This window comes from Caulobacter sp. GW821-FHT10A10, assembly GCF_059415745.1.
The window spans coordinates 1-110,411 of record NZ_JBWKNV010000011.1 but is presented as its reverse complement, the minus strand read 5'-3'; the positions used below and the strand labels follow the sequence as shown (position 1 = coordinate 110,411).

110 protein-coding genes, 1 tRNA gene and 1 other RNA gene (1 of these 112 running past the window's edge) are annotated in these 110,411 nt (G+C 69.1%); 51 read left to right on the top strand and 61 right to left on the bottom strand.

The window, feature by feature from the left end; genetic code table 11:
- The 3 genes from AC07NS_RS24645 to AC07NS_RS24635 form a co-directional block, all read right to left on the bottom strand.
- Window positions 1-377: the 5' portion of a VOC family protein gene (locus tag AC07NS_RS24645; protein WP_494607584.1), read on the bottom strand. The gene continues 19 nt to the left of window position 1, outside the view; the window shows 377 of its 396 coding nt (coding positions 1-377); its start codon is at window positions 375-377; its stop codon lies off the left edge, out of view.
- 166 nt (window positions 378-543) lie between these two features.
- Window positions 544-1,374: a flagellin gene (locus AC07NS_RS24640; RefSeq protein WP_494607582.1), complete on the bottom strand. Its 831-nt coding sequence runs from the start codon at window positions 1,372-1,374 to the stop codon at window positions 544-546.
- Between the two features lie 291 nt (window positions 1,375-1,665).
- On the bottom strand, window positions 1,666-2,394 hold the full coding sequence (locus AC07NS_RS24635) for a tRNA1(Val) (adenine(37)-N6)-methyltransferase (RefSeq protein ID WP_494607614.1): 729 nt from the start codon (window positions 2,392-2,394) through the stop codon (window positions 1,666-1,668).
- 131 nt (window positions 2,395-2,525) lie between these two features.
- On the opposite strand from AC07NS_RS24635, the gene AC07NS_RS24630 reads away from it, so the two are divergent.
- The 3 genes from AC07NS_RS24630 (at window position 2,526) to AC07NS_RS24620 (ending at window position 4,539) form a co-directional block, all read left to right on the top strand.
- On the top strand, window positions 2,526-3,536 hold the full coding sequence (locus AC07NS_RS24630) for a polyprenyl synthetase family protein (RefSeq protein ID WP_494607580.1): 1,011 nt from the start codon (window positions 2,526-2,528) through the stop codon (window positions 3,534-3,536).
- Window positions 3,536-4,060, top strand: coding sequence for a hypothetical protein (locus AC07NS_RS24625; RefSeq protein WP_494607578.1), 525 nt, complete (start codon window positions 3,536-3,538; stop codon window positions 4,058-4,060). The genes AC07NS_RS24630 and AC07NS_RS24625 overlap by 1 nt, the downstream gene beginning before the upstream one ends.
- An 80-nt stretch (window positions 4,061-4,140) precedes the next feature.
- Complete coding sequence (locus AC07NS_RS24620) at window positions 4,141-4,539, top strand: YccF domain-containing protein (RefSeq protein ID WP_494607576.1); 399 nt, start codon at window positions 4,141-4,143, stop codon at window positions 4,537-4,539.
- 95 nt (window positions 4,540-4,634) lie between these two features.
- Here AC07NS_RS24620 and AC07NS_RS24615 read toward each other — a convergent pair whose 3' ends face one another.
- From AC07NS_RS24615 to fumC, 4 genes are all read right to left on the bottom strand, one after another.
- On the bottom strand, window positions 4,635-4,949 hold the full coding sequence (locus AC07NS_RS24615; protein ID WP_494607574.1) for a CcdB family protein: 315 nt from the start codon (window positions 4,947-4,949) through the stop codon (window positions 4,635-4,637).
- Window positions 4,946-5,200 (bottom strand): type II toxin-antitoxin system CcdA family antitoxin, encoded by a 255-nt coding sequence (locus tag AC07NS_RS24610; RefSeq protein WP_494607573.1) that lies wholly within the window; start codon window positions 5,198-5,200, stop codon window positions 4,946-4,948. Before AC07NS_RS24610 ends, AC07NS_RS24615 begins: the two co-directional genes overlap by 4 nt.
- Before the next feature lie 13 nt (window positions 5,201-5,213).
- Window positions 5,214-5,981 carry an AAA family ATPase gene (locus AC07NS_RS24605; protein ID WP_494607572.1) on the bottom strand — a complete coding sequence of 256 codons (768 nt, stop codon included), beginning with the start codon at window positions 5,979-5,981 and terminating at the stop codon, window positions 5,214-5,216.
- Window positions 5,982-6,082: 101 nt separating this feature from the next.
- A complete protein-coding gene (gene fumC, locus AC07NS_RS24600) occupies window positions 6,083-7,474 on the bottom strand; it encodes a class II fumarate hydratase (RefSeq protein WP_494607570.1) in 1,392 nt (463 codons plus the stop codon).
- 114 nt (window positions 7,475-7,588) lie between these two features.
- Here fumC and AC07NS_RS24595 point away from each other — a divergent pair, with 114 nt between their 5' ends.
- Together AC07NS_RS24595 and AC07NS_RS24590 are read left to right on the top strand one after the other, a co-directional pair.
- On the top strand, window positions 7,589-7,909 hold the full coding sequence (locus AC07NS_RS24595; RefSeq protein WP_494607568.1) for a YbjQ family protein: 321 nt from the start codon (window positions 7,589-7,591) through the stop codon (window positions 7,907-7,909).
- Between the two features lie 2 nt (window positions 7,910-7,911).
- The gene (locus AC07NS_RS24590) at window positions 7,912-8,310 is read left to right on the top strand and encodes a RusA family crossover junction endodeoxyribonuclease (protein WP_492857171.1); all 399 of its coding nucleotides are present in this window, start codon (window positions 7,912-7,914) and stop codon (window positions 8,308-8,310) included.
- Here AC07NS_RS24590 and AC07NS_RS24585 read toward each other — a convergent pair.
- From AC07NS_RS24585 to miaA, 15 genes are all read right to left on the bottom strand, one after another.
- Window positions 8,272-8,664 (bottom strand): hypothetical protein, encoded by a 393-nt coding sequence (locus AC07NS_RS24585; RefSeq protein ID WP_494607565.1) that lies wholly within the window; start codon window positions 8,662-8,664, stop codon window positions 8,272-8,274. The two genes, AC07NS_RS24590 and AC07NS_RS24585, sit on opposite strands and share 39 nt — an antisense overlap.
- A gap of 55 nt (window positions 8,665-8,719) precedes the next feature.
- Window positions 8,720-10,813, bottom strand: a complete 2,094-nt coding sequence (locus AC07NS_RS24580) for a serine hydrolase domain-containing protein (protein WP_494607563.1) — start codon at window positions 10,811-10,813, stop codon at window positions 8,720-8,722.
- Between the two features lie 108 nt (window positions 10,814-10,921).
- Window positions 10,922-11,722, bottom strand: coding sequence for a C13 family peptidase (locus tag AC07NS_RS24575; RefSeq protein WP_494607561.1), 801 nt, complete (start codon window positions 11,720-11,722; stop codon window positions 10,922-10,924).
- Between the two features lie 11 nt (window positions 11,723-11,733).
- Window positions 11,734-12,204 carry a PaaI family thioesterase gene (locus AC07NS_RS24570; protein WP_494607559.1) on the bottom strand — a complete coding sequence of 157 codons (471 nt, stop codon included), beginning with the start codon at window positions 12,202-12,204 and terminating at the stop codon, window positions 11,734-11,736.
- Window positions 12,205-12,207: 3 nt separating this feature from the next.
- Window positions 12,208-12,687 (bottom strand): SspB family protein, encoded by a 480-nt coding sequence (locus AC07NS_RS24565; protein WP_110121058.1) that lies wholly within the window; start codon window positions 12,685-12,687, stop codon window positions 12,208-12,210.
- Between the two features lie 236 nt (window positions 12,688-12,923).
- Window positions 12,924-13,289: a transfer-messenger RNA gene (ssrA, locus tag AC07NS_RS24560) on the bottom strand.
- Window positions 13,290-13,294: 5 nt separating this feature from the next.
- Window positions 13,295-13,519, bottom strand: coding sequence for an Atu4866 domain-containing protein (locus AC07NS_RS24555; protein ID WP_494607557.1), 225 nt, complete (start codon window positions 13,517-13,519; stop codon window positions 13,295-13,297).
- Window positions 13,519-13,653, bottom strand: coding sequence for a hypothetical protein (locus AC07NS_RS24550; RefSeq protein ID WP_255580265.1), 135 nt, complete (start codon window positions 13,651-13,653; stop codon window positions 13,519-13,521). The genes AC07NS_RS24555 and AC07NS_RS24550 overlap by 1 nt, the downstream gene beginning before the upstream one ends.
- 132 nt (window positions 13,654-13,785) lie before the next feature.
- Window positions 13,786-14,685: a hypothetical protein gene (locus tag AC07NS_RS24545; RefSeq protein WP_494607555.1), complete on the bottom strand. Its 900-nt coding sequence runs from the start codon at window positions 14,683-14,685 to the stop codon at window positions 13,786-13,788.
- A 6-nt stretch (window positions 14,686-14,691) separates the two neighbouring features.
- Window positions 14,692-15,249 carry an acetolactate synthase small subunit gene (ilvN, locus tag AC07NS_RS24540; RefSeq protein ID WP_110121059.1) on the bottom strand — a complete coding sequence of 186 codons (558 nt, stop codon included), beginning with the start codon at window positions 15,247-15,249 and terminating at the stop codon, window positions 14,692-14,694.
- Window positions 15,246-16,253 (bottom strand): hypothetical protein, encoded by a 1,008-nt coding sequence (locus AC07NS_RS24535; protein ID WP_494607553.1) that lies wholly within the window; start codon window positions 16,251-16,253, stop codon window positions 15,246-15,248. Before AC07NS_RS24535 ends, ilvN begins: the two co-directional genes overlap by 4 nt.
- 50 nt (window positions 16,254-16,303) lie before the next feature.
- Window positions 16,304-18,109 (bottom strand): acetolactate synthase 3 large subunit, encoded by a 1,806-nt coding sequence (locus AC07NS_RS24530; RefSeq protein WP_494607551.1) that lies wholly within the window; start codon window positions 18,107-18,109, stop codon window positions 16,304-16,306.
- A gap of 111 nt (window positions 18,110-18,220) precedes the next feature.
- Window positions 18,221-18,268, bottom strand: coding sequence for a hypothetical protein (locus AC07NS_RS24525; RefSeq protein WP_370444040.1), 48 nt, complete (start codon window positions 18,266-18,268; stop codon window positions 18,221-18,223).
- Window positions 18,269-18,385: 117 nt separating this feature from the next.
- Window positions 18,386-18,868 (bottom strand): CinA family protein, encoded by a 483-nt coding sequence (locus tag AC07NS_RS24520; protein ID WP_494607549.1) that lies wholly within the window; start codon window positions 18,866-18,868, stop codon window positions 18,386-18,388.
- Between the two features lie 31 nt (window positions 18,869-18,899).
- A complete protein-coding gene (gene miaA, locus AC07NS_RS24515; protein ID WP_494607612.1) occupies window positions 18,900-19,790 on the bottom strand; it encodes a tRNA (adenosine(37)-N6)-dimethylallyltransferase MiaA in 891 nt (296 codons plus the stop codon).
- Between the two features lie 76 nt (window positions 19,791-19,866).
- Between miaA and AC07NS_RS24510 the strand changes: the two genes are divergently transcribed.
- Genes AC07NS_RS24510 through AC07NS_RS24500 form a run of 3 tightly spaced genes read left to right on the top strand, consistent with a single transcriptional unit; the run spans window position 19,867 to window position 21,892 of the window.
- The gene (locus AC07NS_RS24510) at window positions 19,867-20,322 is read left to right on the top strand and encodes a hypothetical protein (RefSeq protein ID WP_494607547.1); all 456 of its coding nucleotides are present in this window, start codon (window positions 19,867-19,869) and stop codon (window positions 20,320-20,322) included.
- A 59-nt stretch (window positions 20,323-20,381) separates the two neighbouring features.
- Window positions 20,382-21,230: a phosphoserine phosphatase SerB gene (serB, locus tag AC07NS_RS24505; RefSeq protein WP_494607545.1), complete on the top strand. Its 849-nt coding sequence runs from the start codon at window positions 20,382-20,384 to the stop codon at window positions 21,228-21,230.
- The gene (locus AC07NS_RS24500) at window positions 21,227-21,892 is read left to right on the top strand and encodes an HAD family hydrolase (protein ID WP_494607543.1); all 666 of its coding nucleotides are present in this window, start codon (window positions 21,227-21,229) and stop codon (window positions 21,890-21,892) included. Before serB ends, AC07NS_RS24500 begins: the two co-directional genes overlap by 4 nt.
- A gap of 4 nt (window positions 21,893-21,896) precedes the next feature.
- Here AC07NS_RS24500 and AC07NS_RS24495 read toward each other — a convergent pair whose 3' ends face one another.
- Both AC07NS_RS24495 and AC07NS_RS24490 read right to left on the bottom strand, forming a co-directional pair.
- Complete coding sequence (locus AC07NS_RS24495) at window positions 21,897-24,236, bottom strand: putative bifunctional diguanylate cyclase/phosphodiesterase (RefSeq protein ID WP_494607542.1); 2,340 nt, start codon at window positions 24,234-24,236, stop codon at window positions 21,897-21,899.
- 10 nt (window positions 24,237-24,246) lie between these two features.
- Window positions 24,247-24,891, bottom strand: coding sequence for a cupredoxin domain-containing protein (locus AC07NS_RS24490; RefSeq protein ID WP_494607540.1), 645 nt, complete (start codon window positions 24,889-24,891; stop codon window positions 24,247-24,249).
- Between the two features lie 127 nt (window positions 24,892-25,018).
- Here AC07NS_RS24490 and AC07NS_RS24485 point away from each other — a divergent pair, with 127 nt between their 5' ends.
- On the top strand, window positions 25,019-25,915 hold the full coding sequence (locus AC07NS_RS24485) for a DUF3034 family protein (protein WP_494607538.1): 897 nt from the start codon (window positions 25,019-25,021) through the stop codon (window positions 25,913-25,915).
- A gap of 12 nt (window positions 25,916-25,927) precedes the next feature.
- Window positions 25,928-26,446, top strand: a complete 519-nt coding sequence (locus AC07NS_RS24480) for a group I truncated hemoglobin (protein WP_494607536.1) — start codon at window positions 25,928-25,930, stop codon at window positions 26,444-26,446.
- A 940-nt stretch (window positions 26,447-27,386) separates the two neighbouring features.
- On the opposite strand, the gene hflC is transcribed toward AC07NS_RS24480, so the two are convergent.
- Window positions 27,387-28,241, bottom strand: a complete 855-nt coding sequence (gene hflC, locus AC07NS_RS24475) for a protease modulator HflC (RefSeq protein WP_494607534.1) — start codon at window positions 28,239-28,241, stop codon at window positions 27,387-27,389.
- A complete protein-coding gene (gene hflK, locus AC07NS_RS24470; RefSeq protein ID WP_494607532.1) occupies window positions 28,238-29,329 on the bottom strand; it encodes an FtsH protease activity modulator HflK in 1,092 nt (363 codons plus the stop codon). The genes hflC and hflK overlap by 4 nt, the downstream gene beginning before the upstream one ends.
- Window positions 29,330-29,506: 177 nt before the next feature.
- Between hflK and AC07NS_RS24465 the strand changes: the two genes are divergently transcribed.
- Complete coding sequence (locus tag AC07NS_RS24465) at window positions 29,507-30,619, top strand: Mrp/NBP35 family ATP-binding protein (protein ID WP_494607530.1); 1,113 nt, start codon at window positions 29,507-29,509, stop codon at window positions 30,617-30,619.
- 213 nt (window positions 30,620-30,832) lie between these two features.
- Here the strand turns inward: AC07NS_RS24465 and AC07NS_RS24460 are convergent, their stop codons facing one another.
- From AC07NS_RS24460 to AC07NS_RS24440, 5 genes are all read right to left on the bottom strand, one after another.
- Window positions 30,833-32,134, bottom strand: a complete 1,302-nt coding sequence (locus AC07NS_RS24460; RefSeq protein ID WP_494607528.1) for an outer membrane protein transport protein — start codon at window positions 32,132-32,134, stop codon at window positions 30,833-30,835.
- Window positions 32,135-32,470: 336 nt separating this feature from the next.
- The gene (locus AC07NS_RS24455) at window positions 32,471-33,379 is read right to left on the bottom strand and encodes an SDR family NAD(P)-dependent oxidoreductase (protein WP_487289707.1); all 909 of its coding nucleotides are present in this window, start codon (window positions 33,377-33,379) and stop codon (window positions 32,471-32,473) included.
- Between the two features lie 95 nt (window positions 33,380-33,474).
- Entirely contained in the window at window positions 33,475-34,485 is a 1,011-nt protein-coding gene (locus AC07NS_RS24450; RefSeq protein ID WP_494607526.1) for an HlyD family secretion protein, read from the bottom strand.
- Between the two features lie 20 nt (window positions 34,486-34,505).
- A complete protein-coding gene (locus tag AC07NS_RS24445; RefSeq protein ID WP_492857196.1) occupies window positions 34,506-35,258 on the bottom strand; it encodes an ABC transporter ATP-binding protein in 753 nt (250 codons plus the stop codon).
- A complete protein-coding gene (locus AC07NS_RS24440) occupies window positions 35,255-36,442 on the bottom strand; it encodes an ABC transporter permease (protein WP_494607524.1) in 1,188 nt (395 codons plus the stop codon). Before AC07NS_RS24440 ends, AC07NS_RS24445 begins: the two co-directional genes overlap by 4 nt.
- 260 nt (window positions 36,443-36,702) lie before the next feature.
- On the opposite strand from AC07NS_RS24440, the gene AC07NS_RS24435 reads away from it, so the two are divergent.
- From AC07NS_RS24435 to AC07NS_RS24420, 4 genes are all read left to right on the top strand, one after another.
- Window positions 36,703-38,775: a S46 family peptidase gene (locus AC07NS_RS24435; RefSeq protein WP_494607522.1), complete on the top strand. Its 2,073-nt coding sequence runs from the start codon at window positions 36,703-36,705 to the stop codon at window positions 38,773-38,775.
- 386 nt (window positions 38,776-39,161) lie between these two features.
- Complete coding sequence (locus tag AC07NS_RS24430) at window positions 39,162-40,094, top strand: EF-hand domain-containing protein (RefSeq protein WP_494607520.1); 933 nt, start codon at window positions 39,162-39,164, stop codon at window positions 40,092-40,094.
- Window positions 40,095-40,383: 289 nt separating this feature from the next.
- Window positions 40,384-41,667, top strand: a complete 1,284-nt coding sequence (locus AC07NS_RS24425; protein WP_494607519.1) for a NupC/NupG family nucleoside CNT transporter — start codon at window positions 40,384-40,386, stop codon at window positions 41,665-41,667.
- A gap of 62 nt (window positions 41,668-41,729) precedes the next feature.
- Window positions 41,730-42,347 carry a glutathione S-transferase family protein gene (locus AC07NS_RS24420; protein ID WP_494607517.1) on the top strand — a complete coding sequence of 206 codons (618 nt, stop codon included), beginning with the start codon at window positions 41,730-41,732 and terminating at the stop codon, window positions 42,345-42,347.
- A 25-nt stretch (window positions 42,348-42,372) separates the two neighbouring features.
- Here AC07NS_RS24420 and AC07NS_RS24415 read toward each other — a convergent pair whose 3' ends face one another.
- Window positions 42,373-42,621: a MafI family immunity protein gene (locus AC07NS_RS24415; protein ID WP_494607515.1), complete on the bottom strand. Its 249-nt coding sequence runs from the start codon at window positions 42,619-42,621 to the stop codon at window positions 42,373-42,375.
- 112 nt (window positions 42,622-42,733) lie between these two features.
- Here AC07NS_RS24415 and AC07NS_RS24410 point away from each other — a divergent pair, with 112 nt between their 5' ends.
- The 6 genes from AC07NS_RS24410 (at window position 42,734) to dxs (ending at window position 47,818) form a co-directional block, all read left to right on the top strand.
- Complete coding sequence (locus AC07NS_RS24410; protein WP_494607514.1) at window positions 42,734-43,654, top strand: histone deacetylase family protein; 921 nt, start codon at window positions 42,734-42,736, stop codon at window positions 43,652-43,654.
- A gap of 43 nt (window positions 43,655-43,697) precedes the next feature.
- A complete protein-coding gene (locus AC07NS_RS24405) occupies window positions 43,698-44,318 on the top strand; it encodes a phosphoglycerate mutase family protein (protein WP_494607512.1) in 621 nt (206 codons plus the stop codon).
- 65 nt (window positions 44,319-44,383) lie between these two features.
- Complete coding sequence (locus AC07NS_RS24400) at window positions 44,384-44,638, top strand: exodeoxyribonuclease VII small subunit (protein ID WP_109099095.1); 255 nt, start codon at window positions 44,384-44,386, stop codon at window positions 44,636-44,638.
- A complete protein-coding gene (locus tag AC07NS_RS24395) occupies window positions 44,638-45,000 on the top strand; it encodes a tRNA-binding protein (RefSeq protein ID WP_110120630.1) in 363 nt (120 codons plus the stop codon). The genes AC07NS_RS24400 and AC07NS_RS24395 overlap by 1 nt, the downstream gene beginning before the upstream one ends.
- Window positions 44,997-45,881: a polyprenyl synthetase family protein gene (locus AC07NS_RS24390; protein WP_494607510.1), complete on the top strand. Its 885-nt coding sequence runs from the start codon at window positions 44,997-44,999 to the stop codon at window positions 45,879-45,881. Before AC07NS_RS24395 ends, AC07NS_RS24390 begins: the two co-directional genes overlap by 4 nt.
- Window positions 45,882-45,898: 17 nt before the next feature.
- Complete coding sequence (gene dxs / locus AC07NS_RS24385; RefSeq protein WP_494607509.1) at window positions 45,899-47,818, top strand: 1-deoxy-D-xylulose-5-phosphate synthase; 1,920 nt, start codon at window positions 45,899-45,901, stop codon at window positions 47,816-47,818.
- 173 nt (window positions 47,819-47,991) lie between these two features.
- Here the strand turns inward: dxs and AC07NS_RS24380 are convergent, their stop codons facing one another.
- The 5 genes from AC07NS_RS24380 to flgF all read right to left on the bottom strand — a co-directional run bounded on the left by AC07NS_RS24380 (window position 47,992) and on the right by flgF (window position 51,664).
- Window positions 47,992-48,465, bottom strand: coding sequence for a hypothetical protein (locus AC07NS_RS24380; protein ID WP_494607507.1), 474 nt, complete (start codon window positions 48,463-48,465; stop codon window positions 47,992-47,994).
- A 148-nt stretch (window positions 48,466-48,613) separates the two neighbouring features.
- Window positions 48,614-49,342 carry a flagellar basal body L-ring protein FlgH gene (gene flgH, locus AC07NS_RS24375; protein ID WP_494607610.1) on the bottom strand — a complete coding sequence of 243 codons (729 nt, stop codon included), beginning with the start codon at window positions 49,340-49,342 and terminating at the stop codon, window positions 48,614-48,616.
- A gap of 18 nt (window positions 49,343-49,360) precedes the next feature.
- Window positions 49,361-50,119 carry a flagellar basal body P-ring formation chaperone FlgA gene (gene flgA, locus AC07NS_RS24370; RefSeq protein ID WP_494607505.1) on the bottom strand — a complete coding sequence of 253 codons (759 nt, stop codon included), beginning with the start codon at window positions 50,117-50,119 and terminating at the stop codon, window positions 49,361-49,363.
- Window positions 50,120-50,123: 4 nt separating this feature from the next.
- Window positions 50,124-50,912, bottom strand: coding sequence for a flagellar basal-body rod protein FlgG (gene flgG / locus AC07NS_RS24365; RefSeq protein ID WP_110120637.1), 789 nt, complete (start codon window positions 50,910-50,912; stop codon window positions 50,124-50,126).
- Window positions 50,913-50,926: 14 nt separating this feature from the next.
- The gene (gene flgF, locus AC07NS_RS24360) at window positions 50,927-51,664 is read right to left on the bottom strand and encodes a flagellar basal-body rod protein FlgF (RefSeq protein WP_494607503.1); all 738 of its coding nucleotides are present in this window, start codon (window positions 51,662-51,664) and stop codon (window positions 50,927-50,929) included.
- Window positions 51,665-51,886: 222 nt separating this feature from the next.
- On the opposite strand from flgF, the gene fliL reads away from it, so the two are divergent.
- The 5 genes from fliL to AC07NS_RS24335 are packed head-to-tail and all read left to right on the top strand — an operon-like array spanning window position 51,887 to window position 58,009.
- Entirely contained in the window at window positions 51,887-52,519 is a 633-nt protein-coding gene (gene fliL, locus AC07NS_RS24355; RefSeq protein WP_110120639.1) for a flagellar basal body-associated protein FliL, read from the top strand.
- Between the two features lie 27 nt (window positions 52,520-52,546).
- On the top strand, window positions 52,547-53,698 hold the full coding sequence (gene fliM / locus AC07NS_RS24350; RefSeq protein WP_110120640.1) for a flagellar motor switch protein FliM: 1,152 nt from the start codon (window positions 52,547-52,549) through the stop codon (window positions 53,696-53,698).
- Window positions 53,695-54,330, top strand: a complete 636-nt coding sequence (locus AC07NS_RS24345) for a DUF6468 domain-containing protein (protein ID WP_494607501.1) — start codon at window positions 53,695-53,697, stop codon at window positions 54,328-54,330. The genes fliM and AC07NS_RS24345 overlap by 4 nt, the downstream gene beginning before the upstream one ends.
- Window positions 54,327-55,124, top strand: coding sequence for a MotE family protein (locus AC07NS_RS24340; protein ID WP_494607499.1), 798 nt, complete (start codon window positions 54,327-54,329; stop codon window positions 55,122-55,124). The genes AC07NS_RS24345 and AC07NS_RS24340 overlap by 4 nt, the downstream gene beginning before the upstream one ends.
- 20 nt (window positions 55,125-55,144) lie before the next feature.
- Window positions 55,145-58,009, top strand: coding sequence for an endoglucanase (locus AC07NS_RS24335; protein WP_494607497.1), 2,865 nt, complete (start codon window positions 55,145-55,147; stop codon window positions 58,007-58,009).
- Between the two features lie 170 nt (window positions 58,010-58,179).
- On the opposite strand, the gene pcaDC is transcribed toward AC07NS_RS24335, so the two are convergent.
- Genes pcaDC through pobA form a run of 8 tightly spaced genes read right to left on the bottom strand, consistent with a single transcriptional unit; the run spans window position 58,180 to window position 65,714 of the window.
- Entirely contained in the window at window positions 58,180-59,358 is a 1,179-nt protein-coding gene (pcaDC, locus tag AC07NS_RS24330; protein WP_494607495.1) for a bifunctional 3-oxoadipate enol-lactonase/4-carboxymuconolactone decarboxylase PcaDC, read from the bottom strand.
- Window positions 59,358-60,509 (bottom strand): 3-carboxy-cis,cis-muconate cycloisomerase, encoded by a 1,152-nt coding sequence (gene pcaB / locus AC07NS_RS24325; RefSeq protein WP_494607494.1) that lies wholly within the window; start codon window positions 60,507-60,509, stop codon window positions 59,358-59,360. The genes pcaDC and pcaB overlap by 1 nt, the downstream gene beginning before the upstream one ends.
- A 17-nt stretch (window positions 60,510-60,526) precedes the next feature.
- Window positions 60,527-61,213 (bottom strand): protocatechuate 3,4-dioxygenase subunit alpha, encoded by a 687-nt coding sequence (pcaG, locus tag AC07NS_RS24320; RefSeq protein WP_494607492.1) that lies wholly within the window; start codon window positions 61,211-61,213, stop codon window positions 60,527-60,529.
- Complete coding sequence (gene pcaH, locus AC07NS_RS24315; protein WP_494607608.1) at window positions 61,203-61,913, bottom strand: protocatechuate 3,4-dioxygenase subunit beta; 711 nt, start codon at window positions 61,911-61,913, stop codon at window positions 61,203-61,205. The genes pcaG and pcaH overlap by 11 nt, the downstream gene beginning before the upstream one ends.
- A gap of 30 nt (window positions 61,914-61,943) precedes the next feature.
- Complete coding sequence (gene pcaF / locus AC07NS_RS24310) at window positions 61,944-63,143, bottom strand: 3-oxoadipyl-CoA thiolase (protein ID WP_494607490.1); 1,200 nt, start codon at window positions 63,141-63,143, stop codon at window positions 61,944-61,946.
- Window positions 63,140-63,796 (bottom strand): CoA transferase subunit B, encoded by a 657-nt coding sequence (locus AC07NS_RS24305; protein WP_494607488.1) that lies wholly within the window; start codon window positions 63,794-63,796, stop codon window positions 63,140-63,142. The genes pcaF and AC07NS_RS24305 overlap by 4 nt, the downstream gene beginning before the upstream one ends.
- Window positions 63,796-64,521: a CoA transferase subunit A gene (locus AC07NS_RS24300; protein WP_494607487.1), complete on the bottom strand. Its 726-nt coding sequence runs from the start codon at window positions 64,519-64,521 to the stop codon at window positions 63,796-63,798. Before AC07NS_RS24300 ends, AC07NS_RS24305 begins: the two co-directional genes overlap by 1 nt.
- A 17-nt stretch (window positions 64,522-64,538) precedes the next feature.
- Entirely contained in the window at window positions 64,539-65,714 is a 1,176-nt protein-coding gene (gene pobA, locus AC07NS_RS24295; protein ID WP_494607485.1) for a 4-hydroxybenzoate 3-monooxygenase, read from the bottom strand.
- Between the two features lie 162 nt (window positions 65,715-65,876).
- On the opposite strand from pobA, the gene AC07NS_RS24290 reads away from it, so the two are divergent.
- The 3 genes from AC07NS_RS24290 to AC07NS_RS24280 all read left to right on the top strand — a co-directional run bounded on the left by AC07NS_RS24290 (window position 65,877) and on the right by AC07NS_RS24280 (window position 67,962).
- The gene (locus AC07NS_RS24290; RefSeq protein WP_494607483.1) at window positions 65,877-66,761 is read left to right on the top strand and encodes a helix-turn-helix domain-containing protein; all 885 of its coding nucleotides are present in this window, start codon (window positions 65,877-65,879) and stop codon (window positions 66,759-66,761) included.
- Between the two features lie 79 nt (window positions 66,762-66,840).
- Window positions 66,841-67,620, top strand: a complete 780-nt coding sequence (locus tag AC07NS_RS24285; RefSeq protein WP_494607481.1) for an acyl-CoA thioesterase — start codon at window positions 66,841-66,843, stop codon at window positions 67,618-67,620.
- Between the two features lie 267 nt (window positions 67,621-67,887).
- Window positions 67,888-67,962: transfer RNA gene (locus AC07NS_RS24280), tRNA-Thr, on the top strand.
- A gap of 17 nt (window positions 67,963-67,979) precedes the next feature.
- On the opposite strand, the gene AC07NS_RS24275 is transcribed toward AC07NS_RS24280, so the two are convergent.
- The 3 genes from AC07NS_RS24275 to AC07NS_RS24265 all read right to left on the bottom strand — a co-directional run bounded on the left by AC07NS_RS24275 (window position 67,980) and on the right by AC07NS_RS24265 (window position 70,026).
- Complete coding sequence (locus AC07NS_RS24275; RefSeq protein ID WP_110120652.1) at window positions 67,980-68,174, bottom strand: hypothetical protein; 195 nt, start codon at window positions 68,172-68,174, stop codon at window positions 67,980-67,982.
- A gap of 99 nt (window positions 68,175-68,273) precedes the next feature.
- The gene (locus AC07NS_RS24270; protein WP_494607479.1) at window positions 68,274-69,479 is read right to left on the bottom strand and encodes a sensor histidine kinase; all 1,206 of its coding nucleotides are present in this window, start codon (window positions 69,477-69,479) and stop codon (window positions 68,274-68,276) included.
- Complete coding sequence (locus AC07NS_RS24265; protein WP_494607477.1) at window positions 69,469-70,026, bottom strand: response regulator; 558 nt, start codon at window positions 70,024-70,026, stop codon at window positions 69,469-69,471. Before AC07NS_RS24265 ends, AC07NS_RS24270 begins: the two co-directional genes overlap by 11 nt.
- Window positions 70,027-70,143: 117 nt before the next feature.
- Here AC07NS_RS24265 and AC07NS_RS24260 point away from each other — a divergent pair, with 117 nt between their 5' ends.
- The 7 genes from AC07NS_RS24260 to AC07NS_RS24230 all read left to right on the top strand — a co-directional run bounded on the left by AC07NS_RS24260 (window position 70,144) and on the right by AC07NS_RS24230 (window position 81,532).
- Window positions 70,144-71,457: an efflux RND transporter periplasmic adaptor subunit gene (locus AC07NS_RS24260; protein WP_494607475.1), complete on the top strand. Its 1,314-nt coding sequence runs from the start codon at window positions 70,144-70,146 to the stop codon at window positions 71,455-71,457.
- A 2-nt stretch (window positions 71,458-71,459) separates the two neighbouring features.
- Complete coding sequence (locus AC07NS_RS24255) at window positions 71,460-72,140, top strand: ABC transporter ATP-binding protein (RefSeq protein ID WP_487289745.1); 681 nt, start codon at window positions 71,460-71,462, stop codon at window positions 72,138-72,140.
- Window positions 72,141-72,151: 11 nt separating this feature from the next.
- The gene (locus tag AC07NS_RS24250; RefSeq protein ID WP_494607474.1) at window positions 72,152-74,599 is read left to right on the top strand and encodes an ABC transporter permease; all 2,448 of its coding nucleotides are present in this window, start codon (window positions 72,152-72,154) and stop codon (window positions 74,597-74,599) included.
- 203 nt (window positions 74,600-74,802) lie between these two features.
- Entirely contained in the window at window positions 74,803-75,276 is a 474-nt protein-coding gene (locus tag AC07NS_RS24245; protein WP_494607472.1) for an RNA polymerase sigma factor, read from the top strand.
- Window positions 75,273-76,217, top strand: coding sequence for a FecR family protein (locus tag AC07NS_RS24240; RefSeq protein ID WP_494607471.1), 945 nt, complete (start codon window positions 75,273-75,275; stop codon window positions 76,215-76,217). Before AC07NS_RS24245 ends, AC07NS_RS24240 begins: the two co-directional genes overlap by 4 nt.
- A 104-nt stretch (window positions 76,218-76,321) precedes the next feature.
- Window positions 76,322-79,438, top strand: a complete 3,117-nt coding sequence (locus AC07NS_RS24235; protein WP_494607470.1) for a TonB-dependent receptor domain-containing protein — start codon at window positions 76,322-76,324, stop codon at window positions 79,436-79,438.
- Between the two features lie 63 nt (window positions 79,439-79,501).
- A complete protein-coding gene (locus tag AC07NS_RS24230) occupies window positions 79,502-81,532 on the top strand; it encodes an alpha/beta hydrolase family protein (protein WP_494607468.1) in 2,031 nt (676 codons plus the stop codon).
- A 41-nt stretch (window positions 81,533-81,573) separates the two neighbouring features.
- Here the strand turns inward: AC07NS_RS24230 and AC07NS_RS24225 are convergent, their stop codons facing one another.
- The gene (locus tag AC07NS_RS24225; protein ID WP_494607466.1) at window positions 81,574-83,949 is read right to left on the bottom strand and encodes a TonB-dependent receptor; all 2,376 of its coding nucleotides are present in this window, start codon (window positions 83,947-83,949) and stop codon (window positions 81,574-81,576) included.
- Window positions 83,950-84,235: 286 nt separating this feature from the next.
- On the opposite strand from AC07NS_RS24225, the gene AC07NS_RS24220 reads away from it, so the two are divergent.
- Both AC07NS_RS24220 and AC07NS_RS24215 read left to right on the top strand, forming a co-directional pair.
- Window positions 84,236-86,011, top strand: coding sequence for an arylsulfatase (locus tag AC07NS_RS24220; protein ID WP_494607464.1), 1,776 nt, complete (start codon window positions 84,236-84,238; stop codon window positions 86,009-86,011).
- The gene (locus AC07NS_RS24215) at window positions 86,008-86,940 is read left to right on the top strand and encodes a formylglycine-generating enzyme family protein (protein ID WP_494607462.1); all 933 of its coding nucleotides are present in this window, start codon (window positions 86,008-86,010) and stop codon (window positions 86,938-86,940) included. The genes AC07NS_RS24220 and AC07NS_RS24215 overlap by 4 nt, the downstream gene beginning before the upstream one ends.
- Before the next feature lie 182 nt (window positions 86,941-87,122).
- Here AC07NS_RS24215 and AC07NS_RS24210 read toward each other — a convergent pair whose 3' ends face one another.
- On the bottom strand, window positions 87,123-88,157 hold the full coding sequence (locus AC07NS_RS24210; protein ID WP_494607460.1) for a glycoside hydrolase family 43 protein: 1,035 nt from the start codon (window positions 88,155-88,157) through the stop codon (window positions 87,123-87,125).
- Between the two features lie 209 nt (window positions 88,158-88,366).
- Here AC07NS_RS24210 and AC07NS_RS24205 point away from each other — a divergent pair, with 209 nt between their 5' ends.
- Window positions 88,367-90,334 carry an acetyl/propionyl/methylcrotonyl-CoA carboxylase subunit alpha gene (locus AC07NS_RS24205; RefSeq protein ID WP_494607458.1) on the top strand — a complete coding sequence of 656 codons (1,968 nt, stop codon included), beginning with the start codon at window positions 88,367-88,369 and terminating at the stop codon, window positions 90,332-90,334.
- A gap of 167 nt (window positions 90,335-90,501) precedes the next feature.
- Here the strand turns inward: AC07NS_RS24205 and AC07NS_RS24200 are convergent, their stop codons facing one another.
- Window positions 90,502-91,806: a cation:proton antiporter gene (locus tag AC07NS_RS24200; RefSeq protein WP_494607456.1), complete on the bottom strand. Its 1,305-nt coding sequence runs from the start codon at window positions 91,804-91,806 to the stop codon at window positions 90,502-90,504.
- A gap of 167 nt (window positions 91,807-91,973) precedes the next feature.
- Between AC07NS_RS24200 and AC07NS_RS24195 the strand changes: the two genes are divergently transcribed.
- Window positions 91,974-92,372 (top strand): DUF1489 family protein, encoded by a 399-nt coding sequence (locus AC07NS_RS24195; protein ID WP_494607454.1) that lies wholly within the window; start codon window positions 91,974-91,976, stop codon window positions 92,370-92,372.
- Window positions 92,373-92,549: 177 nt separating this feature from the next.
- On the opposite strand, the gene panC is transcribed toward AC07NS_RS24195, so the two are convergent.
- Complete coding sequence (gene panC / locus AC07NS_RS24190; RefSeq protein ID WP_494607452.1) at window positions 92,550-93,398, bottom strand: pantoate--beta-alanine ligase; 849 nt, start codon at window positions 93,396-93,398, stop codon at window positions 92,550-92,552.
- A gap of 201 nt (window positions 93,399-93,599) precedes the next feature.
- Between panC and mipZ the strand changes: the two genes are divergently transcribed.
- Both mipZ and AC07NS_RS24180 read left to right on the top strand, forming a co-directional pair.
- Complete coding sequence (gene mipZ / locus AC07NS_RS24185; RefSeq protein WP_110119014.1) at window positions 93,600-94,436, top strand: division plane-positioning ATPase MipZ; 837 nt, start codon at window positions 93,600-93,602, stop codon at window positions 94,434-94,436.
- Between the two features lie 29 nt (window positions 94,437-94,465).
- Window positions 94,466-94,897 carry a J domain-containing protein gene (locus AC07NS_RS24180; RefSeq protein WP_494607450.1) on the top strand — a complete coding sequence of 144 codons (432 nt, stop codon included), beginning with the start codon at window positions 94,466-94,468 and terminating at the stop codon, window positions 94,895-94,897.
- A gap of 232 nt (window positions 94,898-95,129) precedes the next feature.
- Here the strand turns inward: AC07NS_RS24180 and AC07NS_RS24175 are convergent, their stop codons facing one another.
- Entirely contained in the window at window positions 95,130-96,440 is a 1,311-nt protein-coding gene (locus AC07NS_RS24175) for a D-alanyl-D-alanine carboxypeptidase family protein (protein ID WP_494607448.1), read from the bottom strand.
- 395 nt (window positions 96,441-96,835) lie between these two features.
- On the opposite strand from AC07NS_RS24175, the gene AC07NS_RS24170 reads away from it, so the two are divergent.
- The 4 genes from AC07NS_RS24170 to AC07NS_RS24155 all read left to right on the top strand — a co-directional run bounded on the left by AC07NS_RS24170 (window position 96,836) and on the right by AC07NS_RS24155 (window position 99,841).
- Window positions 96,836-97,270, top strand: coding sequence for a phasin family protein (locus AC07NS_RS24170; protein ID WP_110119017.1), 435 nt, complete (start codon window positions 96,836-96,838; stop codon window positions 97,268-97,270).
- Window positions 97,271-97,452: 182 nt separating this feature from the next.
- The gene (locus AC07NS_RS24165; RefSeq protein ID WP_487289766.1) at window positions 97,453-97,911 is read left to right on the top strand and encodes a RidA family protein; all 459 of its coding nucleotides are present in this window, start codon (window positions 97,453-97,455) and stop codon (window positions 97,909-97,911) included.
- Window positions 97,911-98,684 (top strand): glycerophosphodiester phosphodiesterase, encoded by a 774-nt coding sequence (locus tag AC07NS_RS24160; protein ID WP_494607445.1) that lies wholly within the window; start codon window positions 97,911-97,913, stop codon window positions 98,682-98,684. Before AC07NS_RS24165 ends, AC07NS_RS24160 begins: the two co-directional genes overlap by 1 nt.
- Window positions 98,681-99,841, top strand: coding sequence for a GNAT family N-acetyltransferase (locus AC07NS_RS24155; protein WP_494607443.1), 1,161 nt, complete (start codon window positions 98,681-98,683; stop codon window positions 99,839-99,841). Before AC07NS_RS24160 ends, AC07NS_RS24155 begins: the two co-directional genes overlap by 4 nt.
- A 179-nt stretch (window positions 99,842-100,020) precedes the next feature.
- Here the strand turns inward: AC07NS_RS24155 and AC07NS_RS24150 are convergent, their stop codons facing one another.
- Entirely contained in the window at window positions 100,021-100,506 is a 486-nt protein-coding gene (locus AC07NS_RS24150) for a pyridoxamine 5'-phosphate oxidase family protein (protein ID WP_494607441.1), read from the bottom strand.
- Window positions 100,507-100,558: 52 nt separating this feature from the next.
- Window positions 100,559-101,149 carry a DUF4287 domain-containing protein gene (locus AC07NS_RS24145; RefSeq protein ID WP_494607439.1) on the bottom strand — a complete coding sequence of 197 codons (591 nt, stop codon included), beginning with the start codon at window positions 101,147-101,149 and terminating at the stop codon, window positions 100,559-100,561.
- 51 nt (window positions 101,150-101,200) lie between these two features.
- Between AC07NS_RS24145 and AC07NS_RS24140 the strand changes: the two genes are divergently transcribed.
- From AC07NS_RS24140 to AC07NS_RS24130, 3 genes are read left to right on the top strand one after another with little or no spacing between them, the layout of a single operon-like run.
- The gene (locus AC07NS_RS24140; protein WP_494594583.1) at window positions 101,201-101,632 is read left to right on the top strand and encodes an HIT family protein; all 432 of its coding nucleotides are present in this window, start codon (window positions 101,201-101,203) and stop codon (window positions 101,630-101,632) included.
- Window positions 101,633-101,685: 53 nt separating this feature from the next.
- Entirely contained in the window at window positions 101,686-101,991 is a 306-nt protein-coding gene (locus AC07NS_RS24135) for a hypothetical protein (protein ID WP_494607438.1), read from the top strand.
- The gene (locus AC07NS_RS24130) at window positions 101,976-102,278 is read left to right on the top strand and encodes a hypothetical protein (RefSeq protein ID WP_492857259.1); all 303 of its coding nucleotides are present in this window, start codon (window positions 101,976-101,978) and stop codon (window positions 102,276-102,278) included. The genes AC07NS_RS24135 and AC07NS_RS24130 overlap by 16 nt, the downstream gene beginning before the upstream one ends.
- Window positions 102,279-102,299: 21 nt before the next feature.
- Here the strand turns inward: AC07NS_RS24130 and AC07NS_RS24125 are convergent, their stop codons facing one another.
- A complete protein-coding gene (locus tag AC07NS_RS24125) occupies window positions 102,300-102,608 on the bottom strand; it encodes a hypothetical protein (protein WP_494607436.1) in 309 nt (102 codons plus the stop codon).
- Window positions 102,609-102,729: 121 nt separating this feature from the next.
- Between AC07NS_RS24125 and AC07NS_RS24120 the strand changes: the two genes are divergently transcribed.
- Entirely contained in the window at window positions 102,730-103,167 is a 438-nt protein-coding gene (locus AC07NS_RS24120; RefSeq protein WP_494607434.1) for a BLUF domain-containing protein, read from the top strand.
- 53 nt (window positions 103,168-103,220) lie between these two features.
- On the opposite strand, the gene clpA is transcribed toward AC07NS_RS24120, so the two are convergent.
- The 5 genes from clpA to AC07NS_RS24095 form a co-directional block, all read right to left on the bottom strand.
- Window positions 103,221-105,554 (bottom strand): ATP-dependent Clp protease ATP-binding subunit ClpA, encoded by a 2,334-nt coding sequence (gene clpA, locus AC07NS_RS24115; RefSeq protein ID WP_494607432.1) that lies wholly within the window; start codon window positions 105,552-105,554, stop codon window positions 103,221-103,223.
- Between the two features lie 11 nt (window positions 105,555-105,565).
- The gene (gene clpS / locus AC07NS_RS24110) at window positions 105,566-105,895 is read right to left on the bottom strand and encodes an ATP-dependent Clp protease adapter ClpS (protein WP_101715544.1); all 330 of its coding nucleotides are present in this window, start codon (window positions 105,893-105,895) and stop codon (window positions 105,566-105,568) included.
- A 384-nt stretch (window positions 105,896-106,279) separates the two neighbouring features.
- Window positions 106,280-107,074, bottom strand: a complete 795-nt coding sequence (locus AC07NS_RS24105) for a TrmH family RNA methyltransferase (RefSeq protein WP_494607430.1) — start codon at window positions 107,072-107,074, stop codon at window positions 106,280-106,282.
- A 5-nt stretch (window positions 107,075-107,079) separates the two neighbouring features.
- Window positions 107,080-107,991, bottom strand: coding sequence for an RsmD family RNA methyltransferase (locus AC07NS_RS24100; protein ID WP_494607606.1), 912 nt, complete (start codon window positions 107,989-107,991; stop codon window positions 107,080-107,082).
- A 17-nt stretch (window positions 107,992-108,008) separates the two neighbouring features.
- Complete coding sequence (locus AC07NS_RS24095; protein ID WP_494607428.1) at window positions 108,009-109,421, bottom strand: glycosyltransferase; 1,413 nt, start codon at window positions 109,419-109,421, stop codon at window positions 108,009-108,011.
- Window positions 109,422-109,589: 168 nt separating this feature from the next.
- On the opposite strand from AC07NS_RS24095, the gene AC07NS_RS24090 reads away from it, so the two are divergent.
- Window positions 109,590-110,225 carry a TetR/AcrR family transcriptional regulator gene (locus AC07NS_RS24090; RefSeq protein ID WP_494607426.1) on the top strand — a complete coding sequence of 212 codons (636 nt, stop codon included), beginning with the start codon at window positions 109,590-109,592 and terminating at the stop codon, window positions 110,223-110,225.
- Window positions 110,226-110,411 lie beyond the last annotated feature (186 nt).

Here is a 110,411-nt window from a genome sequence, read left to right as displayed (position 1 = left end):
TGCAACAGGTCCCAGCGGTTGCCGTAGAGGTCCTCGAACACCGCGACGCTGCCATAGGCCTCGTGCCGGGGCTCTTCGAGAAACGTCACCCCCGCCTCGGAAAGCCGGGCGTGGTCGCCGTCGAAATCGTCGGTATGCAGGAACAGCCAGACCCGGCCGCCGCCCTGGGCGCCGATCAGCGCGACCTGGCGCTCGTCGGCCGCCTTGGCCAGCAGGAACCGCGAGCCGCCCGGCCCGGGCGACACCACCACCCAGCGCTTGCCCGCGCCCAGCTCGCTGTCCTCCACCAAGTCGAAGCCCATCTTGCCGACATAGAAGCCCAGGGCCTCGTCATAGTCGCGCACGAGCAGGGACAGGAGGGCGAGGTGCTGGGCCATGACGACTCACGCGGGGGAAGGGGGAATGCGGACGGACTTTGGGGCCAATCCCTCATCCGTAAAATCCCCGCGAAAGCGGGGACCCAGGCTTTTTCTGAAACGCCGGGCGCTCGACGATAAAACACCTGGGTCCCCGCTTTCGCGGGGATTTCAGGGGGGGGAGTCCTCAGCCCCCGAACAGCTTCAACAGATAGCTCGGCGCGGCATTGGCGATCGACAGCGACTTGATCGCCAGCTGCTGCTTGACCTGCAAGGCCTGGAGACGCGTCGCCTCCTGGGCCATGTCGGCGTCCACGAGCCGGCCGACCGAGGCCTCCAGCGTGTCCTGCAGCTTGTCGATGAAGGTCAGGTGGGTGTCGAGGGCGTTGGCTTGCGTGCCCAGGGTGGACAATGCGGAGGTGACCTTCTGCATCACCGTGTCCATGGCCTTGATCTCGACGTTGGTCGGCCGGGTCAGCAGGTCGGCGGGCATGCCCGACATCGCAGCGCCCGAGGTCGACAGGTCCACGTGGTCGACGTCGATGGTCGAGTCGGCCTTGGCGTTGGCCAGGGCCTTGATCGAGCCGGTCGAGCCCGACGAGATCAGGTTCACGCCGTTGAAGCTGGCGTTCTCGACCGCCCGGTCGATCTGCTTGCGCAGCGAGACGTAGTCGTCGCTCAGCGCCTTGCGGCTGGCGGTGGTCAGGCTGGAGTCCGAAGCCGCCAGCATCTTCTGCTTCATCTGGTCGAGCAGGTCGGTGACCGTGTCGCCGGCCGCCAGGGCCACGTCCGTCGTCGATTGGCCGCGTTGCAGCGAGGCGCGCACGGCGTCCAGCGACTTGGCCTCGGCCGACTGCATCTTGGCGGTCGCCCAGACGGCGGGATTGTCCTTGGGGCTGGAAATCTTCAGGCCGGTCGCGATGCGGCGCAGCGTGGTCGCCAGTTCGCCATTGATGGCGTTCAGCGACTGCAGGGCGATCATCGCCCCCACATTGGTGTTGATGCTGTTCAGCGGCATCGACCCGTTTCCCGGCGCGGCCATTCTGGCCAAGGACGCGTTTTGCATCCAAGGCGCAGTTCTGCACGCGTTGCGTTAGCGGATCGTTAGGGTACGCGGAAAAGTTCAAACCCCTGATCCCTCTCCCCTTGCGGGAGAGGGTGGCCCTGCGAAGCGGGGTCGGGTGAGGGGTCTCTCAGACCTCAACACCGCGTAAGCGGCCAGGCCGGGCGGAGGCGTCTCATGTCCGAGAAACCCCTCATCCGTCGGCCTTCGGCCGCCACCTTCTCCCGCAAGGGGAGAAGGATTTTCTCACCACCCCAGAGCCGCTTCCCCCCGCAGGATCGCCTCGGCCTGCGCCGAATGCTTGCCACCCTCCCGGTCGTGCAGCACCAGCGCCGGCAGCAGCACCAGGGGCGCCTTGCCGGTCTTCACAGCCCGCACGAGCACGCGTTTGGCCGGGGCGTCGGCGAACGGCTGCACCGGGCGGATGCGGAACGAGCCGGCCTTGGGCGCCAGCAAAGCCAGCATGTCGGCCAGGCGGTCGGCGCGGTGGATCAGGGTGATGGTCCCGCCCTCGCGCACGGCCTTCAGGGCGAAGGCGGTCCAGGCGGCCAAGCCCGCGTCGGCCATCCAGGCGCCGGACTTTTCGGGGGAGGGGGCGCGCAGGGCCTTGGGGTCGTCGAAGAACGGCGGATTGCTGATCATCGCGTCGAACACCGGCAGGGAGAGCGCACGGAATCCGGCGGCGACGTCGCCCTCGAATATCTCCACCCGATCGGCCAGCCCGTTGAGATCCGCGTTCTCCCGCGCCAGGGCGGCGGCGGCCGGATCACGCTCCAGTCCGACGAATCGCGCGCCGGATCGGCGGGTCGCGGCGGCCAGCAGGGCCCCGCCGACCCCGCAGCCGGCCTCGATCACGCGATCGCCGTCGCCCGCGTCGCAGGCAGCCGCCAGCAGGGCCGCGTCGAGCCCGGCCCGGTATCCCGCCGCCGATTGGCGAAGCTTGACGCGTCCGTCCAGCACGCGATCTTCGGTGATGGAGGGAACTGAGGAGGGGTCTGACAACGTTTCGGGCCTTGTGCTCGCCTTGACCCTGACCTATCCCGCCACCATTGTCGCTCGCAACGGTCCTGGCGCCGCGCGTGGCGTCGCCTGAGGAGTACATGGTCTTGGACGCAGCTGCAGCGACCCTCGCCCGACAACCGGGATCGGTGGATCGTCTCGTGCGCCTGGCCTCCGCCGACATGGCGGGCGTCGACCGCCTGATCACCGACCGCATGCAGAGCGACGTGCCGGTGATCCCGGCCCTGGCCGAGCACCTGATCGCCGCCGGCGGCAAGCGCCTGCGCCCGCTGCTGACCGTGGCGGCCGCGCGGCTGGCCGGTTCGGAAAACGATCACTGCCTGAAGCTGGCCGCGGCCGTCGAGTTCATTCACACCGCCACCCTGCTGCATGACGACGTGGTCGACGGCAGCCAGCTGCGCCGCGGCAAGGTCGCCGCCCACCTGATCTGGGGCGCGGCCCAAAGCGTGCTGGTCGGCGACTTCCTGTTCGCCCGCGCCTTCGAACTGATGGTCGAGACCGACTCGATGCGCGCCCTGCAGATCCTGGCTCAGGCCAGCCGCGTCATCGCCGAGGGCGAGGTGATGCAACTGATGCGCAGCCACGACCTCAACCTGTCGCAGGCGCTCTATCTCGAGATCATCGCGGCCAAGACCGCCGAACTGTTCGCCGCCGCCGCCGAGGCCGGCGCGGTGTCGGCCGGGGTCGACGCAGAAAAGTCCAAGGCCCTGCGCGACTACGGCATGAGCCTCGGCCTGGCCTTCCAACTGGCCGACGACGCCCTCGACTACGGCGGCGCCACCGAGACCCTGGGCAAGAACGCCGGCGACGACTTCCGCGAAGGCAAGGCCACCCTGCCGCTGCTGCTGGCCATCGCTCGCTCCGGCCCGCGCGAGGCCGAGTTCTGGGAGCGGGCCATCGGCCGCCGCGAGCAGACCGAGGCGGACTTCCGCCGCGCCCGCGAGCTGATCATCGGCACCGGCGCGCTGGACGCCACCCTCGACCTGGCGGCCGAGCACGCCGACAAGGCCAAGGCCGCCCTGGCGGTCTTCCCGCAGAACGACTGGCGCGAGAGCCTCGAAAGCCTCGCCGACTTCGCGGTCAGCCGCCGGGCCTGATGGCGCAGGACTACAATCCCTCCGGCGACCCTCACGGCCACGACCGTCACCACGGCGCCCATGCGGCCGGCGAGGCGGCGGGCAAGGTGATCGGCGGCGGCGTCGGCGTGCTGGTCGGCTTCGCCCTGATCCTGCTGTTCTTCGGCCCGCTGCTGTGGGCCCCGGTCTTAGCCGGCCTCGGCGCGGCGCGCTTCACGCCTGGCGCCTGGCAACCCTGGCTGGCCGGCCTCGCGGCGGCCGCCGCGGCGCTGTTCGTCCAGTTCCTGCTGCTCGTCCAGAAGAGCCCGGTGCTGCGCTACCCCGTCGTGGCCCTGTTCTCGGTCGCCTGGGTCGGCGGCCTGTGGCTGGAGATCACCGCGCCGGCCCACAACTGGCTGACCACGGCGCCGGCCTGGCATGCGCCCGGCCCCTGGAGCTGGGCCCTGATCGGCCTGGGCGTCGTCGTCTATGCCGGCCTCTACCTCCTGGCCCTGTCGCGCTTCGGCAAGGGGCGCTGGGCCAAACGCTGGCAACTGCTGCGGTGAATTCGCCGTAAGGTCGCGACCGCAAGCTCGACAACGGCGCGGCGACGTCCCAAATCTCGGACGGAGACGAAAGGACCGCGATGATCCGCTTCATCCTCAACCTGCTCTGGTTCTTCCTCGGCGGCTGGCTATCGGGCCTGCTGTGGCTGCTGGGCGGCTTGCTGCTGGCTGTCACCATCGTCGGCTTGCCCTATGCGGGGGCGGCTTGGCGCATCGCCGGCTTCGCCTTCTGGCCGTTCGGCAAGGAGATCGTCAGCCGCGACCTCGTCACGGGGCGTAGCGACCTGGGCACCGGCCCGCTGGGCTTCGTGCTGAACGTGATCTGGTTCGTGCTGGGCGGCTGGTACATCGCGCTCAGCCACCTGCTGATCGCCGTGGCCGAGGCTGTCAGCATCATCGGCATCCCGTTCGCCATAAAGGACCTGCAACTGGCCTGGATCGCCCTGGCCCCGATCGGCCGCACGGTGGTCAAGCGCTAGAGCATTTTCCGACGAAGTGGATACCGGTTCGTCGTGAGAAAATGCGCCAAGACAGAAGATCTGAGCTTCCGGCCTGACGCCGTCAGGACGAAGGCTCAGAAGCCGGTGAACAGCCGATCGAGGGCGCGCCGGATGGCGTCTTCGTGAGCGGCTAGGGAGGCGATGCGCTGGCGGAGCAGCATGGTCGAAACGCCGACCAGTTCGGGAATGAAGGCCAAGAGTGCTTGGCCTTGGATCTCGACCTTGGCCGACAGCTCGCTGAGCGGCAGGGCGCTTTTCGGCAAGTACAGCGGAGCCACGACGATCGTGGGAAGATCCCCGGCGTGGTGCGACTGAAGCACGACGACATAGGGCGCGGCCGCACGGGTGCGGATCGAAGGATTGGGAAAGACGTCGAACTGGCGGATCACCACCTGCGCAGGTCGTCCCCAAAGGCGCCGCTGGCTTCCACCCGTTCACGATAGTGTCGGATCGCCTCGGCGTTCTCCTCGGCCCACCGCCGGGCGCGCTCCTCGGCGCCGGCCGGATCGACCTTCTGGAGGTGCAGTCGAAGCTGCGTCTCGCTCATGCCGGCGACTGAAATTCCCAGCCGCTGCGCTTGCGCCAGCAGTTCCGGATCGATGCTGCCTTCGGCCGCGATGTCGAGTTCGGGCTTGCCCATGGCCCGAAGGCTATCACGCCTCGTCGTCGCTCGACAGCAGCACGTCCAGGAAGGTCTGACGGCGGTTGAGAAAGTTGCGGGTCACCTGAAAGTGCTCGGTGTCCTCGTACTCCACCCTCTCGAGCCCGCGTTCGGAGGCCTGGTAGATCCAGGCGTCCGGATAGCCCAGCAGGATCGGCGAGTGGGTGGCGATGATGAACTGCGAGCGCGCCAGCACCAGTTCATGCAGCCGCGCCAGGAACGACAGCTGCCGCTGTGGCGACAGGGCGGCTTCCGGTTCGTCGAGGATGTAGAGGCCGTCGCCGCGGAAGCGGTTATCGAACAGGGCGAAAAACGCCTCGCCATGCGACTGCTCGTGAAGGGCGCGTTCGCCATAGGCCTTGGCGATAGGGGGGCCAAAACCGGGCTCGGCGTCCAGCTTCTCGATTTCGCTCTGCACGTTGAAGAAACTCTCCGCGCGCAGGAAATAGCCGTCGTGCGGGCGGATGACCGAGCGGATCGGCCGGATATGGCTGTAAAGCGCCGAGTGCGAGGCGCGGCTGGAAAAGCTGAAATTCCGCGAGCCGCCCTCGGCGTTGAAGCCCCAGGCCACGGCCAGGGCCTCGATCAGGGTCGACTTGCCCGAACCGTTCTCGCCGACCAGGAAGGTGACGCGCGGATGGAAGGCCAGGGTGTCGAGGCCGCGCACGACCGGCAGGTTGAACGGATAGGCGGACGGGTTCCAGCTTTCGCCGCGCTCGAAGCGGGCTTCGATCCAGTAGGGGCGGACGAGACCGGTCATGCGATCTTTCGCATAGCATCGGTTCGCCGTGATCGGGATACGAAAACGGGGCGGTCGCTAGTGCGCCGCCCCGTCTTGTCAGTCATTCGATCGGGCGGACCTCAGCCCGGCGAGACCATGTTTTCCGGGCGGACGTACTGGTCGAACTCTTCGTTCGTCAGGTAGCCGCCGCCGACGGCTTCGTCGCGCAGGGTCGTGCCGTTCTTGTGGGCGGTCTTGGCGATCTTGGCGCAGATGTCGTAGCCCAGGCGGCCGTTCAGGGCCGTGACCAGCATCAGCGAGTTCTCGACGCCTTTCTGGATGTTGTCGATGCGCGGCTCGATGCCGACCACGCAGTTGTCGGTGAAGCTGATCGCCGCGTCGGCCAGCAGACGCACGGACTGCAGGAAGTTGTAGGCCATCACCGGGTTGAAGACGTTAAGCTCGAAGTGGCCTTGCGATCCGGCGAAGGTCAGGGCGGCGTGGTTGCCGAACACCTGCACGCAGACCTGGGTGAGGGCCTCGCACTGGGTCGGATTGACCTTGCCCGGCATGATCGACGAGCCCGGCTCGTTTTCCGGCAGGGCCAGTTCGCCCAGACCCGCGCGCGGGCCCGAGCCCAGGAAGCGGATGTCGTTGGCGATCTTGAACAGCGAGGCGGCGACCGTGTTGATCGCGCCGTGGCTGAACACCATGGCGTCGTGGGCGGCCAGGGCTTCGAACTTGTTCGGGGCGGTGGTGAAGGGCAGGCCGGTGATGGCGGCGATGGCCTCGGCCACGCCTTCGGCGAAGCCGATCGGGGCGTTCAGGCCGGTGCCGACGGCGGTGCCGCCCTGGGCCAGCTGCATCAGCTTGGGCAGGGTGCTCTCGATGCGCTCGATGCCGTTCTCGACCTGCTGGGTGTAGCCGCCGAACTCCTGGCCCAGCGTCAGCGGGGTGGCGTCCTGGGTGTGGGTGCGGCCGATCTTGATGATCTGGGCCCAGGCTTCCGACTTGACCTTCAGGGCCGCGTGCAGGTGCTTCAGGGCCGGCAGCAGGTCAGAGACGATCTGCTCGGCGCAGGCCACGTGCATCGCCGTCGGATAGGTGTCGTTCGACGACTGGCTCATGTTGACGTGGTCGTTCGGGTGGACGGGCTTCTTGGTGCCCATCTCGCCGCCCAGGATCTCGATCGCGCGGTTCGAGATCACCTCGTTGGCGTTCATGTTCGACTGGGTGCCCGAGCCGGTCTGCCAGACGACCAGCGGGAAGTGGTCGTTCAGCTTGCCTTCGATCACTTCGTTGGCGGCCTGGACGATGGCGTCCTTGATGGCCGCGTCGAGCTTGCCGAGCTTGTGGTTGGTCTCGGCGGCGGCGCGCTTGACGATGCCGAGGGCGCGCACGACCGGAAGCGGCTGCTTCTCCCAGCCGATCTTGAAGTTGCCGAGGCTCCGCTGGGCTTGCGCGCCCCAGTAGCGGTCGGCGGCGACTTCGATGGGGCCGAAAGTGTCGGTCTCGGTGCGCGTGGCGGTCATGCGGCGGATCTCCGGAAAACGGTCGAGCGCGGTCTAGACCCTGAGGGCCGCCTTCGCAACGCCATGGTGCGCCGCAACGACGTTAGTTATACCGGCGGAGCTCAGGAGGGTCCCATGCTCGTCGCCACCACCAACGATCTGCCCGGCTACCGCGTCGTCGAACATCTCGGCCTGGTGCGGGGCGTGACCGCCCGCTCGCGCAGCGTGATCGGCAATATCGGCGGTTCGATCCAGCAGATCTTCGGCGGCAATCTGTCGATCTACACCAAGCTGGCCGAGACGGCCCGGCAGGAGGCCTACGATCTTCTGGTGCAGCATGCCCGCGAACTGGGGGCCGACGCCGTGATCGCCATGCGCTACGACGCCAACGAGATCATGGAAGGCGTCACCGAGGTCCTGGCCTACGGCACCGCCGTGAAGGTCGAAAAGCTCTGAGCGTGGCCGACCTCGACCGGGACGACTGGGTCCATCACGGCAAGGTCAGGGCGCGCGAGGCCGGTGGCGAGCTGACCATCGTCGTCGACGGCCTGACCACCCAGGCCAAGTATTACAAGCCGCTGATCTACGAGTTCTTCCGCAAGACCTGGCGTGGATCGCGCCCGGCCTGGGGCGAGTTCTCGGTCGAGATCGGCATGGAGTTCGTCGGCGAGCCGCCGTGGCTGGATCTCGACAACCTGGCCAAGGCCCTGCTCGACGCCATCAAGGGATACGCCTTTCACGACGACGCCCAGGTCGCCCGCCTGCTGGTCGAGCGGCGTCCGGGCGAGCGCGAGCGGATCGTGATCGTGGTGCGAAAGCTAGAGTCGCGCTTTCTGCGGGGCACGCTCGAGGGCTGACGCGCCGATCGAGATGTAGAGCACGATCAGGAAGGCCAGGTAGCGGCCCAGGCTGGAGGGCTCGGCGCCCGGCGCCAGGGGCACGAAGCCCAGCAGGATCAGGTTGGCCGCCGCCGCGCCCGGCAGGGCGAAGGCCATGGCCGGATAGAGTCGCCGGCTGCGGGGAATGCGCAGCAGTCTTGCCGTGGCCTGGAAGGCGAAGGTGACCAGCGCCGCGGCCAGGAAGGCGTTGGCCGCATAGAACCAGAAAGCGCGCTCGATCAACTCGGCCCCGAAGGCGCCGTAGAACAGCGTGACCGCCAGCCAGGCGCCCAGGCCCGCCCCGGCCAGGATGCAGACGTTCCGTTTCGACACGCGCGAACTCCCCCAGTATCGTCACTGGGGGAGCGCCTGCACGGGCCGTGCCGGATCAGGTGTTCCAGAATTCCAGGAAGCCCCAGGCCGCCAGCACGATCGAGAAGCTGGTGAAGATCAGGGCGGTGAGCGTGAAGGCCAGCTTGCGCAGGTCGCTCCAGCTGTCGACGCGACGGCCGCCGCGCCAGACCACCGGCACCATGATCAGGGTGAAGAGGCTCAGCACCGTGGCGATGAAGGCGCAGGCCGAAGCCGTCAGCAGCCAGCCGCTGGGCCAGCCGAAGACCACGGCGGCGACGTCGCCCGAGCCCGCCGCGAAAGCGGCCACGCAGGCGATGGCCGCCAGCCACAGCACGGCCTGGGTAGTTTGCAGCAGGCTGGCGCGGGCCTGGCTGGTGGTCTGGCGGGTGTCGCGACGGCTGCGGACAAAGACGCCGGCCAGGGTGGCGATCGAGGCCAGGGCCGCCAGGAGGGCCGCGCCGGCCAGGACGCTGGTGCGGAGAAGCGGGCCGACCCGTTCGTAGGCGGATGCGCCCGATGGCGAGAAGAAGCGCGCGGGCGCGCCGTCCTGGCGCTGGAACACCAGCAGGTCGGCGCCGTCGGCGGCCTTGAAGACGTCCTGGCGGTCGGTCGGGATCCAGAGACGGGTGCGGCCGTCGCTGGTGATCGCCAGGCCGCCCTGGGCGCTGGCCCGGACCTTGGCGACGCCGATCAGGCGATCGACGAAGCCCTCCAGCCCGCCATAGGCGCGGCGGTCGGTCAGATAGTCGCCTTCATAGGCCAGCGCTGCATCCGTGCTCAGGGGCGTGAAGGCCGGTACGGCCCGGGCCGGCGCGTAGAAGCGCTCGACGATCGAGGCGGGCAGGGTGGCAGGCAGGTCCTGGCCGGTGTCGGTGTTGACCGAGATGAAGACGCCGAGGCCCAGGTCGGGGACGAGCACCATGTTGGAATGGAACCACAGGGTCGCGCCGGCGTGCCCGAAGCCGCGGCGGCCGCCGGGCAGGGGGATGTCCTGGAAGCCGGCGTTCCAGCCAGCGGCGCCGGCCGCCGGGCGATAGCCGGCCGTACGGAAGGTCTGGGCGGCGCGCTGCGAGAAGACGGTGCGGCCGTCGATCGTTCCGCCGTTCAGCAGCAGGGTCATGTAGCGGGCCATGTCGGCCGCGGTGCTCGAGGCCGAGCCGGCGGGGGCGATCTGGCCGATGAACTCCACCGGCTGAGCCTCCAGGCCCAGCGGCGTCCAGCGGTAGCCTTCGGCCAGGTCGGCGGCCAGGGCCGGAGCCATCGGCGCGGGCAGGTCGTCGCGCCAGGCGCGCGGCTCGCGGAAGGTGGTGCGTTGCAGGCCGGCCGGCACGATCACCCGCTCGGCGATCAGGTCCTCGAAAGGCTTGGCGCCGGTGTTGGCCAGGGCCGCGCCGACCAGGGCGACGCCGTAGTTGGAATAGGCCGGCAGCACGCCGGGCTCACGCACGCGATTGGGACGTTCTTGGCGCAGATAGACGTCGAGCGGGCGCACGCGGCGCTCCTCGCGCTCGAACAGCTGGCCCAGAACCCGGTCCTCGAACCCGGCGGTGTGGGTGTAGAGGTCGCGCACCCGGATCGGCGTCTTCTTGCCTTGGTCACGCACCTGCAGCTTCTCGGGCAGGTAGACGTTGATCGGCGCATCAGGACGGATGCGGCCGGCGTCGATCTCGTTCTGCAGGGCGATCCAGGTGAAGGTCTTGGAGATCGAACCGATGCGGAACAGCGTGCGGTCCGGATCGACCGGGCGACCGCGCGCCAGGCTGGCCGCGCCATAGCCCTTCTTCAGCACCACTTGGCCGTTCTGGACGACCGAGATGGTGACCCCGGCGATGTGGTCCTCGGCCATGGCCCTGCGCACGGCGCCGTCGACGAAGGCTTCGAGCTCGGGGGCGGGCAAGGGCGCGACGCCCGGAATGACGGCCGCCGGAGGTGGCGCGATCGGGGCGACAGGCGTCGCCGGCGCACGGCGGAAGGTCGGCCTGGGCGGCGTGGCGGCGGGAGCCGTGGGCGCGGGCGTCGTGGTCGCCGTCGGCGCGGCGTCCTGACTGGTGGCGGCGCCCGCCCCCATGAGCCAGAGGCCGACGATCGCCGCGCACCGCACGGCCTTGGACGACATACGCAACGTCACGAACCCCACCTCTTCGGCTAACGCGTCAGAAGGGTCTTCTTAGGCCAATTCGTCAGGCGAGGGACACCGGCGCTGGGAAGAAAATCATGCCAAGGGGTGCATGGCTGTTCAATTTTCGCCCGACGACGGCGCGGCGTTCGGCGCGGGCGCCGGTTTGCGGGCCTTGGCGAAGGTGTAGAGGGGCAGCAGCGGCCGCAGTTCGGGTCCGATCCACAGCTGCGGCTCCGAGGGCGGGCTGGCGCCGGTGTCGATCTCCTTGCGCGCCACGCAGGCCTGCACCGCCCGGCCAAGGACGGCGAAGTCGCGGGCCTTGCCGATCTCGCCCAGGAAGCAGTCGTCGAAATAGGGGTAGCGGTCGCTCTCGCCGCAGCCGAACGAGGTGCGATCGGGCCGGGCGGCAGTCAGGATCATCCGGTCGTCGCGCTCCAGCGACGGCACGAAGACACCGGAGAAGCAGGCCGAGATCACCACGATCGACGGCCGACCCGGGCAGGCGCCGTCGACCATCGCCGCCAGTTCCTGCGGACGCAGCAGCTTCTTGCCCATGACCACGCCCTGGGGCGCGCCGTGAGAGGTGATGTAGACCAGACAGCCGCCGGTCGAGGTCTTGGCCGCCGATCTCAGGCCATCCTCGATCGCCTTGGCGTTCGAGACGTTCAGCGCCTGGTCGCGATAGCGCCTGGGGCGCACCGAGAACTGCGTCGGCGCGGGGAAGCCCAGGCCCACCAGGCTTTCGGCCACGTCGTGGCGGGCGTTGTCGAAGGCTTCGGTCGAGCCGCCTCCGTGGGCGCGCCAGTCGCCGGCGATCACCACCGAGGCCCAGTGGTCGAACGGACTTTCGGCCTGGGCCGGCGCGATCGCCAGACAGGCCAGGACCAGTCCGACCAGAAAGCCCGCCGCTCGCCCCATTCCGTGTGATCCTATTTCTTGAACTTGGCGAAGGGCGTCGGCAGGGCCGTGCCCGTGGAGGTCGCCAGCAGGCGGCCCTCGGCGTCGTAGAGTTCGCCTTCCATGAAGCAGACCGTACGGCCCCACTTCACCACCCGGCCGACGCCGCGCAGCGGACCGGGCAGAGCCGGCCGCAGGAAGCTGGTCTTCATCTCGAGGGTGGGCACGACGTGGGTCATGCCCGAGGTGATCAGGCCGGCCACCGACATGCATTCGTCGAGCATGGCGCAGACGAAGCCGCCCTGGATCTGGCCCATCGGATTGGCCAGCAGGTCGGCGCGGGCGTCGAAGGCGATCTCGACGCGCCGCTCGGCCTGGCTGACGGCGATGAGCTTGAAGCCCAGCGTCAGGGCGCTGGGCGGCGCGTTCTTCGAGGCGTTGAAGCGCGCGAGGATCGCCTCGTCGGTGAGAGTGGACCGCTCCTCCGAGGCGACGTCGTTCAAGGCCTACTTCTTCCGGAACTGGTCGAGCGAGATGATCTTGGGCGCCTCGTCGCCATCGGCCGGCGGCGGGGTCGGCTCGGGCTCCGGTTCGACTGGGGCCGGCTCGATTTCCGGGGCCTCGAACTGCAGGGCGAACTGCACCGACGGATCGTAGAAGCGGGTCACGGCCGAATAGGGGATCGACAGGCGCTTGGGCTGGCCGCCGAACTTCAGCGTCACCGAGAAGAAGGTCTCGCCCGGGGCGAGGTCCCAGTACTGGTGCTGCAGGATGATCGTCATCTCGTCGGGATACTTGCCGAGCAGGTCCTGCGGGGCCGAGACGCCGGCCGCCTGGGTCTTGAAGGTGATGTAGAGGTGGTGCGGCTCGGGCAGGCCGCCGGGCGCGGCGGCTTTCTTGAGCGCAGCCTTCACGACGCCGCGCAGGGCGTCCTGGGCCATGGCCTCGTACTGCATCAGGTCTTCGGTCGGAGGAGTGCGGGCCATGGATCTTCGATTAAGCAAAAACGAAATTCGAAGGGTCAGCGTAACCCGTCGCGGGCCTTCGGCAAAGGCGCCCGCATGCGGTAGTGGCATACTATTTTAGAGCAGATCGCATCTGGCCTGCCGTTAGAGGTCCCGGCCATCGGGAGCCTGGCCGCAATGCTCCAGCCGTGCGTGAGTTCGAGCGCGGTGCGAGGCGCCGCGCGGGCAGGCGATCAAATTTCGGAATGAGCGATGGAAGTGGAGGGATTCTGTTGCCAGGCTCCCTCCGGGCCCCGCCTAAGGATCTGAACCCCTAGGACTTAAGAGGCGAATTCACCTGCACCGCATTACGCAGCGACGGCGAACTCTTCAGCGAAGTTATCGTTCGCATTTAGTTTAAAGGCCCGAAACGGTGGGCCATGCCGAGAGAAAGCAGACACCTTTACACGTCTGTCGATGCTGATCGGCCCCATGCAGTCCCGTGATAACTCGGGAGAGATTTGGTGGAGCCGCCGGGAATCGCACCCGGGTCCAGTCCGCTTATTACGTGCGCGTTTATCCCCATAGTTCGGCCGAAGCCGGACAATCCCAATATAGGGGCTCACACCCCGGTAGGGAAGGGGAAGCGTCAAACGCTCCCCAGGCTGAGGCGGCCTTCGGCCAGGCGTCCGGTGACGACCGCGCCGTGGTCCTCGAACAGTTTCAGGGTTTCGCCGACCAGGACGTAGGCGCCGGTGAAGACGCCGCGCGGCTCGGCGTGCACCTCGACGAAGCGGCCGTCGGGGCGAAGCTCCAGGCTGTAGCGGCCATCGGGCGAGGACCAGACGCCGGAAACGGGGAGGTGGTCGATCATCATGGCAGGATCCTCCAGGCGGTAGCGGACGAGAACAGGGCGGGCAGGGCGGTCGCGACGGCGGCGGCCGCCAGCAGGGCGGCGGCGAACCAACGCGGAGCCGCCGTCGCGCGACGGGGCGTGTGGCGGGTCATGGCCTGGCTTTGATTTTGGGTTTTGATTTGGGGGAGCGCCGCAGGGAGCCGCGGCGGTACGAGGTCACTATGCCCCGGCCGGTCGTCCAGTCGGTAGAGCGATGCTCCGCGTTGATTGCACGATCCTACGGATCAGCGCGGCGGAGGGGGTGCGGGAACTTCGGGGATTTCGGCCGGCGGTTCAGGCTCGTCGTCTTCGGCCACGGGAACGGCCGGCGGTTGCGGGCGGTTCGAGGTCCCCGCCTTCAATTGGCCGCCCTGGGTCTGCAGATCGGCATAGGCCTTGGCCTGGCGCGAGAAGTCGCCGCCGCGCGGCAGCACCGCGTCGAACAGTGGATCGCGTCCGGCCGCCGCCCCGACGACCGCGGACAGCACGCCCGCGATCGAGCCGACCTCGGCGTCGTCGCAGGCGCGGCGCAGGTGGCGGGCTTGGCCGGGGACAAGGAGCGTGACGTCCCAGGAGACGCCGTCGACGCACAGGGCCTCGATCGAGCCGCCGCCATAGTCGACGATCACGCTGCGTGGCTGGCTCCAGGCGACGTCGCCGGCCAGGGCCTTGAAGGCGGCGATGTGTTCGCCCGGCAGCTCGGCGTTGATGTCGACCCGACGGCCGATCTCGGGGGTGCAGCAACCCAGGCCCGCGCGGGCCTGGACGAAGGCGCGGCCGTCGCGCCGCACGGTGATGCGGATCACCGCCTGGCGCACGCCGCGCGCCGGTCGGGCCCAGGCCTCCAGCACCAGTTCGCCGCGGCGCACCAGCTGGGTCTGCAGGGGCTGCAGGCCCCACAGGCGGTAGAGCAAGGGATCGACGCCGTTGTCGACGGGAACCGGCTGTTCTTTTCGCCCCAGCCGTCGGCCCGACAGCGGTTCGACCTCGGAGGCGGGGCGGGGGATATCGTTCGACCACCAGACCGCCGGATCCGGCGGCGGCGGGGCAGGGGCGACGGGCGCGACCGGCTGGCCTTGAACGGAAAGCGGCTCAAAAGCGAGGAGAAGGGCTCCCGCGAAGACGGCCGGTCCGATCACGCCCATGACGGCTTACATCCCTTCGACGCCCCGCTCGATGGAAAGGACGCCCGTGCGGGAAAGTTCCACCAGGCCGAGCGGCCGCATCAGGTCGAGGAACTTGTCGATCTTCGACGGCGCGCCCGAGATCTCGAACACGAAGCTCTCCAGCGTGGTGTCGACCGGCTTGGCGCGGAAGATTTCGGCGATGCGCAGGGCCTCGACGCGGTCCGGACCCGAACCGCGCACCTTGACCAGGGCCAGTTCGCGCTCGACGCCGTTGGGGTCGCGGGTCACGTCGTGCACGCGGCGCACGTTGACCACCTTGTTCAGCTGGGCCTCGATCTGGTCGAGCACCTGGCGCGTGCCGCGGGTGACCACGGTGATGCGGCTGGTATGGGCCTTGCGGTCGGTCTCGGCGACGGTGAGGCTTTCGATGTTGTAGCCGCGCGCGGCGAACAGGCCGACCACGCGATGCAGCACGCCCGGCTCGTTGTCGACCAGCAGGGCGAAGGTCGCGGTCTGCTCGGCCTGCTCGTTGGGGCTGAGGTCGTAGGCCGAGGCGGGGGCGGGTTGAACGTTTGCGGTCATGGCGTTTCCGTCGGTGTTCTGGGTTTCAGCCCCAGGATTCGAGCCTGGGGATCATAAAGCACGGAGAAGGCCTGGAAGGGCAGGGAGCCGGCGGAGATTCTGTTGCGCGGCTGGCCCTTGCCGGCCCGGATGGTTACGCGCGAGGCCTGGTCCTGATCGGTGACGAAGGGCATGGCGACGGCCGCGCCCGGACGTCCCATGGTCAGTCGCGCTTTCGTGCCCCTAGGCCAGGCGACGGGCTTGGCGTCGCCGCCAAGGGCGACCTCGACCACCGGCGCGCCGCTGTCGAGCAGCATCGGGCCGCACAGCGAGGTCTCGCCGTCGGCCTTGATCACGCAGCCGGGCACCGCGTCGTGGAAGCCGCCGCGAAGATCGGCGAAGACGGGATCCAGCGGCAGGGCCGTGAAGCCGGCCGTTTCGTCCTTGCTCGGATTGAGGATCAGCCGACCCGGCGCCGTCGACCCGGCCTTCGGCAGCTCGATGATCCAGGACCGGGCCATCGCCTTCAGCGGATTGGCCGCGTCGGCGTCGCCCATGTTGGTTCTGAGGATGGCCAAGAAGCCGTTCGCGCCGCGTCCGCCGATCCGATACGCGTCGGCCGCGACCTCGCTGACCGGACAGTCAGGACGCTCGGCCGCGCAGGCCGCCTTGTCGATCCGCTGGAAGACGAAGTCGTCGGGCGTGCGCGCCGGGCCCAAGGCGATCGCAGCCTTGACCGGCGGGCCGGAGAAGCGCGCGCCGGAGGTGTAGCCGTAGTTCTGTTCGGGGCCTGCCGCCGGCAGGGCCTTGGCTGAGGGCTCGGCCGCCAACACCCGCAGGCCTGTGGAGCCGGTGTCGAGCATAGCCCGGATCGGCGCGCCGCCGGCGATCGACAGCTCCACCCAGTAGCGCGGCGCGCCGTTGGTCAGCACGCTCTGCTGGATCGGAACCTCGACGCGCGGCTGGGCGAGGGCCGCCGTGGCGGCCGTCAGGGGCAGGGCGGCGATGAGAAGCGTGGCGCGCATGGACGACTCCGGACGAGTCTGGAGAGCAGGCCTTGGATGACGCCCGGCGTCTAGACCAGCCCCGCGCCGTCCTCGCCGATGACGCTGCCGATGTCCTCGACCTCGCCCATGATCATCTCGTTGTGGGCCTTGCCCGAGGGGATCATCGGCAGGCAGTTCTCGTGCTTCTCGACGCGGCAGTCGAAGATCACCGGCTTGTCGCTGTTGATCATCTCCAGGATCTTGGCGTCCAGTTCGGCCGGGTCCGAGCAGCGGATGCCGACGGCGCCGTAGGCCTCGGCCAGCTTCACGAAGTCGGGCAGGCTGTCGGAGTAGGAGTGGCTGTAGCGCTCGCCGTGCAGCAGCTGCTGCCACTGGCGGACCATGCCCATCCATTCGTTGTTCAGGATGAAGATCTTGACCGGCAGGTCGAACTGGATCGCGGTCGACAGCTCCTGGATGCACATCTGGATCGAGGCTTCGCCGGCGATGTCGACGACCAGGCTCTTGGGGTGGGCCAGCTGCACGCCCAGGGCGGCGGGCAAGCCGTAGCCCATGGTGCCCAGGCCGCCGGAGGTCATCCAGCGGTTCGGCTCCTCGAAGCGGAAGAACTGGGCGGCCCACATCTGGTGCTGGCCGACCTCTGTGGTGATGTAGACGTCCTTGTCCTTGGACAGCTCGTACAGGCGCTGGATGGCGTACTGCGGCTTGATGACCGTCTCGGAGCGCTTGTAGGCGAGGCACTGGCGGGCGCGCCAGGCGTCGATCTGGGCCCACCAATCGGTCAGGGCTGCCTTGTTGGGCTGGTGGCCGGCGCTCTTCCAGGCCTCGATCAGGTCTTCCAGAACCGAACCGGCGTCGCCGACGATCGGCAGGTCGACGCGGACGTTCTTGTTGATCGACGAGGCGTCGATGTCGATGTGGATCTTCTTGCTGCCCGGCGAGAAGGCGTCCAGGCGGCCGGTGACGCGGTCGTCGAAGCGGGCGCCGACGCAGATCATGACGTCGCAGTCGTGCATGGCGTTGTTGGCTTCGAAGGTGCCGTGCATGCCCAGCATGCCCAGCCACGCCGGATCGGCGGCCGGGAAGGCGCCCAGGCCCATCAGGGTCGAGGTGACCGGGGCGCCGGTCAGGGCGGCGAACTCACGCAGGGCCTCGCTGGCCTTGGGGCCGGCGTTGATGACGCCGCCGCCGGTGTAGAAGATCGGACGGCGGGCGCCGGCGATCAGCTTGGCCGCCTCGGCGATGCGGCTAGCGTCGCCCTTGATGCGCGGCGAATAGGCGTGGCTCGAGGCGACCTCGGTCGGGCCGTAGTATTCGCCCTTGGCGAACTGGACGTCCTTGGGGATGTCGATCAGCACCGGACCCGGACGGCCGGTGGTGGCGATCTTGAAGGCTTCGTGGATGATCTGCGGCAGGTCGCGGACGTCTTTGACCAGGTAGTTGTGCTTGGTGCACGAGCGGGTCATGCCGACGGTGTCGGCTTCCTGGAAAGCGTCGGTGCCGATCAGGTGGGTGGGGACCTGGCCGGTGATGACGACCATCGGGATCGAGTCCATCAGGGCGTCCATGATGCCGGTGATGGCGTTGGTCGCGCCCGGGCCCGAGGTGACCAGAACGACGCCCGGCTTGCCCGAGCTGCGGGCGTAGCCTTCGGCGGCGTGGGTCGCGCCCTGTTCATGGCGAACCAGGATGTGCTGCAGGCGCGGCTCGTGGAACAGCGCGTCGTAGATCGGCAGGACCGCGCCGCCCGGATAGCCGAACAGGACTTCGACGCCCTGGTCCACGAGGCCGCGAACCACGATCTCGGCGCCGGTCATGGCGCGGTTGGCGGCATCGGCGGGAGCGTTGCTCTCGATGGTCTGATGGGCGGTCATGGCGGAAGTCCCGGATGGACGTGGAAAGCTGGGCTTTGGGTACGGCGAAAAAGAAAAAAGGCCCCGAAGGACCTTTGTGCGCGCGACCGATCTATCAACGTGACTTCGAGGTCACGCCGTGAACGGCCGCTCCATAAGTACGATCATGGTGGTGCGCACGAGTGTTGCTCCAAATGGATGATCGGGGAATGCCATGCTCGCCTGAGGGCGTCAAGGCGCGGTTTGACGCAAGAAACGACCCGTGGCGGATAAGTCGCAACGGGTCTGGCGCGAATTTCAGCCCAAGGTTTCCAGAAGCAGGGCAAGAGCGTGCTCAGCGAAGCGTCGCATGTTCGCCTCGCGGTCATCGATCCCGGTCTCGACGGTAAGACTGACCTCGCGATCCAGCCCAACGACCGCCATGCAGCTATGGCCGGCGGCGTCGCCATAGCGGTTGCCCTCTGGCCCCGCGGCGCCGGTCTCCGACAGGCCCCAGGTCGCTTTCAGGTTCTTGCCGGCCACGCGGGCCAGCAGCACGGCGTAGGGCTCGCTGGCCGAACGTAGTCCGTCCATGGCCTTCTGCGGAATGTCCAGCAGGGTCAGCCGCGCCCGAGCGGTGTAGACGACCGCGCCGCCGGCGTAGAACTTCGAGGCCCCCGGCACGGCCAGCAGCGCCGACGAGATAAGCCCGCCGGCGGAGGATTCGGCGACGGCGACGGTCTCACCGCGTTCGGTCAGGCGAGCGGCGACGGCGGCGGCGAGGCGGGCGAGTTCGGTCATCGGAAAATCCTGTGGCGGCTGGTCCTGGCCCTTACGCCAAGTCGCCCGGATCCCGCGAGCCTTTGTGCAGCGGGTCGAGCTTTCGCCAGTCCGGGGTCTGGTTCCTGAACCAGGTGAGCTGGCGCTTGGCGTAGCGGCGGGTCTCCTGGCGGGCGGCGTCGAGGGCCTGGTCCAGGCTCGTCTCGCCGCGCAGGTGGGCGGCCAGTTCGCGATAGCCGACGGCCTTGAGGGCGGGCAGGGCGGCATCCAGGCCCCGCGTCTCCATGGCGGCGACCTCTTCGAGGGCGCCGCTTTCGACCATCAGGCCCAGACGCGCGTCGCAGCGATCGTAGAGTTCGGCGCGGGGCGGGTCGAGGACCACGCCGCTCCATTCGCCGGCCTGCAGGACGGGGCGGGTGTCGGCCTGCCAATCCGACAGCGCCCGGCCGGTGGCGACGGCCACGGCGTGGGCGCGGACCAGGCGCTGGCGGTCGCCGCTTTCGATGCGGGCCTCGGCGGCTGGGTCCAGCGGGCGCAGCAGGTCGCGGAAGCCCGCCTCGCCCTGGGCGGCGTAGAGCAGGCCGGAAATCTCCCGCTGGCTTTCGGGCACCGGCGGCACCTCGGCCAGGCCGTGGGTCAGGGCGCGGAAATAGAGGCCGGTGCCGCCGACGACGATGGCGGGGCGGCCGCGGGCGGCGATGTCGTGCAGCACTCTGACGGCGGCCGCCTGCCAGCGGCCGACCGACCAGCCGTCGGCCGCGTCGGCGACGCCGAACAGGTGATGCGGCGCGCGAGCCTCCTCCTCGGGCGAGGGGGCGGCGGTCAGCACCCGCAGGCCGGCGTAGATCTGCATGGAGTCGGCGTTGACGATCTCGCCGCCGGTGCGTTCGGCCAGATCGAGGGCATAGGCCGACTTGCCGCTGGCCGTCGGTCCGGCGATCATCCAGACGCGCGAGTCGTCAGCGAAGGGCGTTGCGACGGTTGCGTACGGGGCGGCTTGGTCCATGAAGCGTACATACATGATTGCGGCCGCGATGGTCGCGTCCCTGACGGCTGGTTCGGCGCTGGCCGCGGTCACGCCCAATAAGCCCAAGGCGCCTTCGGCCGCCGCCGCGGCCATGGCGGCCACGCCGGCTCCCGACCTGACGCCTCAGGAGAAGGCCGGCTGCGGCGCGGTGCTGGTGATCCTCGGAAAGGTCGCGACCGCCTATCCGCAGGTCTTCGCCAGCAAGGGCGCCGACGGGCGCGGCATGCAGTTCGTGCTCGAAGCCTTCGGGGCCAAGGGGCGCACGATGATGGACGAGGCCTTCGAGGACGGCGCCGAGAAGGGCGTCAAGGCGAGCAAGGTCTACGAGGACGGGCTCGACTTCCTGTTCGAGAACGTCAAGCCGGCCGAGGGCGAGACGGCCGAGGCCGCGGGCAAGCGCGCCGGCGTCGCCCTGCTGCAGCGCTGCACCGGGATCGAGGCGGGCTGAGCGGGTTCGTTCTGCAAGTTGCTTGACGGGGCGGGGCGACTGGCTTAGCCGCCCCGTTCATGCACGTCCTGACCCTCGTCGGCCCGGAGGCCGAAACCCTCGCCGCAGCTCTGTCGCTCGGCGAGGTCGTCGCGCTCGGCCCCGACGCGGTCGATGTGACCTTTGACGCCGATCCGGCCCTGATCCGCGAGCGCGTGATCGCCGCCATCGGCGACAAGCCCGTCGACTTCGCCATCCAGCCGGCCCTGAACCGCAAGAAGCGCCTGCTGATCGCCGACATGGACTCGACGATCATCAACGTCGAATGCCTGGACGAGCTGGCCGATTTCGCAGGCGTCAAGGACAAGGTCTCCGAGATCACCGAGCGCGCCATGCGCGGCGAGCTGGCCTTCGAGGGCGCGCTGCGCGAGCGGGTCGGCATGCTGAAGGGCCTGGCGACCTCGGCCCTGCAGACCTGCTTCGACGAGCGGGTGCGGCTCAATCCCGGCGCCGAGACGCTGGTGAAGACCATGGCCGCCCACGGCGCCCGCTGCGCCCTGGTCTCGGGCGGCTTCACCTTCTTCACCAGCCGGGTGGCCGAAGCGGCCGGCTTCCACCTGAACCGGGCCAATACCCTGATCGAGGCGGGCGACGCCCTGACCGGCGAGGTCGGCGATCCGATCCTCGGCAAGGAGGCCAAGCTCGCCGCCCTAAACGAGGAGACCGCCGCCCTGGGTCTGACCCCGGCCGACGCCCTGGCGGTGGGCGACGGCGCGAACGACCTGGCGATGATCGAGGCCGCCGGCCTGGGCGTGGCCTATCGCGCCAAGCCGATCGTGGCGGCCCGGGCCCACGCGAAAGTCGATCATGCTGACCTGACGGCGCTGCTCTACTTCCAGGGCTATCGCGCTGAGGAGTTCGCTCAGTGAGCTTCCCGCGCCGCGTCGAGGCGGTGGTCTTCGACATGGACGGCCTGCTGCTCGACACCGAGACCGTCTATCGCGCCGCGATGATCGACGCCGGCAAGGTGTTCGGCGCGCCGATCACGGCGGCGACCTATGCCTCGATGGTGGGCAAGACCAATCCCGAGTGCGCGGTGATGCTGCGCGAGCTCTACGGCGAGGACTTTCCGGTGAAGCCGTTCTTCGAGCGGCTGTGGACCGACGTCGAGCTGCTGCTCGAAGCCGAGATCCGGCTGAAGGACGGCGTCGAGGAGATCCTCGATCACCTGGACGACCTGGGCCTGCCGCGCGCCATCGCCACCTCGAACGGCCTGCCGGCGGTGGAGCGGTATCTGGGGCGCTTCGATCTTCTTCCCCGCTTCCATGCGGTGGTCGCCCACCATGACGTGACGCGGCACAAGCCGTTCCCGGACCCTTACCTGCTGGCCGCCGAGCGGCTGGGCGTCGATCCCGCGCTGTGCCTTGCGCTGGAGGATTCCCATCCCGGCGTCCGCGCGGCGCACGGGGCGGGGATGATGACGATCATGGTCCCCGACATCCTCGATCCGACCGAGGAGATGCACGAGAAGTGCGTCCACATCGCCGACAGCCTGCACGTCGTGCTCGACCTGCTGAAGCAACAGGCCTGAAGGGTCAAGCCTGCCTTGCCTGATCGCTCTGGGTCTCCTCGGCGCCCCAGGCGGTCAGGAACTCGGTGAGGGCCGGCAGGCCCATCGGCCGGGCGATGTGATAGCCCTGGGCGATGTCGCAGCCCATGACCTGCAGCATGGCCAGGGCCTCGCGCGATTCCACGCCCTCGGCGACGACCTTGAGGCCCAGGCTGTGGGCCAGGTCGACGGTCGACTTGACCAGCAGGGCGTCCTTGGCCTCGCGGTCCATGCCCATGACGAAGGCCTTGTCGATCTTCAGCTCGTCGGCGCGGATCTGCTTGAGATAGGCCAGGGACGACAGGCCCGAGCCGTAGTCGTCGATCGACACGGCGATACCGGCGGCGGCGAACTGCTCCAGCACCTGCAGGGCCACGGCGGCGTTGCCGACCACGGCCGTCTCGGTGATCTCGAAGCACATGCGCGCGCCGGCCTGGGTGACGCGCTCGATGGCCTGACGGGCGAAGCCTAGGTCGTCGATCAGCCGGCCGGAGATGTTGACCGACATCAGCAGATCGTGGCCGGCGGCGCGCAGCACCTGCTGGTCGGCGATCGCCTGGTCGATGACGTAGTCGGTGAGGGCGCGGATGTGGCCGGTCTCCTCGGCCATGCCGACGAAGAGGTCGGGGCCCAGGAAGCCGCGGGTGGGGTGGATCCAGCGCGCCAGCGCCTCGGCTCCGGTGATCGCGCCGGTGCGCAGATCCAGCTTGGGCTGGTGGTTGAGGAAGAGGGCGCCGGTGCGCACGGCCTCCAGCATCTCGCTCATCAGGGAGAGGTTGCTGGCCGGGTCGCCATAGGCCGTCTCGTCGAAGGCGGCGGCCTTCTTGCCGGCGTCGCGAGCCTGGTCCAGGGCGATCATCGCCTGCTCGATCAGGCGGTGGGGGTCGCTCTCGCCCTGGCGGCCGGCGGCCAGGCCGTTGCTGACGTGGATGTCCACGAGGTCGCCGCCCAGGCGCACGGGGGCCTCCAGGATCGGCGTGGCCGAGGTCACGACGGCGACCGCCTCGTCGAGATCGGTGAAGCTGGAGACGACGCAGAGGGTCGAGGTGGTCAGCCGCCCGACCATGACGTCGGGATTGTGGGCGCGCACCCGCTCGCCGATCTCGACGATCAGTTCGGTGGCCAGGGCGTAGCCGATGGCCCCGCGAACGAAGGTGAAGCGGTCCAGGCCCAGGGCGCCGATGATCACCGGCTGGCTCGGATCGGCGGCCATGCGGGCGGCGATCTCGGTTTCCAGGGCGTGGCGGTTGGCCAGGCCCGTCTCGGCGTCGTGCATGGCCAGGTGGGTGATCCGCGCCTCGCGGTCGCGGATGCCGTCGGCCATGCGGTTGAAGCTTTCGGCCAGGCGGCCGATTTCGTCGCGAGTCTGCACGGCGACCTGAACCTCGCGGCCCTGCTCCAGCTCCTGGGCGGCGGCGTCGAGCTCGGCGATGGGACGGGCGAGACCGCGCGAGAGCATCCAGCTGGCGGCGATGACCAGGGCCGCGCCGATCAGGCCGGCCAGGGCCACGGCGGCCAGCAGCAGGCGGTAGGGCGCCAGGGCCAGGGCGAGGGGATAGCGCAGCACCAGGGCCGAGGCGCCGCCGCCCAGCGCCTTCAGCGGCTTGGCCAGCACCAGTTCGTCGCCGGCCGGGCCCTGGACGCGGCCGGGGGCGCCGTCGCCTTTCAAAGCCTGGGCGACGAAGGCGGTGAGGGCGGGGGTCTGGCGGCCGGCGTCCTGGGCGCGCCAGTGCTCGCCGTCGCGCCCCGTCTCGCGGCTGAAGACGTCGGCGTCGAGGCGGATCGCCGACAGCCGTTCCAGCGCCCGCATCTCGCGATCGTCCAGGCGGACGCCGAACACGACCCAGCCGGTGAGGGTGGGCGACAGGATCGGGGCCGAGATCAGCTGGTAGGGCTCGCCGCCGACCATGAAGACGCCGCCGGCCCCGTCCTCGGCGTCGAGGGCGGTCCACAGGCGTTCGGCGTCGAGCTGGGAAGGGTCGACGCCGGTCAGTTCGCCGTCGACGTTCATCATCACGGCCAGGTCCAGGCCCATGCGGCCGCGCAGGTTGGCCAGGGCGGAAGCGATGGTCGGGGCGTCGCGGGTGGCGACGGCGGCGCGGAAGCCGAAGTCGCGCGACAAGAGGTCGGCGCCGTCGCGCAGGCGCTGGGTGCGCAGCGCCCAGACGCGGTCGAAGACCCCGCCGGTGGCGGCCAGTTCCTGGCGCACCGCCTGCTGGGCCGTGGCCGCGATCGTCAGGTAGACGGTGACCGCGATCGCCCCCAGCGCCAGGGCGAAGAGCCCGGCGTAGAGGACGGTCAGTCTGGTCTGCAGACGGTGGAACATCGGGCCGGCCCTAGTGGCTCATCGCCGCCGGGGCGCGCAGGTCGATCGAGACGTCCTGTGAGACCGCGCCGCGCAGGGCGGCGAGCGGGACGGTCTTCTCGTTCTTGGGGGCGCGCAGATAGGGGTGCCAGACCTTGACCACGACCGGCCCGTCCGGCGCGCCGCGGATCAAGGCCTTGCCCGAGGCGTCGGTCTTGGCGGCGTACTGGGTGTCGACCACCTTGATGAAGCCGACCATCTGGTCGTGGATGTTGCAGCCGATGGCCGCCACGCCGACGGCGGGCATGCGCACGACGCGGTTCTCCTCGCGGCCGTAAAGCTTCAGCTCGAACCTGTTGCCGGCCGAGAACGAATAGACGTGGTGGCGCACCTTATCGAGGTTGGGGAACGAGACCTCGGCGCCGGCCGGGACGATCAGCACGAACGGGTTGAACTGGATGTTCTGCTGGGCGACGCGATAGGGCCAGTCGAACTTGATCGGCCCCTTGGTCGGCTGGCCGCCGGGATAGACGGTGACGACGGCGTCGGCCACGGGCTTGCCGTCGCTCCCGCGCACCGAGAGCGTGAGGTCCGCCGCCATGGCGTGCGTCGAGAAAATCGCAACCGAAAATAGTATTGAGGCGATCTTCATCGAGCTGGCGACGATCTTGCGCATGATTTCCCCGAAGCTGATGGACAAATTGTCGCAGCGCTGAAGTCTAACCCTAGGCGAGATGTTCTAACGATTGCGTAAAGTCTTGCCCGTAGCGTCGCCGCCAACGGATTTCGGGGATCGGGGCGGCATGGGCAGGACGAAGACGGCGGTGCTGGCGGGCGCGGGTTGCGCCATGACGCTGGGGTACGCGCTGTGGAGCGGATCGGCCCTGGCCGGCGAGATGGAGCCTGGCGGCAAGCTGCTGCTGACCGGCGGCGTCAGCGCCCTGGAAGGAAGCGCCGGCGGCGGTCTTTCGACCTGGGCGGTGATCGCCGGCAACGAGACCTCGCGCGGCGTCGGCGGCAAGGTCCACGCCACCTATGTCAATGTGCCCGACTACGAGCTGCGCGCCTATGGCGGGGCGGTGGGGCTGTTCGACCGGGTCGAACTGTCGCTCGCTCGCCAGGAATTCGACACCGGGGCGACCGGCGCCAAGCTCGGCCTCGGCAAGGGTTTCACCTTCAAGCAGGACGTCGTCGGGGTGAAGGTCCGCCTGATCGGCGACCTGGTCTATGACCAGGACACCTGGGTTCCGCAGGTCGCCGTCGGCGCCCAGTGGAAGAAGAACGACCAGGGCGCGATCGTCCGCGCCGTTGGCGGCAAGGACGACAGCGGCGTCGATTACTACGCGGCCGCCACCAAGCTGCTGCTCGACAAGAGCCTGCTGCTGAACGGCACGGTGAGGCTGACCAAGGCCAACCAGACCGGCCTGCTGGGCTTCGGCGGCGACAGGAACGACAGCTACCGGGCGCAGTTCGAGGGCTCGGCCGGCTGGCTGGTCAGCAAGCGCCTGGCGTTGGGGGCCGAGTACCGCACCAAGCCCGACAACCTCGGCTTCGCCAAGGAAAGCGACTGGGTGGACGTCTTCGCCGCCTACGCCGTCAACAAGACCGTCTCGGTGACCGTGGCCTATGTCGACCTGGGCGACATCGCCACCTTCAAGGACCAGCGCGGGCTCTATGTCTCGCTGCAGGCCGGCTTCTAGGAGCGCCAGATCATGATCCGCCACAACGCCCTCCGCGCGGCCCTGGCCGCTGGTTTCGCCCTTGGTCTTTCCGGCCTCGCTCAGGCCCAGGACGCCGCCGTTCCGCCCGGCGAGCAGCCGGTCGACCCCTATGTCCAGTCCAACGCCAACGCCGGCGCGGCGCCGATGAGCGACAAGGCGGTGTTCGAGGCCTTCCACGGCCGCGAGGGCCTGGCCCGGATCACCAGCGATCTCGTCGACCGCAACCTCGCCGACCCGCGCATCAAGGACATCTTCGCCACGGCCGACACCGTGCGCCTGAAGCGGACCCTGACCGAGCAGTTCTGCTACGTGCTGGGCGGCGGCTGCGACTACACCGGCAAGGACATGACCGCGGCCCACAAGGACCAGGGGATCACGCCCCGCGACTTCAACGCCCTGGTCGAGAACCTGCAGTGGGCGATGGACAAGGAGGGCGTGCCCTTCGCCGCCCAGAACAAGCTTCTCGCCAAGCTGGCCCCGATGGCGCGCCAGACGGTGGAGCGGCGGTAGTTTTCCTTCTCCGCTTGCGGGAGAAGGTGGCCTGCGAAGCAGGTCGGATGAGGGGTCTCTCAAATGTGGGACGCCGCACCAAGCCTGACCGCCGCACGCGGTGTTGAGTTCTGAGAGACCCCTCACCCGACCCCACTCCGTGGGGCCACCCTCTCCCGCAAGGGGAGAGGGAACGGGTGGGCGTCCCCGCGCTTTCGCTGCGAGTGGATGAAGGAGAGCGGAGCGCCCGGGCGACGCCCGGAGGTGCTGTTGTGTGTACCGTTTCGACGAAGCCAAGGCGCTCCGCGCGGTCGTTTGGCTGCCGGCTTCCCGGGCGGCGGCGCTCTTAACGCCTTACCAGGATCGTCCTTGGAGTTTCCTCTTCGGACGGCGACGAGGAGAGGGGGTGTGCTCTGTAATCCTCGCCCAAGCCGACGGCGGGCGGGCCTGGCCAGCGCCAGGTCCCGGACACGACGGATCTTCCCAATCCGCCCCAGTCCCGCTCGATCGCATCCCGCCGCCGCATTGGTCGCTGGCCGCGCGCCCCTTCGGTGCGGCGAGACCCAGTGATTATGCAGCGGGTTTGAGCGCGTCTGATCCAGGGCGGTGAGAAAGTTGCAAGGGGTTGGATTGGTTGGGTTTTGATCCGCGCTCGACGGGGATCCAGCTTCGTCTATCCCCGTCAGCCCTTCTTCTCCCTTCCCCCTTGATGGGGGAAGGGCCGGGGTTGGGGGTGGTTGCGGCGGTAAGTCCGGTCTCCGTCGTGCAGGCGGAACCGCAGCGTCACCCCCATCCCAACCCTTCCCCCATCAAGGGGGAAGGGCTTAGGCGGCGGGTGGCAGAAAAAGCCTGGGTCCCCGCTTTCGCGGGGATTCTACGGGGGAGGGGCGGGCGGCGGCTCGGAAGCTGAAAACGGCCCCCCTCCGTCGCTACGCGACACCTCCCCCAGAGGGAGAGGACCTCAGCCGGCCGGGCCTTTGTCGAAGTACTTGAAGAAGGCGCTGTCGGGGGAGAGGACCAGGGTGGTGTCGCCCTGGCCCAGCGACTGCTCGTAGGCCTGCATCGAGCGGTAGAAGGCGGCGAACGAGGGGTCGCGGCCGAAGCTGGAGGCGAACAGCTGGGCGCGCTGGGCGTCGGCTTCGCCTCGGATCTTCTCGGCTTCCTCGTAGGCGGTGGCGACGATCTCGCGGCGCCGCTGGTCGCCGATGGCGCGCAGTTCGGCGGCTTCCTGCTTGCGGGCCGTCTGCATGCGTTCGAACACCGCCTGCTGGTTGGGCTCGGGCAGGTCGGCGCGCTTGATGCGCACGTCGATGATCTCGAGCCCCAGCTGCGAGCCGGCGACCTGGCGGGCGACCTCGGTGCGGATGTCGGCCATGATCTCGGCGCGCTTGCCGGCGATCACGTCCTCGGAGTTCCGCCGGCCGATCTGCTCGCGCAGGGCGGCGTTGACGATGCGGTCCAGCCGATCGCGGGCCACGCTCTCGCGGCCGAGCTTGCGGTAGAACTGGCGCGGATCGGAGATGCGGTAGCGGACGAAGGCGTCGACGACCAGCTTCTCCTGGTCGGCGGCCGTGACCTCTTCCTGGTTGGCGGCGATGTCGATGTTGCGCTTGTCGAAGCGCAGCACCTTGTCGATCGGGGCCTTCAGGTGGAGACCGGGATCGAGGACCACGCGCACCGGGTCGCCGAAGCGCACCACCAGGGCCTGCTGGCGCTGGTCGACCTGGTAGACGGTGGTCGACAGTAGGATCAGGGCGGCGAAGGCCGTGGCCCCGGCCGCGATCAGCGGGGTGTTGGGATTGCGGATGCGGCTCATCGGGCGGCTCCCTCGACGGGCGCGGGAGCGACGCGCGGACGGAAGGTGTCGGACGGCAGGATCACCGGGGCGTTGGCCCCCTTGCTGTCGATGATGACCTTGTTGGACTTGGCCAGCACGCGCTGCATGGTCTCGATGTAGAGGCGCTCGCGGGTGACGCCGGGGGCCAGCTTGTACTGCTCGTAGACCTGGTTGAAGCGGGCCGCGTCGCCGGCGGCCTCGCGCACCACCTGCTCGCGGTAGCCCTTGGCCTGCTGGATGACGGTGGCCGCCTCGCCGCGGGCGATGTTGGCCGCCGACTGGGCGTTCTGGGCCGCGCGCTGCACGTCGCGGAAGGCGTCGAGCACGGGGGCGGGGGTGGTGGCGACCTGGATGCGGACGCCCTCGATGCGGACCCCGATGTTGTAGCGGTCCAGCGTCTGCTGCATCAGCGCGCGGGTCTGGGCCTCGACCTGGCCGCGGCCGTTGGTGAGGATCGGGGTGAGGGCGGTCTTGCCGACCACCTCGCGCATGGCGCTTTCGGCCACGTCCTTGATGACGGCGTCGGGGGCGCGGACGTTGAACACGAACTTGCCGGCGTCCGACACGCTCCACTGGATGGTGAAGCTGAGGTCGACGATGTTCTCGTCGCCGGTCAGCATCAGGCGCTCGGCGGGCACTTCCGCCCCGGGCACGCCGCCGACGTCGAGGGTCTGGATCGAGGTGACGGGCACGCGCTCGACATCCTCGATCGGCCAGGGCAGGCGATAGCGCAGGCCAGGATCGCTGGTGCGGCTGTAGGCGCCGAAGGTGGTGACCACGCCCTGCTGGTTGGGCTGGACGACATAGACGCCCGAGACCAGCCACAGACCGACCACGGCGGCGGCGCCCAGGGCGATGGCCTTGCCGCGACCAGGGCCGCCGAAGGTCTCGCGCAGGCGGCCGGTCAGGCTGTCGACCAGTTCGGCGACGTCGATGGGCGGCGGCGGAACGCCGGGCGGGCCAGGGGGGCGGCGCGTCGGGTCGGGCTTGCGCCCGCCGTCGTTCTTGTCGTCGCCCGGCGGGGGCGAGCCCCAGGGGCCGGGTCCGGCGTTGTCGTTCCAGGGCATGGGCGGCGCTGTCTTCCCGTCGCTCGTTCTTGTTGGCGGAGGTTGCGGGCAACCTCCTTGGGCTTGTCGGTGCGGAGGGCGCGGGGCGACCTCCTCAGGCTTGTTGGCTGGCGGGGTTGTAAAACAGACCCCGCACGCGGATATGAGGACCCCCACGCGACAAGGCAAGACACTGACGTGACCGCAAGCTCTTCTGCAACTCCCGATGACGCCCGCGAGGCCCTCGATCGCATCGAGGATCCGGCCACGGGGCTTGGCCTGGTGAAGGCCGGCCTGGTGCAGGGGCTGGTGGTGCGCGAGGGCAAGGCCGGCTTCGTGCTGGAAGTGCCCGCCGCCCGGGTCGGCGGCTACGCGCCGGTGCGCGAGGCGGCCGAGAAAGCGCTGGCGGCCCTGCCGGGGATCACCCGCGCTCAGGTGGTGCTGACCGCCCAGGCTCCGGCCGAGACGACCCGGGTGCGCAAGGGCGCGCGGGTGGCCGACGACCCGCAGGCCCAGGTCGGCCCGCCGCCGGCCTCGGAAAAGCCCGCCCATGTGCGCCACGTCATCGCCGTGGCCTCGGGCAAGGGCGGGGTGGGCAAGTCCACCGTCTCGACCAACCTGGCCTGCGCCCTGGCGGGCCTGGGCCTGAAGGTCGGCCTGCTGGACGCCGACATCTACGGTCCCTCGGCCCCGCGGATGATGGGCGTCGACGGCGAGCCGACCTTCGAGGACAAGAAGCTGCTGCCGCTGGAGGCGCACGGCGTGAAGCTGATGTCGATCGGCTTCATGGTCGATGAGGGCAGGGCGATGATCTGGCGCGGGCCGATGGCCTCGTCGGCGGTGCGCCAGCTGATCCACGACGTGGCCTGGGGCTCGGAGGCCGAGCCGCTGGACGTGATGGTCGTCGACCTGCCGCCGGGCACCGGCGACATCCACCTGACCCTGGTGCAGAAGCTGCGCATCGACGGCGTGGTGCTGGTCACCACCCCGCAGGAGATCGCCCTGATCGACGCCCGCCGGGCGGCGGCGATGTTCGCCAAGACCGCGACGCCGATCCTGGGCCTGGTGGAGAACATGGCCTTCTTCGCCGACCCGGCGACCGGCGCGCCGATCCCGATCTTCGGCTCGGGCGGCGGCGTGGCGGAAGCTGAGGCGCTGGGCGTGCCGGTGCTGGCCCAGGTGCCGATCGAGATGGGCGTGCGCGAGGCCGGTGACGCGGGGCGGCCCGTGGTGCTGGCGGCGCCTGAGAGCGCGGCGGCCAAGGCGTTCGTGCAGGCGGCGAAGGCGGTTTGGGGAACGGTGGCGAACTAGGCGCGGCGTCGCCCATCGAGGGACCTCCCCCTGTGGGGGAGGCGATCGCGTAGCGATCGGAGGGGGGGGCGGCTGCAAAGTCGACCCATGCCTCGAAAGCTGAAAACGGCCCCCCACCGGCCTTCGGCCGCCTCCCCCAAAGGGGGAGGTTCCAAACAAAAAGGCCGCCCGGAGCGATCCGGGCGGCCTTTCCGTTTCAGAGGCTGGAGAGCCTTAGAAGGTCCAGCGGACGCCGGTCGAGAGCACGGCGCCCGAACCGGTGGCTTCGCCCTTCAGGACGGTCGTCGTGGCCGCGGCGGTGCCGGCGTACGAGACGTCGGTGCGGGTGATCACGGCCTTGTCGAAGTCGATGTAGCTGGCGCCGACGTCGAGCATCAGGTTCGGCTTGGCGGCCCAGGTGGCGCCGACGGCGTAGAGCATGCGGTCGCCGTCCGGCACGCGGGCGGTGCGGCCGTTTTCCGGGGTCGGGGTCGGGTCCTTCTGGACGCCGCCGCGCAGGGTCAGGCGCGGGGTCAGCTGGTGATCGACGCCGATGGCGATGGTCGTGATGTCCTTGTAGTCCTGGTCGATCACGGTGGTGCCGGCGGCGCGGGTGACGCGGATGGCGTCGAACTCGCTCCAGCCGATGCGGCTGACCGAGGCGTTCAGGGTGGTCTTCGGGGTCACGGCCCAGCGGGCGCCGAGGGTGGCCATCCACGGGGTGGTGATGGTGGCTTCACCGTCGAACGAACCGTTGCTGGCGGCCAGGACGCTGCTCAGGCCCGCGATCGTCACCTGGCCCTTCAGGGTGTGTTCGATCTTCGAGCGGTAGCTGGCGCCGATGGTCAGGGCCGAGGTCGGACGGAACTGGCCGCCGACGGTCCAGCCGTAGTCCCAGCCGTCGCCGGTCAGCGACTGGCGGCCGGTGTCGGCCAGCAGCGGCGAGACCTGCGGCAGGGCGTTGGTCAGGTTCGCATCGGCGTATTCGGCGCTGACGCCGACGCCCAGGTCGATCTGGTCGGTCAGGCGGTAGGCGACCGTGCCCTGGATGTCGATCGAGGTCAGGCGCGACTTCAGGGCGTCGTAGCGGGCGAAGTTGCCTTCACCGTACTTGGTGGTGAAGTTGTACGGGGCGGCGGTCGACAGGCCGACGACGATCTTGTCGTTCAGGCGCCAGGCGCCGGCGAAGTTCGGCAGCAGGCCGTTGAGGATCGGGTTGCTCTCGCGGGTTTCGCCGCTGATGGCGGTGGTCGCCTGGCCCGGACGGGTGATGGTCGAACCGGTGTTCTTGACGTCCGAGTTGACCAGGATGGCGTGCAGGCCGCCGTAGACTTCGGCGTGCTCGACGCTGGCGATGGCGGCCGGGTTCCACCACAGGCTGGCGGCCCCGGTGTCGGCCACTTCGCCCGAATAGGCGCGGCCCGAACCGCGGACCGATTGTTCTTGCAGGTAGAAGCCCGAAGCGGTGGCTTGCGAGGCGGCGGCGAGGGCGGCGACGGCCGCGCCGGCGGCGAGGAGCTTACGCGAGAGAGACATGACTGACGCACCTTCTAAGGGAGCTTGGGGAGGTTATCGGTCCGCCAAACGCCTTGCAGCGCTGGAGGTTGCTGTCGCCTCTAACTGATCTTTTCAAAAAACGTTGCTATTTATTCGCTTCGCGGTGAATTTTGTTCATCGCGTCAAAGAAATGGCGGCTTTTAGGCCTCACTCTATTCGTCGTTACGTCAGAAACGCGGCCTTCCCTTAGGTAAAGCCATGTATTCGCCTAAATCGCGAATGGCGCTCTTTTGACGCTTTTGTCAGCTTTGAAAAGCGACGGGCGCGAGACCTGGATCCCGCGCCCGCGCCGTAATGCTTTACCTTGGGGAAGCTTCAGCCGCCGGCCAGTTTCCGGAAGAACTTCTGGCCCTGCTCGCCGCCGTTGAAATAGGCCTGCTGGCCCGGCTCGGCGGTGATCTGCTCCCAGCTGTCGCGGACTTCCTCGGCCGACAGCCCGCCTTCGCCCAGATAGACGCCCTCGGTCTCGAAGATCCGCGAGAGGGCGAAGGCGCCGGCGCCGGCAGTCAGGATCGCGCCGGTCGGGGCGTCTTCCGACACTAGGTAGACGACGCCGGGGGTCACGTATTCCGGCTTCAGCTTCTCCAGCACTTCCGGCGGCATCAGGCCCTCGGTCATGCGGGTGGCGGCCACGGGGCTGATGGCGTTGATCTTGACGTTGTTCTTGGCGCCTTCGAGCTTCAGCGTGTTCATCAGGCCCAGCACCGCCATCTTGGCCGCGCCGTAGTTGGACTGGCCGAAGTTGCCGTACATGCCCGAGGACGAGGTGGTGACGACGATGCGGCCGTAGTTCTGGGCCTTCATGATGTCCCACACGGCCTTGATCGGCTTGAAGGTGCCGAAGACGTGGACCTGGATCACGGCCTCGAAGTCGGCCAGCTCCATCTTGGTCAGGGTCTTGTCGCGCAGGATGCCGGCGTTGGCGACCAGGATGTCGATGCGGCCCCAGGTGTCGATCGTGGTCTTCACCAGATCGGCGACGCCGGCGTCGTCGGTCACAGAGGCGCCGTGGGCGATGGCCTGCCCGCCGAAGGCCTCGATCTCGGCCACGACGGCCTTGGCCGCGTCGGACGAGCCGCCCGAGCCATCGACGGATCCGCCCAGGTCGTTGACCACCACCTTGGCCCCGCGCCGGGCCAGCTCCAGGGCGTGCTGACGCCCGAGCCCGCCGCCCGCGCCCGTGACGATCGCCACCTGACCGTCGAAGCGAATGTCGTCCGCCATGCCCTAAGTCTCCCTCAAACGCGTGTTTGGTTTCGCGCGTTTGTGCGGCGGCGGGGAGGGGGCGTCAAGGGCGCCCCCGCCTTGGGCCATCGCGATCAGGTCTTCTTCGGCTTGGTCAGGCCGCCGGCCACGGGCGAGGTCGGCTTGTCGCGTTTGGCGCCGGCTTTCTTGCCGGGCTTCATGAACTTGACCAGCACGCGCTGGCCGACCAGCAGCGGGGCGCCGTCGGCGCTGACGACGACTTCGACGACGCGTTCGTCGCTGCGCTGGCTGGGATCGTCGGAGGCCAGCTTGCGGGCGCCGAAGACGGCGGCGCGGCGCAGGACGCGGCCGACATAGACCTTGTCGGGGTCGCTCTCGGGCTGGATCTCGACCTCCTGGCCGGGTTTGACGTTGGGCAGGTCGGCCTCGACGATCTCGGCGCGGACGATGCGCTGGGTGTCGGGCTCGAGATCGAACATCGAGGTGACGTTGAGGGTCGAGGCGCCGGCGCCGGGATTGGCGTAGCGGCGGGCGATGCGGCCGTTGGCCGGCGCGCGGATCACCGTCAGTTCCTGGTTGAAGTTGGCCTGGCCGACTTGAGCCGTCGCAACGGCGATGGCGGCCTGCTGGGCGCCGATATTGGCCTGGGCCTGGGCGATCTGGTCGCTGGCCTGGTCGAGGCGCTGGGCGGCGACGAAGTTCGAGGCCGACAGGTTCTGCAGGCGCTTATACTCGCGCTGGGCGGTGCGCAGCTGCACCTGGTGCAGAGCCAGCTGGGCGCGGGCGGAAGCGAGGTTGGCGGCGGCGGTCTGGGCGGCCAGGCGCGGTTCGTCGTCCTCCTGCTTGGCGAGCGGCTGGCCGGCGACCACGACGTCACCTTCCTGCACGAAGACCTGGCGCACGATGCCCTGGCGGCGCGCGGCCACCTGGATCACGCCGCCTTCGACGTCGGCCTTGCCGTTGGCGATGGCCGCGTAGGGGGAGGGCTCCTCCTGGGCGGCGGCGACCTCCAGCTTCTTCTTCTTCTCGGCGGCCTGGCCCTTCACGTAGAAGAAGCCGCCCCCGAGCAGGCCGATAACGACGATGACGATCCAGAAGGTCGGGCGACGCAGGAACCTGGGCATTTGGAACTTCCCCCGGGAAATCAGTGGCTGAGCGGCGCGGGATCGGCGTCGGGCGTGCGGCGCACGTCGTCCAGGATCCGGCCGTCTTCGATGTGGATGACGCGGTCGGCGTAGGCTTCGAGCCGCGGGTCGTGGGTCACGCAGATCACCGCCGCGCCGCGCTCGGTGGCGGCGGCGCGCAGCAGCTTGATCACCGTCTCGCCGCTCTTGCCGTCGAGGGCGGAGGTCGGTTCGTCGGCGAAGATCAGGTTCGGGTTCTTGGCGAGCGCCCGGGCGATGGCCACGCGCTGCTTCTCGCCGCCCGACAGCTCGGACGGGCGCTGGTTGACACGGGGGCCGAGACCCACGGACTCCAGCGCCGCCTGGGCGCGGCGGGCGGCCTCGCCGGGGCCGACGTCCTGGTACTTCAACACCGTCATCACCTGCTGCTTGGCGGTGAGGGCGGGGAAGAGGTTGAAGCCCTGGAAGATGAAGCCGCAGTGATCCAGGCGGAAGCGGTCGATGCGGCCCGGCGGCAGCGCCCACAGGTCGTCGGCCTCCAGCGCCGAGACGTGGCCCTCGTCGGGCTTGAGCAGGCCCGACAGCGCGGCCACCAGGGTGGACTTGCCCGAGCCCGAGGGGCCCATGACCATGGTCACGTCGCCGTGGCGGGCGTTGAAGTCGACCCCCTTGAGCACCTCGATGAAGGTGCGGCCGGTCTTGAACCGCTTGACCAGGCCCTTGGCGGCCAGGGCGGTCTCGCCGCGCTTGTGGGCGTTGTTGTTTCCGCTCATCGCAGCAGGTCCGCGGGTTGGCTGTTCTTGAGGACGCCGAGCGACAGGAAGCCCGACAGCATGGCGATGACGACGAGGAAGACGGCGACGACTGCGACGAGCACCGGCGGGAAGTACATCGGCACGCCGCCGGCGACGGCCAGCAGGCTGACCAGCCAGGTCAGCAGGCCCGCGGCGAAGACGCCGACGATCCCGACCCAGAAGGACAGCTCCATGACGATGTTGCGCAGGTCGCCCATGGAGACGCCCAGGGCCCGCAGGGAGGCGAACTCCTTGATGTTGGCCATGATCGCCCCGCGCAGGGTCTGCCAGGTGATGGCCACGCCGATCAGCAGGCCAAGGAACGCCGAGAAGCCCAGCATGATGCCGATGATCTGGTCTTCCAGCATGGCCCCGGAATTGGCGTCGGCCAGTTCCTGGCGGGTCCAGGCGCGGAACTTGCCGTCGGCCTTCTTGTTGAGCTGGGCGGCGACGACCTCGGCCTTGGCCGGGTCGCGGATCTGAACCATCAGCGGGCCTACGCGCTGGCCGGTGTCGGCCTCGCCCAGCATGCGCAGGGTGTCGCGCGACATCACCAGGGTGGGCTGGATGATGTTGGGATAGCCGGTGGTGACCACGCCGATGGTGATGGTCTTGCCGTTGTAGAGGGCCTTGTCGCCCTTCTTGACGCCAAGCCGCTTGAGCGCGGTCTGGTCGACGGCCACGGCGTAGGGGCGGCGCAGGGCCTCGATCATCGAGTTGGTGTAGTCGGTCGGCACGGTGACGTAGCCGGGGATGGCGTCGATGACGGTGACGTTGACGAACTCGGTCTTGCGGGCGCTGCCGCCCTTTTCGCCGCGCTTGGCGCGGGCCTCGGCCTTGGCCGTCTCCTCGGGCGACAGGATGTTCTGGAAGCGGCCGCCCGAGCCGTCGAGCGGGGCGACCTGGACCACCTCGGGGTGGCTGTAGACCAGCGGGATCATCCGGCGGGGCAGGCCCGAGGGACCGCCGAACAGCGCCTTGGCGCCGGGGCCCAGCACCATGATGTCGGCGCGGGCGCGGTCGATCTGGGCGGTGAAGCCCTTGCCGATGCCGACGAACATGCCGACCTGCGCCAGCACCAGCAGGCCCGAGAAGGCCAGGGCGACGACGGCCGCCATGTATCGACGCCACTCGTACAGCAACGTGGCCAAGGCCAACGACATTACGACCCGCTCCCCCAATTCACGGTTGTAGGAGAACAGCGGGATCGCCGTGCGGCCAAGTTAAATCGGGGTAAGCTGGATCCCTTCGATGAAACGCCGTGCGCGAGCACGTTTGTTGCGTCGGCAACCCGACATCTGAAACAGGGCTGGCGGCGTCGGTTCGGCTTGGCTATGAACTGTTATATTGTACGCCGATATCGACGTCGGCGACGCCCGGGTAATCATCCGCGTCAGGGACACGCGTTAGGCAAGGACGCCTCATGAAGATTTCGACTCTGGCCGCCTCGGCCCTGGTGCTCTCGTTCGCGGCCGCCGGCGCCGCCCAGGCCGACGAAGGGATGTGGACCTTCGACAACTTCCCCTCGGCCAAGGTCAAGCAGACCTACGGCGTCGACATCGACCAGAAGTGGCTGGACACCGTGAGAGCCTCGGCCGTGCGCCTGACCACGGGCTGCTCGGCCTCGGTGGTCTCGGGGCAGGGCCTCGTCTTGACCAACAACCACTGCGTGGCCGATTGCAGCCAGTCGCTGTCGAGCGAGGGCAAGGACTACGTCAAGGACGGCTTCCTGACCGGCGCGCGCGAGGAAGAGCTGAAGTGCGCGGGGATGCAGGCCGAGGTGCTGCTGTCGATCGTCGACGTGACCGACCAGGTGAAGGCGGCGGGCGCGGGCAAGACCGGCCAGGACTTCGTCAAGGCGCGCGACGCCGCCTTCGCCACCGCCGAGCTGGCCGCCTGCGGCCAGGACAAGACCCTGCGCTGCCAGACCATCAGCTTCTACCGGGGCGGCCAGTACAAGGTGTACAAGTACCGCCGCTACGCCGACGTGCGCCTGGTGTTCGCGCCGGAATACGCCACGGCCTTCTTCGGCGGCGATCCGGACAACTTCAACTTCCCGCGCTTCAACCTCGATAGCGCCTTCCTGCGCCTGTACGAGGACGGCAAGCCGGCCGTGACCCCGAACCACCTGACCTGGCGCGCCACCGCCCCGGTCGAAGGCGAGCCGACCTTCGTGGCCGGCAACCCGGGCACCACCCAGCGACAGCTGACGGTCTCGCAGCTGGAGACCAACCGCGACCTGATCATTCCCGTCGGCCAGCTGCAGCGCTCGGAGATGCGCGGCCGCCTGATCCAGTTCGGCGAGCAGAGCGAAGAGAACAAGCGCATCGCTAACCAGCCGCTGGCCGGGGTGGAGAACAGCTTCAAGGTGTTCTTCGGCCAGCAGTTCGTGCTGAGCGACAAGAAATTCATGGACGCCAAGCGCGCCGCCGAGACCGACCTGCGGGCCAAGGTCGCCGCCGATACCAAGCTGTCGTCCGAGATCGGCGACCCGTGGGGCGAGATCGACAGGGCGCAAGCCGCCCTGGCCGACCAGTTTGTGGCCATGCGCCAGCTGGAGACCTCGGCCGGCGGCGGCTCGGACCTCTATGGCTACGCCCGCACCCTGGTGCGCGGCGCCCAGGAGCGCGCCAAGCCCTCGGCCGAGCGCCTGCCGGAATTCGCCGACACCCGCCTGGCCCTGGCCGAGAAGCGCCTGCTGGACAACCGCACCGTCGATGCGCCGCTCGAGCAGCTCTATCTCGAGCACTGGCTGCTGAAGACCCGCGAGTACCTGACCGCCGACGCCCCGGCCGTGAAGCTGCTGCTGGGCAAGGAAAGCCCGGAAGGCCTGTCGGCCCGCCTGGTCGCCGGCAGCAAGCTGGCCGACCCGGCCGTGCGCAAGGCGCTGTGGGACGGGGGGCTCTCCGCCGTCCAGGCCTCGGACGATCCGATGATCCAGTTCGTGCTGAAGACCGAAGGCGCGGGCCGCGAGGTGCGCAAGACCTACGAGGCCACCGTCACCGCGCCGACCGACGCCGCGGCCGAGCGTATCGCCAAGGCCCGCTTCGCGGTGCTGGGCGACAGCGTCTATCCGGACGCGACGTTCTCGCTGCGCCTGTCGTACGGCAAGGTCGCCGGCTGGACCCATCGCGGCCGCACGATCACCCCGTTCACCGACTTCGCCGGCTTCTACGACCGCGTCACCGGCGCCGAGCCCTTCGAGGCCGCGCCGCGCTGGATCGCCGCCAAGGACAAGCTGAACCCCAAGACGGTCTACGACTACGTCATCACCAACGACATCATCGGCGGCAACTCCGGCTCGCCGGTGATCGACGCCAAGGGCCGGGTGATCGGCGCCGCCTTCGACGGCAACATCCATTCGCTGGGCGGCGCCTTCGGCTACGACGGTTCGATCAACCGCACCGTGGTGGTCTCGACGGCGGCGATCACCGAGGCCCTGACCAAGGTCTACGGCCGCGACGCGCTGGTGAAGGAGCTGGTCTCGGGGAAATGATCCTGACCCCTCTCCCCTTGCGGGAGAGGGCAGCCTCCCGGAGGGAGGTCGGGTGAGGGGGCTCTCAGACATCGAACGCCGCGACAGCCGACCGGCCGTCGCGGCGTTTTGCGTTCCAGGGGGTGAACACCTCTCCCCGTAAAATCCCCGCGAAAGCGGGGACCCAGGTGTTTTATCGTCGAGCACTGCGGGTTTCAGAAAAAGCCTGGGTCCCCGCTTTCGCGGGGATTTTACGGTAGGGGGATGCATCTCTCCCCAAAACCACATTTCATCACTGCAACACACTGAAATGTGGAATGTTTTTCGCTGGTGTCGGAGCGCGCCCGGGGCAAGGGCGCGTGTTTCCCGCGCTTCGTGCGCGTCCACCGGCACCAGGAGAAATCGCCTTGAGCGTTTCCAGCCTGAGCAGTTCTTCGATCATGCAGCAGCTGCTGCAGTCGATGCGCAGCTCCTCAACGACGTCCGCGGCCAGCGCCACGTCGTCGTCCAGTGGCTCGTCCACTGGGCAAGAAATGCAGGTCGGCAGCGGTTCACCCCCGCCGCCGCCTCCGCCCGCCATGAGCTCGCAAGGCTCCAGCGGCGAAAGTTTCAGCTCCGAAACCCTCGGCTCGCTGCTTTCCATGCAGGAAGGCGGCATGAGCCAGATGGGGGGCATGGGTGGCGGGCAGGGGATCTTCGAATCCCTCGACACCGACGCCGATGGAACCCTGTCGAGCGACGAGCTGACCACGGCCCTGAGCAGCGCCCTGGGCGAGTCGGACGACGTGTCGTCGGCCGTCGAGAGCCTGATCTCGGACGGCGACAGCGACGGCGACGGCACGCTGTCGGGCGACGAGTTCGCGGCCCTGGCCCAGGCTTCGGGCGGCGCTGGCCCGATGGGTGGTCCGCCGCCCGGACCTCCGCCGAGCGAGAGCGCGGGCGGCGGTGAAGGTGGTGGTGGTGGCGGCGCCGGCGGCGCGGCCGCGGCCAGCCAGGTGTTCGACGCCCTCGACACCAACCAGGACGGCACCGTCTCGGCCGCTGAGCTGGCCGCCGCCGACACCGACAGCAGCGATGCGGCCTCGGCCGCCTCCAGCCTGATCTCGGCGGCCGACAGCGACGGCGACGGCAGCCTGTCGAGCACGGAATTCTCCAGCCTGCTGGATCCGAGCTCCGACAGCGCCTCCAGCGTGATGGACACCCTGTCCAGCTCGAACCTGGCGTCGGAGATGATGCAGAAGCTGCTCCAGCAGCTGGCCGATGCGATGACCACCAGCACCGCCAGCGACGACAGCTCCAGCAGCTCGACCTCGACCCAGTCGGTGAACATCGCCGCCTAGGACGTCTCGCTCAGCCCTCCCCCTTGATGGGGGAGGGTTGGGCGGGGGTGGTCCCGCGTTGACCGGCTTGTCCCGGCCGGCGCCGCTTCTCCCCCATCCCCGGCCCTTCCCCCATCCAGGGGGAAGGGAGGGTGACTGCAATCCGGCGGTGATTGTTCGCCCGGGAGGCGCCGGCGCCCGTGACGCCAAAGGTTAAGCAAGCCGCTTGCGCCCGACGCGCTTGTGTTGGACAAACTGGCCCCTTGGTCGGCGTCGCGGGGGCGTCGCTTCATAATTCAAGGTTCTGCCGTTGCTTTTCCGTCCTGAGAACGTCCAGGCCCTCGCCGGCCTGGCGCTCACCCTGGGCCTTTGCTGGCTCGTCTCCGAAAACCGCAAGCGCTTCCCGTGGGTGCTGGCCGTCGGCGCCCTGATCATCCAGGTCGGCCTGGTGGTGCTCCTGTTCGGCCTGCCTCAGGCCCAGCAGATGCTGCGCGGCGTCAACGGCGCGGTCGAGGGCCTCGGCGCCTCCACCCAGGCCGGCACGGCCTTCGTGTTCGGCTTCCTGGCCGGCGGCGACCAGCCCTATCCGGTGAGCAATCCCGGCGCGGGCTTCATCTTCGCCTTCCGCGTGATGCCGGTGATCCTGGTGGTCTGCGCCCTGTCGGCGCTGCTGTGGCACTGGAAGATCCTGAAGTGGGCCGCTCAAGGCTTCGGCTTCGTGTTCCAGAAGACCCTGGGCCTGCGCGGCCCGCCGGCCCTGGCCACCGCCGCCACCATCTTCATGGGCCAGATCGAAGGCCCGATCTTCATCCGCGCCTATCTCGACAAGCTGAGCCGCTCGGAACTCTTCATGCTGATCACGGTCGGCATGGCCTGCGTCAGCGGCTCGACCATGGTGGCTTACGCCACCATCCTGGCCGACGTGCTGCCCAATGCCGCGGCCCACGTGCTGACCGCCTCGATCATCTCGGCCCCGGCCGGCGTGCTGCTGGCCCGCATCGTGGTGCCGTCGGACCCGCTGGAAAAGGGCGGCGACCTGGATCTGGCCGCCGAGGACAAGACCTACGGCAGCTCGATCGACGCCGTCATGAAGGGCACCACCGACGGCCTGCAGATCGCGCTGAACGTCGGCGCGACCCTGATCGTGTTCGTGGCCCTGGCCACCATGCTCGACAAGTTCCTGGCCATGCTGCCGGCCATCGGCGGCCAGCCGCTGAGCCTGACGCGCGGCCTGGGCGTGGTGTTCTCGCCCCTGGCCTGGTCGATGGGCATTCCCTGGAAGGAAGCCGGCGCCGCCGGCGGCCTGCTGGGCACCAAGCTGATCCTCACCGAGTTCACCGCCTTCATCCAGATGGCCAAGACCGGCGCGGCCACGCTCGACGAGCGCTCGCGGATGATCATGACCTATGCCCTGTGCGGCTTCGCCAACATCGGCTCGGTCGGCATGAACGTCGCCGGCTTCTCGGTGCTGGTGCCCCAGCGCCGCCAGGAAGTGCTGAGCCTGGTGTGGAAGGCCATGCTGGCCGGCTTCCTGGCCACCTGCCTGACCGGCTCGCTGATCGGCCTGATGCCGCGGGCGCTGTTCGGGCTGTAAGGCTCTTTCCTTCCGCTGCGAAAACGAACGATCCTCCCGGCCAAAACCGGGAGGATTTTTCGTTGAAGCTCTACGACAGCAAGCGTGCGCCCAATCCCCGGCGGGTGCGGTGGTTCATGGCCGAGAAGGGGATCGAGGACGTCGAGATCGTCGAGGTCGACATCTTCTCCGGCCAGCACCGCACGCCCGACTACATGGCCAGGGCCGGCCTGCCCAACGTGCCCGCGCTGGAGATGGACGACGGGACCACGATCACCGAGTCGGTGGCCATCTGCCGCTATCTGGAAAGCGTCTATCCCGAGCCCAACCTGTTCGGCCGTGATCCGCGCGAGACGGCGATCATCGAGATGTGGGCGAGGCGGGCCGAGATGCTGGTGGCCACGCCGCTGATGCTGACCGTGCGCCACAGCCATCCGGCCTTGGCGGCGATCGAGACCCAGGTCCCCGAAGTGGCCGCCAACAACCGCGCCGCGGCCGAGAAGGGGATCAAGGTGCTGGACCGCCGCCTGGCCGAAAGCCCGTTCATCGCCGGCGACCGGGTGACCATCGCCGACATCCTGGCCGTGACGGGTATCGACTTCGCGCGGATGGCGCGGTTCCGGCCCGATCCGGAGTTGGTGCATGTGAAGCGCTGGTTGGACGAGATGAACGCGCGGCCGGCGGCGAAGGCGGGGGTGTAGGGGGCCCGTTGTCTGGTGGAGCAGGTCAGTCCTGAGGCTGCATCAGCCGACGGGCCTGCTCCACCAGACTGGTCGTGCGTTCCTGCGGCGGCGTTTCCAGTTCGGCAAGGGCGTCGGTGAGCTGTTCGTACGCCAGGCCGAACTCGTTGTGATCGATGAATTCTCGGATGACTTGGGCCTGGTCGGGCGCGATCCTCGCGTGCTCCAGCGCCAGGGCCTCGTCGAGCAGGTGCTCGAGCTCGTTCCAGAGAGTCCGCAGGTCCGATTTTTCCATGGATCCGAGGATAGGCCCGAGGATGTCGGGCGTAAAAGCCGGAATGACCGAAGGGGCGCGTGCGCCATGGCCCCGCTTGGCTCCCGCGCCTCATCCGGCATAACCTCGTTCCATGGCCGTCTCGCTGTTCACCCATGCCGACATGCTCGACCACCGGCCGGGGGCTGGCCATGTGGAGAGCCCGACGCGGCTCAAGGCGGTGATCGACGCGCTGGAGGATGACGCCAACCTCGACCTGGAGCCGCACGAGGCGCCGCTGGTCGATCCGGCCGACCTGCTGCGCATCCATCCGGCCGCCTTCGTCGATTCGATCTTCGCCGCCGCGCCGCATGCGGGGATCCATGCCCTCGATCCCGACACCGTGATGTCGACCGGCAGTCTGCTGGCCGCGCGGCGGGCCGCCGGAGCCGTGGCGGCGGCCGTGCGCCATGTGGCCAGCGGGCAGGGGAGCCGGGCCTTCTGCGCGGTGCGGCCGCCGGGGCATCATGCCGAACCGGGGACGGCCATGGGCTTCTGCGTGTTCTCCAACGTGGCGGTAGCGGCCAAGGTCGCCCAGGCCAGCGGCCTTTCGCGGGTGGCGATCGTCGATTTCGACGTCCACCACGGCAACGGCAGCCAGGCGGCGTTCGAGAACGACCCGACGGTGATGGTGGCCTCTATCCACCAGTCGCCGCTCTATCCCGGCACCGGCGATCCGTCGGAGACCGGCGTGGGCAACATCGTCAACGCCACGGTGGCGCCCGGCGCGGCGCGCGAATCCTGGCGCAAGGCGTTCGACGGGCTGATGGCGCGGGTCGACGCCTTCAGCCCCGACCTCGTCCTGGTCTCGGCCGGTTTCGACGCCCACGCGCGCGATCCCCTGGCGCAGCAAAGCCTCGAGGCCGAGGACTTCGCCTGGGCGACGCAGGCCATCGTCGCCGTCGCGAACCGTCGATCCAGAGGGCGTATTGTCTCCTCGCTCGAGGGCGGGTACGACCTCGAAGCGCTCGGCCGTTCGGCCCAGGCGCATGTTAGAGCGCTTCAGGAAGGATAGGGACCCGGCGCCGCGCCCCGCGCGAGCCGGACCGTCGAGGAAAATGGCCGACGCACCGACCGCCGACCAGACCGCCTCGCCCGTGGTCCGCCCACCCGGGGCGATCGTCCTGGCGCGCCACGGCGAACCCGCCCTGTCGCGCAAGATCCATTTCAGCGCCCAGGCCTATGGCGACTGGTGGGCGCTGTACGAGGAGGGCGGCCTGCTGGCCGGCCAGACCCCGCCGGACTGCCTGCTCGAGATCGCCCGCAAGGCCGACGTCATCATCTCCTCGACGCGCCGCCGCTCGATCGAGACGATGCAGGCCATCGCCGGCGGCCGCGAGTTCCCGCGCGACCCGATGTTCATCGAGGCCCCGCTGCCGCCGCCGCCCTGGCCCAGCTGGATCAAGCTGTCGCCCAAGAAGTGGGGCTTCTTCTCGCGCTTCTGGTGGTGGTTCTTCGATCACCACATGGGCCAGGAAAGTCGCAAGCAGGCCGAGGTTCGCGCCGACGCGGCCGCCGACGCCCTGATCGCCCTGTCGCAGGACGGCAGGAACGTGCTGCTGGTCGCCCACGGCTTCTTCAACACCATGATCGGCGTGGCGCTGCAGAAGCGCGGCCTGAAGAAGACCCTCGACCAGGGCTTCCAATACTGGTGCGTCAAGCGTTTCGAGCGCTCCTGAAGCCTCACAGCCGTTGCCCGCACGCGCCTGCCCAACTAGGGTGCCTGCTTCTCCCTGGAGTAGAAATGACCGACGCCGCTTCCCCTGCGCATGATCTTTCGGCCCTGAGCTTCGAGCAGGCCCTGGCCGAGTTGGAGAAGATCGTGTCCGAGCTGGAATCGGGGCAGGCGCCGCTGGAGCGGTCGATCGACATCTACGAGCGCGGCGCGGCCCTGAAGGCCCACTGCGAGAAGAAGCTGGAAGCCGCGCGCCTGAAGGTCGAGAAGATCGTGCTCGGCCAGGGCGGCGCCGCGGGCGTCGAGCCGGCCGAGTTCTCCTGATGGGTCAGGCCGCCGCCAAGATCTCGCCGACGATCGCGTTCGAGGATTTCGAGCGCGTGGACATCCGCGTCGGCACGATCACGCAGGCGCAGGCCTTTCCCGAAGCCCGCAAGCCGTCCTACAAGCTGACGATCGACTTCGGGCCCGCGATCGGCGTCAAGCGTTCGTCGGCCCAGGTGACCCGCCACTACGCGATCGACCAGCTGGTCGGGCGCCGCGTGGCGGCGGTGGTGAACTTCAAGCCGCGCCAGATCGGCCCGTTCATGTCGGAGGTCCTTTGCCTGGGCTTTCCCGACGACGAGGGCGAAGTCGTCCTCGTGACGGTGGATCGCGCGGCGCCGAACGGGGGAAAGCTGTTTTGAGCGACCTTGGCAAGCGCATCGCCCAGGCGGCCGACATCGTCACCGTGGCGCTCGACGAGCTGCTGCCGCGCGCCGACGGGCCCGAAAGCCGCCTGACCGAGGCCATGCGCTATGCGGCGCTGGGCCCCGGCAAGCGCCTGCGGCCGTTCTTCGCGCTGGAAACCGGCAAGATGTTCGACCTGCCCGAGCGGCCGGTGCTGCGGGCTGCCTGCGCGCTGGAATGCATCCACGCCTACAGCCTGGTGCACGACGACCTGCCGGCCATGGACGACGACGACATGCGCCGCGGCCGTCCGACCGTGCACGTACAATATGACGAAGCGACCGCGATCCTGGCCGGCGACGCCCTGCAGACCGCCGCCTTCGAGATCATGGCCCACCCCGACACCCACGACGACGGCCATGTGCGGTCGGAACTGGTGCGCAAGCTGGCCATCGCCTCGGGCGCGCGCGGCATGTGCGGCGGCCAGATGATCGACCTGCTGGGCGTTCGCGACGATCTGGGCGCGGTGGCGCGCATGCAGCGCCTGAAGACCGGCGCCCTGATCGCCTTCGCCTTCGAGATCCCGCTGATCATCGGCCGGGCCAAGGAAGCCGAGCGCGCCGCCCTGATGGGTTTCGCTCAGGACCTGGGCCTGGCCTACCAGATCGTCGACGACATTCTCGACGCCGAGGGCGACGAAGCCACCCTGGGCAAGGCCGCCGGCGGCAAGGACGCCGTCAAGGGCAAGGCCAACTACGTGACCCTTCTGGGCCTCGAAGCCGCCAAGGAACGCGTGGAGCTTCTGGCCGCGCAGACCAAGGCCCACCTCGATATCTTTGGCGACAGGGCCGATCATCTGCGCGACAGCGTTGATTTCGTGCTGGACCGCCGCAACTGACCGCGCTTTCTACGAACATGCCGACGCAAACGCCTCTTCTCGACTCGATCGCCTCGCCCGCCGACACGCGGGGTCTGTCGGTCGCCGAACTCAAGCAGCTGGCGCAGGAGGTCCGTGCCGAGACGATCGACGCCGTCTCCGTGACCGGTGGCCACCTGGGCGCGGGCCTGGGCGTGGTCGAGCTGACCGTGGCCCTGCACCACGTCTATGAGACGCCCAAGGACATTCTGATCTGGGACGTCGGCCACCAGGCCTATCCGCACAAGATCCTCACCGGCCGCCGCGACCGCATCAAGACGCTGCGCCAGGGCGGGGGCCTGTCGGGCTTCACCAAGCGGGCCGAAAGCCAGTACGACCCGTTCGGCGCGGCCCACGCGGCCACCTCGATCTCGGCGGCGCTGGGCTTCTGCGCCGCGCGTGACGCGAAAGGCGAGGACAACGCCGTCGTGGCCGTGATCGGCGACGGCTCGCTGGGCGCGGGCATGGCCTATGAGGCGATGAACGCCGCCACCGACGCCACGCGCCAGCTGACGGTCATCCTCAACGACAACGACATGTCGATCGCCCCGCCGGTGGGCGGGATGAGCGCCTATCTGGCCAACCTCGTCTCGGGCGGCGCCTATCGCAAGGCGCGCAAGCTGGGCAAGACGGTGGTGGAAAAGCTGCCGACCCCGATCCGCGACGCGGCCCGCAAGGCCGAGGAATACGCCCGCGGCATGGTCACCGGCGGCACCTTCTTCGAGGAGCTGGGCTTCCACTATGTCGGCCCGATCGACGGCCACGACATGGACGCCCTGGTCTCGGTGCTGAAGAACGCCCGGGAATTCAAGGAAAAGCCGGTCCTCGTCCACGTCGTCACCCAGAAGGGCAAGGGCTACGCCCCGGCCGAGGGCGCCGCCGACAAGCTGCACGCCGTGGCCAAGTTCGACGTCGTCACCGGCCAGCAGCAGAAGGCGGCCGCCGGCCCGCCCAGCTACACCAAGGTGTTCGCCCAGGAACTGGTCAAGCAGGCGGCCAAGGACGACAAGATCGTCGCCATCACCGCCGCCATGCCCTCGGGCACGGGCCTCGACATCTTCGAAAAGGCCTATCCGACCCGCACCTTCGACGTCGGCATCGCCGAGCAGCACGCGGTGACCTTCGCCGCGGGCCTGGCCGCCGACGGCATGAAGCCGTTCGCGGCGATCTATTCGACCTTCCTGCAGCGCGGTTACGACCAGGTCGTGCACGACGTGGCGATCCAGCGCCTGCCGGTGCGCTTCGCCATGGACCGCGCGGGCCTGGTGGGCGCCGACGGCCCCACGCACGCCGGTTCGTTCGACATCGGCTTTATGGGGGCTCTGCCCGGCATGGTGCTGATGGCCGCCGCCGACGAGCTGGAGCTGGCCCGCATGGTCGCCACCGCCGTCGAGATCGACGACCGCCCCAGCGCCTTCCGCTATCCGCGCGGCGAGGGCGTGGGCCTGGAACTGCCGGCCGGCCCGGCCGACCCGCTGGAGATCGGCAAGGGCCGCATCGTCCGCGAGGGGACCAGCGTCGCCATCGTCTCGTTCGGCACGCGCCTGTCGGAAAGCCTGAAGGCCGCCGACCTGCTGGCCGCGCGCGGTCTTTCGGCCACGGTCTGCGACGCCCGCTTCGCCAAGCCGCTGGACCTTGACCTGCTGCTGCGCCTGGCGCGCGAGCACGAGGCCATCGTCACGGTGGAGGAGGGGGCCATGGGCGGCTTCGGCGCCTTCGTGCTGCAGGCCCTGGCCCAGCACGGCGCGCTGGATCGCGGCCTGAAGATCCGCACGCTGGGTCTGCCCGACGTGTTCCAGGACCAGGACAAGCCGGACGTCATGTACGCCGAGGCCGGTCTGGACGCCGAAGGCATCCTGCGCGGGGCGCTGTCGGCCCTGGGCATGGACAATGTCAGCGCCGCGGGGCGGCGGGCGTAGTTCGAGATCCTTCTCCCCTTGCGGGAGAAGGTGTCGGTCGAAGACCGACGGATGAGGGGTCTCTCAAAAGTCAGACGCCGCGAAAGCTGATCGGCTTTCGCGGCGTTTTTCGTACGTGCGACCCCTCACCCGACCTGCTTCGCAGGCCACCCTCTCCCGCAAAGGGAGAGGGATCAGGCCTCGCAGGCCTCGAAGAACGCCTTCACGCGGCCGCGTTCGTCGCTGTTGGCGGAGATGCTGTGGCGCTTGCCGGCGTTAAGGATTGCAAGATCGCCCGTGCGGCGAAAATTGCCTAGTGCAGGGTCGCGCGGGCTCGTCCGGGCCAGCAGGAAGGGCCCGGTTCCGCCGTCGTCGGCGGTTTTCGCGGCCAGGCGCGACGTCTGGTCGCGGCTGGCGAGCGCTATGGCGCCGCCCGTGATCCCGCCGGCCGAGACCTCGACCGGCCCGCCCGCCGTCGGACAGGCCAGCATCAGCAGCACCTCGTCGCTGGAGGGGCGGCCGTAGGCCAGCTTGGGACCTTCGCCGGGCTCGTTGAGATAGGCCCAGGCATAGGCGGAATTTGCCGCCCGCTCGTGCGCGCAGGCCGCCGCGAGCAGCGCGACGAACGCGACGGCGACGGTGCGGACGGAAAGACGGAAGCTGGGCACGGGCGGATCTCCTTGCTTGGAGAACGCCCCGCCGCGCCCGGCGGTTTCTGCCGATCGACCGGCGTGCCCCAGGAAGACCCTGGGCGCGCCGGCCGGCGGAAGCTTGCACCAGGCTGTCCGGACCTGTCCGGAACAGCCCTCTAGTTCATCAGAACGGCGAGAACTTCTCGACCAGGGCCTGGCCGGCCGGGGTCTTCTGCACGCGGCTGATGTCGCCGCGGCCGCCGTAGTTGATGCGGGCTTCGGCGATCTGGGTGTGCTTGATCGTGTTGGCCGAGGAGATGTCTTCCGGACGCACGATGCCGGCCACCGTCAGCTGGCGCAGCTCGTTGTTGGTCTTCACTTCCTGGGTGCCCTGGATGACCATGTTGCCGTTGGGCATGACCTGCGAGACCACGGCGGCGATGGTCAGGTTGATCTTTTCCGAGCGGCTGACGCTGCCGGCGCCGGCGTTGGAGAAGCCCGAGTTGCTGTTGACGGCGTTCGACGGGTCGAAGCCGCCCGGCAGAACCTTGCCCAGGCTCGACTCCAGGCCGAAGAAGTTGCTGAGGCCCGCGGTGCCCGACGAAGTGCGCGAGGACTTGCTGGTGTTGGAGGTGCTGACGCTGTCGTCGATCTCGATCAGCACGGTGACGATGTCGCCGACGCGGCTGGCGCGCTGGTCGTTGAAGAAGGCGCGTGCGCCGACCCGCCACAGCGAGTTGGCCGAGGCGGCCTGAGGGGCCGGTTCGCGGGCCGAGACATAGCTGGGGGTCATCGGGGCCAGCGAGGCGGGATAGCCGACCGGGGCCAGTTCGGGGCCCTTAACGGCCTCCTTGACGCTGGAGCAGGCGGCGATCGGGGCGAGCAGGGCGAGGGCGACGAAGGCGGGACGCATGGACATCTCTGTGCTCTCTTAGCGGGCGGCGTAACGCACGGAATTGTGGGGAGCCTTCAGGGCTTGCGCCTGAGGGCCGACGACGGCCGAACCGGGGCCGGTGGCCACCGCTTCGATGATCTTCTTGCTGGCGATGTTCTGGATGCTGAGGGTCTCGCCCACGGCCGCACCGCTCACGGCCTTGCCTTGCAAGGTGAGGGCCACGCCGTCGTAGTCGTAGGTGACTGCGACAACATCGCCCTTGGCGATGACCTGGGCGGCCGAAACGTCGCGCAGGGCGGCGGCCGCGCCTTGGCGCAGCGGGCGTTTGGCGCTCATGCCGATCATGGCGTCGGCGTCGCGGGGAGCGTCCATGGGCGCGGCGGCGACCTTGATCCACACCAGGTCCTCGGGCTGCACGACGTCGCCGGCGGCGAGGCTGCGGGCATAGGCAAGAACCTCCACGTTGCTGCGCTGGACGCCGGCGCCGCCGGCCAGCTGGCCGCCGTTCTCGACGCCCTGGCGGACGATGACGCGGCGCAGGCCTTGCGGATTGGCCCAGTCGAGGCCGGCCCGGCGGGCGGTCATCTGCAGCTGGGCGGCGTCGAGCACGACGCTGGGACCGGCGCGGCGGGCGACCACGACGCCGCCGGCCGAGCCGGCGCCCTCGAACAGTTCGCCCAGGGTGACGACGCCGTCGGCGTCGGTGGTGTTGTTGCGCAGGTCGACCGGTTGGCCGGCGAAGGCGGCCGGGGCGGCGATCAGCAGGGCGGCGGCGGCGAGGAGCAGGCTTTTCATGACCTTACGACCTCAGGTTCGAGGTGGCCTGGAGCATCTGGTCGGCCGTGGTGATGACCTTGGAGTTCATCTCGTAGGCGCGCTGGGCGACGATCAGGGAGGTGATTTCGCTGACCGCGTCGACGTTCGAGGCTTCGGTGTAGTTCTGCAGCAGGGTGCCGAAGCCGGTGGAGCCGGGGGCGGCGACGTTGGCCGCGCCCGAGGCGCCGGTCTCCAGGTAGAGGTTGTCGCCGATGGCCTCGAGGCCGCCTTCGTTCATGAAGTTGGCCAGTTCGATCTGGCCCACGGTCTGCGGGTCGGCCTGGCCGTCCAGCGTGACCTGCACCAGGCCGGTCTTGCCGATGGTGATGGCCGTGGCGTTCTCGGGGATCGTGATCCCCGGCTGCACCGTGTAGCCGTCCTCGGTGACGATCTGGCCCTGGTCGTTGGTCGAGAAGTTGCCGGCGCGGGTGTAGGCCGTCTCGCCCGAGGGCATCAGGATCTGCAGGTAGCCCTTGCCCTGGATGGCCACGTCCAGCTGGTTGTTGGTGGCCGTGGGCGTGCCCTGCTCGGTGATGCGGTAGACCGAGCCGGCCTTGACGCCGCCGCCGATCTGAATGCCGGTCGGGACCACGTTGCCGTCGCTCGACGACTGGGCGCCGGCGCGCTCGATCGTCTGGTACAGCAGGTCCTGGAACTCGGCCCGTTGGCGCTTGTAGCCAATGGTGTTCATGTTGGCGATGTTGTTCGAGATGACCTCGACGTTCAGCTGCTGGGCAGCCATGCCGGTCGTGGCGGTGCGGAGCGCTTGCATCTGTCGTTAATCCCTTACTGGACCTTGCCCATACGCTCGACGGCGGAGCGCGAGAGTTCGGCGGTTTGGTCCATCATCTTGGCGATGCTCTCGTAGGCGCGGCTGACCTCGATGAGCTTGGTGATCTGCTGGACGGGCTGGACGTTCGACCCCTCCAGCATCCCTTGGTGAATGATCGCGTCGGTGGCCGACTGCGGGGTCTCGTTTCCGGCGTTGCGATAGAGGTTGTCGCCCTGCTTGCGCAGCGAGGAGAGGTCGGAGAAGCGGGCGACGCCGATCTTGCCGACCCGGGCCGCGCCCTGGCTGACAATGCCGTCGCGGCCGATGGTGACGGCGCCCAGCTGCGGGTCGAGGGTGATCTGGCCGCCGCCGTCGTCGAGCACCGGAGCGCCTTGCTGGGTGGTCAGCACGCCTTCCGGGTTGGTCGTGAAGCGGCCGTCACGGGTGTAGCGCTCGCCCTCGGCGGTCTGGACCTTGAAGAACCCCTGGTTCTCGAGGGCCAGGTCGAGGCTGCCGCCCGTCTGGTTCAGGGCGCCGGGCTTGAAATCGCGCACGACGCCGTCGTCCATCACGAACTTGATCGGCGCGGGGCCGCCAGCGGTGCGCGCGGGCTTGGCCGCCTCGGTGCGGACCATCAGGTCCTCGACCTTGAAGCCGGTGGTGTTGGCGTTGGCGATGTTGTTCGCGACGATGTCCAGCTCACGACGGAGCGTCATCTGCCGCGAAAGGCCCACATACAGCGCGTTGTCCATGACGATTAACTCGCAGTTTGGCGCGACAAATGCGCCGAAACCCTACAAGCAATCCTCGTGCCAACTCGAAAAGCGCAATGAAATCAGTGGAGAGGGTGGTTAACGGCGGCGCTTTGAGGGGATGCGCCGGGCAGATTCAGCCTGCGACCAAATGGCCTTCAAAAGAGATCGTTAACCATGCTCGCGCACAAGTAGGACCCATAGTTTTCAAGGAACTCGCGCGTGGCCAAGAAACCGCCCAAGGAAGCTCCCGCCCCGGAAGGCGAAGAGGGCGCCGTCGAGGGTGAAGCTTCCGCCAAGAAGAAGCCGCCGATCATCCTGATCGCCGGGGCCGCCGGCGCGCTCGTGCTGCTGATCGGCGGCGGGACCACGGCCTTCCTGCTGATGAAGCCGAAGCCGGCCGCCGAGGGCGAAGCCGCGGCCGGCGAGCATGGCGAGAAGAAGGAAAAGAAAAAGGAAGAGAAGAAGGAAGGCGGCCACGGCGAGGGCGGCGAGGGCGCCAAGGCCGACGGCGGCGCCGGCGCGCCGGTCATCAAGGAAGGCCCCGACGGCGTGGTGTTCTACACCCTGCCCGACATCGTGGTGAACATGCAGTCGGCCGACGGCAAGTCGACCTTCCTGAAGCTGAAGCTGACCTTCGAACTGCCCGACCAGGAAACGGCCGACGAGCTGACGCCGAACCTGCCGCGCCTGACCGACATGTTCCAGACCTTCCTGCGCGAGCTGCGTCCCGAGGACCTCGCCGGCAGCCAGGGCAGCTACCAGCTGCGCTCGGAGCTGCTGCGCCGGGTGAACCTGGTGGCCGCCCCTTCGAAAGTGAACGCCGTCCTGATCGAGGAGATGCTGATCAACTAGTCCCCGGACTGGCTGAAGCGAACCATCATGGCAGACGAGATCGACGATCAGGCCGCAATGGCCCAGTGGGCCGCGGAGAACCCTCCGGGGACCTTCGACGCCGCTGGCGGCGGCGAGATGAACAGCTTCGGCGACTTCAGCGGCGGCATGGCCGGCATGGGGGGCTGGGACGACGGCGGCGGCGACGGCATGGGCGCCGAGCGCATCCTGAACCAGGACGAGATCGACAGCCTGCTGGGCTTCGACCTGTCCGGCGACGGCTCCGACGACCGCACCGGCATCCGCGCGATCATCAACTCGGCGCTGGTCAGCTACGAGCGCCTGCCGATGCTGGAAATCGTCTTCGACCGCCTGGTGCGGTTGATGACGACGTCCCTGCGGAACTTCACGTCCGACAACGTCGAGGTCAGCCTCGACAACATCAGCTCGATCCGTTTCGGCGACTATCTGAACTCGATCCCGCTGCCGGCCATCCTGGCGGTGTTCCGGGCCGAGGAACTCGACAACTACGGCCTGCTGACGGTCGACTCCAACCTGATCTACTCGATCGTCGACGTGCTGCTGGGCGGCCGTCGCGGCACCGCGGCCATGCGCATCGAGGGCCGTCCCTACACGACCATCGAACGCGTGCTGGTGCAGCGGATGGTCGAGGTGGTGCTGAACGACGCCAAGGCGGCCTTCGAGCCCCTGCATCCGGTGGCCTTCACCCTGGACCGCCTGGAGACCAACCCGCGCTTCGCCGCCATCGCCCGCCCGGCCAACGCCGCGATCCTGGTGAAGCTGCGCATCGACATGGAAGACCGCGGCGGCCGCATCGAGCTGCTGCTGCCCTACGCCACGCTGGAACCCATCCGGAAGATGCTGCTGCAGCAGTTCATGGGTGAGAAGTTCGGCCGCGACAACATCTGGGAAGGCCACTTGGCCACCGAACTCTGGACCACCCAGATGGAGGTGCGCGCGGTGCTCGACGAGCAGCAGCTGCCGCTTTCCAAGGTGCTGAACCTGCAGGTCGGCGACACGTTGATGCTGAACGCCACGCCCGACAGTCTGGTGGAGTTGCGGGCGGGGTCGATTCCGCTTACCCGCGGCCGGATGGGCCGTCGTAACCATTCCATCGCCATTCGGGCCGACGCCCCGCTGACGCCCGCGGCGAAGAAGGCGGTTCAGAAGCTGAAATGAGCCTGGTCGCGGTCGCCCTGCAGGTCTTTCTGGCGGTGCTCCTGATGGTGGCGCTGGTCTTCGGCTGGCGCCTGGAGCGCAAGCTGAAGGCGCTGCGCGACGCCCAGGACGGTTTCGCCAAGGCCGTGGCCGACCTCGACAACGCCGCCCAGCGCGCCGAGCAAGGCCTGGCCGACCTGCGCGCGGCCACCGACGAAGCCTCCGAATACCTGGCCGACCGCATCGAGAAGGCCAAGACCCTGGCCGCCCAGCTGGACGACCGCATGACCCGCGCGGCCTCGGCGCCGCGCATCGAGACCCGTGAACCCCGCCAAGACCTGGGCCAGCGGCCGGCCCGCGATCCGCGTGATTTCGTCGCGTCGCAGGCCCCCGAGCCGCCGCCCGCGCCGAGCCCCGCCGGCGGCCGCCGCCTGAGCGCGCAGGACTTCGAAGCCATGCTGGAGCGCGAAGCCCGCGCCCGCACCGGCGGCCCTGCGACCTCGCGTCCCGCGACGCCTTCCAATTCCCCGCTTAATTCGTCCTCAAATCCCTCGCGGGAAACGCCCCGTTCACGGGCGCGGGTGGATGATGACCTGTTCGACGGCCCCGACCCCTCGTCGCGGCCCGGATCGCCTTTCAGAGACCGTCGATGAAGAACGTTCCTCGCATCCTGCCGATCGTCGGCGTCGCCGTCGTCGGCGTCCTGGCCGTCAACGCCCTGGCCGGCGCCAAGTCGATGCCCGACCTGCTGGGCGGCGCCAAGGCGTTCGCCGAAGGCGTGGGCAAGGCCGACAAGAAGGAAGGCGAGGAGGCCGCCTCGGCCGAGGGCGCGGGTGCTGACGCCGCCGCCAAGGCTTCGACCGCCGCCCCGCCGCGCATCTGCGCCCCGTCGGCCACGGATCTGGCCAAGGAAGCCGGCCTGTCGCCGGCCGAACTGCGCGTGCTCCAAAGCCTGGGCCAGCGCCGCGGGCAGCTGGACCAGCGCGAGCAGGACATCGACGTGCAGCTGCAGCTGCTGGCCGCCGCCGAGGCCAAGCTCGACGCCAAGATGAAGAACCTCAACGGCATGAAGGGCGAGATCCAGAACCTGCTGGGGCAGGCGGACTCGCAGAAGGCCGCCGAGGTCGACCGCATGGTCAGCGTGTTCTCGGCCATGAAGCCCAAGGACGCCGCCGCGCGCCTGACGGTGCTGGACGACAGCGTGCGCCTGCCGATCGCCGCCAAGATGAAGGAACGCACCCTGGCGATGGTCCTGGCCAACATGGCGCCGGGCGACGCCAAGGTGCTGACCGAGCGCCTGGCCACCCGCTTCTCGGGCGACGCCATCGCCAAGGGCAAGGCCGCCGTGGCCGACAACGCCGCCGCGCCGGCTGGCGCGGCCGGTGGCCAGCAGGCCGCCGCGGCTCCGCCGCTGGCCGGCGCCGGCGCGCCGAAGAAAGCCGGCTAGGGAAAGGCCAAGGGGGGCTTATGAACCTGCGGGGGGCGTTGAGGGCGAGCGTCGCGGCGATCTGCATCGCCGGCGTCGTCGCGCCCGCCGTCCAGGCCGCCGGTCCCGCCGCCGCCCAGGCTGCACAGGGCGACCTCGTCGTCCGCGCCGCCCAGGCTCCCGACTTCTCGCGCCTTGAGTTTCGCTGGAGCGGCCGCGCTCCGGCGATGAAGATGCGCCGCGAGGGCCAGCAGGCGATCCTGCGCTTCGGCCGCGACGCCAATCCCAACATCGCCGCCCTGCGCATCGCGCCGCCGCGCTGGATCCGCACGGTCGAGGTCCGCCACGCCGGCGGGGCGCTGGAACTGGTGCTGACCCTGACCGACGACGCCGACCTGCGGGTCGGCCGCGCCGACGGCGTCGATTTCGTCAACGTCTTCGCCAAGCCGCCGCAAGCGGGCGCGCCGCCGGCGGCCGCGACCCCGGTTCCGCGCGATCCGCGCCGGCCCAATCCCGCCCCCGCCAGCGGCGTGGTGGCGGTGAACTACAACAAGACCGACGGCCAGACCCAGTTCGTCACCACCTGGGCCGCGCCCGCCGCCGCCGCCGTCTTCAAGCGCGGCGAGGCGGTGTGGGTGGTGTTCGACGCCTCGGTGCGCCTGGAGCTGGGCCGCACGCCGCAGACCGGTCCCAGCCACACCAAGATCCAGGTCTTCCGCGGCCCCGACTATTCGGCCCTGCGGATCGTCGCCAAGCCCGGCGTGCCGGTCTATGCCGAAGGGCAGGGGAACGTCTGGACCGTGGCCCTGGGCGCTGGCCTGCAACCCGAACCCGATCCGATCAAGGTCGCCCGCGACGAGACCGCATCACCCGCCAGCCTGTCGGCCAACCTGGCCGGGGCGGGGCGTCCGGTGTGGGTCAATGATCCGGCCGTCGGCGATCGCCTGGCCGTGGTGCCGGCCCTGGCCCCGTCCAAGGGCCTGCCGTCGCGCCGTGAATATGTCGAGATGGCTCTCCTGCCTTCGGCCCAGGGGCTGGCGGTCGAGGCCTTCGCCAGCGACCTGCAGGTGCTGACCGAGGGCGACATCGTTCGCATCGGCCGGCCCAAGGGGCTGGTGCTGTCGCCGGCCTCGGCGTCGAGCGCGGGCGAGGAAGTGATCACCGGCGCGCCGCAGCCGGCGGCCATGCCGGCGGTCGTTGACCTGGAGAACTGGCCCAAGACCGGCTCGGGCGGCTTCATGGCCCGCTACGACGCCTTGCAGGCCGCCATCGCCGCCGTCGATCCGGCCGACCGCCAGGGCGACATCGCCGCCCGTATGGCCCTGGCCCGCTTCCTGGTCGGCTCCAAGCTGTCGTTCGAGGCCATCGGCGTGCTGAACGCCGCCGCCCGCAAGCAGCAGACCCTGCTGGGCGACGCTGAGTTCCGCGGCCTGCGCGGCGCGGCCAAGGCCATGTCCGGACGCTGGGCCGAGGCCGAGGCCGACTTCTCCTCGCCGGTGCTTTCAGACGATCCGTCCAGCGCCCTGTGGCGCGGCTATGTCGCCTACAAGCAGGGCCAGTGGGTGGACGCCCGCAACAAGTTCGCGGCCGGCGCCCAGGCGATGAACCTGTTCCCGAACGTCTGGCAGGCCCGCTTCTTGGGCGCCCAGGCGGAGTCGGCGGTGGCCACCGCCGACGGGATCGGGGCCGAGCGCCTGGTCAACCAGGCTCTGAAGCTGCCCAAGGTGCCGATCGTCGACCAACTGATCCTGCGCCTGACGCTGGCCAAGGCCTTCGAGCTGCAAGGGCGCAAGGACAAGGCGCTGAAGATGTTCCAGGCGATCGGCAAGGCGCCGATCGACCGCATCGCCACGCCGGCCATCCTGCACGCCACCCGCATCAAGCTGGAAAAGAACCAGATCTCGCCGGCCGAGGCCGCCAAGACCCTGGACCAGCTGCGCTTCCGCTGGCGCGGCGACGGCGTCGAGCTGGACGTCGTGCGGGCGCTGGGCAAGCTCTATATCGACCAGGGGCGCTATCGCGAGGCGCTGGAAGTGCTGCGCTCGGCCAACAAGGTGCTGCCCGACCTGCCGCAGGCGGTGGCCCTTCAGAACGACCTCTACGGCGCTTTCCGCACCCTGTTCCTCGACGGCCTGGCCGACGGCATGCAGCCGATCCAGGCCGTGGGCCTGTTCTACGACTACCAGGATCTGACGCCGATCGGGAACGACGGCGACCAGATGGTCCGCAACCTCGTGCGCCGGCTGGTCGACGTCGACCTGCTGGACGAGGCCGCCAAGCTGCTGAAGTACCAGGTCGACAACCGCCTGAACGGCGTGCCCAAGGCCCAGGTGGCGACGGACCTGGCCTGGATCTACCTGATGGACCGCAAGCCCGAGGACGCCCTGGCGGCGATCAACAACACCCGCACCACGATCCTGCCGCCGGCCCTCAACAGCGAGCGGCGCCTGGCCACCGCCCGCGCCCTGATGACCCTGGGCCGCTACGACGACGCCCTGGAGGTGATCGAGGGCGACAAGGGCAAGGACGCCCAGGACATCCGCGGCGACATCGCCTGGAAGCAGCGCAACTGGCCGCTGGCCGGCAAGCTGTACGAAGCCGCCCTGGGCGACCGCTTCAAGAACCCGGCGGGCCTGTCGCCCTCGGACGAGGCCAAGCTGATGCGCGCGGCCGTGGCCTTCAGCCTGTCGGACGACGACGCGTCGCTGGGGCGCCTGCGCACGCGCTACACCAACCTGATCGGCACGGCCCGCAATCCGGAAGGCCTGCGCGTGGCGCTGGCGGGTGTGGACAGCGTGGGTTCCAGCGCCGACTTCGGCCGGGTGACGGCGGAGAACGAGGTGTTCAACGGCTGGGTCGCGAAGATGAAGGACAGGTTCCGCGCGGCGGCGACGCCGAAAACGTAAGGCGAAAGCCGTTCGCCAAGAAACCTCCCCCTGTGGGGGAGGCGGCCGAAGGCCGGTGGGGGGACGTTTTCAGCTTCCGCTGTGGTGGAAGTTCAGCAGTCACACCCCCCACCGATCGCTTCGCGATCACCTCCCCCACAGGGGGAGGTTCCTGTTGGATCGGGCGAAGCCTACAGCCCCAGTTCCGCGATCACGCTGGCCGCTTCGGTGAACGCCGTATTCGCCGCCGGAACCCCCGCGTAGATCGCCGTCTGCATGAGCACTTCCTTCAGCTCGTCCTGGGTGAAGCCGCCTTGCTCCAGGCCGGCGCGGACGTGGAGGCGGAATTCTTCCCAGCGGGCCAGGGAGGCGCAGATGGCCAGCACCAGCAGGCGGCGGGTCTTGTGGTCGAGGCCCGGGCGGCCCCAGATCTCGTTCCAGGCGTAGCGGGTGATCATCGCCTGGTAGTCGGCGGTGAAGGCCGTGCGCTTGGCCAGGGACTTGTCGACCCAGGCGTCGCCCAGCACCTTGCGGCGGTTCTTTAGGCCGGCCGCGAACAGCGTGTCCTTGGCGGCGCGCTCGGTCGGATCGGCGCCGAGGAAGGCCCGGACGGCGCCGGCGAAGGCGGCCGGGGCCTCGATCGAGGGCAGGTGGGCGGCGTCGATCAGGGCGGTCGCCGCGTCGGGGATGGCGGCGGCGATGCGATCGCCGTGGCCTTCGAAGGGGGTGGAGACGTCCTTGGTCCCGCCGATCACCAGGGTGGGGACGGTGATGGCGGAAATCCGCTCCAGCAGGTCCATGTCGCGGATGGCGGCGCCGCAGGCGGCGTAGCCCTCGGCGCTGGTCGCCAGCAGGCCCGCGCGGACGGTCTCGACCTGTTCGGGATGCAGGCTGCGGAAGTCTTCCGAGAAGAAGCGGCCCAAGGCCATCTCGGCGATGGCGGCGAGGCCCTGGCTACGGACGGTGTCGATACGGGTCTGCCAGGCGGCGGCGTCCATGGCGGCTGAGGTGCAGGCCAGGACGAGGCCCGTGAGGCGCTCGGGCGCCTTCAGGGCCAGCTCCATGGCGATCATGCCGCCCAGCGAGGTGCCGACGACGGCGGCTTTCTCGATGCCGGCCGCGTCCATCGCCGCCAGAACGTCGCTCGCCAGCAGGTCCAGGCTGTAGTCGCCGGCCGGGGCGTCGGAGGCGCCGTGGCCGCGGGTGTCGAGGCGCAGCAGGCGAAAGTCGGCCAGCAGCAGCGGCGCGGCGGCGTCGTAGAGGCCGATGTCGCAGCCGATCGAGTTCAGCAGCACCAGCACGGGTTTGTCGGCGCCGCCGTCGAGACGGAAATAGAGGCGGGCGCCGTCGGCGGCTTGGGCGAAGGCCATCAGCGGTCCTTTTCGTAGTGGGCGAGCGCGCGCTGGGCGATGCCTTCGCTCTCGCCGGTGTCGGTCCCAACGCCGGCGGCGGCGAGGTTGGCGGCCATGCGATCGGTGTGGACTTCCAGGCCCTCGATTACCGGGGCCATGACGGAGAGAGCCCCGTGGGCCAGTTGGAAGAGCTCGGCGATCACCGGGCCCTCGGCCTGCCAGCCGCCCAGGTCGCGCTCGTGCGGCTGGGGCAGGGCGGAGACCAGGGTGGCGGCCAGGTGCGGGGCGCGGATGGCGGCGGTCAGGGCCGTCTGGCAGGCGGTGGGGTTGCGCTTGTGGGCCATGGCCGAGGAGCCGCCGCGCCCTTCGACGCGCGGCTCGAAGGCCTCGGCCACCTCGCCCTGGGCCATCAGGGAGAGATCCCGGGCGATCTTGCCGACGGCGCCGACCAGGATGGCCAGGGCCGAAGCCAGGGCTGCGATCGCTTCGCGGCGGGCGTGCCAGGGGGCGACGGCGGGGGCGAGGTCGAGGATCTCGGCGAGGCGATCGGAGACGGCCAGGGCCTTGCCGTCCATGCCGGCCAGCGAACCGGTGGCGCCGCCGAGCTGGACCTGCAGGGCGCTCGCGGCCTCGGTCTCGAAGCGGGCCAGGGCCGCGTCGACGCCCAGCAGCCATTGCGAGGTCTTCAGGCCGAAGGTGATCGGCAGGGCCGCCTGCAGCAGGGTGCGGCCGATCATCGGCGTGGCGGCGTGCGCCTTGGTCAGGGCGGCGAGACCGGCGGCGAGGCGGCGGGCCTCGTCCACGATCAGCGCCGTTCCGGCCTTGGCCTGGAGGACGAGGGCAGTGTCGGCCAGGTCCTGGCTGGTGGCGCCCTTGTGCACCAGGGCGGCGATCGCCGGATCGGCGATGCGGCCGCGCAGGTCCTTGACCAGGGGGATGGCCAGGGTGCCGGCGTGGGCGGCCGCTTCAGCCAGAAGCTCGACGTCGGGTAGATCGGCGCAGGCGGCGGCGATGCAGTCCGCCGCGTTCGCATCGATCAACCCGACGTCCGCCTGCGCCCGGGCCAGGCCCGCCTCGAAGCGCAGGGCCGCGCGCAGCAGGGCCTCGTCGCCGAAGATCGCCAGCATGGCGGGCGTCGAGGCCGCGCGATCGCGGATCAGGGAAGGCAATGGCGTCTCCTAGGCGGCTAGACGTCGAAGAAGACGGTTTCGCGCTCGCCTTGCAAGACGATGTCGAAGCGCCAGGCGTCGCCGACCTTCCGGGCCACCAGAGTGTCGCGGCGTTCCGCCGGCACCAGGGCCAGGATCGGGTCCTCGGCGTTCTGGGGCGCGTCCTCGAAGTACACCCTGGTGACCAGGCGCTTGATCAGGCCGCGGCCGAACACGCCGACGGCGATGTGCGGGGCCTGCAGACTGTTGCCCGGGCCGGGCACGGCGCCGGGGCGCACGGTCTTGAAGCGATAGAGGCCGGTCTCGTCGGTCGAGGCGCGGCCGAAGCCGACGAAGCCTTCGTCCAGCGGGATCTCGGCGCGATCGTCGTCGGGGCTGGCGTAGCGGCCGGCGGCGTTGGCCTGCCAGATCTCGATCATGGCGTCCGGGATCGGCTTGCCGTCGGCGTCATAGACCACGCCTTCGAGGGTGATGACCTCGCCGCTGACCGCGCCGCGCGGCGGCGACAGGTTCAGCACGTAGTGCTCCTCGGGGAACAGCTCCGGACGCGCGCCCATCTCCGACTGGCCGACCAGGTCGGCGCCGCCCTTCCAGGGCAGGCCGTAGTGGAAGAACGGGCCGACGGTCTGCGACGGGGTCTGGCCGAACAGGGCCGGGTCCTGGTTGTCGTGGCGGGGCGCCGGGTTGACCTGCTCAGTCGTCATGGTGGTCGTCCTCGGTAGGCGTGGCGTCGCGGCCGCGCAGCACCACGTCGAATAGATAGCCCAGGGCCCAGTTGGGCTTGGTGGTCTCGATGTCGAAGCGCGAGACCATGCGGTCGCGGTAGGGCATGGGCACGGCGTTGGCGATCGGGTCGATCTCGATCAGCGGATCGTCGGGGAAGTACATCTGGGTGACGATGCGGCTGGCGAAGGCCGGGCCCAGCAGCGACAGGTGGATGTGCGAGGGCCGCCAGGCGTTGTGGTGGTTGCCCCACGGATAGGCGCCCGGACGGATGGTCACGTACTGGTAGCGGCCTTCGCTGTCGGTGACGACGCGGCCGGCGCCGGTGAAGTTGGGATCCAGCGGAGCGTCCCACTGGTCCTTCTTGTGGATGTAGCGGCCGGCGGCGTTGGCCTGCCAGATCTCCATCACCGTGTTGGGCACGGGGCGGCCGTTCTCATCGAGCACGCGGCCGGAGACGACGATGCGCTGGCCCTGCGGCACGCCCTTGTGCTGGGCCGTCAGGTCGGCCAGGGACGCGCCCATCAGGTTCTCCCACTGGCCGGCCGGACCGGTGGTCTCGGTCAGGGTGTGGGGGATCTTGACCAGCGGCTGGCGGGGCGAACGGGCGATGGTCGAGGCGTAGGCGGGGGCCAACGACGGCGGCTGGCCGGCGTCTTCCCGCGCATAAGGCAGGATCAGGGTCACGAGGACCTCCTAGTCTTTCGGTCGTCAGACACGTTCGATGGCGAGGGCCGCGCCTTGGCCCACGCCGATGCAGAGGGTGGCCAGGGCGCGCTTGCCGCCGGTGGCTTCCAGCTGGCGCAGGGCCGTCAGGGCCAGGCGCGTTCCGGAGGCGCCGAGCGGGTGGCCCAGGGCGATGGCGCCGCCATTGGGGTTCACGTGGGCGCCGTCGTCGGGCAGGCCAAGCTCGCGCAGCACCGCCAGGCCCTGGGCGGCGAAGGCCTCGTTCAGCTCGACCACATCGAAGTCGCCGATGGAGAGGCCGGTGCGGGCCAGCAGGCGCTGGGTGGCCGGGACGGGGCCGATGCCCATGACGCGCGGGGCGACGCCGGCGGTGGCGTAGCCCAGCACGCGGGCGCGCGGGGTCAGGCCGTGGCGCTTCACCGCCGCTTCCGAGGCCAGGATGATCGCGGCGGCGCCGTCGTTGACGCCCGAGGCGTTGCCGGCGGTCACCGTGCCCTCCGGACGGACGACGGGTTTCAGCTTGGCCAGGGCCTCCAGCGTCGTCTCGCGCGGGTGCTCGTCGCGGTCGACGATGGTGGGGCCGGCCTTGCCGGGGATCTCGACCGGGGTGATCTCGCCGTCGAAGAAGCCGGCCTTGATGGCGGCGGCGGCGCGCTGCTGGCTGCGCAGGGCGAAGGCGTCCTGGTCGGCGCGGGTGACGCCGTAGTCGGCGGCGACGTTCTCGGCCGTCTCGGGCATGGAGTCGACGCCGTAGGCCTTCTGCATCGCCGGATTGACGAAGCGCCAGCCGATCGTGGTGTCCTCGATCTTGGCGGCGCGCGAGAAGGCGCTGTCGGCCTTGCCCATGACGAAGGGCGCGCGGCTCATGCTCTCGACGCCGCCGGCGACGACGAGGTCGGCCTGGCCCGAAAGGATGGCGCGGGCGGCCGTGCCGACCGCTTCCAGGCCCGAGGCGCACAGGCGGTTGACGGTGACGCCCGGCACGGTTTCCGGCAGGCCCGCCAGCAGCAGGGCCATGCGGGCGACGTTGCGGTTGTCCTCGCCGGCCTGGTTGGCGCAGCCGTAGATCACCTCGTCCACCGCGGACCAGTCGAGACCGGGATTGCGGGCGATCAAGGCCTTCAGCGGGATGGCCGCCAGATCGTCGGCCCGCACCTTCGACAGGCTGCCGCCGTAGCGGCCGAACGGGGTGCGGATGGCGTCACAGATGTAGGCGACGGTCATTGGAAGGCTCCGGGGTCGAAGGCGGCCTGGGTCTTGGCCTTGACCTCATCCAAACGAACGTTTGGAGCCAGTTCAACCAGCTTCAGGCTCTTCTTGCCGTCGGCGCCGCGCTCCAGGGTGAAGACGCAGAGGTCGGTGATGACCATGTCGACGCAGCCCTGGCCGGTCAGGGGCAGGGCGCAGCGCTCCAGCACCTTGCTCTCGCCGGCCTTGTTGGCGTGGTCCATGACCACGATGACGCGCTTGACGCCGGCCACCAGGTCCATCGCCCCGCCCATGCCCTTCACCATCTTGCCCGGGATCGTCCAGTTGGCGATGTCGCCGTTCTGGGCCACTTCCATGGCGCCCAGGACGGTGAGGTCCACATGGCCGCCGCGGATCATGGCGAAGCTCTGGGCGCTGTCGAAGAAGCTGGAGGTCGGCAGCTGGGTGATGGTCTGCTTGCCGGCGTTGATCAGGTCGGGATCGACCTCGTCCGGATAGGGGAAGGGCCCCATGCCGAGCATGCCGTTCTCGCTCTGCAGGGTGACGTGCACGCCTTCGGGAATGTGGTTGGCGACCAGGGTCGGGATGCCGATGCCCAGGTTTACGTAGAAGCCGTCCTGCAGCTCCGCGGCCGCGCGGGCGGCCATCTCATCGCGGGTCCAGGCCATTACGCGTTCTCCTCGCCCGAAACTTCCCGGGGACGGGTCGTGAGCTTCTCGATGCGCTTCTCGTTGATGGTCGAGAGCACGATGCGGTCGACATAGATGCCGGGGGTGTGGATGCCGTCGGCCTCCAGGGCGCCGGCCTCGACGATCTCTTCGACCTCGACGACGGTGACCTTGCCGGCCGTGGCCATCACCGGGTTGAAGTTGCGGGCGGTCTTGCGGAAGACGAGGTTGCCTTCCGGGTCGGCCTTCCACGCCTTGACGATCGACAGGTCGGCGCGCAGCCAGCGCTCGCGCACGTAAAGCTCGCCCTCGAACTCCTCGACCGGCTTGCCCTCGGCCACCACCGTACCGACGCCGGTCTTGGTGTAGAAGGCCGGGATGCCGGCGCCGCCGGCGCGGATGCGCTCGGCCAGGGTGCCCTGCGGGTTCAGTTCCAGTTCGAGCTCGCCCGACAGGTAGAGCTGTTCGAACAGCTTGTTCTCGCCGACGTAGGACGAGATCATCTTCTTGATCTGGCCGTTGTTGAGCAGCATCCACAGGCCGAAACCGTCGGCGCCGCAGTTGTTGCTGATCACGGTCAGGCCCTTCACGCCGGTGTCCTTCAGGGCCGGGATCAGGGTCTCGGGATTGCCCGACAGGCCAAAGCCCCCGGACATCAAGGTCATGCCGTCGAAGGTGACGCCCTCCAGGGCGGCCGCGGCGCTCTCGTAGATCTTGCTCTTCATGATGTCTCCGGAGCCTCCTAGACCAGCGGGAGGCCGACATAGTTTTCGGCCAGCGTCACCTGGGCGGCGCGCGAGCCCTTGATGTAGGCGAGTTCGGCGACCTGCATCTTGCGGTCGAAGCCGTCGCGGTCGGGGAAGCGGTGGGTCAGGCTGGTGAACCACCAGGAGAACCGCTCGGCCTTCCAGACGCGGGCCAGCGCCCGGGCCGAATAGCCGTCGATCCCGGCCTTGGAGCCCTCGTTGAAATACTCGGTCAGGGCTTCGGACAGCATGACCACGTCGGAGACGGCCAGGTTCATGCCCTTGGCGCCGGTGGGCGGCACGATGTGGGCGGCGTCGCCGGCCAGGAACAGGCGGCCGTGGCGCATCGGCTCGGCGACGAAGCTGCGCAGGGGGGCGATCGATTTTTCGAACGAGGGGGCGCGGACGATGCGCGAGGCGGCGTCCGGACCCAGGCGGATCGAGACCTCGTCCCAGAACCGCTCGTCCGACCAGTCCTCGATCCGGTCGTCCAGCGAGCACTGCACGTAGTAGCGGCTGCGGGTCGGTGAGCGCATCGAGGCCAGGGCGAAGCCGCGCTCGTGGTTGGAATAGATCAGTTCATGGTCGCAGGGCGGGGCTTCGGTGAGAATGCCCAGCCAGCCGAACGGATAGACCCGCTCGAAGGTCTTCAGCACGCCTTCCGGGATCGCCGCCCGGCTGACCCCGTGATAGCCGTCGCAGCCGGCGATGAAGTCGCAGTCCAGGCGCTGCTCGACGCCATCCTTGCGCCAGGTGACGTAAGGGCGATCGCCCTCGATGTCGTGCGGCTGGACCTGGTCGGCGTCGAAGACGATCTGGACGCCGCGCTCCTCGGCGGCGTCGAAGAGGTCCTTCATCACCTCCTGCTGGCCGTAGACCATCACCGTCGAGCCGCCGGTCAGTTCGGCCATGTCGATGCGGAAGACCTCGCCGTCGCTGGCCAGGTTCGTGCCGCCGTGGACCAGGCCTTCGCGGCGCATGCGGGCGGAAAGGCCCAGGCGCTCCATCAGGTCGACGGTGATCTGTTCGAGAACGCCGGCGCGGACGCGGCCTTCGACGTAATGGCGGTCCTTGCGCTCGACGATGACGGCGTCGACGCCGGCCTGCTTCAGCAGGTGGCCGAGAAAGAGGCCAGCGGGGCCCGCGCCGATGATGGCGACCTGAGTGCGCATGGGGTCCTTACGTCTCGCTCCCTGGGGGCGCCTCACGGCGTCTTGTGTGGGAGGAGCCTAGCTCTCCGGTCTAGGATTGGGATGGACAGAGCGCGCCAAAACTTGGACATTTCGCACAGGTGTTCGCATGGCGCACAAATTCTGGATCTCCCGGGCCTGACGATGGAAAAGACTGTCGTTCCTAGCTTTTTCCTGTTCGGCGAGCCGCCCCAGGCCGCCGAGGGCAAGTTCATCCATCTGGAGGCCTTGGACGATCGCACGCGGCCCAACGACTGGAACATCCGCGCCCACGCCCATGGCGACCTCAACCACGTCTTTCACCTGACCACCGGCGGCGGGACGATGATGGCCGAGGACCGCCGGATCGCCTTCACGGCGCCGTGCCTGCTGGTGGTGCCGTCGGGCGTGGTGCACGGCTTCGCCTACGACGTGGGGACGGCCGGCTCGGTGCTGACCATCGCCGACAGCTATCTGCGCGACCTTTCCATGCGCGAGCCGGCTTTCGCGGGCCTCTTCCGCGCGCCGGCGGCGTTGGCCCTGACCAAGGACTCGCGGGTCGAGGGGGCGCTGGAGGGGCTGGCGCGCGAGCTGGTCTGGGCCGCGCCCGGCCATGCGGCGGCGGTGGAGGCGCACCTTCTGACGGTGCTGGTCGAGGCGCTGCGTCTCAGCGTCTCGGCGCGGGCCGGGGAGGGACCGGCGGCGATCGGCGGCCACGCGGCGCTGGTGGCGCGGTTCCGCGAGCTGGTCGAGGCCCGCTATCGCGAGCACCTGTCGCTGGAGGCTTACGCCGACCTGCTGGGCGTCACGGCCAGCCGCCTGCGGACGGCCTGCGCCAAGGCGGCCGGCGCGGCGCCGCTGAAGCTGGTGCAGGACCGCATCCTGCTGGAGGCCAAGCGGGCGCTGCTCTATTCCAACATGACCGTGGCCGAGGCGGCCTATCACCTGGGTTTCGACGATCCGGCCTATTTCTCACGCTTCTTCGCCAAGGCCGTGGGGGCCTCGCCCCGGGCGTTTCGCGAGGGCGCGCGGGCCGAGGCGGTGTCGTAGCGTCACCGATTGACGTCAGTTTCGAATTAGGACTATGTCGATCGCGCGCCGCGTCCTGGCGCGCAAGAGAGCCTTGTCCGTGCCCAGCTACAGCGAACTGATCGACGCCCTGCGCATCGATGGCGAGGCGGTGGTCGCCAGCGTCGGCGACGACTGGAAGCAGGGGCGCACCACCTATGGCGGGCTGTCGGCGGCCCTGTGCCTGGAGGCGGCCGCGCGCCGCCTGCCGGACGCGCCGCCGCTGCGTTCGGCCCAGTTCGCGTTCGTGGGGCCGGCGGCCGGGGAGCTGTCGGCCAGGGTCGAGGTGTTGCGCCAGGGCAAGTCGGCGCTGTTCGCCAATGTCGACCTGAGCGGCGAGGGCGGCCTGGCCACGCGGGGCCTTCTGACCTTTGGGGCGCAGCGGGCCTCCAAGCTCGATCACCTGGACCTGCCGGCCCCGGACGCGCCCGCGCCGGAGACGCTCGAACTCTTCATCCCGGAGGGCGCGGGTCCGGCCTTCGCCCGCCAGTTCGAGTTCCGCTATGTGGCTGGCGGCCGTCCCTTGAGCGGTGGACCGCCCGATTTCCTGGTCTGGATCCGCCATCGTGATCCGGCCGCGCGGTCTCTCGCCGCCATGGTGGCCCTGGCCGACGCCCTGCCGCCGCCGGCGCTGTCGGTGTTCGACCAGTTCGCGCCGATCTCGACCATGACCTGGTCGATGGATGTGCTGGGGAATGCGCCGGAGGATGACGGCTGGCGCTTGATGTCCAGCCGCGCCGAGACCATCGCGCAGGGCTATTCCGCCCAGGCCATGACCCTGTGGAGCCGGGACGGGACCCCGTTGATCGCGGCGCGCCAGACGGTGGCGGTGTTCCTCTAGGGCCCATCTGGACGCTCGCGCTTCCATCTGCCCCGAGCTTCCCCGCGAAGGCGGGGATCCAAGCTGAGTTGGCGGACGATCCGCGACCGTTCCGTGGCTCTGAAGGTCGGCTTGGGTCCCCGCCTTCGCGGGGAAGGACGGTGTTGGAGCGTCCTTCGAGGGTTTCAGCCGTGAATTCCAGTCCACGGCGGCCATTGCCTCGCGTCATCGACTGCGGCTAAGGAGAACGCCCGTTCGCGAACGCGCGCCGTTCGCCGACGTCGAGGCGCCGGCTTAGCTCAGCGGTAGAGCAGCGGTTTTGTAAACCGAAGGTCGGGGGTTCAATCCCCTCAGCCGGCACCAGTCTCCAGCAATCCCTCTCAGGCCTCGGGCTCGTAGTGGACGAAGCCGGCCGGATCGAGGGACTCGAGCACGCCGCGCACGGTCAGGCCCTCGGAATGATGGCGCTCGAAATCCTCGACCTCGTAGACCTGGCCGGTGAAGACGCCCAGGTGGGGCAGGCCGGCGCCGGTGCGCAGGATCATGTCGCCCTGTCGAAAGACGCGTTCGGTCATGGCAAAGTCCTCCCGTTCCTTATCCTGAGATTGCAGGCGAGCGGGCTCTCGACCAAGACACGATGATGTCAGCTTCCCGAGCGGAACCTCTTTCGACGTTCAGAAAGCCAGCGTCAGGCGCAGCCGCGCGCCGCCCAGGGCGTCCGGATCGCCGGGCTCGGGCGGCGTCAGGGCCAGGGTTCCGCCGTGGGCCTGGACGATCTGGCGGGCCAGGCTGAGGCCGACGCCCGAGCCCGTGGCCTTGGTGGTGTAGAACGGCAGGAACACCTGGTCGGCCTGGTCGGGCGCGACGCCAGGGCCGGAATCTTCGACGGTGATGTGCAGGGCTTCGCCGATGCGCTCGGCCGATAGGCGCACGCACGGCGAGGGGTGCTCCAGCGCGGCCTGGGCGGCGTTGTTGAGCAGGTTGCCGACCGCCAGCCACATCTGGTCCTCGTCGATGCGGACCTCGATGTCCGGCGGGATCGCGCGCTCCAGCGCCACGCCCTTGTCGCGCCACTGGGCCTCGAAGCTTTCGCAGGCGACGTCGAACCAGGCGGGCAGGTCGGCCAGGGTGCGCACCGGCGGCGGCAGGCGGGTCATGGTGCGGTAGGCGTTGATGAAGTCCTGAAGGCCGGCGGTGCGGGCCACCACCCGCTCCAGGGCCTTGATCGCCGTGGCGGTCGCGTCGTCGCCGCCGTCGCGCAGGAGATCCAGAGCGCTGCGGCTCATTGAGGCGACGGGGGTGAGGGCGTTCATCAGTTCGTGGTTCAGCACCCGCAGCAGGTCGCGCAGGGCGGCGGCCTCGGCGGCGCGGACGTCGGCGGAGATGTCGGTCAGCACCACCAGGTCGGCGGGCTGGCCGTTCTCGATCAGTTCGGCGCGGCTGACGGCGTAGGCGGCGTCGCGCCAGCGGACGGGGGTGGCCAGATCGGCCAGGGGCTGGCCGTCGGTCAGGGCGCGGCGGGCGGCCGAGGGCAGGGCGTAGGGCGTGTCGAACAGGCGGCGGGCGGCGCGGTTGACGGCCAGGACCTGGTCGTCCTGTCCGCGCAGCAGGATCGGCGAGGGGACCTGGTCGAGCAGCAGCTGCAGCCGGCGTCGGCTGAGGTCGGTGGCGAAGGCCTCGCCCGGCAGGGCGGCGCGGGCGGCCAGCGGGCGGCCCGACAGCAGGCGCTGGGAAAGGGCGGTGGCCAGGCCGGCGGCGACCAGCACGCAGAGCAGGGCGTTGGCGTAGAGCCCGTGGGTGAAGGCCAGCCACGCCAGGGCGCCGACCGCGAACAGCGCGGCCTGGACAGTCAGCAGCAGGGCGAGCGGCCTAAAGCCCATGCTTTTCCATCCGCCGATAGAGCGCCGCCCGGGTGATGCCCAGGTCCTTGGCCGCCTGGGAGACGTTGAAGCCGTGGCGGGTGAGGGCGGCCTGCACCAGGGTGCGCTCGGAGCGTTCGAGGTTGAGGTCCTTGGGCGGCAGGCCGGCGGGCACGCGGCGCGGGGCCTCCAGCGCCGCCTGGATCGAGCCCAGGAAGCGGTCGTTGTTCCACGGCTTGACCACGAAGTCCTGGGCGCCCAGGCGCATGGCCTGGATGGCGATGGCCATGCCCGAATGGCCGGTGACCACGACGACGGGCAGTTCGGGCGTCGCGGCCAGGGCGGTTTCGAGGAAGGCCAGGCCCGCCTCGCCCGAGGTGTCGCCGCGCCGGAAGTTGAGGTCGAGCAGCAGCAGGTCGATCCCGCCCTGGGCCAGGCGCTGGTGCGCCGCGGCCGGCGTCTCCAGTCCCTCGAAGGCGAAACCGCCCCGCGCGAGCACCAGGCTGGCGGAGGTCAGGATGTCGGGATCGTCGTCGAGAAAGAGGACGGTGGGCCGGGCGTCGGACATGTTCGGAAACGTACACTCTCAAGCGGCGGTTGAGGCGAAGAATTTGCCAAAACTCCGTATAAATCAAATAAAATCAGATATTTATGTCTATTGAGCGGGTGCTGTTAGCCTAGCAGCATGACCAGGACCGTCCTGCTTTCCTCAACCCATGACGACGCCGGCGCCGGCGGCATGGACCGCCGCGTCGAGCGGCCGTGGCACGCCAAGCGCGCCTGGCGGCTAGGCGTGGCCGCCGCTGCGGTGGTCGTGGTCGGCGCCGCGGCCTGGACCCTGTCGCCGAGGGCGGGGTCGGTGAACGTCGACGCCAACCTGCTGACCATCGGCGCGGTGACCCGCGCGCCCTATCTCGACTACGCCCCGGTGCGGGCCGAGGCGGCGCCGGCCGAGACGACGCTGGTGGCGGCCGAGGCCTCGGGCCGGGTCGAGAGCGTCGGGGCGGCTGACGGCGATCGGGTCAGCGCCGGCCAGGTGCTGGCGCGGCTCAGCAACGCCCAGCTCAGCCTCGACGCCGCCGCCCGCGAGGCCGACATCTCGGCGCGGATCAGCGACAACGCCAGCCGGGTGATGTCGCTGAAGTCGGCCGAGGAAAGCCGCGAACAGGCCCTGGCCGACACCGCCTACGCGCTCAACAAGGCCCAGCAAGAGCTGGAGAAGCGCCAGGTGCTGCTGTCGCGCGACCTGCTCAGCGAGGCGGCGGTCAAGCCCTATGCCGACGAGGTCGCCTACCAGCGTCAGCGGCTGGCGGCGCTGAAGGCCGGCCAAGCCTCGGACAAGGCGTTCTACGTTTCGCAGCGCGCCCAGGCCGCGCGCACGGCTGAAGACCTGAGGCGCAACCTCGTGGAGGTGGGGGCGGGGCGCTCGGCCCTGGTCGTCCGCGCACCCATGAGCGGCCGGCTGACGGCCTTCGACCTCAAGCCTGGCCAGGCCGTGACCCTGGGCCAGAGCCTGGGCCAGGTGGACGTCGAGGACGCCTACAAGCTGCGCGCCCAGGTCGACGAGTTCTACCTGCAGCGCCTGGCGGTGGGGCAGAGCGCCGAGGCGACCGTCCATGGCCGCACGGTGCAGGCCCGCGTGGCCAAGGTGTTTCCCCAGGTCACGGCCGGGCGGGTGACGGTGGAGCTGGCGTTCGCCGGCGCCCAGCCCGCCGGCCTCAAGCGCGGCGAGGCCATCGACCTGCGCCTGTCGCTGGGCCAGCCGGCGAGCGCGGTGATCGCCCCGTCGGGCGCCTGGCTGAGCGAGACCGGCGGAGCCTGGGCCTTCGTCCTGTCGCCCGACGGCAAGCGCGCCGAGCGGCGGGCGGTGACCATCGGCCGGCGCAATCCCGAACAGGTCGAGGTGGTGAGCGGGCTCTTGCCTGGCGAGCGGATCGTCACCGCCGGCGCCCAGGACCTGCAGAAAGCCAAGACCCTGCGACTTCGAGCGAGAGACTGACCATGATCGAACTGAAATCCCTCTCGCGCCGCTATCGGTCGGACGAGATCGAGACGACGGCCCTGCACGACGTGTCGCTGACCATCCGCCAGGGCGAGTTCGTGGCCATCATGGGTCCGTCCGGCTGCGGCAAGTCCACCCTGCTCAACATCCTGGGCACGATCGATCGGCCGACCGAGGGCCGCTACCTGTTCGACGGCGCGGACCTGACGGCCAGCAGCGAGGCGGCCCTGGCCCAGCATCGCGCCCAGCGGCTGGGCTTCATCTTCCAGAGCTTCAACCTGGTCGATGATTTGACCATCGCCGAGAACATCGAGCTTGGCCTGCTGTATCGGAAAGGTCGCCAGGGCTCGCGCCGGGCGCTGGTCGAGGCGGCCATGGACCGGGTGGGCGTGGGGCACCGGGCGCGGCACTTCCCGCATCAGCTGTCGGGCGGCCAGCAGCAGCGGGCGGCGATCGCCCGCGCCATCGTCGGCGAGCCCAGCCTGATCCTGGCCGACGAGCCGACCGGCAATCTCGACACCGAGAACGGCGCCCAGGTGATGGAGATACTCAAGGGCCTGAACGCGGCCGGGGCGACCATCGTCATGGTCACCCACTCGCCCAGCCACGCCGACCAGGCCGGCCGGCGCATCGACATCCTCGACGGGCGGCTGGTGGCCTCCGTCGCCCAGGCGATCTGAGGAGGCGGGGCGTGCTGCGTTCGATCCTGGTCGCCTTCTGGCGCTCGTTCACCCGGCGGCCGCTCTATGCGGCGCTGAACCTTCTGGGCCTCAGCCTGGGCGTGGCGACGTTCCTGACGCTGAGCCTGCTCTATCGCTTCGAGACCAGCTACGAGCGCTGGACGCCCGAGCGCGGCAAGATCTACGCGGGCGGCGTGGCCTACAACATCCCCGGCTTCACCCACGCCACGCGGGTGGGGGCGATGGGCGGCCTGCTGGAGGAGATGAAGGCCGACTATCCCGACGTGCGGGGCGTGCGCGACTGGCCCCAGCTGGTCACGGTCCACAAGGGCGCGGCGGCCACGGCCGAGCAGATGGAGCTGGTCGATCCCGAGTTCCTGGACTTCTTCCAGGTTCCGCTGCTGGCCGGCGACGCGCGCACGGCCCTGGCCGATCCGGGCAAGGTGGTGATCTCCGAGGACCTGGCCCGCAAGTATTTCGGCACGACCGACGCCGTCGGGCGAACACTGGAGGTCACCGAGACCGAGGGGCGGGCGACCTACACCGTCAGCGCGGTGTCCAGGGCGCTGCCCAAGAACAGCGAGCTGAAGCTCGACATGCTGCGCCTGCTGACGCCGACGCGGACGGCCAGGGAGGAGAACTGGCATCAATGGGGCTCGATCCAGCTCCAGACCTATTACAAGTTCGACCGGCCCGAGCAGGCGCGCGCCCTGGAGGCGCAGTTGCCGGCCTTCGTCGACCGGCGGGTGGGCAAGACCTTCGGCGACGTCGTCCCGCATGAGATGCTGGCCCTGAAGTTCGTACCCGTGGGCGACGTGCACCTGCTGGACGCCAAGCAGCGGGCGGCGGTCGACACCCTGGGCGTGGTCGGGATCGTGGCTTTGGCTCTGGCCCTGATCAACTATGTGAACCTGGCGACCGCGCGGGCGGGCCTGCGGGCCCGTGAAGTGGCCGTGCGCAAGACGCTGGGCGCGGGTCCCGGGGCGCTGCGGACCCAGTTCCTGGGCGAGGCGGCGGTGACCATCGCCCTGGCGTTCCTGTTCGGTCTGGCGGTGGTGGAGCTGGCCCTGCCGCTGATCAACGTGGCCGGCGGCCTGTCGCTGAACCTCGACTATCGGCAAGACGGGACCTGGGTGGCGGGGGTGTTCGGCGTGGTGCTGGCGGCGGGCCTGCTGGCGGCGGTCTATCCGGCCTTCATGCTGGCGGCGTTCAAGCCGGCCCAGGTGCTGGCCTCGAGCCGCGCGCCCAGCGGCGGCCGGTTCGGCGCGCGGCTGCGCGAGGCCCTGGTGGTCTGCCAGTTCGCCGCGGTGGTGGCCGCCTTCGTGCTGATGCTGGGGTTCCTGGGGCAGATCCGGCACATGCAGGACGCCGACTTCGGCTATCGCCGCGACGGGCTCTACATCGTCACGGCCACGCGCGGGGTGGGGGTGACGCCCGAGCAGCGCAACGCCTACTGGGAGGCGGTCAGGCGCATCCCCGGCGTGATCGCGGTGACGGCCAGCAGCAACGCCCCGGCCGACGACAGCTTCAACAGCAACTCGACCGCCACCCGCCTGGACCGGGCAGCGCGCCCGGGTCTTTCGCCCACCCTGAACCTGTCGTCGATCGGTCCGGACTACTTCCAGGCGCTGGGGGGCAGGCTGATCGCCGGGCGGCTGCTGGACACGCAGCACGGCGGCGACGAGCAGTACGATCCCAAGGCCACGCCCGACACCGTGACCAACGTGGTGATCAGCCGCGCGACGGTGAAGCTGATGGAATACGCCTCGCCGGAGGAGGCGCTGGACAAGCTGCTGAACTTCGCCGGCCGCAAGGTGCGCATCGTCGGCGTGGTCGAGGACATGCGCTTCTACAGCCCGATGGAGAAGGTGCCGGCCAAGATCTACTTGTTCAGCGGCTATCCGGCCTATTGGCCCGCGGACTGGCCGATCACCATGGTCCGCTATTCGGGGATGGACGACACGGCGATGCGGGCGCGGCTGGAGGCGGCCTGGCGGCAGGCCGCGCCGAGCACGCCGTTCGAGGGCAAGACGGCGCTGGCCAATCTGGACCGCTACTACAAGCCCCAGCGCGACCGCTCCAACCTGTTCAGCCTGGGGGCCGCGGCGGGGGCGGGGATCGGCTGCATCGGGCTCTACGGCCTGGCGGCGTTCAACACCTCGCGGCGGGCGCGGGAAGTGGGGCTGCGCAAGGTGCTGGGGGCCTCGAGCTCGCAGGTGGCGCGGCTGCTGATCGGCCAGTTCCTGCGGCCGATCCTGATCGCCTGCCTGATCGCCTGGCCCTTGGCCTGGTGGGCGCTGCGGCGCTGGCTGTCGCAGTTCGACGACCCCGTGGGCGTGGGGCCGGGGATCTTCCTGGCCGGCGCGGCGGTGGCCCTGACCATCGGCCTTGCGACGGTCGGCGGGCTGGGCTGGGCGGCGGCCGCGACCTCGCCCGGCAAGGCGCTGCGCAGCGAGTGAACGGCGCGCACGGTCAGGTGGAGAGTGTCATGGCGCTCTCCCTCAGGCTTCGTTGTCCTTGATCGCAAAGGCTTTTCGCCGTGGATGGCGCCTGCGCGGCGGGCAGTTGACTGGCCGGTCCCGGGCTTGCAGAGCTAGGCGTTGACGAGGCGCGCGCCGACAGCAAAGAAGCGCGCCATCGAGGGCGGGCAGGGGCGATCGGTGTGAAGGACGAGGGCTGGCGCGGGCTGGTGCGCCGCATCACGCGCATCACGCGCGACCCCGCCGGCGCGGAAGACGTGGTCCAGTCGGCCATGCTGCGGATGCTGGAATACCGTCGGGCCAACGCGCTGCAAAACCCCGAGGCCTTCGTCGCGCGGGCGGCGGTCAATCTGGCCATCGACGAGCGGCGCCAGAAGGCGCGGCGGCCCGAGGAGGGTCTGGATTTCGTCGAGAACGCCCTGGCCGACGCCAATCCGCTGCAGGACGAGGTTTTGAGGGCCCGCGAGCGTCTGGCGCGGCTGAAACTGGGCCTGGCGCGTCTCAGCCCGCGAACACGCGAAGTCTTTTTGCTTCACCGACTGGAGGGGCTGAAGTATCGGGAGATCGCAGAGCGCCTCGGGATCACCGTCAGCGCCGTGGAAAAGCACGTGGCCAAGGCGGCCCTGTTCCTGACCGGATGGACCGAGAAGTGGTGAGCCCAGCGCGCGATCTCGACGCTGTACGCAAGGAGGCGGCCGACTGGCTGGCCCGCCTGCGCAGCGACGCGCGCGGCCCGGCCGACGAGGCCGAATTCAAGCTCTGGCTGAGTCGCTCCGAGGATCACCGCTCCAGCTTCGACGCCCTGACGGCGACCTGGGAGCTGGCCGGCGCCCTCAAGCACGATCCCGAGATCGCCGCCTCCACCCGCCGTCGCGCGCCGTCGATGGCGCGCCGCGCGGTGCTGGCCGGGGTGGGCGTCGGCGCGGTCGGGATCGGCTGGCTGGCGCTGGCGCCGGAGGTCTACGCCACCGGCATCGGCGAGACCCGCACCCTGCATCTCGACGACGGCACCTCGATCCTGCTCGACGCCGACAGCCGCATCCGGGTTCACCTGGGCGGCCGCAAGCGCAAGGCGACCCTGGTGCGGGGACGGGCCTTCTTCCGCGCCGCGACCGATCCGGTGAAGCCGTTCGTGGTGACCGCCGAGGGCCGCGAGATCGTCGGCGACGGCGGCGACGCGTTCGACGTGTCGCTGAACGATTCCGCCGTGGCCGTGACGGCGGTCGAGGGCCAGGTGCTGGTGATGGACGCCGGCCAGCCCTCCAGCCGCCTGACCGCGGCCGCCGGGCAGCGGATCGTCATGGCGGGCGAGGGCGCGCCGCGCCGCGAGACCGCCGACGTCCAGGCCGCCACGGCCTGGCGCTTCGGCCAGGCGGTGTTCGACGACCAGACCTTGGCCGCCGCCATCGCAGAGATGAACCGCTACAGTCGTCGCCGCATCGTGCTGTCGGAGCCGGGTCTCGAGGACCTGCGGATCAGCGGCGTCTACAAGGCCGGCGACAACGAGGCCTTCGCCCGTTCGGTGGCGACCCTGCTCGACCTGAAGGTCCAGACCAGCGCCGGCGGACTGCTGATCGAGCCGCGCGCCGGGGCATGAACGCGTCGTTTCGCGGCCCCCAAAAAAGTTGCTGAGGAAAAATCGACCGCCGTCGTCAGGCCTCTAGAGCCCGAACATGTCGGGCTAGAGGGGACTAGATTTTCATGACGATGGGGAACGACGGCCGGCTGCGCCGTATGCTGGCCGGATCGGCGGCCGTGGGCGTGCTGCTGGCGGCCGGGGCGGCCTTTGGCCAGGCCGTGGCCGTGGACGTGCAGGCTCAGCCGCTGGACAAGGCGCTGCGCGAGCTGGGCAAGGAAACCGGCACCAACATCCTGTTCTCGCCCAAGGCCGTGGCCGGGCGTCGCGCCGGCGCCGTCGTTGGCCGTTACACCCCGATCGAGGCGGCCCGCCGCCTGGCCGGTTCGGCCGGCCTGGAAGTGGTCGAGGACGGTTCGGGCGCGCTGATCGTGCGCCAGCCGGGCGCCGCACCCGTCGCCACCGTCCAGCCGGCCTCGTTCGAAGCCGTAGATCAAGGCCCTGCTGTCCAGGTTGAAGAGGTCGTGGTGACCGGCTCGCGCCTGCGTCGCACCACCTTCGACAGCCCCTCGCCGGTGGTCGACATCGAGCGCGAAGAGCTGCTGGAAAGCGGCTACACCGACCTGGCCGAAGCCCTGACCGACCTGCCGGGCGTCGACATCGGCGTCAACCTGTCGACCAGCCAGTCGGCGGTGCAGGACAACGGCCTGTCGACCGTCAGCCTGCGCTCGCTGGGCCAGAACCGCACCCTGACCCTGATCGACGGCCACCGCACGGTGTCCAACGCCGGCAACAAGAACGCCGTCAGCCTGAGCTCCATTCCGGAGTTCTTCGTCGACCGCGTCGAGATCAGCACCGGCGGCGCTTCGGCCGTCTACGGTTCGGACGCCATCTCGGGCGTCGTCAACATCATCACCACCAGCAAGATGGACGGCGTCAAGGCCCGCGCCGTGGCCGGCGTCACCGACGACGGCGGCGGCAGCTCCCTCGAATACTCGGCCGTCGCCGGCAAGCGGTTCTTAGACGACAACCTGTTCGTCATGGTCGGCGGCACCTACGAGAAGCAGGACGCCCTGAACGCGACCGACCGCGACTGGGCGACCCAGTCGGTCGTCTACGACCCCGACACCAACACCGTCTCGGGTCCGGACCTGTCGACCTACACCCCGGGCGGGCGCTTCCGCAGCAGCAGCTTCTATTATGACGAAGGCGGCCTGCAGAAGAACTTCGTCACCGCGGTGAACGGCTACGAGACCCGCACCAACGGCACGCTGATCACCCCGGCCAAGCGCTCGTCGGCGGCCGCCAAGATCACCTATGACGTCACCTCCGACATCAAGATCTGGGGCCAGTTCCAGGCCTCGCGCGTGACCACCAACTCGGTGCGCGAGCCCTACGCTCTCAGCAGCTCGACCACCTACGGCGTCAACGACGAGTACACGATCGGCAACATCGCCCGGGCCAACCCGTACGTGCCGTCGGCGATCTATTCGTCCTCGACCTCGTCGATCAGCTTCCGTCGCCGCATGACCGAGGTGGGCGATCTGGAGATCTACAACCGCCGCACCACGCTACGCGGCTGGGCTGGCGTCGAGGGCAAGGCGTTCGGCGACTGGGATTGGGCCGTGACCTACGGCTACGGCGAGTTCGACGGTTATCAGCTGCGCAAGAACGGCCTGAACATGGCCAATGTGAAGAACGCACTGAACTCCGAGCTGAACACCACGACCGGCCAGATCCAGTGCAAGGACGCCACGGCCCGCGCCAACGGCTGCGTGCCGCTGAACCTGTTCGGCATCGGCTCGATCAGCAAGGAAGCGGCCGACTACATCCGCGCCGACATCTGGTATCGCCCGCAGAACCGCCAGGACACCGTCGAAGGCTACATGACCGGCGAGCTGTTCCAGCTGCCGGCCGGTCCGGTCGAGACCGCGTTCGGCTTCGAACTGCGTCGCGACAAGACCCGCACCACCACCGACGAGCTGACCCAGAACGGCCTGACCAACTTCGCCTACATCCCCGAGTACACCGGGGTGGTGAAGGCCAAGGAAGCCTTCATGGAAGCCTCGGTTCCGCTGGTGAAGGACCTGCCGCTGATCAAGCGCCTGGAAGTCGACGGCGCCGTGCGCGTCGCCCACTACAATCTGGAGAACGTCGGCACGACGGTCAGCTATCGCGGCGGCCTGCAATGGGCGCCGGTCTCGGGCCTGCGCTTCCGCACCGCCTGGAGCCGGGCCCAGCGCGCGCCCGACACCACCGAGCTCTATTCGCCGCCCCGCGACGACTATGACTCGGTCGCCGACCCCTGCAGCGGCGTGACCGCCTCCTCGACCGGCACGGTGGCCCAGAACTGCCGCGCCAACCCTGGCGTCGCCGCGGCCATCGCGGCCGAGGGCGTGTTCAACTCGGAAGTCACCAGCGTCAACTCGCCCAACGGCGGCAATGTCGACCTGAAGGAAGAGACCGCCGACACCCTGACGATCGGCTTCGTGCTTCAGCCGACGTTCCTGCGCGGCTTCAACCTGAGCGTCGACTACTACGACATCAAGGTGGCCGACGCGATCTCGTCGCTGTCGAACAGCCAGTTGCTGGCCGAGTGCTACCAATCGACGAGCGGCACGGACAACCGCTTCTGCAACGTCATCAGCCGTGACGCCGAGGGCCAGATCACCAAGATCCTGAACCTCGCGGAAAACCTGGACGACCTGCGCGCCAGCGGCGTCGACGTGGCCCTGCGCTACCGCTTCGACCTGGATCGCTGGAGCGTGCCGGGCGACTTCACCTTCCGCGCCAACTACAGCCGTCGCCTGAAGCTGGAGAGCCGCTATCAGGGCGTCGACGGTACGACCGTCAACGACGACCTGGGCGAAGTCGGCACCTCGAAGAACGAGGGCATGGCGAGCCTGGCCTGGCGCGGCCGTCACTGGAACCTGCAGTGGACGACCAACTACATCGGCAAGGCCGTGGACGACAACGACCTGGCGGCCGCCTTCGCGGAAGCCGGCGTGACCGATCCGATGTACCTCAACGTCGACGCCTTCTGGCGCCACGACGTGTCGGTGAAGTTCTTCCCGGATCCGAAGAACAAGGACCTGCGGGTGTTCGGCACGATCAAGAACGTGTTCGACAACCAGGGTCCGTTCCTGCCCAGCGGCACGGTTTCGGGCAACGACTACAACTACAGCGCCGTCTACGGCGTGACCGGCCGGGCCTACACGCTGGGCCTGCAGGTCGCGTTCTAAGCGCGACGCCTTCCTCGCCGGCGCCCTTCGGGGCGCCGGCGATTTCATTTCCGGAGCTTTTCGATGTTTCGTTTCCGCCTGGCGGCCCTGGCCGCCGGAAGCCTGCTCGCGCTCGCCGCCTCGCAAGGCCAGGCCGCGCCGCGCGTGATGACCGCCACGGACCTTGTGGGCCTCGAGAAGCTCTCCGACCCCAAGGTCTCGCCCGACGGGCGGTTCATCCTCTATTCGGTCGGCCGCGTCGACTGGAAGGCCAACGTCGTGCAGGACGACCTGTGGCGGATCGGCCTGGACGGTTCGGATCCCCGGCGGATGGTCGAGGGACCAGCCTCGGGCGCGGCCTGGGCGCCGGACGGCAAGCGCTTCGCCTTCACCGCCAAGCGCGACGGCGACAGCGGCCGGCAGATCTATCTGTCACCGATCGACGGCGGCGAGCCGCGCCGCGTCGGCAAGCTGCGCACCAGCCCGTCGGACCTGCGCTGGTCGCCGGACGGCTCGGCGATCTACTTCCTCGCCGATGCGCCGGATCCCAAGCCCGTGGCCAAGCGCAAGCGCGAGAAGGACGACATGGTCGCCTTCGAGACCCCGCAGGCGCGCGGCCGGCTGTGGCGGGTCACCGTCGCCGACAGCAAGGCCGAGCCGGTGGTCGAGGGCGATTTCGAGGTCGAGGCCTACGACCTGTCGGCCGACGGCAGGACCATCCTCTATCGCCGCGCGCCCTCGCACCTGCTGGACGACAATCCCAAATCCGAGCTGTGGGTGAAGACGGGGCAGGGGCCTGATCGCCGCCTGACCGACAACGACTTCCAGGAAAGCACGCCCCGCCTGTCGCCCGACGGTCGCTCGGCGCTGTTCCTGGCCACCGCCGAGAACGGCCGCTACGGCACGGTGAACCCGAACCTGTTCGTGGTTCCGCTGGCCGGCGGGGCGCCGCGCGAACTGGCTCACGGCCTGCCCTATGAGATCGAGGACGCGGCCTGGTCGGCCGACGGCCGCGAGATCTACATCACCGCCACCACCGGCGTGCGGCGCGAGCTGTTCGCGGTCGACGTCAAGAGCGAGGCCGTGCGCCCGCTGGCCCGCGGCGACCACGCCGCCGGCGACGTCACCCAGACCCGCGACGGCAAGACGGTGGTCTACTTCAAGGCCTCGGCGACGTCGCCGGGCGAGGTGTTCCGCATTGATCCGGCCAAGCCGGCGCCGGTGCAGGTGACCCACCTCAACGATGATATCGCGCAGCGCTTCCGCCTGCCGAAGCAGGAGGCGGTCCAGTGGACCGCGCCCGACGGCCAGGCGCTGGAGGGGCTGGTCACCTATCCGCTCGACTACCAGCCGGGCAAACGCTACCCGCTGATCGTGCAGAGCCACGGCGGGCCGCGCTCGTCGGACGTGTTCAACATCTTCGCCTATGGCCGCTTCAATCCGCTGCTGGCGGCCAAGGGCGTGATGACGCTCAGCGTCAACTACCGGGGCGGCACCGGCTATGGCGACGAATTCCTGCAGGGGATGAACGCCGGCTACTTCCGTCATGCCGACAAGGACGTGCTGTCGGGCGTCGACAACCTGGTGGCCAAGGGCCTGGCCGATCCGGACCGCCTGGGCGTGATGGGCTGGAGCGCGGGCGGCCACATGACCAACCGTCTGATCACGGTCACCGACCGCTTCAAGGCCGCGGCCTCGGGCGCGGGGGCGGTGGACTGGCCGTCGATGTACCTGACCTCGGACAACCGCTGGCAGCGCACCGAGTGGTTCGTGACGCCGCCCTACGGCTCGACCGCGCGACGGGATCTGTACACGGATAATTCGCCGCTCAGCCAGCTGGACAAGGTCAAGACCCCGACCCTGATCCTGGCCGGCGCCGAGGACGAGCGGGTGCCGTGGACCCAGTCGGTGATGCTGAACCGGGCGCTGCGGGCCCTGGGCGTGGAGAGCGAGCTCTACCTCGCGCCGCGCGAGCCGCATAACTTCCGCGAGCTGCGCCACCGGCTGTTCCAGGTGAACGTGCAGATGGACTGGTTCAGCAAGCGCGTGCTCGGCCAGGACTACGTCTGGAGCGCCCCGCCCGGCGGCGAGAGCGACGAGGCCGGCGAGCCCTGAAATGGAAACGGCGGGGGCCAGGGCCCCCGCCGTTTTTCGTTCTAGCGACGCACCCGCAGGGTGACGCCGAAGGTGCGCGGATCGCCCAGCGTGCCGGTGACGGCCCCGGTGTTCGCCGCCGCCAACGACAGGTAGTAGAGCTTGTCGAAGACGTTGCGGCCCCAGATCTGCAGGTCCCAGCGGCCGTCTTCCGAGCCGATGCCGGCCCGCAGGTTCAGCAGGGTGTAGCCCGGGATCTTGGAATACTCGGAGTCCGCGGCGGTGGTGTAGTAGGCCGAGCGGTAGTTGGCGTCGTAGCCGGCATAGGCCTCCAGCCCGTTGCCTCGCCAGGTTCCGGCCGGACGGCGGTATTCGCCGCCGGTCGACACCGCCCACAGCGACACGCCCGGCAGGCGGCGGCCGGTGAGATCGCAATAGGTCGTCAGGTGGACCTCGATCGGGCAGGCGGCCTGCTCGTAGCTGGTGTAGCTGGCGTCGTTGTAGGTGGTCGAACCGTAGAGGGTCAGGCCCTCGACCGGCGCGGCCCGCACATCGACTTCCACGCCGCGGCTGCGGACGCTGCCGGCGTTGGTCAGGTAGCTGATGTTGTTGATCAGGTTGACGGCGGTGGTCTGGTAGCCTTCGTCCTCGGTCCAGAACAGGGCGAGGTTGGCGGTCAGGCGACGGTCGAACCAGGTGCTCTTCAGGCCGGCTTCGTAGCTGTCGATGGTCTCCGGATCGATGACCGGATCGACGGCGTTGGCGCCGGAGGTGTTGATGTTCGACAGGTTCAGGCCGCCGGCCTTGTAGCCCCGCGCGTAGGTCGCATAGAGCAGCGGGCCGTTGTCGAAGGTGTAGGCCAGGGTGAGGTTGCCGGTCAGGCTGTCGCCCGAGGTCTTGGCCGAGAAGCTGTTGGCCGCGCCGAAGCGTGCGCGCAGGGCCAGGGCCGTGGCCTGTTCGGCCGTGGTCAGGCCCGAGAGGTCGGCGCCCCAGGCGGTCTGGTCGAACCAGCCGGTCATCTTCTCGTAGGTGTAGCGCAGGCCGCCGGTGACATCGAAGCGGTCGGTGACGTGCCACGTGCCCTGGGCGAAGGCCGCCGCGCTGGTGGTTTCCGGGCTGGAGTGGCTGACGATCGAGTAGTTGTTCAGCGCCGCGGCGCGCACGGTGGCCGAGGCCGCCGCCGGGGCCAGCAGCCAGTCGGCCGCGTAGGGGCCGTAGTAGTTGACCGCCTCGGCCTCGAGGTCCTGCCAGAAGTAGTAGAGGCCGGCCACGTAATCGAGCTTGCGGTCGCCTTGCGAGGTGATGCGCAGTTCCTGGCTGAACTGCTGCTGGTCGTTGTCCTGGTGGGCGTCGATGATGGCCGAGAGCGTGGTGCCGTCGGCGTCGTTGTGCGGACGCCAGTGCCAGCCGCGCCAGGCGGTGACCGAGGTGATGGTGGCGTTGTCCAGGCTGTAGTCGGCGATGGCCGAGACGCCGCCGTGGGTCTCGAAATAGCTGTTCTTGGTGTTGACCGAGACTTGGCGGGCCTCCGGATCGATGGCGGTCGGCGTGAAGCCGATACGCGCGGCGCGGGCCAGATAGCCGTTCGGATAGGCCGTGCCGTCGTCGGCGTAGGTGGTCAGCAGGCCGGTCAGCACGCTGGCGGCGGTGTTGGAATATTGCTGGCCGTAGTCGCCCGACAGCTTGATCTTCAGCTTCTCGTTCGGGGTCAGCAGGAACTGAACCCGGCCGCCGAAGTCGTGATAATCCTGGGTCTTGGAGCCGTCATAGACATTGGTCATGTAGCCGTCGCGCTGGGTGTTGGCGAGGGCGACGCGGAAGGCCAGCTTGTCGTCGACGATCGGACCGGCGACGGCCAGATGGGCCTGGAAGTAGTTGTAGTTGCCGCCGGTGACGTCGGCCGCGAACTCGGGCGTGAACTTCGGCTCCTTGGTCGTGATCACCAGGGCGCCGGCCGAGGTGTTCTTGCCGAACAGCGTGCCCTGCGGGCCGCGCAGCACCTGCACGGAGTCGAGGTCGGCGAGGTCGAACACCGCCTGGCCCGGACGACCCAGATAGACCTGGTCGAGATAGACGCCGACCGCCGACTGCAGGCCGTCGTTATAGACCGAGACGTTGTTGCCCAGGCCCCGGATGTTGATGCTGGTGTTGCGCGGGTTGGTGACGCTGACGCTGAGGCTCGGCGAGAGCTGCTGCAGGTCGCGGACGTTGTAGGCGCGGGCTTTTTCCAGCTGGGCGCCGCCGAAGGCGGAGACGGCGACCGGCACGGTCTGGGCGTCTTCCTCGCGGCGGCGGGCGGTGACGACCACCGAGTCCAGGCCGACGGCGTCGTCAGGCGTCGCGGCGGGTTCGGCCGGCGTCTCGGCGGCGAAGGCGGGCGCGCCGGCCATCAGGGCCGCGCAGGAGGCGGCGGCCAAGGCCAGGCGACGCAGGGTCACGCCGTGGTTGTGGTCGAGGCGAGTATTCGCCTGGCGGAGAGAATGTTGCGCGCCCGACATAGTGTGGAGCCCCCATAAACAGCAAGAACAACCGCAGAAGAACGACGGTCCTTGACGCCTCGGCGGGCCCTTCGCCGATGCGTCGTCGTTGCGGTGCGGAGGGAGCTTTAAATCCCAACTACTCCGATCGGCATTACAGAAATTCTCAACGGTGCGTTTCGAAATTGTCGTAAGCGCCTCCGAGCGAGGAGGCCTTAGGGGAAAGGGAAAGCTGAGGGAAAGCGTCATGAAGACCTATCGAAACACCCTGCGCGGACGGCTGCTGGCCGGCGCCCTGATCGCCGCGACCGGCCTTGCGGGCGGGCTCGCCAACGCCGCCGAACCGACGGCTCCGGCCGCGACGCGCGGCGCGGAGAAGCGGCCGAACTTCTTGATCATCGTCGCCGACGACTTGGGCTATTCTGATCTGGGCGCGTTCGGCGGCGAGATCGAGACGCCGAACCTGGACGCCCTGGCCAAGGCCGGCGTGCGCCTGTCGGGCTTCCACACCGCCGCCACCTGCTCGCCGACCCGCTCTATGCTGCTGACCGGCTCGGACAACCACCAGGTGGGCCTGGGCTCGATGGCCGAGATCCTGACCCCCGGCCAGAAGGGCCAGCCCGGCTACGAGGGCTATCTCAACGACCGCTCGGTGACCGTCGCCGAGCTGCTGCGCGACGCCGGCTATCGCACGGTGATGGCCGGCAAGTGGCACCTCGGTTTGACCGACGACCAGTCGCCGACCGCGCGCGGCTTCGAGCGCTCCTACGCCCTGCTGCAAGGCCTGCAGAACCACTATGGCGAGGACCAGAACGAGGCCTATGCGGCCGCTGGCGCGGCTTCGACCTTCCGCGAGGACGGCAAGGTCGTGACCTATCCCAAGGGCGTGTTCTCGGCCGACTTCTACGGCGACCGCATGGCCCAGTACGTCCGCGACGGCGCCAAGGACGGCCGGCCGTTCTTCGGCTACCTGACCTTCACCGAGCCGCACTGGCCGCTGCAGGCCCCGCCCGAGACCATCGCCAAGTACAAGGGCCGCTACGACGCCGGCTACGAGGCCCTGCGCGAGCAGCGGCTGGCCAGGCTGAAGGCGCTGGGCCTGGTGGCCAAGGACGCCAAGCCGCACCCGTTCGTCGACGTTCCGGCCTGGAGCTCGCTCACGCCCGAGCAGCAGAAGGTCGAGTCGCGGAAGATGGAGATCTACGCGGCCATGGTCGATCGCCTCGACCAGAACGTCGGCAAGGTGGTCGCGGCGCTTAAGGAGACGGGCCAGTACGACAACACCGTCATCGTCTTCCTGTCGGACAACGGCGCCGAGGGCAGCCGCATCGACACCGTGCGGGCGGTCTTCGATCCGGCCAAGCTGGCGGCGCTGAAGGTCGACAACAGCTTCGACAACCTGGGCCGCGGCAGCTCGCACGTCGGCTACGGCCCCGGCTGGGCCCAGGCGGCGACCTCGCCGACGCGGCTGGTGAAGGGCTATTCAACCGAGGGTGGCATCCACACCCCGGCCATCGTCGAGGGACCCGGCGTCAAGGGCGCGGGCCGCATCGTCGACTCCCTGGCCCACGTCACCGACGTCGAGGCCACGGTGCTGGAACTGGCGGGCGTCAAGCGTCCCGAGACCTATCGCGGACGTCCCGTGGCTCCCGCCATCGGCCATTCGTGGGTCCAGGCCCTGGCCAGCCCCGACGCCTCGGTGCGCGGGCCGCAGGACACGGTGGCCTGGGAGCTGTTCTTCCGCCGGGCCGTGCGTCGCGGCGACTGGAAGGCGGTCTATCTGCCCACCGCCCCGGGCGGGGCGGCCTATTCGCGCGAAGCCGTGCTGCCGGCCAACTGGCAGCTCTTCAACCTGAAGAGCGACCCTGCCGAGGCCGTCGATCTGGCCGCCAGCCAGCCCGAGAAGCTGAAGGAGCTGGTCGAGGCCTGGAACCGCTACGCCGCCGACAACGGCGTGGTGCTGCCGCCGGCACCGCCGGCCGCCGGGGGCGCCGCCGCGCCCGCCAAGACCAGCGGCAAATGAGCCGGCGCGGCCTTTCCTGGGCGGTCGCCGTCGGAGCCCTCGTCGCCGGCCTGGCGACGAGCGGCTTCACGGTCGCCGATCCGGCCGGCGTCGAGGTGGCGGCCATTCGCGCCGCCGCGCCCGGCGCCTGCCATGCCCGCAAGGGCGAGGACAAGGAAGGCCGCGCCTTCGTTCCCGCCGGCGCCGTGGCGCTGGGCGAGGATGGTCCGGGCAAGCCGGGCAAGGCCGTGGCCGTCGAGGGCTTCTGGATCGATCGCCACGAGGTGACCAACCGCCAGTTCGCCGCCTTCGTCGACGCCACGGGCTATGTCACCCAGGCCGAGCGGGAAGGGACCTCGGCGGTGTTCGTCCAGCCCGAGCACCTCTCGGGAGACGATGCGGCCCAGTGGTGGAAGCTGGTGCGCCGAGCCAACTGGCGTCATCCGCACGGCGGCGGGGCCGACGACCTGGCCCATGCCGACGAGCCGGTGGTGCACGTGACCTATGCCGACGCCCAGGCCTACGCCCGCTGGGCCGGCGGTCGCCTGCCGACCGAAGCCGAGTGGGAGCGGGCCGCGCGCGGCGACCAGTCCGGCCCGCGCTCGCCGCAGGCCTGGGCCTATGACGACGACGGCAAGCCGACCGCCAACACCTGGCAGGGCGAGTTCCCGCTGGCCCAGAGCAACGAGGACCACTTCACGGGCCTGGCGCCCGTCGGCTGCTTTTCCGCCAACGCCTTCGGCCTGGTGGACATGATCGGCAACGCCTGGGAGTGGACATCGAGCGCCGTGGCGAGCGGCGGACCCGAACGCCTGATCAAGGGCGGCTCGTTCCTCTGCGCCTTCAACTACTGCGCGAACTTCCGCCCCGCCGCCTGGCAGGCGCAGGAGGAGGGGCTGGGCACGTCGCACGTGGGGTTCCGGGTGGCTTATGAAAATCCCTCTCTCTGAGAGAGAGGGAGGGGCCCATGGCAAAGCCATGGGAGGGTGAGAGGTTTCAGCCTTTCGGATTGAAGCGCCGGCTTATGCTAGGGGCGGTCTTGGACGGCTCGCGATGTTCTGGGCGAGGCGTTTTCCGGCCAGCGGTGAAACCTCTCACCCTCCCACCGCTTCGCGGCGGGCCCCTCCCTCTCTCAAAGAGAGAGGGGTTGTGGATCCCCGTTCAGATCGATCCGCTGGCGGATGATCTCAAGCCGATCCCCCGCGTCGCGCATCTCGTAGAGCTTGCCGCGGGCGTTCTTGAACGGCCGGTGGACGATCATCATCAGCTGGCCGTCGAAGCGGTGGAACAGCATGCCGTGACCGCTGTCGTGGCGGACCAGCGGCGGCAACTGTTCCCACGGACCTTCCAGTTTGCCCGTGGTCGATCGCGCCTGGGACTGGACGTAGCCGTTCTTGTCATAGCTGGACCACAGCATCAGCAATTGGCCCGTCTTGGTCGTGAAGAGCTGCGGGCCGTCGGTGACATAGGCGAGGTCGCCCTCCGGCTGGCGCTTGCCGTCGGCCCACGGCGCCTGGCTGGCGGTGAACAGGGTGATCGGCGGGCCGGCGGCGGCCAGATCGTCGGTCAGCGGCAGGGCCTCGATGGCGCCGTCGCCGACCTGCAGCCATTCGCGCGAATAGATGTACCAGGGCCGCCCGTCGGGACCGACGTAGAGCGTGCCGTCCAGCGTCATCAACGCCTTCGGCGCGACCGGCTCGCCGCCACGAACGACGGTGAAGGGGCCTTCGGGACGGTCGGCGACCGCCAGGATCGTGCCGCGCCGATAGGGCTTGCGCCGGCCGGCCGGCGGCAGGGCGGCGGCCTCGTCGTGGAAGGTTGCGAAGAGCGCCCAGCGGCCGTTCCAGAAGTGGACTTCCGGCGCCCAGGCCCCGCCCTTGAACCAAGCGCCGGTGGGTGCGGAGAACACGCACCGGGGCTTCTCCCAGTCCAGCAGGTCGCGGCTGACGTACATCATCGTGCCCAGGCCCGGCGTTCCGCTGAGGCGCGGGATGTTGGACGTGTAGAGCCGGTAGAGCCCCGCCTTCTCATCGACGACCATGAACGGGTCGTGCAGCGGCATGTTCGGCAGGCGCAGCGTAGGGGCGGTCCGCGCCTTGGCCGCTGGCGCGATGGCCAGGGCGGCGGCGCCTAGGGCCAGGGCCCGGCGCGAACGATCGACGGGCATCAGGGCTCCTACGCGACTTCACTGGATGGACGATCCGGCTTCCGGCGGCGCTTTGCAACGGGCAGGGCAGGGGGCAAGCTGGCGGGGAACGCGCGACCTGCGGCAAAGGTCATGCTGGTGTGGCGGCGTTTTCGGGCATAAACGTCGCTCAACAACGAAACATGCGATTGAGGCTCTCCGAAAAGGGCTTCGTCCCGAGGAGGAATGCGTTGATCGAGTCGGTCCTGATCGCCAATCGCGGCGAGATCGCGCGCCGGATCATCCGCACCGCGCGCGAGATGGGCGTGCGCACCATCGCCGTCCACTCGGAGGCCGACACCCACGCCCCGTTCGTGATGGAGGCCGACATGGCCATCCTGATCGGCGGCTCTCCGGCCCGCGAAAGCTATCTCGTCCCCGAGAAGATCCTGGCCGCCGCGCGCCAGACCGGCGCCGAGGCGATCCATCCGGGCTATGGCTTCCTGTCCGAGAACGCCGACTTCGCCCAGGCGGTGATCGACGCCGGCCTGGTCTGGATCGGTCCGCCGCCCTCGGCGATCCGCGCCATGGGCCTGAAGGACGCGGCCAAGAAGGTCATGATCGAAGCCGGCGTGCCGACCACGCCCGGCTATCTGGGCGACGACCAGAGCGAGGCGCGCCTCACCGCCGAAGCCGGCAAGATCGGCTTCCCCGTGCTGATCAAGGCCGTGGCCGGCGGCGGCGGCAAGGGCATGCGCAAGGTCGATCGGGCCGAGGACTTCGTCGAAGCCCTGGGCTCGTGCCGTCGCGAGGCGGCGGCCAGCTTTGGCGACGACCGGGTCCTGCTGGAAAAGTACGTCACCCGTCCGCGCCACATCGAGGTGCAGGTGTTCGGCGACCAGTTCGGCGAGGTCGTGCACCTGTTCGAGCGCGACTGCTCGCTGCAGCGCCGCCACCAGAAGGTCATCGAGGAGGCTCCGGCCCCCGGCATGGACGAGGAAACGCGCGAGGCGGTCTGCGGCGCGGCTGTGCTGGCGGCCAAGGCCGTCGGCTATGTGGGCGCGGGCACGGTGGAGTTCATCGCCGACGCCAGCGAGGGTCTGCGCGCCGACCGCATCTGGTTCATGGAGATGAACACCCGGCTGCAGGTCGAGCATCCGGTCACCGAGATGGTCACCGGCCAGGATCTGGTCGAGTGGCAGCTGCTGGTCGCCTCGGGCGAGCCGCTGCCCCTGGCCCAGGACGAGATCGAATTGCAGGGCTGGGCCATGGAGGCGCGGCTCTATGCCGAGAACCCGGCGACCGGCTTCCTGCCGTCGACCGGACCGCTGAAGCACTTCCGCCTGCCCGAGGGCGACGTGCGGGTCGACAGCGCGGTGGAGGAGGGCGGCGAGGTCACGCCGTTCTACGACCCGATGATCGCCAAGCTGATCGCCCACGGCGTCGACCGCGAGGACGCGGCGCACCGTCTGGCCGAGGCCTGCAAGCTGGTCGAGGTCTATCCCGTGAAGACCAACGCCGCCTTCCTGGCCGCCTGCGCCAGCCATCCGGACTTCGTCGAGGGCGCGATCGACACCGGCTTCATCGCCGCGCGGCTGGAGGAACTGACCGAGCGGACGTTCTCCGACGCTCCGACCCTGGCGGCGATCGGCCAGCGGCTGGAAAGCTTCATGGCCGCAGACCAGCCCAAGGCCGATCCCTGGGCCAGCGCGCCGTCGCGCCTGCTGGGTTTCCGGATGAACGCCCCGCGCGCGGCCATGGCCCTGCCGCTGACCGTGGACGGCGCCAAGGTTCCGTTGCTGGTAGGCTTGGCGGCCAGCGCCGGCGACGACTGGGCCTGGGACATCACCGTCGAGGACGGCCGCGCGCTGGACGACGTCGACGTGCTGCCCGGCGTCTACGGCCGCGATCCGCTCTATGTGTTCGAGGGCGGCGACGTGCGCGAGTTCGACTTTGCGCCGAAGGTCGGCGGCGGCGCCCATGGCGGGCCTTCCGACGGGGCGATCCTGTCGCCGATGCCAGGCAAGGTGGTGTCGGTGGCGGTCGCGGCCGGCCAGGCGGTGATCAAGGGCCAGACGCTGATGGTGCTGGAAGCCATGAAGATGGAACACGCCCTGGCCGCGCCGTTCGACGGCGTGGTGGGCGAATTGTCCGCCATGGCCGGCGGCCAGGTGGCCGAGGGCGTGGTGCTGGCGCGGCTGGAGGCGGTCGAACCCTAACCCCGCAAAATCCCCGCGAAAGCGGGGACCCAGGCTTTTTCTGAAACCCTCAGTGCTCGACGATAAAACACCTGGGCCCCCGCTTTCGCGGGGGTTTTATGGAAGAGAGCAAGCTCTCAGGTGAAGACGCCCCGGTTTGAACCGGGGCGTTTCCTTTTGCGAGGCGGCTACACCAACTGCTTCACCGGCTGCCCGACGTTTTCGTCCTCGCTTTCGTCCAGCGCTCCCAGTTCGCCGCGCTCGCGGGCCTTCTTGCCGTAGAAGGCCTCGAACAGCGGCGAGGTCATCAGGGTTGTGACCACGGCCATCACCGCCAGCATCGAGAACAGGGCCGGGCCGATGATGCCCTTCTGCAGGCCGATGTTTATGATGATCAGCTCCATCAGGCCGCGGGCGTTCATCAGGGCGCCGATGCCGAGGGCCGTGGGGTTGTCCTGGCCGGTGAGGCGCGCGGCGGCCCAGCAGGCCCCGCCCTTGGCCAGGATCGAGCCGGCCAGGATGATCAGGGCGACGAGCACCAGCGACCAGCTGTTGACCAGGTTGATCTGGGTGTTGAGTCCCGAGAAGGTGAAGAACATCGGCACCAGCAGGGCGACCGTGAACGGCTCCAGCTGCTTCTTCAGCTCGCGGGTCAGCACGCCGCGGGGCATGGCCGCGCCGAGCAGGAATCCGCCGAACACCGAGTGCAGGCCGGCGGCGTCCATCGCCCAGGCGCTGAGCATGAACAGCATGATCACCACCCCCAGCAGGGACGGGGTGAGCTTGCCCTCGCGCTCGGCCCAGCGGCCGAGTGGGGCCAGCAGCCTGGGGCCGGCGGTCAGCATGAACAGGGCGAACAGGCCGCCGCCGATCAGCGCCTTCAGCGCCACGGCCGGGCCGCCGCCGAACGAGGCCAGCACGATGGCCAGCACCGTCCAGGCGCCGGCGTCGTCGATGGCGCCCGACGACAGGGCCAGCGAGCCGAGCGGGGTCTTCGTCAGGCCGCGCTCCTGGATGATCCGGGCCAGCACCGGGAAGGCGGTGATCGAGATCGCCGCGCCCATGAACAGCGTCGCCTGGAACGTCTGAACGCCCTTGCCGAACAGGTTCAGGCTCATCAGCCAGGGCGTCAGGGCGACGGCCACCAGGAACGGCGCGATCATGCCCGACAGCGAGACGGACAGGGCGCTCCTGGCGTTGGTCTTGAAGTGGTCGGCGCGGAAGCCGATCCCGACCAGGAACATGTAGAGGCCCACGCCCAACTGCGCGCCGACGAACAGGATCGACTTGGATTCCTTGGGAAACAGCGTGTGCTGCAGGTCCGGCGCCAGCAGGCCCAGCAGGGAGGGGCCCAGGATGATGCCGGCGATCATCTCGCCGATCACCTGCGGCTGGTCGAAGAACCGCTTCAGCACCCAGCCGGTGGCGCGGCAGGCCGCGACGATGACCGCCATCTGCAAGAAGAAGACTACGCTGAGTTCGGCCGGCGTCATGCCCCGGATCCCCCTGATCTGCGCCGCCTTGGGCGGTCGCCGTTTCATCCCTGGGCCCAGCGATATCATTGGTCGCGGGCCGCACGCCAGCGGCGAGTGATAACGTTGTCATGAGCATGCGGCGATCCCGCGCTTGCATGACGGCCGCGCGTCGCTAAATCCGGCTCATGGCTCTGCACATGATCAAGCTGGTCGTCGGCTGCGACAACATCGACGAACTCGTCGCCTGGCACGAGGAAGGCCGTCCGTGGGTGATGCACACCCGGATGACGCCCAAACGCATCGACGAGATCCTCGACGGCGGCTCGCTCTATCGCGTGTTCAAGGGCCAGGTGCTGTGCCGCCAGACCATCCTGGCCATCGACACGGTGGGCGAGGGGCAGGCGGCGCGCTGCGAGGTGACGGTGGATCCGACCATCGTCCGCGTCGCGCCCCAGCCGCGCCGGGCCTTCCAGGGCTGGCGCTACCTGAAGCCGGAAGACGCCCCGCCGGACCTGACCGAGGGCGAGGCCGCCGACATGCCGCCGGAACTGGCTCGCCAACTCCGGGAGCTCGGGGCCTGGTGATCGTTTAGAGGTTAATCAACCCAGGCCTGTGAAACTCGACGCTCGACCTGCGGGGGAGAGCGAAGATGCGGCTGGCTTACGTGGCGCTCGGCATGGGTCTGCTGTTCCTGGCGATGGTGGTCGCCGTCGGCGTCGCCCTGGCGGTGAAGGTCTGAGGCGAGGTCCTCAGACGCCCCCTCAGGCGGCCATGTTGTCGATCAGGCGGGTCTTGCCCAGCCAGGCGGCGGCCAGCAGGTGGGCCTTGGCGCCCTTCAACGAGTCCGGGCCCAGGCGCGACAGGTCGTCGGCGTCGCGGAAGTCGAAATAGTCCACCTGGCGGAAGCCGGCGGCGGCCAGGGCGGCCTTGCCGGCGGCCTCGGCGGCTTCGACGCGCTCGCCGGCCTGGACGGCGGCGATGGCGGCCTTCATGGCGTTCGGCAGGGCGACGGCGGCGGCGCGTTCCTCGGGCGACAGGTAGGCGTTGCGCGAGGAGAGGGCCAGGCCGTCCTCCGCCCGGGCCGTGGGCGCGCCGACGATCTCGACGGGCAGATCAAGGTCGCGGGTGACGCGGCGGATGACCTGGAGCTGCTGGTAGTCCTTTTCGCCGAAGACGGCGATGTCCGGCTGCGCCTGGATCAGCAGCTTGGTGACCACGGTGGCGACGCCGCCGAAGAACTGCGGGCGGGCGGCGCCTTCCAGCGGCTCGGACACGCCGGTCAGGTTGATGCTGGTCGAGAAGCCCTCGGGATACATCTCGGCGCCATTGGGGGCGAACAGCAGGTCGCAACCGACGGTTTCCAGCAGCTGCGCATCACGGGCCTCGCCGCGCGGATAGGCGTCGAAGTCCTCGTGCGGGGCGAATTGCTTGGGATTGACGAAGACGCTGGCCACGGTGCGCTGGACCTTGGTCTGGGCCAGGCGGACCAGCGACAGGTGGCCCTCGTGCAGGGCGCCCATGGTCGGGATCAGGCCCACCTGCTCGCCGGCGGCCTTCCAGGCGCGGACTTGCTGGCGCAGTTCGGCGACGGTGCGGACGATGCGGGTCATGACGGAACTCTGCTGCAACGCAAAAACAAGCGTTCGGACGGGGCGGCTTATGGCCGATCTGGGACAGTCGGTCCACCTGCGACACGGAGTCTGTGGACGCCGGGCGCCACAAGATTGACGCTGATGGCGTGCAGGGCGCTTCATGCGCGTTAAGATTTTGGTTAGATTCGCCGAGTCGGGCGGAACGAAGGATTGAAGCCAATGGCCGAAACGCGCGTGATCGTCGTCGGCAACGAAAAGGGCGGCGCCGGCAAGTCCACCATCGCCATGCACCTGATGACGTCGCTGCTGTACGGCGGCGCCCGGGTCGCGATCATGGACCTGGACCTGCGCCAGTGCACCAGCATGCGGTTCTGCGAGAACCGCGTGGCCTGGCTGGCCGGCAACGACATCAAGCTGCCGATGCCGCAGACCTTCCGTCTCAGCGACAACGACATCGCCCTGGCCGCGGCGTCGGAAGCCGAGCAGGTCGCCGCGTTCGAGAAGGCGTTCCTGGCCGCGCGCGAGGTCGCCGACTTCGTGCTGATCGACACCCCCGGCGGCGACACCCAGATCACCCGCATGGCCCACGGCCTGGCCGACCTGATCGTCACCCCGATGAACGACAGCTTCGTCGACTTCGACATGCTGGGCCATGTCGATCCGGTGACCATGGAGCTGCAGAAGCCCAGCCTCTATTCCCAGACGGTGTGGGAGGCCCGCAAGGCCCGCGCCATGGCCGGCCAGCGCCAGCCGCTGGACTGGGTGGTGCTGCGCAACCGCCTGGCCACCACCGAAGCCCGTAACCGCAAGCGCTTGGAAGACCGCCTGACGGCCCTGGCCAAGCGGGTCGGCTTCCGCATGGGTCCCGGCCTGCGCGACCGCGTGATCTATCGCGAGCTGTTCCCGTTCGGCCTGACCATCGCCGACCTGTCGACCCAGGTGCGCCCGGTGCCGGTGTCGCTGCAGCACCTGGCCGCGCGCCAGGAACTGCGGGCGCTGATGCACTCGCTTGGCCTGGCGGCGTTCTCGGGCGAAACTCTCCTCGCCGCCCAATAAAAGTCTCTGGGGCGGCGGCGGGTCCGCTGATGCTCTTCTATCTGATCCTCGGCGGCGTGGTCGTCGCCTGGCTGTTGTGGGGCAAGCGCAAGCCGCTGCTGGCCGGCGAGGGCTGGCGTGTCGGTGCGGGCGTGGCCTCGGCCGCGGCCTTCGCCGCGGCGGCCTATGCCGGCGTGCGCAGCCAGTGGCCGGCGACCCTGGCCCTGTGTGTTCTGGGCCTGTGGTGCGCCACGTCGGCCCGCCAGCGTCCGGTGATCCGCAAGGTGGCCGAGCCGCGCAAGGCCGAGCTGTCGGCCAGCGAGGCGCGCTCGATCCTCGGCGTCGACGCCCAGGCCGGCGCCGACGAGATCCAGGCCGCCTACGCCCGGCTGATCCGCCTGGCCCATCCTGACAAGGGCGGCACGGCCGGCCTGGCGGCCCAGCTCAACGCGGCGCGGGACCGGTTGCTGAAGGGGCGGTGAGGGTCCGGCGCTCGGACCTCTGCACACCCATCACCGTTCAATCCCCGCGAAGGCGGGGACCCAAGCTGACTCTCAGGGTGAAGCGCGCTCGGCGATAGACCCGCTGACTCTGCTTGGATCCCCGCCTTCGCGGGGATGTTCGGAGGAGGGGGAGCGACCGGTTCAAGCGCAATGAAAAAGCCGGCAACCGTAAGGCTGCCGGCTTTTCAACTGTAGTTCGCGGGGCTTCGGATCAGCGCGGGGCGATGACCATGCAGGGCTGGCGCTTGGCGGTGATGGCCGAGCAGGCGGCGCGGGCGGCCTCGGCGGTCATGCCCTGGAACTGGGCGCGGAAGGCCCCGCCGGCGGCGCCGACCACGGCCCCCTCGGCGTCGGCCACGGCCTTGGCGAAGCGGTCGCGCACCAGGCCCAGCTGCTTGTTGGCCAGGCTCTTGGACTGGAAGGCGCCGACCTGGACGCTCCACTCGCCCTTGACCTTCTTCGGGGCCGGCTTGGCGGCGTCCTTGGCGGCCTTGAGGGTGGGGGAGACCTTCACCGGAACGGGCTTGGGATTGTCGGTCAGGACGATCTTGAGGCCGGCCTGGTCGCCGTCGCCCTCTTCGGAGGAGGGACGCATGATCGGGCCGGTCGGCTCGTCCTCATAGAGGTTGGCGGCGATGGTGGTGCGCTCGCCGTGCGAGCGGCGCTTGAGCACGTCGAAGCCCGTGGTCAGCAGGTCTTCCATGTTGTTGTCGCGCCAGGCGGTCGAGGAGCCGCCCAGGACCACGGCGATCAGGCGGCGGCCGTCGCGCACGGCCGAGCCGGCGAGGTTGTAACCGGACGCATTGGTGTAGCCGGTCTTCAGGCCGTCGAAGCCGTCCATGCTGGTGAGCAGGCGGTTGTGGCCGCGGACGTAATTGCCGCGGAACTCGAAGCCCTTGAGGCTGAAGTAGGAATAGTACTGCGGGAAGTCGCGCATGGTGGCGCGCGACAGGATGGCCAGGTCGCGGGCGGTGCTGATCTGGCGGCTGTCGGGCAGGCCCGAGGCGTTCACGAAGCGGCTGTTGCGCATGCCCAGTTCCTGACCGCGCAGGGTCATCAGGGCGGCGAAGCGGCTTTCGCTGCCGGCCAGCTTCTCGGCCATGGCGGTGGCGATGTCGTTGGCCGACTTCACGGCCATGGCGCGAATCGCCTCGTCGACGCTGAGGCTGTCGCCGGGGCGCAGGCCCATCTTGGTCGGGGCCTGGGCGGCGGCGCGCGGCGAGATCGGCACGCGATCGGTCAGCTTCAGGCGGCCTTCGCTGAGCGCCTCGAAGGTGAGGTACAGCGTCATCACCTTGGTGACCGACGCCGGATAGCGGGGGCTGTCGGCGCGTTTGTCGTAAAGGACTTCGCCCGAATTGGCGTCGATCACGATGGCCGCGTACTTGGGTTCCGCGGCGTTGAGCTGCAGGTACGGGATCTGGGCCGAAGCGACGGTGGGAGCAGCGACGCCGACCAGCGCGGCCGCGGCGAAGCCGACGGCGACGAGGAGGCGACGGGCGGAGTTAAGCTTGGCGAACATGCGACAAACGTCCGTCATTTGAACTGAGCGGTTCCGCACCGCCACACGCGTGAACCTAGCATGCGCGTTGTCGCCTTACGCCAAAGTAAACAACTGGTGAGCGATTTCGCCGCAGAATGAGATAAAACTTGGGCGTTGCGGCAACGCTTCGCCTCCGTTGGTTCATCGCTGAAACAGGTTCGCCTCATGCGCGCGTTCCGTCGCGCGTTCGGGCGAGCGCTCAGGGTGCGGAGCAGCTTCACCCTAGGTTATGGTGCGCTGCACAAAAACGTTTGACTGCTGCACTGCAACATGAGAAAACCCTGTCGTCCCAACGCATGGGGCAGGGCCGCGGAACGTCTCCTTCCACCCGTCGCTCGAACCCGTGCCCCGCCACCTGCCCAGGAGCCTTCCCCATGGCCGTCACCGAGACCCTGAAGAGCACCGTCGAGCAATACACCTCCGCCAGCAACCAAGCGTTCAAGGACGGCGTCGACAAGTCGCTCGCCGCCCTGGCCGAGGCCAACACCCATTCGAAGAAGAACCTCGAGGCCGTCGTCGCCTCGGTGACCGCCGCGACCAAGGGCGCCGAAGCCCTGGGCGCCGAAGCCTTCGCCTACTCGAAGAAGGCCGCCGAGGATCAAGTCGCCGCCGCCAAGGCCCTGGCTTCGGCCAAGAGCGTGCAGGAAGCCGTCGAGCTGCAGACCGCCTGGGCCAAGTCGGCCCTGGAAGCCTACATCGCCCAGGTCAGCAAGGCCTCGGAGATCGTCTCGGCCTCGATCAAGGATTCGGTGAAGCCGCTGAACGAGCGCGTCACCGCCACGGTCGAGAAGTTCCAGGCCGCTCGCTAATCCAAGTTTCGGAACGGCCCCGCTTGCGGGTCGTTTCGCAAGTCTACCCAGCCTTTCGGCCCGGAGCTCGCGGTTCGGGCCTTTTTTCTTGCGCGTTTTGGCCGGACCTCGCGTCCGGGCCTTTTTTCTTGTGTGAAGGCTTCCCCTTGCTAAGCATGCGCACTCGGTAAGGGAGCGTTTGAATGTCGAAGGTGGAAGAGCGTCTGGCGGGTCTCGGGATCACGCTGCCGGAACCGGTGGCGCCGGTGGCCAACTACGTGCCGTTCGTGCGGTCGGGCAATCTCGTCCACATCTCCGGCCAGATCTCGCTCGACGCTTCCGGCGGCATCAAGGGCACGGTCGGGGTCGACGTCGACCTGGAGACCGCCCAGAAGGCCGCCCGCCTGTGCGGGATCAATCTGCTGGCCCAGATCAAGGCCGCGACCGGCGACCTCGACAAGGTGGCCCGCATCGTCAAGCTGGGCGGCTTCGTGCAGGCCGGCCCGGACTTCATCGACATCCCCAAGGTGATCAACGGCGCCTCGGACCTGATGGTCGAGGTGTTCGGCGACGCCGGCCGCCACGCCCGCTCGGCCGTCGGCGTCTACAAGCTGCCGCTGGGCTTCGCCGTCGAGGTCGACGCCGTGGTGGAGGTCTTCTGATGCGCGCCCGTCCGCGTCCCGGGGCGGAGGTGTTCGGCGAGGCGTGGGAGCGCCTGTTCGATCCGCCCGTGGCCCATCGCGGACTGTGGACGCCGGGCGGCGCGCCGGAGAACTCCCTGGCCGCCTTCCAGGCCGCCTGCGCCAAGGATTACGCCATCGAGCTGGACGTGCAGTTGACGGCCGACGGCCAAGCCGTGGTCTTCCACGACGATCGCCTGGAGCGCCTGACGGGCGCCGAGGGCCGCCTGCGCGACCACACCGCCGCCGAGCTGGGCGCGCTGAAGCTGTCGGGCACCGACGAGACCATCCCGACCCTGGCCGACGCCCTGGCGGTGATCGGCCATCGGGCCATGGTCTATATCGAGCTCAAGACCCCGTTCGGCGAAGTGGGGGAACTGGAAAAGAAGGTCTCGGAAATCCTGATCGACCACAACGGTCCGATCGCGGTGATCGGCTTTAATCCCTATTCCCACGCCTGGTTCGCCGACCATCATCCGCAGATCCTGCGAGGCCTGGATTCCTACGGCTGGAACGACGACAACGCCCGCAAGCTGGCGCCGGAGCTGCGCAAGTCGCTGGCGGCGCTGGAGCAGGTGGAACTGGCGCGGCCGGACTTTCTTGCTCTCGGCCTCGACATGCTGCCGAGCGCGCGCGCCGACGTGTTCCGGGGCAAGGGCATGCCGATCATCGCCTGGACGGTGCGATCGCCCGAACAGTGGGACGCCGTCTCCGACCATTGCGACAACCTGATCTTCGAGGGCTTCACGGCGTGAGTTCGCTTAAGGCGGAGGTGCGCATCCACCGCCGCATCGCCGATATCGGCAAGGAAGCCTGGGACGCCTGCGCCGGTCCGTCCGGGGACCCCTTCGTCAGCTTCGACTTCCTCGACATCCTCGAAGAGAGCGGCTGCGCCAGCGATCGCACCGGCTGGGCGCCGCACCATGTCAGCGTCGCCGACGTCGATGGCGAGATCGGCGGGGTGATGCCGCTCTATCTGAAGAACCACAGCCAGGGCGAATACGTCTTCGACCACGCCTGGGCCGACGCCTACGAGCGGGCGGGGGGCGACTACTATCCCAAGCTCCAGTGCTCGGCCCCGTTCTCGCCGGTGACGGGCCCGCGGCTGATCGCGCGGTCGGACGTCGATCCCGACGAGGCGCGCTCGGCCCTGCTGGGCGGGGCGCTGACCCTGTGCGACCGTCTGAAGGCCTCGTCGCTGCACGTGACCTTCCCAACGGAGGGTGAGTGGGACTGGATGGGCGATCGCGGCCTGCTGCGCCGGCAGGACCAGCAGTATCACTGGGAGAACGCCGGCTACGCGACCTTCGACGACTTCCTGGCGGCCCTGTCGTCCAACCGCCGCAAGACCATCCGCCGCGAGCGCCGCGACGCCCAGGACGGGCTGGAGATCGTGGCCCTGTCGGGCGAGGATCTGAAGCCCGAGCACTGGGACGCCTTCTTCGGCTTCTACATGGACACCGGCGCCCGCAAGTGGGGGCGGCCCTATCTGAACCGGCGGTTCTTCTCGCTGCTGCACGAGCGGATGGCCGACAAGGTGCTGCTGATCCTGGCGCGTCGGCCGGGCGGGCCGTGGATCGCCGGGGCCCTGAACCTGATCGGCCGCGACTGCCTCTACGGCCGCCACTGGGGCTGCACCGAGGACGTTCCGTTCCTGCATTTCGAGCTCTGCTACTACCAGGCCATCGAGCATGCGATCCGGCTGGGCCTGCCGCGCGTGGAGGCCGGCGCCCAGGGCCAGCACAAGATCGCCCGCGGCTATCTGCCCAGCGCGGTCTACTCGGCGCACTGGATCGCCGACCCGGCCCTGCGCGAGCCGGTTGCGCGCTATCTGGAGCGCGAGCGCGAGGCGGTGGCGGAAGACATGGCGATGCTCACCGAGGAGTATTCGCCGTTCCGCGAGACGCGCTAGAGCGCTCGACGGATCGGCTTTCAGGAGCTAGCCCATTTCCACCGAGCATCCCCGCGAAGGCGGGGGATCTAAGCCGAGCCGACGGATGACCTGCGGCCGCGCCTCCTCCGGAACCTCAGTTTGGATCCCAGCCTTCGCGGGGAAAGACGGATTGGGGGGGGCGTGAACGTCGATCCGGACTAATGCAGCACGACCTCGGCGACCTTGTCGCGGTAGTCGCGCTTGGGATCGCGGCCGAGCATCAGGCGCATGCCGGCGAACAGGCTGTTCTCGTTCAGCCAGATACGGGCGTGCTCGGGCTCGAAGCGCAGCAGGCGCAGCTTCGGGTCGTCCATGCCGTCGAACCAGGCGGCGATGAACGGGTTCCAGAGGCGCTCGACGGTGGTGAAGTCGGTGTCGACGCGCAGCCGGCCGTCGATCTGGGCGAAGAGATCGTGGCCCTTGGACGAGAAGTGCATCACCGCGTCGCGCTCGTGGGGCAGGGCGGCGACGAGGTCGCTGTCGGCCGAGGTGAAGATCCACATCGGTCCGCTGTGATCGCCGTCCATCAGGACGGTCATCGGCTGGCTGTGGCCGCCCTCGACGTCGGGCAGTCCCAGCATCACCGTGCGGTCGTTCTTGAGGGCTTTCCAGAACTTGGCGGTGAGATCGGCTTCCTTGGACATGGCTCTTGTCCTCCCGCCGTCAAAAACGTGGCTGTTGCCTTCCGCGTTCCGTTCAGGAGCGGTCCCAGGCCGCTTTCAGCAGGGCCGCGACCTCGTCGTCGACTTCGGTCGGGGAGGCGAGCGTCAGCTTGGCCTTCAGACGCTCGGACCAGCTTTCGTTCTTCGGTTCCGAGAGGCGAGGGGAGGCGTCGGGCGTCATGGCCAGGCCCAGCGACACGCCGCCGCCTTTCAGCGGCTTGGCGGCGGCGAACTGCACCTTGTTGGACCAGGCGGTGAAGCCCTTGCGCTGGCCGGTGACGAGGCCTGGGAAGCTGGAGACGGCCGCCTCGATCGCCTCCAGGATCGCCGTCGCGGCCGGGGCGGTCCACAGGGCCGCGCGCAGGCCGGCCGCGTCGTCCCAGCCCAGTTCCGAGGGGAAGGCTTCGCCCAGGATGTGGGCGCAGCGATTGACGCCCAGGCCGTAATTGGCCTTCAGCCAGTCGACGCGGGCCTTCGGTCTGGTCTCCTTGCAGTCGCGGCGGACGATCTCGACCCATTCGGCCAGGGTCTTGCCGGTGTCGCGCTCGAGGCTGGCCTGCACCGAGGCGAACCACTTCTTCTGGCGGTCGGTCAGGCCTTGGCCGGCCTCGTCGGTCTTGCCCACGCTTGCGCCCCCTCGCTGGTTTGCTAGGACCGTCCCACACAGGAGACGACCATGAGCCTTCACGGAACCTACGACCCGGACAACATCTTCGCCAAGATCGTTCGCGGCGAGATCCCGAGCGTGAAGGTGTTCGAGGACGACGAGGTCCTGGCCTTCATGGACGCCTTCCCGCAGTCGCCCGGCCACCTGCTGGTGATCTCCAAGACCTCGAAGGCGCGCAACGTGCTGGAGGCCGAGCCCAAGACCCTGGGCCGGCTGATCGGCGCGGTGCAGAAGGCGACCCGGGCGGTGACGCAGGCCCTGAAGCCCGACGGCGTGGTGGTCACCCAGTTCAACGGCGCGCCGGCCGGCCAGACGGTGTTCCACCTGCACTTCCACGTCATCCCCCGCTACGAGGGCCAGGCGCTGGGCCGCCACGGCGAGGGCATGGCCGACGCCGAAGAGCTGAAGGCCTTGGCCGCGAAGATCGCCGCGGCGCTCTGAAGCCTGAAGTTGCGACCCCGCGCGAACGCCTGCATAGGAAGCGCGGGGGCTGCATGAAACTTCATCCGATCACCTGGATCCTGCTCGGGGCGGCCGGCTTGCAGCTGGTCGTGCTGGCCGGCTATTTCGTCGGGATCGCCTACGCGGCCGGCGAGGCGACGCGCATGCCGTCGATCGGTCCCGCCGACATCGGCTTCTTGCAAGCCTGGCTTGCCCGGTGGCTGGGCGATGGATTGCTGCGGCTGGGCGCGATCGCCGCCAGCGTGGCGGGCGCGGCCTGGGTCGAGTTCCTCGCCCGAACCTATCATCAGTTGCGGGCCCTGGGCGCGCAGGGAGAGACGACGTGTCCGACGCTCTGAACGCACCGGCCGACCGCGTGGCGGGCTTCTTCGGCCGCCTGCATCCGGTGACCCGCATCGTCGCGGCCGCGGCGATCGTCAGCCTGTTCGGTGACATCGTGCAGCTGATCGGCGTGATATCGGCCTTGCAGCAGGGCTCGGCCCTGGCGCCGCTCAGCCAGTCGATCTCGACCTTCCTGAACAGCCTCGGCTACTCGATCGGCTTCATCGGCGGCGCGGCGAGCGTCGAGTACCTGTTCCGCATCTGGCGCGAGGTGAAGGCCATCCGCGAGCGCGGCCAGGGCTGAGCCCCGAAGGTTGGGCGGCCCTTAGGGCAGCAGCTTGATCAGGGCGGTGGAGATCGACACCAGCACCGCCATGCCGCCCAGCAGCGCCCAGCCCTGAAGGCGGATCTTCTCGCTGAGGTCGGCGCGGATGCGGGCTTCGGTGAGGGCGAGATCGCCCTTCAGTTCGGCCTTCGCGGCCTGCAACTCTGAGCGCGTCGCCAATTCGGAGATGTCTGGAAGCATCGTCGTCTGCTGGATCAGTTCCACGATCGCCTCGGCCGTGCCTTCAGCGACCCCTGCTTCGCGCAGGCGCTTCGAGGCGCTCAGGGTGTCGAAGGGGACGGTGCTCATATCCTCACGCTACGCGTTTGTTCTCGTTTTGTCTACATCCGACGCGCGAGCCGAGTGAACCTTTTAACGGTTCTGCGGCTTTACCCTCCGGCCCAGCTTCAGTCGTGGCCGAGGACCGTGAATGACCGACATCCTGGCCCGGCGCGGCCTGTACCGACTGATCTACGCCAGCCGCGCCGTCGAACCCGGCAGTCTCGACCAGGACCTGCCGGTCATCGTCGCCAAGTCGATCCAGAACAACCGTATCGACGATGTCACCGGATTCCTGGCCGCGGGGGAGGGGCGGTTCCTGCAGTTGCTGGAAGGCCCGGGGCAGGTGGTTGCCGAGGTCTATGAGCGCATCGGCCGCGACCCGCGCCACGACGAGATCGTGCTGATCGCCGACGGCCCGGCCGAGCGGCGGCTGTTCCGCGACTGGAACATGGGCCAGCGCCGTCTGGAGGCCGAGGACGCCTCGGCTCTGGCGGAGGTCGGGCTGGAGCACTTCACGCCGGCCGGCCTCGATGAGGAGCGAGCCTTGCGGCTGCTCACCACGCTGGGCGCGCGCCACCTGCGCTAAAGAAAAAGGCCCGGATCGCTCCGGGCCTTTCCCTGATCATTTGACGACTGGCCCTATTCGGCCAGGGCCGGCTCCTCGGCCTCTCCTTCGTCGGAGGGCGACTTGCCGGACTTGCCTTCCGAGGCGCTTTCGATCTCGAAGCCGATCTTGCCGTTTTCGAGCACCACCTTGACGTGGCCCCCGCGGATCAGGCGGCCGAACAGGATGTCGTCGGCCAGCGGCTTCTTGATGTGCTCCTGGATGACCCGGGCCAGCGGACGGGCGCCGTAGAGCTCGTCGAAGCCGTTCTTGGCCAGCCAGTCGGCAGCGTCGTCGGAGAGTTCGATCGTGATGTTGCGGTCGGCGAGTTGCGCCTCCAGCTGCATGACGAACTTCTGCACGACCTGGCGGATGATCTCCGGCGTCAGCGGCTTGAAGGCCACCGTCGCGTCCAGGCGGTTGCGGAACTCCGGCGTGAACAGGCGCTTGAGGGCGGCCTCTTCCTCGCCTTCGACCTTGGAGCGGCCGAAACCGATCGACTGCCGCTGGGCGTCGGAGGCGCCCGCGTTGGTGGTCATGATCAGGACCACGTTGCGGAAGTCGACCTTCTTGCCGTTGGAGTCGGTCAGGGTGCCGTGGTCCATGACCTGCAGCAGGATGTTGTAGATGTCGCTGTGGGCCTTCTCGATCTCGTCGAGCAGGACGACCGCGTGCGGGTGCTGATCGACGGCGTCGGTCAGCTGGCCGCCCTGGTCGTAGCCGACATAGCCGGGAGGGGCGCCGATCAGGCGGCTCACGGTATGGCGCTCCATGTACTCCGACATGTCGAAGCGGATCATCTCGATGCCGAGCGTCGAGGCCAGCTGCTTGGCGGCCTCGGTCTTGCCCACGCCGGTCGGGCCGCTGAACAGGTAGCAACCGATCGGCTTGTTCGGATCGCGCAGGCCCGCACGCGCCAGCTTCATGGCCGAGGACAGCTGCAGCAGGGCTTCGTCCTGGCCGAACACGGCGCGCTTCAGGTCGGTCTCGAGTTCCTTGAGGGCCTCGGTGTCCGACTTGCTGACCGACTTGGGCGGAATGCGGGCGATCTTGGCGACGACGGCCTCGATCTCCTTGACGCCGATGGTCTTCTTGCGACGGCTTTCCGGCAGCAGCATCTGGCCCGCGCCCGCCTCGTCGATCACGTCGATCGCCTTGTCGGGCAGCTTGCGGTCGGTGATGTACTTGGCCGACAGCTCCACCGCGACCTTCAGGGCCTCGGCGGTGTACTTCAGCTTGTGGAAGTCCTCATAGTAGGTCTTCAGGCCCTTGAGGATCTTGATGGTGTCTTCCACCGTCGGCTCGTTGACGTCGATCTTCTGGAAGCGACGGACCAGGGCCCGATCCTTCTCGAAGTGCTGACGGAACTCCTTGTAGGTGGTCGAGCCCATGCAGCGCAGGGTGCCCGAGGCCAGGGCCGGCTTCAGCAGGTTGGAGGCGTCCATGGCCCCGCCGCTGGTGGCGCCGGCGCCGATGACGGTGTGGATCTCGTCGATGAACAGCACCGCGTTGGGGTGGTTCTCGAGTTCCTTGACCACCTGCTTGACGCGTTCCTCGAAGTCGCCGCGATAACGGGTGCCGGCCAGCAGCGCGCCCATGTCGAGCGAGTAGATGGTGGCTTCCGCCAGGACTTCGGGGACCTGGTGGGTGATGATCTTGCGCGCCAGGCCTTCGGCGATGGCGGTCTTGCCGACGCCGGGGTCGCCGACGAGCAGCGGGTTGTTCTTGGTGCGGCGGCACAGGATCTGGATCGCGCGTTCCACTTCGTTCGCGCGGCCGATCAGCGGGTCGACCTTGCCCTGGCGGGCCTTTTCGTTGAGGTCGACGCAGTAGGCTTCGAGGGCCTCGCCGCCGGTCTTGGTGTTGGGCTTTTCCTGGTCTTCCTCGACCGCGGTCGCGCCCTTGGCGGCCTTGGGCTCGGAAGCGCCGGCCTTCTTGGCGATGCCGTGGGCGATGAAGTTCACCGCGTCGTACCGCGTCATGTCCTGCTCCTGCAGGAAGTAGGCGGCGTGGCTTTCGCGTTCGGAGAAGATGGCGACCAGGACGTTGGCCCCGGTGACTTCCTCGCGGCCGGACGACTGGACGTGGATGACGGCGCGCTGGATGACGCGCTGGAAGCCCGCCGTGGGCTTGGCGTCTTCTTCGTCGTCGACCACCAGGGACGAGAGTTCGACGTCGAGATAATTGACCAGGCTCTTCTTCAGGGCGGTCAGGTCGACGTCGCAGGCTCGCATGACCCCGGCCGCGTCGTCATCGTCGGTGAGCGACAGCAGCAGGTGTTCGAGCGTGGCGTATTCGTGCTTTCGCTGGTTGGCGTAGGCCACCGCGCGGTGGAGGGATTCTTCGAGAGGACGCGAAAAAGAGGGCAAGGGGAGGCTCCTCAATCCTTTTCCATGGTGCACTGCAGCGGGTGCTGATGTCTGCGAGCTGAGTCGATCACTTGAGCGACCTTGGTTTCGGCGACTTCGTATGTGAAAACGCCGCAGACCCCGACGCCGTTCTGGTGAACGTGCAACATAATCCTAGTCGCGTCTTCGCGCGACTTGTTGAAGAACCGTTCGAGCACGTAAACGACGAACTCCATAGGGGTGTAGTCGTCGTTCAAGATCAGTACGCGATACAACGAGGGCTTCTGCGTCTTCGGCTTCACTTCCGTGACGACCGAAGAGCCCGCGCCGTTATTCTGTCCGCCTTGCTTTCGCTCGGCCATCGACCGCTTTCTCCCGGCGGGCAAATCACCCGCCTTCATGAATTAGATATGGAAAAGCGGCGGCTTTGGAAGAGGCCGCCGCCCGACTGCGCCGCTTTAACACAGGGGCGCCGTCGAAATCGGCTTCACGTTTGGGAGAGCGGCGAAGGTGGCCCGAGCGTTCCCGCGGCGAGGCTGCGAAATGGTGTGCGGCGTGGTGTCGCGCAAGGGGGCGGAGTTCTCCGCAGGCGTATGATGCGGGCGGCGTGGCCGCACCACCAGGAACCTCCCCCCGTGGGGGAGGAGATCGCGCAGCGATCGGAGGGGGGAGGAGGACCGAAGCCCCGAAAGCTGAAAACGTCCCCCCACCGGCCTGCGGCCGCCTCCCCCAGAGGGGGAGGTTCGTCAGCCCGTCACCGTGTAGATCATGATCCCCGTGGCCACCGACAGGTTCAGGCTGTCGGCGCGGCCGCGCATGGGGATCTTGACGTTGACGTCGCAGGCGGCGGCCAGTTCGGGCGGCAGGCCCTGCTGTTCGTTGCCCATCAGGATCAGCGATGGCTTCACGTAGTCGGCGCTCTTGTGGTCGACGGTGGCGGTCAGCAGGGTGCCGACCACGCTGCCGGGCCAGTCCTCGCGCCAGGCCAGGAACTCCTGCACGCTGGCCTTGGCGATCTTCACGGCGAAGACCGAGCCCATGGTCGCCCGCACGCCTTCGACCGAATAGGGATCGACGCAGTCGCCGACCAGGATGACGCCGCCGGCGCCGGCCGCGTCGGCGGTGCGGATGATGGTGCCGAGGTTGCCCGGATCGCGGACGGCCTGCAGGGCCACCCAGCAGTCGGCGCTCTGCGGCACGATCGCCGACAGCGGGGTGTAGACCTGCTTGAAGACGCCGACGACGGCTTGCGGGTTGTCGCGGCGCGAGACCTTCTCGAGGATCTCGCGGTTGACCTCGATGACCTCGCCGCCGGCCGCGGCGCAGGCCTTGGCGGCCTTCTGCAGCATCGGGTGGTCGGCGGCGTCGGGGCCGTACATCAGGATCTTGGGCGCGTGGCCGCAGTCGATCGCCTCGATGACGATCTTCAGGCCCTCGGCCAGGAACAGGCCGCTGTCCTCGCGCTCCTTGCGCATGTGCAGGGCGCGGACGGCCTTGACCGTGGCGTTGGTCAGGGAGGTGACGGTCTTGACGTTGCTCATGTCGATCAGGCCTCCGACGACCAGCGGGCGAAGAAGGACAGGCCGATCTGGCGGTCGCCCTTGTCTTCCACGAGGGACAGCTCGCCCCAGTCGATGACGCCGGTCCGGCCTTCCAGCGCCTGGGCCAGCAGGCCCGACATGGCCGCGCCCGAGACCCTCGCGGCATAGGCGTTCATCAGCAGGAAGTCGGCGTCTTCCGCCAGCAGTTGGGCGCAGTCGGCGGTCAGGGCCGGCAGGTCCTCGAACAGGCGCCAGACCTCGCCGTCGGGGCCGCGGCCGAACTTCGGCGGATCCAGGATGATCCCGTCATAGACGTTGCCCCGGCGCACCTCACGAGCGACGAAGCGGCGGGCGTCCTCGACGATCCAGCGGATCGGCTTTTCGGCGAGCCCTGCGAAGGCGGCGTTCTCGCGCGCGAAGCCGACCGACTTCTTGGAGGCGTCGACGTGGGTGACATGGGCGCCGGCCGCCGCGCAGACCAGGCTGGCCACGCCGGTGTAGCCGAACAGGTTGAGGATCTTGGGCTGGCGGCCGCGGGCCTTGACGAAGGCGCGCACGCGCTCGTCCTGCCAGGCCCAGTTGGCGGCCTGCTCGGGGAAGAAGGCCAGGTGGCGGAACGGCGTGAACTGGCCGTGGAACTTCGCCTCGCCCCAGGCCAGGTCGAACTTCTCGATCGGCTTGCCGCGGAAGCGCCAGCGGCCGGCCTCGTCCTCGTCGGAGGGATCGAACACGGCGTCGGCCTCGTCCCAGGCCTGGGCGGGCAGGCGCGGCTCCCAGAAGCACTGCGGCTCGGGACGGACGACGGTGTAGCGGCCGTAGCGCTCCAGCTTCTTGCCGCGCCCGCTGTCGAGCAGGGCGTAGTCGGCCCAGCCGGCGGTGCGCATGACGATGGGAGAGGCGGCGATGGTCGGGTGCATGGCCACGCCATACGCGCTCAGCCCAAGCGTCGTCCAGCCCGAGGCGCATGCGGGGTCTTGTCCCAGTGGTGCGGACGCAGGACGAACTGGACCAGCGCATGGCAGCCGGCCCAGCCCTGGGCCAGCCAGATCAGGGGCAGGCCCAGCAGGTCGAGCCACTTGGCCCGGCCGCCCGCGCGCTGGCGGCCGACGATCGCGGCGATGGCCGACGCGCTCCACGCATAGAAGAAGAGCACCAGGCCCGCGCCGTCGATCGCGGCCTGGCCGTCGGGCAGCAGGTCGAGCGCGAGCATCAGGATCACGCCGGCGAAGATCGGCGCGTGCAGGTGGGTCGAGGCCAGCGACAGGACCAGCGTCAGGAACAGCGCCAAAGCCACGCGCGGCCGGCGAACGGCGGGACCACGCAGATGAACCGCCAGGGTCTGGAGGTGGCCCTTGATCCAGCGGGCCCGCTGCGGTCGCCAAGCTTTCCAGCTGGTGGGGGCGGTCTCCAGCGTCGGCGGGGCGATGACGTCGAGGCCATAGCCGGCGGCGGCGAGGCGAAAGCCGACATCGGCGTCCTCGGTCACGTTGAAGGCGTCCCAGCCGCCGACGGCGTGCAGGGCCTCGACGCGGAAATGGTTGCTGGTGCCGCCCAGGGGAAAGGCCAGCCGCCAGCGGGCCAGGGCCGGCAGCAGCACCTCGAAATGGGCGGCGTATTCCTGCTGGAACTGGCGGGGCAGGAAACCGGAGATGGCCGGGATCTCGATGCGCAGCGGCGCCTGTAGGCAGGCCAACTCGACGGGACCGGCGGCGAAGCGGGCTGCGGCTTCGCGAAGTTGGCCGGGATCGGGCGCGTCCTCGGCGTCGTAGATCACCAGCAGTTCGCCGCGGGCCCGGCCCAGGGCGTGGTTGCAGGCGCGAGGCTTGGTCTTGGGCGCGCCGGGCGGGACGACCAGCACCTGGATGAAGGCCGGCAGGTCCAGGGCGTGGAAGGCCGCGATGGTCTCGACGTCGTCGGCCTCCAGCATGATCAAGGCCTGGAGGCGGTCGCGCGGATAGTCCAGCCGATCGAGATTGGCCGCCAGCTCGGCGGCGACCGAGGCTTCCTTGTAGAGCGGGGCGATCACCGTATAGGCGGGCAGGTCGGCGTCGGGCAGGGCCGGGACCGGGATCCGTCTTGTCGGCGTGCAGGCCGCCACGAGCCGCAGCGAGGCCAGTAGCGCAAAGAGCGCCAGGCTCGTCCAGCTCAGCGCCGCCAACGTGACCTTCGGCGCCAGCGCCGCGCTCGCGACCAGGGCGACGGCGACGAGAGCCAGCACGACGCCCTGGCCGGGGCTCAGCCGGCGATGGGCGCCGTCGGCGAGCGGCAGGGGCGCGACGAACGGCGGATCGGCCAGGACGTGATGGTCCTGCTCCTCGGCGTGCAGCCGCCGGTCTTCACGCGCCATGTCGTTCCCCCACAACCAGGCCTGATCGGTGGGAGTGACTCGATTAACTCAACTATAAAGTGTCAAATGGAAAAATACGCGTTTTGCGTAAAAGGGCCGCCCTGCTTGTCGGCCCTGGGTGATTCCCGTTTACTGTCAGATCGGGGAAGAGGGAGGAAGTACCGTATCGTGACCGTCGCGTTGAAGAAGCCGCCCAGGTCCGCCCGCAAGCCGAAGGGCGATGGGCACATGCGCCGGGGCGAGATCCTGGCCGCCGCCGAGAAGATCTTCATCGCCGAGGGCTACGCCGGGGCGACGATCCGCAAGATCGCCGACGCCGTGGGCGTGTCCTCGACCGCGCTCTACATGCACTTCCGCGACAAGGACCAGATCCTGCTGGAGATCGGCCGCGAGGCCATCGAGCAGCTGCTGGCCATCAACGTCGCCCTGTCGCACGAGCCGGTCGACGCCGTGGAGAAGGTGCGGCGCATGCTCGACGCCTACATGCGCTTCGCCCTCGACAATCCCAACACCTACCAGCTGGTGTTCTGCGGCTCGAGCGAGGCGATCTCGGTGGAGAAGCAGCAGGCCGTGTCCGATCTGGGCGACGCCTGCTTCGACGAGTTCAGCGGCCCGATCCGCGAGATCGCCGCCGCCGGCCGGCTGAAGACCGGCACCGCCGAAAGCGCCGCCCAGGTGCTGTGGGCGGCCTGCCACGGCATCGTCTCGCTGGTCATCACCAAGCCGAGCCGCAACTGGGCCTCGCACGAGGAGCTGATGCAGGTCACGCTCGACGGGGTGCTGCACGGGCTGATCGCGGAGTAGGGGGCGTCCCCACACCAATTTTCGTCATCCCGGCCGTAGCGCGTAGCGCGAAGAGCCGGGACCCAGGGGCCGCCGCATGGCGCCGGCCAACGCCTACCCGATCGCCGCGCCCAGTCCCCTGGGTCCCTGTGTATTGCGATAGGTGTCGAGCGCGAGCTTGATGGGTGGCGGGCGCAGCTCGTTGGG

Coding starts and splice junctions, on each gene's coding strand:
- AC07NS_RS24640 (WP_494607582.1), bottom strand. CDS start 1,374: ATGCCGCTGAACAGCATCAACACCAATGTGGGGGCGATGATCGCCCTG.
- AC07NS_RS24625 (WP_494607578.1), top strand. CDS start 3,536: ATGGCGCAGGACTACAATCCCTCCGGCGACCCTCACGGCCACGACCGT.
- AC07NS_RS24620 (WP_494607576.1), top strand. CDS start 4,141: ATGATCCGCTTCATCCTCAACCTGCTCTGGTTCTTCCTCGGCGGCTGG.
- AC07NS_RS24610 (WP_494607573.1), bottom strand. CDS start 5,200: ATGGGCAAGCCCGAACTCGACATCGCGGCCGAAGGCAGCATCGATCCG.
- AC07NS_RS24605 (WP_494607572.1), bottom strand. CDS start 5,981: ATGACCGGTCTCGTCCGCCCCTACTGGATCGAAGCCCGCTTCGAGCGC.
- fumC (WP_494607570.1), bottom strand. CDS start 7,474: ATGACCGCCACGCGCACCGAGACCGACACTTTCGGCCCCATCGAAGTC.
- AC07NS_RS24595 (WP_494607568.1), top strand. CDS start 7,589: ATGCTCGTCGCCACCACCAACGATCTGCCCGGCTACCGCGTCGTCGAA.
- AC07NS_RS24575 (WP_494607561.1), bottom strand. CDS start 11,722: ATGGGGCGAGCGGCGGGCTTTCTGGTCGGACTGGTCCTGGCCTGTCTG.
- AC07NS_RS24565 (WP_110121058.1), bottom strand. CDS start 12,687: ATGGCCCGCACTCCTCCGACCGAAGACCTGATGCAGTACGAGGCCATG.
- AC07NS_RS24555 (WP_494607557.1), bottom strand. CDS start 13,519: ATGATCGACCACCTCCCCGTTTCCGGCGTCTGGTCCTCGCCCGATGGC.
- AC07NS_RS24550 (WP_255580265.1), bottom strand. CDS start 13,653: ATGACCCGCCACACGCCCCGTCGCGCGACGGCGGCTCCGCGTTGGTTC.
- AC07NS_RS24545 (WP_494607555.1), bottom strand. CDS start 14,685: ATGGGCGTGATCGGACCGGCCGTCTTCGCGGGAGCCCTTCTCCTCGCT.
- ilvN (WP_110121059.1), bottom strand. CDS start 15,249: ATGACCGCAAACGTTCAACCCGCCCCCGCCTCGGCCTACGACCTCAGC.
- AC07NS_RS24535 (WP_494607553.1), bottom strand. CDS start 16,253: ATGCGCGCCACGCTTCTCATCGCCGCCCTGCCCCTGACGGCCGCCACG.
- AC07NS_RS24530 (WP_494607551.1), bottom strand. CDS start 18,109: ATGACCGCCCATCAGACCATCGAGAGCAACGCTCCCGCCGATGCCGCC.
- AC07NS_RS24520 (WP_494607549.1), bottom strand. CDS start 18,868: ATGACCGAACTCGCCCGCCTCGCCGCCGCCGTCGCCGCTCGCCTGACC.
- miaA (WP_494607612.1), bottom strand. CDS start 19,790: ATGATCGCCGGACCGACGGCCAGCGGCAAGTCGGCCTATGCCCTCGAT.
- AC07NS_RS24510 (WP_494607547.1), top strand. CDS start 19,867: ATGATTGCGGCCGCGATGGTCGCGTCCCTGACGGCTGGTTCGGCGCTG.
- serB (WP_494607545.1), top strand. CDS start 20,382: ATGCACGTCCTGACCCTCGTCGGCCCGGAGGCCGAAACCCTCGCCGCA.
- AC07NS_RS24495 (WP_494607542.1), bottom strand. CDS start 24,236: ATGTTCCACCGTCTGCAGACCAGACTGACCGTCCTCTACGCCGGGCTC.
- AC07NS_RS24490 (WP_494607540.1), bottom strand. CDS start 24,891: ATGCGCAAGATCGTCGCCAGCTCGATGAAGATCGCCTCAATACTATTT.
- AC07NS_RS24485 (WP_494607538.1), top strand. CDS start 25,019: ATGGGCAGGACGAAGACGGCGGTGCTGGCGGGCGCGGGTTGCGCCATG.
- AC07NS_RS24480 (WP_494607536.1), top strand. CDS start 25,928: ATGATCCGCCACAACGCCCTCCGCGCGGCCCTGGCCGCTGGTTTCGCC.
- hflC (WP_494607534.1), bottom strand. CDS start 28,241: ATGAGCCGCATCCGCAATCCCAACACCCCGCTGATCGCGGCCGGGGCC.
- hflK (WP_494607532.1), bottom strand. CDS start 29,329: ATGCCCTGGAACGACAACGCCGGACCCGGCCCCTGGGGCTCGCCCCCG.
- AC07NS_RS24460 (WP_494607528.1), bottom strand. CDS start 32,134: ATGTCTCTCTCGCGTAAGCTCCTCGCCGCCGGCGCGGCCGTCGCCGCC.
- AC07NS_RS24455 (WP_487289707.1), bottom strand. CDS start 33,379: ATGGCGGACGACATTCGCTTCGACGGTCAGGTGGCGATCGTCACGGGC.
- AC07NS_RS24450 (WP_494607526.1), bottom strand. CDS start 34,485: ATGCCCAGGTTCCTGCGTCGCCCGACCTTCTGGATCGTCATCGTCGTT.
- AC07NS_RS24445 (WP_492857196.1), bottom strand. CDS start 35,258: ATGAGCGGAAACAACAACGCCCACAAGCGCGGCGAGACCGCCCTGGCC.
- AC07NS_RS24440 (WP_494607524.1), bottom strand. CDS start 36,442: ATGTCGTTGGCCTTGGCCACGTTGCTGTACGAGTGGCGTCGATACATG.
- AC07NS_RS24435 (WP_494607522.1), top strand. CDS start 36,703: ATGAAGATTTCGACTCTGGCCGCCTCGGCCCTGGTGCTCTCGTTCGCG.
- AC07NS_RS24415 (WP_494607515.1), bottom strand. CDS start 42,621: ATGGAAAAATCGGACCTGCGGACTCTCTGGAACGAGCTCGAGCACCTG.
- AC07NS_RS24410 (WP_494607514.1), top strand. CDS start 42,734: ATGGCCGTCTCGCTGTTCACCCATGCCGACATGCTCGACCACCGGCCG.
- AC07NS_RS24405 (WP_494607512.1), top strand. CDS start 43,698: ATGGCCGACGCACCGACCGCCGACCAGACCGCCTCGCCCGTGGTCCGC.
- AC07NS_RS24400 (WP_109099095.1), top strand. CDS start 44,384: ATGACCGACGCCGCTTCCCCTGCGCATGATCTTTCGGCCCTGAGCTTC.
- AC07NS_RS24395 (WP_110120630.1), top strand. CDS start 44,638: ATGGGTCAGGCCGCCGCCAAGATCTCGCCGACGATCGCGTTCGAGGAT.
- dxs (WP_494607509.1), top strand. CDS start 45,899: ATGCCGACGCAAACGCCTCTTCTCGACTCGATCGCCTCGCCCGCCGAC.
- flgH (WP_494607610.1), bottom strand. CDS start 49,342: ATGCGTCCCGCCTTCGTCGCCCTCGCCCTGCTCGCCCCGATCGCCGCC.
- flgA (WP_494607505.1), bottom strand. CDS start 50,119: ATGAAAAGCCTGCTCCTCGCCGCCGCCGCCCTGCTGATCGCCGCCCCG.
- flgG (WP_110120637.1), bottom strand. CDS start 50,912: ATGCAAGCGCTCCGCACCGCCACGACCGGCATGGCTGCCCAGCAGCTG.
- flgF (WP_494607503.1), bottom strand. CDS start 51,664: ATGGACAACGCGCTGTATGTGGGCCTTTCGCGGCAGATGACGCTCCGT.
- fliM (WP_110120640.1), top strand. CDS start 52,547: ATGGCAGACGAGATCGACGATCAGGCCGCAATGGCCCAGTGGGCCGCG.
- AC07NS_RS24345 (WP_494607501.1), top strand. CDS start 53,695: ATGAGCCTGGTCGCGGTCGCCCTGCAGGTCTTTCTGGCGGTGCTCCTG.
- AC07NS_RS24340 (WP_494607499.1), top strand. CDS start 54,327: ATGAAGAACGTTCCTCGCATCCTGCCGATCGTCGGCGTCGCCGTCGTC.
- AC07NS_RS24335 (WP_494607497.1), top strand. CDS start 55,145: ATGAACCTGCGGGGGGCGTTGAGGGCGAGCGTCGCGGCGATCTGCATC.
- pcaDC (WP_494607495.1), bottom strand. CDS start 59,358: ATGGCCTTCGCCCAAGCCGCCGACGGCGCCCGCCTCTATTTCCGTCTC.
- pcaG (WP_494607492.1), bottom strand. CDS start 61,213: ATGACGACTGAGCAGGTCAACCCGGCGCCCCGCCACGACAACCAGGAC.
- pcaF (WP_494607490.1), bottom strand. CDS start 63,143: ATGACCGTCGCCTACATCTGTGACGCCATCCGCACCCCGTTCGGCCGC.
- AC07NS_RS24305 (WP_494607488.1), bottom strand. CDS start 63,796: ATGGCCTGGACCCGCGATGAGATGGCCGCCCGCGCGGCCGCGGAGCTG.
- AC07NS_RS24300 (WP_494607487.1), bottom strand. CDS start 64,521: ATGAAGAGCAAGATCTACGAGAGCGCCGCGGCCGCCCTGGAGGGCGTC.
- pobA (WP_494607485.1), bottom strand. CDS start 65,714: ATGCGCACTCAGGTCGCCATCATCGGCGCGGGCCCCGCTGGCCTCTTT.
- AC07NS_RS24290 (WP_494607483.1), top strand. CDS start 65,877: ATGGAAAAGACTGTCGTTCCTAGCTTTTTCCTGTTCGGCGAGCCGCCC.
- AC07NS_RS24275 (WP_110120652.1), bottom strand. CDS start 68,174: ATGACCGAACGCGTCTTTCGACAGGGCGACATGATCCTGCGCACCGGC.
- AC07NS_RS24270 (WP_494607479.1), bottom strand. CDS start 69,479: ATGGGCTTTAGGCCGCTCGCCCTGCTGCTGACTGTCCAGGCCGCGCTG.
- AC07NS_RS24265 (WP_494607477.1), bottom strand. CDS start 70,026: ATGTCCGACGCCCGGCCCACCGTCCTCTTTCTCGACGACGATCCCGAC.
- AC07NS_RS24260 (WP_494607475.1), top strand. CDS start 70,144: ATGACCAGGACCGTCCTGCTTTCCTCAACCCATGACGACGCCGGCGCC.
- AC07NS_RS24255 (WP_487289745.1), top strand. CDS start 71,460: ATGATCGAACTGAAATCCCTCTCGCGCCGCTATCGGTCGGACGAGATC.
- AC07NS_RS24235 (WP_494607470.1), top strand. CDS start 76,322: ATGACGATGGGGAACGACGGCCGGCTGCGCCGTATGCTGGCCGGATCG.
- AC07NS_RS24230 (WP_494607468.1), top strand. CDS start 79,502: ATGTTTCGTTTCCGCCTGGCGGCCCTGGCCGCCGGAAGCCTGCTCGCG.
- AC07NS_RS24220 (WP_494607464.1), top strand. CDS start 84,236: ATGAAGACCTATCGAAACACCCTGCGCGGACGGCTGCTGGCCGGCGCC.
- AC07NS_RS24215 (WP_494607462.1), top strand. CDS start 86,008: ATGAGCCGGCGCGGCCTTTCCTGGGCGGTCGCCGTCGGAGCCCTCGTC.
- AC07NS_RS24210 (WP_494607460.1), bottom strand. CDS start 88,157: ATGCCCGTCGATCGTTCGCGCCGGGCCCTGGCCCTAGGCGCCGCCGCC.
- AC07NS_RS24200 (WP_494607456.1), bottom strand. CDS start 91,806: ATGACGCCGGCCGAACTCAGCGTAGTCTTCTTCTTGCAGATGGCGGTC.
- AC07NS_RS24195 (WP_494607454.1), top strand. CDS start 91,974: ATGGCTCTGCACATGATCAAGCTGGTCGTCGGCTGCGACAACATCGAC.
- panC (WP_494607452.1), bottom strand. CDS start 93,398: ATGACCCGCATCGTCCGCACCGTCGCCGAACTGCGCCAGCAAGTCCGC.
- mipZ (WP_110119014.1), top strand. CDS start 93,600: ATGGCCGAAACGCGCGTGATCGTCGTCGGCAACGAAAAGGGCGGCGCC.
- AC07NS_RS24180 (WP_494607450.1), top strand. CDS start 94,466: ATGCTCTTCTATCTGATCCTCGGCGGCGTGGTCGTCGCCTGGCTGTTG.
- AC07NS_RS24175 (WP_494607448.1), bottom strand. CDS start 96,440: ATGTTCGCCAAGCTTAACTCCGCCCGTCGCCTCCTCGTCGCCGTCGGC.
- AC07NS_RS24170 (WP_110119017.1), top strand. CDS start 96,836: ATGGCCGTCACCGAGACCCTGAAGAGCACCGTCGAGCAATACACCTCC.
- AC07NS_RS24165 (WP_487289766.1), top strand. CDS start 97,453: ATGTCGAAGGTGGAAGAGCGTCTGGCGGGTCTCGGGATCACGCTGCCG.
- AC07NS_RS24160 (WP_494607445.1), top strand. CDS start 97,911: ATGCGCGCCCGTCCGCGTCCCGGGGCGGAGGTGTTCGGCGAGGCGTGG.
- AC07NS_RS24150 (WP_494607441.1), bottom strand. CDS start 100,506: ATGTCCAAGGAAGCCGATCTCACCGCCAAGTTCTGGAAAGCCCTCAAG.
- AC07NS_RS24140 (WP_494594583.1), top strand. CDS start 101,201: ATGAGCCTTCACGGAACCTACGACCCGGACAACATCTTCGCCAAGATC.
- AC07NS_RS24135 (WP_494607438.1), top strand. CDS start 101,686: ATGAAACTTCATCCGATCACCTGGATCCTGCTCGGGGCGGCCGGCTTG.
- AC07NS_RS24125 (WP_494607436.1), bottom strand. CDS start 102,608: ATGAGCACCGTCCCCTTCGACACCCTGAGCGCCTCGAAGCGCCTGCGC.
- AC07NS_RS24120 (WP_494607434.1), top strand. CDS start 102,730: ATGACCGACATCCTGGCCCGGCGCGGCCTGTACCGACTGATCTACGCC.
- clpS (WP_101715544.1), bottom strand. CDS start 105,895: ATGGCCGAGCGAAAGCAAGGCGGACAGAATAACGGCGCGGGCTCTTCG.
- AC07NS_RS24105 (WP_494607430.1), bottom strand. CDS start 107,074: ATGAGCAACGTCAAGACCGTCACCTCCCTGACCAACGCCACGGTCAAG.
- AC07NS_RS24100 (WP_494607606.1), bottom strand. CDS start 107,991: ATGCACCCGACCATCGCCGCCTCTCCCATCGTCATGCGCACCGCCGGC.
- AC07NS_RS24095 (WP_494607428.1), bottom strand. CDS start 109,421: ATGGCGCGTGAAGACCGGCGGCTGCACGCCGAGGAGCAGGACCATCAC.